Annotated in this window: 122 protein-coding genes, 2 pseudogenes and 1 CRISPR repeat array (2 of these 125 running past the window's edge); of the genes and pseudogenes, 45 read left to right on the top strand and 79 right to left on the bottom strand. The window is 52.5% G+C overall.

From position 1 onward, the window contains the following. Nucleotides 1-1,111 carry the 5' portion of a Glu-tRNA(Gln) amidotransferase subunit GatD gene (gene gatD / locus E3E25_RS03425; RefSeq protein ID WP_167891825.1) on the bottom strand. Its footprint begins 209 nt before the window's first position, so 1,111 of the gene's 1,320 nt are visible here — the first part of the coding sequence; it begins with the start codon at nt 1,109-1,111; its stop codon lies beyond the left edge, outside the window. Nucleotides 1,112-1,216: 105 nt separating this feature from the next. After that, complete coding sequence (locus E3E25_RS03430; protein ID WP_167891826.1) at nt 1,217-1,510, bottom strand: transcriptional regulator; 294 nt, start codon at nt 1,508-1,510, stop codon at nt 1,217-1,219. A 45-nt stretch (nt 1,511-1,555) separates the two neighbouring features. Here E3E25_RS03430 and E3E25_RS03435 point away from each other — a divergent pair, with 45 nt between their 5' ends. The 5 genes from E3E25_RS03435 (at nt 1,556) to rsmA (ending at nt 5,021) form a co-directional block, all read left to right on the top strand. Beyond that, the gene (locus E3E25_RS03435) at nt 1,556-2,716 is read left to right on the top strand and encodes a tRNA pseudouridine(54/55) synthase Pus10 (RefSeq protein ID WP_167891827.1); all 1,161 of its coding nucleotides are present in this window, start codon (nt 1,556-1,558) and stop codon (nt 2,714-2,716) included. A gap of 135 nt (nt 2,717-2,851) precedes the next feature. Then, nucleotides 2,852-3,148: a 50S ribosomal protein L21e gene (locus E3E25_RS03440; RefSeq protein WP_088180131.1), complete on the top strand. Its 297-nt coding sequence runs from the start codon at nt 2,852-2,854 to the stop codon at nt 3,146-3,148. A 2-nt stretch (nt 3,149-3,150) separates the two neighbouring features. Next, a complete protein-coding gene (locus E3E25_RS03445) occupies nt 3,151-3,513 on the top strand; it encodes an RNA polymerase Rpb4 family protein (protein ID WP_167892644.1) in 363 nt (120 codons plus the stop codon). 69 nt (nt 3,514-3,582) lie between these two features. Next, nucleotides 3,583-4,203 carry a DUF655 domain-containing protein gene (locus E3E25_RS03450; RefSeq protein WP_088180133.1) on the top strand — a complete coding sequence of 207 codons (621 nt, stop codon included), beginning with the start codon at nt 3,583-3,585 and terminating at the stop codon, nt 4,201-4,203. Beyond that, nucleotides 4,200-5,021 (top strand): 16S rRNA (adenine(1518)-N(6)/adenine(1519)-N(6))-dimethyltransferase RsmA, encoded by an 822-nt coding sequence (rsmA, locus tag E3E25_RS03455; protein ID WP_167891828.1) that lies wholly within the window; start codon nt 4,200-4,202, stop codon nt 5,019-5,021. The genes E3E25_RS03450 and rsmA overlap by 4 nt, the downstream gene beginning before the upstream one ends. On the opposite strand, the gene E3E25_RS03460 is transcribed toward rsmA, so the two are convergent. Further along, nucleotides 5,022-5,564, bottom strand: a complete 543-nt coding sequence (locus tag E3E25_RS03460; RefSeq protein ID WP_167891829.1) for a ferritin family protein — start codon at nt 5,562-5,564, stop codon at nt 5,022-5,024. An 87-nt stretch (nt 5,565-5,651) separates the two neighbouring features. On the opposite strand from E3E25_RS03460, the gene E3E25_RS03465 reads away from it, so the two are divergent. Continuing rightward, nucleotides 5,652-7,397 (top strand): radical SAM protein, encoded by a 1,746-nt coding sequence (locus E3E25_RS03465; RefSeq protein ID WP_167891830.1) that lies wholly within the window; start codon nt 5,652-5,654, stop codon nt 7,395-7,397. On the opposite strand, the gene E3E25_RS03470 is transcribed toward E3E25_RS03465, so the two are convergent. The 8 genes from E3E25_RS03470 to E3E25_RS03505 all read right to left on the bottom strand — a co-directional run bounded on the left by E3E25_RS03470 (nt 7,387) and on the right by E3E25_RS03505 (nt 15,936). Then, nucleotides 7,387-8,166, bottom strand: a complete 780-nt coding sequence (locus E3E25_RS03470) for a hypothetical protein (RefSeq protein ID WP_167891831.1) — start codon at nt 8,164-8,166, stop codon at nt 7,387-7,389. The two genes, E3E25_RS03465 and E3E25_RS03470, sit on opposite strands and share 11 nt — an antisense overlap. A gap of 45 nt (nt 8,167-8,211) precedes the next feature. After that, nucleotides 8,212-10,029 (bottom strand): S-layer protein, encoded by a 1,818-nt coding sequence (locus tag E3E25_RS03475; RefSeq protein ID WP_167891832.1) that lies wholly within the window; start codon nt 10,027-10,029, stop codon nt 8,212-8,214. A gap of 200 nt (nt 10,030-10,229) precedes the next feature. Continuing rightward, the gene (locus E3E25_RS03480) at nt 10,230-11,054 is read right to left on the bottom strand and encodes a hypothetical protein (RefSeq protein WP_167891833.1); all 825 of its coding nucleotides are present in this window, start codon (nt 11,052-11,054) and stop codon (nt 10,230-10,232) included. A 2-nt stretch (nt 11,055-11,056) separates the two neighbouring features. Further along, nucleotides 11,057-12,103, bottom strand: a complete 1,047-nt coding sequence (gene amrS / locus E3E25_RS03485; protein WP_167892645.1) for an AmmeMemoRadiSam system radical SAM enzyme — start codon at nt 12,101-12,103, stop codon at nt 11,057-11,059. A 24-nt stretch (nt 12,104-12,127) separates the two neighbouring features. Continuing rightward, nucleotides 12,128-12,850, bottom strand: coding sequence for a polysaccharide deacetylase family protein (locus tag E3E25_RS03490; RefSeq protein ID WP_167892646.1), 723 nt, complete (start codon nt 12,848-12,850; stop codon nt 12,128-12,130). Next, entirely contained in the window at nt 12,850-14,073 is a 1,224-nt protein-coding gene (locus E3E25_RS03495; RefSeq protein ID WP_167891834.1) for a glycosyltransferase family 4 protein, read from the bottom strand. Before E3E25_RS03495 ends, E3E25_RS03490 begins: the two co-directional genes overlap by 1 nt. Further along, the gene (locus E3E25_RS03500) at nt 14,049-14,930 is read right to left on the bottom strand and encodes a flippase-like domain-containing protein (RefSeq protein WP_167892647.1); all 882 of its coding nucleotides are present in this window, start codon (nt 14,928-14,930) and stop codon (nt 14,049-14,051) included. Before E3E25_RS03500 ends, E3E25_RS03495 begins: the two co-directional genes overlap by 25 nt. Before the next feature lie 40 nt (nt 14,931-14,970). Then, entirely contained in the window at nt 14,971-15,936 is a 966-nt protein-coding gene (locus E3E25_RS03505; protein WP_167891835.1) for a thiamine-phosphate kinase, read from the bottom strand. 88 nt (nt 15,937-16,024) lie between these two features. Between E3E25_RS03505 and galT the strand changes: the two genes are divergently transcribed. Continuing rightward, on the top strand, nt 16,025-17,008 hold the full coding sequence (galT, locus tag E3E25_RS03510; RefSeq protein WP_167892648.1) for a galactose-1-phosphate uridylyltransferase: 984 nt from the start codon (nt 16,025-16,027) through the stop codon (nt 17,006-17,008). Here the strand turns inward: galT and E3E25_RS03515 are convergent. Next, nucleotides 17,001-18,275: a TIGR00375 family protein gene (locus E3E25_RS03515; RefSeq protein ID WP_167891836.1), complete on the bottom strand. Its 1,275-nt coding sequence runs from the start codon at nt 18,273-18,275 to the stop codon at nt 17,001-17,003. The genes galT and E3E25_RS03515 overlap by 8 nt on opposite strands. A 9-nt stretch (nt 18,276-18,284) precedes the next feature. Beyond that, the gene (locus E3E25_RS03520) at nt 18,285-20,006 is read right to left on the bottom strand and encodes a chloride channel protein (RefSeq protein WP_167891837.1); all 1,722 of its coding nucleotides are present in this window, start codon (nt 20,004-20,006) and stop codon (nt 18,285-18,287) included. Between the two features lie 76 nt (nt 20,007-20,082). Here E3E25_RS03520 and E3E25_RS03525 point away from each other — a divergent pair, with 76 nt between their 5' ends. Next, nucleotides 20,083-20,550, top strand: a complete 468-nt coding sequence (locus tag E3E25_RS03525; RefSeq protein WP_167892649.1) for a hypothetical protein — start codon at nt 20,083-20,085, stop codon at nt 20,548-20,550. Between the two features lie 17 nt (nt 20,551-20,567). On the opposite strand, the gene E3E25_RS11565 is transcribed toward E3E25_RS03525, so the two are convergent. From E3E25_RS11565 to E3E25_RS03540, 3 genes are all read right to left on the bottom strand, one after another. Next, nucleotides 20,568-22,160: a nitrous oxide reductase family maturation protein NosD gene (locus tag E3E25_RS11565; protein ID WP_167892650.1), complete on the bottom strand. Its 1,593-nt coding sequence runs from the start codon at nt 22,158-22,160 to the stop codon at nt 20,568-20,570. A gap of 138 nt (nt 22,161-22,298) precedes the next feature. Next, nucleotides 22,299-23,618: a cation:proton antiporter gene (locus E3E25_RS03535; protein ID WP_167891838.1), complete on the bottom strand. Its 1,320-nt coding sequence runs from the start codon at nt 23,616-23,618 to the stop codon at nt 22,299-22,301. Beyond that, nucleotides 23,606-24,106, bottom strand: a complete 501-nt coding sequence (locus E3E25_RS03540; protein WP_206204654.1) for an HPP family protein — start codon at nt 24,104-24,106, stop codon at nt 23,606-23,608. Before E3E25_RS03540 ends, E3E25_RS03535 begins: the two co-directional genes overlap by 13 nt. A gap of 156 nt (nt 24,107-24,262) precedes the next feature. Between E3E25_RS03540 and E3E25_RS03545 the strand changes: the two genes are divergently transcribed. After that, nucleotides 24,263-25,609, top strand: a complete 1,347-nt coding sequence (locus E3E25_RS03545) for a sodium:proton antiporter (RefSeq protein WP_167891839.1) — start codon at nt 24,263-24,265, stop codon at nt 25,607-25,609. Nucleotides 25,610-25,745: 136 nt separating this feature from the next. Continuing rightward, entirely contained in the window at nt 25,746-26,444 is a 699-nt protein-coding gene (locus tag E3E25_RS03550; RefSeq protein ID WP_167891840.1) for a hypothetical protein, read from the top strand. A 15-nt stretch (nt 26,445-26,459) separates the two neighbouring features. Here the strand turns inward: E3E25_RS03550 and E3E25_RS03555 are convergent. The 7 genes and pseudogenes from E3E25_RS03555 to E3E25_RS03585 form a co-directional block, all read right to left on the bottom strand. Further along, nucleotides 26,460-27,761 (bottom strand): annotated as a pseudogene (locus tag E3E25_RS03555) (RNA-guided endonuclease InsQ/TnpB family protein); the annotation flags it as partial. Continuing rightward, nucleotides 27,749-28,183 carry an IS200/IS605 family transposase gene (gene tnpA / locus E3E25_RS03560; protein WP_167891842.1) on the bottom strand — a complete coding sequence of 145 codons (435 nt, stop codon included), beginning with the start codon at nt 28,181-28,183 and terminating at the stop codon, nt 27,749-27,751. The pseudogene E3E25_RS03555 and the gene tnpA, both read right to left, overlap by 13 nt. Before the next feature lie 74 nt (nt 28,184-28,257). Next, on the bottom strand, nt 28,258-29,121 hold the full coding sequence (speB, locus tag E3E25_RS03565; protein ID WP_167891843.1) for an agmatinase: 864 nt from the start codon (nt 29,119-29,121) through the stop codon (nt 28,258-28,260). A 65-nt stretch (nt 29,122-29,186) separates the two neighbouring features. Next, entirely contained in the window at nt 29,187-29,597 is a 411-nt protein-coding gene (locus tag E3E25_RS03570; RefSeq protein WP_088180153.1) for a translation initiation factor IF-5A, read from the bottom strand. Between the two features lie 74 nt (nt 29,598-29,671). Then, the gene (locus tag E3E25_RS03575) at nt 29,672-31,051 is read right to left on the bottom strand and encodes a sodium-dependent transporter (RefSeq protein WP_167891844.1); all 1,380 of its coding nucleotides are present in this window, start codon (nt 31,049-31,051) and stop codon (nt 29,672-29,674) included. Between the two features lie 104 nt (nt 31,052-31,155). Further along, complete coding sequence (locus E3E25_RS03580; RefSeq protein WP_167891845.1) at nt 31,156-31,815, bottom strand: 16S rRNA methyltransferase; 660 nt, start codon at nt 31,813-31,815, stop codon at nt 31,156-31,158. Continuing rightward, the gene (locus tag E3E25_RS03585; RefSeq protein ID WP_167891846.1) at nt 31,781-32,881 is read right to left on the bottom strand and encodes a saccharopine dehydrogenase family protein; all 1,101 of its coding nucleotides are present in this window, start codon (nt 32,879-32,881) and stop codon (nt 31,781-31,783) included. The genes E3E25_RS03580 and E3E25_RS03585 overlap by 35 nt, the downstream gene beginning before the upstream one ends. A gap of 59 nt (nt 32,882-32,940) precedes the next feature. Here E3E25_RS03585 and E3E25_RS03590 point away from each other — a divergent pair, with 59 nt between their 5' ends. Beyond that, entirely contained in the window at nt 32,941-33,519 is a 579-nt protein-coding gene (locus E3E25_RS03590) for a metallophosphoesterase (RefSeq protein ID WP_167891847.1), read from the top strand. After that, nucleotides 33,519-34,493: a hypothetical protein gene (locus tag E3E25_RS03595; RefSeq protein WP_167891848.1), complete on the top strand. Its 975-nt coding sequence runs from the start codon at nt 33,519-33,521 to the stop codon at nt 34,491-34,493. Before E3E25_RS03590 ends, E3E25_RS03595 begins: the two co-directional genes overlap by 1 nt. Nucleotides 34,494-34,505: 12 nt before the next feature. Here E3E25_RS03595 and E3E25_RS03600 read toward each other — a convergent pair whose 3' ends face one another. From E3E25_RS03600 to E3E25_RS03615, 4 genes are all read right to left on the bottom strand, one after another. Then, the gene (locus E3E25_RS03600) at nt 34,506-35,435 is read right to left on the bottom strand and encodes an RsmB/NOP family class I SAM-dependent RNA methyltransferase (protein ID WP_167891849.1); all 930 of its coding nucleotides are present in this window, start codon (nt 35,433-35,435) and stop codon (nt 34,506-34,508) included. A gap of 214 nt (nt 35,436-35,649) precedes the next feature. Continuing rightward, the gene (locus E3E25_RS03605; RefSeq protein WP_167891850.1) at nt 35,650-36,570 is read right to left on the bottom strand and encodes a hypothetical protein; all 921 of its coding nucleotides are present in this window, start codon (nt 36,568-36,570) and stop codon (nt 35,650-35,652) included. Then, the gene (locus E3E25_RS03610) at nt 36,515-36,793 is read right to left on the bottom strand and encodes a hypothetical protein (protein WP_167891851.1); all 279 of its coding nucleotides are present in this window, start codon (nt 36,791-36,793) and stop codon (nt 36,515-36,517) included. The genes E3E25_RS03605 and E3E25_RS03610 overlap by 56 nt, the downstream gene beginning before the upstream one ends. Nucleotides 36,794-36,848: 55 nt before the next feature. Then, on the bottom strand, nt 36,849-38,135 hold the full coding sequence (locus E3E25_RS03615; RefSeq protein WP_167891852.1) for an ATP-binding protein: 1,287 nt from the start codon (nt 38,133-38,135) through the stop codon (nt 36,849-36,851). Nucleotides 38,136-38,281: 146 nt separating this feature from the next. Between E3E25_RS03615 and E3E25_RS03620 the strand changes: the two genes are divergently transcribed. Then, entirely contained in the window at nt 38,282-39,604 is a 1,323-nt protein-coding gene (locus E3E25_RS03620) for an ATP-binding protein (RefSeq protein WP_167891853.1), read from the top strand. Here E3E25_RS03620 and E3E25_RS03625 read toward each other — a convergent pair. The 3 genes from E3E25_RS03625 to argF form a co-directional block, all read right to left on the bottom strand. Then, on the bottom strand, nt 39,601-40,722 hold the full coding sequence (locus E3E25_RS03625; RefSeq protein WP_167891854.1) for a hypothetical protein: 1,122 nt from the start codon (nt 40,720-40,722) through the stop codon (nt 39,601-39,603). The genes E3E25_RS03620 and E3E25_RS03625 overlap by 4 nt on opposite strands. Nucleotides 40,723-40,789: 67 nt before the next feature. Then, complete coding sequence (locus E3E25_RS03630; RefSeq protein WP_167891855.1) at nt 40,790-42,157, bottom strand: ATP-binding protein; 1,368 nt, start codon at nt 42,155-42,157, stop codon at nt 40,790-40,792. A 71-nt stretch (nt 42,158-42,228) separates the two neighbouring features. After that, nucleotides 42,229-43,176, bottom strand: coding sequence for an ornithine carbamoyltransferase (gene argF, locus E3E25_RS03635; protein ID WP_167892652.1), 948 nt, complete (start codon nt 43,174-43,176; stop codon nt 42,229-42,231). Nucleotides 43,177-43,410: 234 nt separating this feature from the next. On the opposite strand from argF, the gene E3E25_RS03640 reads away from it, so the two are divergent. From E3E25_RS03640 to E3E25_RS03650, 3 genes are all read left to right on the top strand, one after another. Then, on the top strand, nt 43,411-43,935 hold the full coding sequence (locus E3E25_RS03640; RefSeq protein ID WP_167892653.1) for a DUF996 domain-containing protein: 525 nt from the start codon (nt 43,411-43,413) through the stop codon (nt 43,933-43,935). 109 nt (nt 43,936-44,044) lie between these two features. Then, complete coding sequence (gene thyX / locus E3E25_RS03645) at nt 44,045-44,794, top strand: FAD-dependent thymidylate synthase (protein WP_167892654.1); 750 nt, start codon at nt 44,045-44,047, stop codon at nt 44,792-44,794. A gap of 47 nt (nt 44,795-44,841) precedes the next feature. Next, nucleotides 44,842-45,537: a hypothetical protein gene (locus E3E25_RS03650; protein ID WP_167891856.1), complete on the top strand. Its 696-nt coding sequence runs from the start codon at nt 44,842-44,844 to the stop codon at nt 45,535-45,537. Here E3E25_RS03650 and E3E25_RS03655 read toward each other — a convergent pair. Then, a complete protein-coding gene (locus E3E25_RS03655; protein WP_167891857.1) occupies nt 45,524-46,033 on the bottom strand; it encodes an HIT domain-containing protein in 510 nt (169 codons plus the stop codon). The genes E3E25_RS03650 and E3E25_RS03655 overlap by 14 nt on opposite strands. Before the next feature lie 128 nt (nt 46,034-46,161). Between E3E25_RS03655 and E3E25_RS03660 the strand changes: the two genes are divergently transcribed. Continuing rightward, the gene (locus E3E25_RS03660) at nt 46,162-47,397 is read left to right on the top strand and encodes a 2,3-bisphosphoglycerate-independent phosphoglycerate mutase (protein WP_167892655.1); all 1,236 of its coding nucleotides are present in this window, start codon (nt 46,162-46,164) and stop codon (nt 47,395-47,397) included. Here E3E25_RS03660 and E3E25_RS03665 read toward each other — a convergent pair. Beyond that, the gene (locus E3E25_RS03665) at nt 47,394-47,687 is read right to left on the bottom strand and encodes a hypothetical protein (protein ID WP_167891858.1); all 294 of its coding nucleotides are present in this window, start codon (nt 47,685-47,687) and stop codon (nt 47,394-47,396) included. The two genes, E3E25_RS03660 and E3E25_RS03665, sit on opposite strands and share 4 nt — an antisense overlap. 115 nt (nt 47,688-47,802) lie before the next feature. Between E3E25_RS03665 and E3E25_RS03670 the strand changes: the two genes are divergently transcribed. From E3E25_RS03670 to E3E25_RS03700, 7 genes and pseudogenes are all read left to right on the top strand, one after another. Further along, complete coding sequence (locus tag E3E25_RS03670; RefSeq protein WP_167891859.1) at nt 47,803-48,627, top strand: DUF2202 domain-containing protein; 825 nt, start codon at nt 47,803-47,805, stop codon at nt 48,625-48,627. 37 nt (nt 48,628-48,664) lie between these two features. Then, on the top strand, nt 48,665-48,970 hold the full coding sequence (locus E3E25_RS03675) for a hypothetical protein (protein WP_167891860.1): 306 nt from the start codon (nt 48,665-48,667) through the stop codon (nt 48,968-48,970). Between the two features lie 2 nt (nt 48,971-48,972). Beyond that, nucleotides 48,973-49,146 carry a hypothetical protein gene (locus tag E3E25_RS03680; RefSeq protein ID WP_167891861.1) on the top strand — a complete coding sequence of 58 codons (174 nt, stop codon included), beginning with the start codon at nt 48,973-48,975 and terminating at the stop codon, nt 49,144-49,146. A gap of 54 nt (nt 49,147-49,200) precedes the next feature. Continuing rightward, complete coding sequence (locus E3E25_RS03685; RefSeq protein ID WP_167891862.1) at nt 49,201-49,821, top strand: DUF4405 domain-containing protein; 621 nt, start codon at nt 49,201-49,203, stop codon at nt 49,819-49,821. Beyond that, entirely contained in the window at nt 49,818-50,522 is a 705-nt protein-coding gene (locus E3E25_RS03690; RefSeq protein ID WP_167891863.1) for a DUF2202 domain-containing protein, read from the top strand. Before E3E25_RS03685 ends, E3E25_RS03690 begins: the two co-directional genes overlap by 4 nt. 49 nt (nt 50,523-50,571) lie before the next feature. Then, nucleotides 50,572-50,878 (top strand): annotated as a pseudogene (locus E3E25_RS03695) (ArsR/SmtB family transcription factor). Between the two features lie 2 nt (nt 50,879-50,880). Beyond that, a complete protein-coding gene (locus E3E25_RS03700) occupies nt 50,881-51,090 on the top strand; it encodes a hypothetical protein (protein WP_240910740.1) in 210 nt (69 codons plus the stop codon). On the opposite strand, the gene E3E25_RS03705 is transcribed toward E3E25_RS03700, so the two are convergent. After that, on the bottom strand, nt 51,087-51,380 hold the full coding sequence (locus E3E25_RS03705) for a hypothetical protein (protein ID WP_167891864.1): 294 nt from the start codon (nt 51,378-51,380) through the stop codon (nt 51,087-51,089). The two genes, E3E25_RS03700 and E3E25_RS03705, sit on opposite strands and share 4 nt — an antisense overlap. A 127-nt stretch (nt 51,381-51,507) precedes the next feature. Between E3E25_RS03705 and E3E25_RS03710 the strand changes: the two genes are divergently transcribed. Next, nucleotides 51,508-52,326, top strand: coding sequence for an aldo/keto reductase (locus E3E25_RS03710; protein ID WP_167892657.1), 819 nt, complete (start codon nt 51,508-51,510; stop codon nt 52,324-52,326). Continuing rightward, nucleotides 52,326-54,182, top strand: a complete 1,857-nt coding sequence (locus E3E25_RS03715; protein ID WP_167891865.1) for an aldehyde ferredoxin oxidoreductase family protein — start codon at nt 52,326-52,328, stop codon at nt 54,180-54,182. The genes E3E25_RS03710 and E3E25_RS03715 overlap by 1 nt, the downstream gene beginning before the upstream one ends. Nucleotides 54,183-54,517: 335 nt before the next feature. Here the strand turns inward: E3E25_RS03715 and E3E25_RS03720 are convergent, their stop codons facing one another. The 6 genes from E3E25_RS03720 to E3E25_RS03750 all read right to left on the bottom strand — a co-directional run bounded on the left by E3E25_RS03720 (nt 54,518) and on the right by E3E25_RS03750 (nt 59,822). Then, on the bottom strand, nt 54,518-55,021 hold the full coding sequence (locus E3E25_RS03720; RefSeq protein WP_167891866.1) for a hypothetical protein: 504 nt from the start codon (nt 55,019-55,021) through the stop codon (nt 54,518-54,520). 21 nt (nt 55,022-55,042) lie between these two features. Next, complete coding sequence (locus tag E3E25_RS03725) at nt 55,043-56,419, bottom strand: hypothetical protein (protein ID WP_167891867.1); 1,377 nt, start codon at nt 56,417-56,419, stop codon at nt 55,043-55,045. Nucleotides 56,420-56,665: 246 nt separating this feature from the next. Further along, the gene (locus tag E3E25_RS03730) at nt 56,666-57,028 is read right to left on the bottom strand and encodes a hypothetical protein (RefSeq protein WP_167891868.1); all 363 of its coding nucleotides are present in this window, start codon (nt 57,026-57,028) and stop codon (nt 56,666-56,668) included. Nucleotides 57,029-57,149: 121 nt separating this feature from the next. Then, on the bottom strand, nt 57,150-57,635 hold the full coding sequence (locus E3E25_RS03735) for a hypothetical protein (RefSeq protein WP_167891869.1): 486 nt from the start codon (nt 57,633-57,635) through the stop codon (nt 57,150-57,152). A 42-nt stretch (nt 57,636-57,677) separates the two neighbouring features. Continuing rightward, nucleotides 57,678-58,403, bottom strand: coding sequence for a tRNA-binding protein (locus tag E3E25_RS03740; RefSeq protein WP_167892658.1), 726 nt, complete (start codon nt 58,401-58,403; stop codon nt 57,678-57,680). A gap of 1,092 nt (nt 58,404-59,495) precedes the next feature. Then, the gene (locus tag E3E25_RS03750) at nt 59,496-59,822 is read right to left on the bottom strand and encodes a hypothetical protein (protein ID WP_167891870.1); all 327 of its coding nucleotides are present in this window, start codon (nt 59,820-59,822) and stop codon (nt 59,496-59,498) included. 141 nt (nt 59,823-59,963) lie between these two features. Here E3E25_RS03750 and E3E25_RS03755 point away from each other — a divergent pair, with 141 nt between their 5' ends. Beyond that, nucleotides 59,964-60,899 (top strand): SDR family NAD(P)-dependent oxidoreductase, encoded by a 936-nt coding sequence (locus E3E25_RS03755; protein WP_167891871.1) that lies wholly within the window; start codon nt 59,964-59,966, stop codon nt 60,897-60,899. 8 nt (nt 60,900-60,907) lie between these two features. On the opposite strand, the gene E3E25_RS03760 is transcribed toward E3E25_RS03755, so the two are convergent. From E3E25_RS03760 to E3E25_RS03795, 8 genes are all read right to left on the bottom strand, one after another. Continuing rightward, nucleotides 60,908-61,894: a bifunctional oligoribonuclease/PAP phosphatase NrnA gene (locus tag E3E25_RS03760; RefSeq protein ID WP_167891872.1), complete on the bottom strand. Its 987-nt coding sequence runs from the start codon at nt 61,892-61,894 to the stop codon at nt 60,908-60,910. After that, nucleotides 61,872-62,204 (bottom strand): DUF3194 domain-containing protein, encoded by a 333-nt coding sequence (locus tag E3E25_RS03765; RefSeq protein ID WP_167891873.1) that lies wholly within the window; start codon nt 62,202-62,204, stop codon nt 61,872-61,874. The genes E3E25_RS03760 and E3E25_RS03765 overlap by 23 nt, the downstream gene beginning before the upstream one ends. Nucleotides 62,205-62,233: 29 nt before the next feature. Further along, a complete protein-coding gene (locus E3E25_RS03770) occupies nt 62,234-62,584 on the bottom strand; it encodes a prefoldin subunit beta (protein WP_167891874.1) in 351 nt (116 codons plus the stop codon). 58 nt (nt 62,585-62,642) lie between these two features. Then, nucleotides 62,643-63,428 (bottom strand): type II CAAX endopeptidase family protein, encoded by a 786-nt coding sequence (locus E3E25_RS03775; RefSeq protein ID WP_167891875.1) that lies wholly within the window; start codon nt 63,426-63,428, stop codon nt 62,643-62,645. A gap of 101 nt (nt 63,429-63,529) precedes the next feature. Then, nucleotides 63,530-63,805: a KEOPS complex subunit Pcc1 gene (pcc1, locus tag E3E25_RS03780; RefSeq protein ID WP_255496490.1), complete on the bottom strand. Its 276-nt coding sequence runs from the start codon at nt 63,803-63,805 to the stop codon at nt 63,530-63,532. Beyond that, entirely contained in the window at nt 63,751-64,389 is a 639-nt protein-coding gene (locus E3E25_RS03785) for a ribosomal biogenesis protein (protein WP_167892659.1), read from the bottom strand. The genes pcc1 and E3E25_RS03785 overlap by 55 nt, the downstream gene beginning before the upstream one ends. Nucleotides 64,390-64,441: 52 nt before the next feature. Then, a complete protein-coding gene (locus E3E25_RS03790) occupies nt 64,442-64,591 on the bottom strand; it encodes a DNA-directed RNA polymerase subunit P (protein ID WP_014788082.1) in 150 nt (49 codons plus the stop codon). Between the two features lie 28 nt (nt 64,592-64,619). Beyond that, the gene (locus E3E25_RS03795; RefSeq protein ID WP_014012168.1) at nt 64,620-64,880 is read right to left on the bottom strand and encodes a 50S ribosomal protein L37ae; all 261 of its coding nucleotides are present in this window, start codon (nt 64,878-64,880) and stop codon (nt 64,620-64,622) included. A 1,252-nt stretch (nt 64,881-66,132) separates the two neighbouring features. Between E3E25_RS03795 and E3E25_RS03800 the strand changes: the two genes are divergently transcribed. The 7 genes from E3E25_RS03800 to E3E25_RS03830 all read left to right on the top strand — a co-directional run bounded on the left by E3E25_RS03800 (nt 66,133) and on the right by E3E25_RS03830 (nt 70,488). After that, the gene (locus tag E3E25_RS03800; protein ID WP_055428613.1) at nt 66,133-66,450 is read left to right on the top strand and encodes a hypothetical protein; all 318 of its coding nucleotides are present in this window, start codon (nt 66,133-66,135) and stop codon (nt 66,448-66,450) included. Between the two features lie 31 nt (nt 66,451-66,481). After that, on the top strand, nt 66,482-66,982 hold the full coding sequence (locus tag E3E25_RS03805; protein WP_167891877.1) for a hypothetical protein: 501 nt from the start codon (nt 66,482-66,484) through the stop codon (nt 66,980-66,982). 66 nt (nt 66,983-67,048) lie between these two features. Continuing rightward, the gene (locus tag E3E25_RS03810; RefSeq protein WP_167891878.1) at nt 67,049-67,309 is read left to right on the top strand and encodes a hypothetical protein; all 261 of its coding nucleotides are present in this window, start codon (nt 67,049-67,051) and stop codon (nt 67,307-67,309) included. Nucleotides 67,310-67,318: 9 nt separating this feature from the next. Continuing rightward, complete coding sequence (locus E3E25_RS03815; protein WP_167891879.1) at nt 67,319-68,080, top strand: 7-carboxy-7-deazaguanine synthase QueE; 762 nt, start codon at nt 67,319-67,321, stop codon at nt 68,078-68,080. Nucleotides 68,081-68,232: 152 nt separating this feature from the next. Then, the gene (locus E3E25_RS03820; RefSeq protein WP_167891880.1) at nt 68,233-69,555 is read left to right on the top strand and encodes a RuvB-like helicase; all 1,323 of its coding nucleotides are present in this window, start codon (nt 68,233-68,235) and stop codon (nt 69,553-69,555) included. A gap of 41 nt (nt 69,556-69,596) precedes the next feature. After that, on the top strand, nt 69,597-70,190 hold the full coding sequence (locus E3E25_RS03825; RefSeq protein ID WP_167891881.1) for a hypothetical protein: 594 nt from the start codon (nt 69,597-69,599) through the stop codon (nt 70,188-70,190). 4 nt (nt 70,191-70,194) lie between these two features. Continuing rightward, nucleotides 70,195-70,488: a hypothetical protein gene (locus E3E25_RS03830; RefSeq protein ID WP_167891882.1), complete on the top strand. Its 294-nt coding sequence runs from the start codon at nt 70,195-70,197 to the stop codon at nt 70,486-70,488. Here the strand turns inward: E3E25_RS03830 and E3E25_RS03835 are convergent. The 5 genes from E3E25_RS03835 to E3E25_RS03855 are packed head-to-tail and all read right to left on the bottom strand — an operon-like array spanning nt 70,475 to nt 73,624. Beyond that, nucleotides 70,475-71,470, bottom strand: coding sequence for a PIN domain-containing protein (locus E3E25_RS03835; RefSeq protein ID WP_167892660.1), 996 nt, complete (start codon nt 71,468-71,470; stop codon nt 70,475-70,477). The genes E3E25_RS03830 and E3E25_RS03835 overlap by 14 nt on opposite strands. Further along, nucleotides 71,454-71,936: a hypothetical protein gene (locus E3E25_RS03840; protein ID WP_167891883.1), complete on the bottom strand. Its 483-nt coding sequence runs from the start codon at nt 71,934-71,936 to the stop codon at nt 71,454-71,456. Before E3E25_RS03840 ends, E3E25_RS03835 begins: the two co-directional genes overlap by 17 nt. Beyond that, nucleotides 71,933-72,382 (bottom strand): hypothetical protein, encoded by a 450-nt coding sequence (locus tag E3E25_RS03845; protein WP_167891884.1) that lies wholly within the window; start codon nt 72,380-72,382, stop codon nt 71,933-71,935. Before E3E25_RS03845 ends, E3E25_RS03840 begins: the two co-directional genes overlap by 4 nt. Nucleotides 72,383-72,394: 12 nt before the next feature. Further along, entirely contained in the window at nt 72,395-72,856 is a 462-nt protein-coding gene (locus E3E25_RS03850) for a DUF2284 domain-containing protein (RefSeq protein ID WP_167891885.1), read from the bottom strand. Nucleotides 72,857-72,892: 36 nt separating this feature from the next. After that, a complete protein-coding gene (locus E3E25_RS03855; RefSeq protein ID WP_370456641.1) occupies nt 72,893-73,624 on the bottom strand; it encodes an SDR family NAD(P)-dependent oxidoreductase in 732 nt (243 codons plus the stop codon). 167 nt (nt 73,625-73,791) lie between these two features. Between E3E25_RS03855 and E3E25_RS03860 the strand changes: the two genes are divergently transcribed. Next, a complete protein-coding gene (locus E3E25_RS03860) occupies nt 73,792-74,259 on the top strand; it encodes a YbhB/YbcL family Raf kinase inhibitor-like protein (protein ID WP_240910741.1) in 468 nt (155 codons plus the stop codon). A 2-nt stretch (nt 74,260-74,261) separates the two neighbouring features. Here the strand turns inward: E3E25_RS03860 and E3E25_RS03865 are convergent, their stop codons facing one another. Both E3E25_RS03865 and E3E25_RS03870 read right to left on the bottom strand, forming a co-directional pair. Next, nucleotides 74,262-74,519, bottom strand: coding sequence for a hypothetical protein (locus E3E25_RS03865; RefSeq protein ID WP_167892662.1), 258 nt, complete (start codon nt 74,517-74,519; stop codon nt 74,262-74,264). 100 nt (nt 74,520-74,619) lie between these two features. Then, a complete protein-coding gene (locus E3E25_RS03870; RefSeq protein ID WP_167891887.1) occupies nt 74,620-75,084 on the bottom strand; it encodes a hypothetical protein in 465 nt (154 codons plus the stop codon). 121 nt (nt 75,085-75,205) lie between these two features. On the opposite strand from E3E25_RS03870, the gene E3E25_RS03875 reads away from it, so the two are divergent. Both E3E25_RS03875 and E3E25_RS03880 read left to right on the top strand, forming a co-directional pair. Then, nucleotides 75,206-75,784 carry a glutaredoxin gene (locus E3E25_RS03875; protein WP_167891888.1) on the top strand — a complete coding sequence of 193 codons (579 nt, stop codon included), beginning with the start codon at nt 75,206-75,208 and terminating at the stop codon, nt 75,782-75,784. Between the two features lie 65 nt (nt 75,785-75,849). After that, a complete protein-coding gene (locus E3E25_RS03880; RefSeq protein ID WP_167891889.1) occupies nt 75,850-76,578 on the top strand; it encodes a cytochrome c biogenesis protein CcdA in 729 nt (242 codons plus the stop codon). A gap of 18 nt (nt 76,579-76,596) precedes the next feature. On the opposite strand, the gene E3E25_RS03885 is transcribed toward E3E25_RS03880, so the two are convergent. The 6 genes from E3E25_RS03885 to cas1 all read right to left on the bottom strand — a co-directional run bounded on the left by E3E25_RS03885 (nt 76,597) and on the right by cas1 (nt 80,130). Next, nucleotides 76,597-76,983 (bottom strand): transcriptional regulator, encoded by a 387-nt coding sequence (locus tag E3E25_RS03885; protein ID WP_167891890.1) that lies wholly within the window; start codon nt 76,981-76,983, stop codon nt 76,597-76,599. A 70-nt stretch (nt 76,984-77,053) separates the two neighbouring features. Then, nucleotides 77,054-77,317 carry a hypothetical protein gene (locus tag E3E25_RS03890; protein WP_167891891.1) on the bottom strand — a complete coding sequence of 88 codons (264 nt, stop codon included), beginning with the start codon at nt 77,315-77,317 and terminating at the stop codon, nt 77,054-77,056. A 46-nt stretch (nt 77,318-77,363) separates the two neighbouring features. After that, a complete protein-coding gene (locus E3E25_RS03895) occupies nt 77,364-77,591 on the bottom strand; it encodes a hypothetical protein (protein ID WP_240910742.1) in 228 nt (75 codons plus the stop codon). Nucleotides 77,592-77,680: 89 nt separating this feature from the next. Beyond that, nucleotides 77,681-78,343: a hypothetical protein gene (locus tag E3E25_RS03900; protein WP_167891892.1), complete on the bottom strand. Its 663-nt coding sequence runs from the start codon at nt 78,341-78,343 to the stop codon at nt 77,681-77,683. A gap of 6 nt (nt 78,344-78,349) precedes the next feature. Further along, entirely contained in the window at nt 78,350-79,066 is a 717-nt protein-coding gene (cas6, locus tag E3E25_RS03905; protein ID WP_167891893.1) for a CRISPR-associated endoribonuclease Cas6, read from the bottom strand. A gap of 116 nt (nt 79,067-79,182) precedes the next feature. Then, the gene (gene cas1 / locus E3E25_RS03910) at nt 79,183-80,130 is read right to left on the bottom strand and encodes a CRISPR-associated endonuclease Cas1 (RefSeq protein ID WP_167891894.1); all 948 of its coding nucleotides are present in this window, start codon (nt 80,128-80,130) and stop codon (nt 79,183-79,185) included. A gap of 44 nt (nt 80,131-80,174) precedes the next feature. Further along, a CRISPR array of direct repeats spans nt 80,175-80,660; the repeat unit is 31 nt; unit sequence GTTCTTACACCTGCAAGGCATGTTTGCAAAC. Between the two features lie 636 nt (nt 80,661-81,296). Here cas1 and cas2 point away from each other — a divergent pair. Then, complete coding sequence (cas2, locus tag E3E25_RS03915; RefSeq protein ID WP_167891895.1) at nt 81,297-81,566, top strand: CRISPR-associated endonuclease Cas2; 270 nt, start codon at nt 81,297-81,299, stop codon at nt 81,564-81,566. Nucleotides 81,567-81,616: 50 nt separating this feature from the next. On the opposite strand, the gene cmr6 is transcribed toward cas2, so the two are convergent. The 8 genes from cmr6 to cmr1 are packed head-to-tail and all read right to left on the bottom strand — an operon-like array spanning nt 81,617 to nt 89,977. Further along, nucleotides 81,617-82,708: a type III-B CRISPR module RAMP protein Cmr6 gene (gene cmr6 / locus E3E25_RS03920; protein WP_167891896.1), complete on the bottom strand. Its 1,092-nt coding sequence runs from the start codon at nt 82,706-82,708 to the stop codon at nt 81,617-81,619. Continuing rightward, a complete protein-coding gene (gene cmr5, locus E3E25_RS03925; protein WP_167891897.1) occupies nt 82,705-83,100 on the bottom strand; it encodes a type III-B CRISPR module-associated protein Cmr5 in 396 nt (131 codons plus the stop codon). The genes cmr6 and cmr5 overlap by 4 nt, the downstream gene beginning before the upstream one ends. Continuing rightward, on the bottom strand, nt 83,090-83,977 hold the full coding sequence (gene cmr4, locus E3E25_RS03930) for a type III-B CRISPR module RAMP protein Cmr4 (protein ID WP_167891898.1): 888 nt from the start codon (nt 83,975-83,977) through the stop codon (nt 83,090-83,092). The genes cmr5 and cmr4 overlap by 11 nt, the downstream gene beginning before the upstream one ends. Further along, entirely contained in the window at nt 83,974-84,276 is a 303-nt protein-coding gene (gene crn3, locus E3E25_RS03935; protein ID WP_167891899.1) for a CRISPR-associated ring nuclease Crn3/Csx3, read from the bottom strand. Before crn3 ends, cmr4 begins: the two co-directional genes overlap by 4 nt. Beyond that, entirely contained in the window at nt 84,270-85,301 is a 1,032-nt protein-coding gene (locus E3E25_RS03940) for a hypothetical protein (RefSeq protein WP_167891900.1), read from the bottom strand. Before E3E25_RS03940 ends, crn3 begins: the two co-directional genes overlap by 7 nt. Then, on the bottom strand, nt 85,258-86,325 hold the full coding sequence (gene cmr3 / locus E3E25_RS03945) for a type III-B CRISPR module-associated protein Cmr3 (RefSeq protein WP_167891901.1): 1,068 nt from the start codon (nt 86,323-86,325) through the stop codon (nt 85,258-85,260). The genes E3E25_RS03940 and cmr3 overlap by 44 nt, the downstream gene beginning before the upstream one ends. Beyond that, on the bottom strand, nt 86,326-88,938 hold the full coding sequence (cas10, locus tag E3E25_RS03950) for a type III-B CRISPR-associated protein Cas10/Cmr2 (RefSeq protein ID WP_167891902.1): 2,613 nt from the start codon (nt 88,936-88,938) through the stop codon (nt 86,326-86,328). After that, nucleotides 88,895-89,977: a type III-B CRISPR module RAMP protein Cmr1 gene (cmr1, locus tag E3E25_RS03955; protein ID WP_167891903.1), complete on the bottom strand. Its 1,083-nt coding sequence runs from the start codon at nt 89,975-89,977 to the stop codon at nt 88,895-88,897. Before cmr1 ends, cas10 begins: the two co-directional genes overlap by 44 nt. 204 nt (nt 89,978-90,181) lie before the next feature. On the opposite strand from cmr1, the gene E3E25_RS03960 reads away from it, so the two are divergent. Further along, complete coding sequence (locus E3E25_RS03960; protein ID WP_167891904.1) at nt 90,182-91,441, top strand: hypothetical protein; 1,260 nt, start codon at nt 90,182-90,184, stop codon at nt 91,439-91,441. A 9-nt stretch (nt 91,442-91,450) separates the two neighbouring features. After that, nucleotides 91,451-92,923, top strand: coding sequence for a hypothetical protein (locus E3E25_RS03965; RefSeq protein WP_167891905.1), 1,473 nt, complete (start codon nt 91,451-91,453; stop codon nt 92,921-92,923). Between the two features lie 943 nt (nt 92,924-93,866). Here the strand turns inward: E3E25_RS03965 and E3E25_RS03970 are convergent. Continuing rightward, nucleotides 93,867-95,153 (bottom strand): hypothetical protein, encoded by a 1,287-nt coding sequence (locus E3E25_RS03970; RefSeq protein ID WP_167891906.1) that lies wholly within the window; start codon nt 95,151-95,153, stop codon nt 93,867-93,869. Nucleotides 95,154-95,206: 53 nt separating this feature from the next. After that, on the bottom strand, nt 95,207-95,680 hold the full coding sequence (locus tag E3E25_RS03975) for a DUF1858 domain-containing protein (protein ID WP_167891907.1): 474 nt from the start codon (nt 95,678-95,680) through the stop codon (nt 95,207-95,209). Nucleotides 95,681-95,791: 111 nt separating this feature from the next. On the opposite strand from E3E25_RS03975, the gene E3E25_RS03980 reads away from it, so the two are divergent. From E3E25_RS03980 to E3E25_RS03990, 3 genes are read left to right on the top strand one after another with little or no spacing between them, the layout of a single operon-like run. Then, entirely contained in the window at nt 95,792-97,126 is a 1,335-nt protein-coding gene (locus E3E25_RS03980; RefSeq protein WP_167892664.1) for a DUF438 domain-containing protein, read from the top strand. Between the two features lies 1 nt (nt 97,127). After that, nucleotides 97,128-97,439: a cupin domain-containing protein gene (locus E3E25_RS03985; RefSeq protein ID WP_167891908.1), complete on the top strand. Its 312-nt coding sequence runs from the start codon at nt 97,128-97,130 to the stop codon at nt 97,437-97,439. 3 nt (nt 97,440-97,442) lie between these two features. Next, nucleotides 97,443-98,519: a Xaa-Pro peptidase family protein gene (locus E3E25_RS03990; RefSeq protein ID WP_167891909.1), complete on the top strand. Its 1,077-nt coding sequence runs from the start codon at nt 97,443-97,445 to the stop codon at nt 98,517-98,519. Here E3E25_RS03990 and E3E25_RS03995 read toward each other — a convergent pair. Further along, entirely contained in the window at nt 98,516-98,977 is a 462-nt protein-coding gene (locus E3E25_RS03995; protein ID WP_167891910.1) for an Lrp/AsnC family transcriptional regulator, read from the bottom strand. The genes E3E25_RS03990 and E3E25_RS03995 overlap by 4 nt on opposite strands. 117 nt (nt 98,978-99,094) lie before the next feature. Here E3E25_RS03995 and E3E25_RS04000 point away from each other — a divergent pair, with 117 nt between their 5' ends. Both E3E25_RS04000 and E3E25_RS04005 read left to right on the top strand, forming a co-directional pair. Continuing rightward, on the top strand, nt 99,095-100,438 hold the full coding sequence (locus tag E3E25_RS04000) for a leucine/methionine racemase (protein ID WP_167891911.1): 1,344 nt from the start codon (nt 99,095-99,097) through the stop codon (nt 100,436-100,438). 76 nt (nt 100,439-100,514) lie between these two features. Continuing rightward, on the top strand, nt 100,515-101,816 hold the full coding sequence (locus E3E25_RS04005; RefSeq protein ID WP_167891912.1) for a uracil-xanthine permease family protein: 1,302 nt from the start codon (nt 100,515-100,517) through the stop codon (nt 101,814-101,816). Nucleotides 101,817-101,851: 35 nt separating this feature from the next. Here the strand turns inward: E3E25_RS04005 and E3E25_RS04010 are convergent, their stop codons facing one another. The 8 genes from E3E25_RS04010 to E3E25_RS04045 form a co-directional block, all read right to left on the bottom strand. Beyond that, a complete protein-coding gene (locus E3E25_RS04010) occupies nt 101,852-102,496 on the bottom strand; it encodes a DUF996 domain-containing protein (protein ID WP_370456642.1) in 645 nt (214 codons plus the stop codon). A gap of 54 nt (nt 102,497-102,550) precedes the next feature. Continuing rightward, nucleotides 102,551-103,153 (bottom strand): DUF996 domain-containing protein, encoded by a 603-nt coding sequence (locus E3E25_RS04015; protein ID WP_167891913.1) that lies wholly within the window; start codon nt 103,151-103,153, stop codon nt 102,551-102,553. An 81-nt stretch (nt 103,154-103,234) separates the two neighbouring features. Continuing rightward, entirely contained in the window at nt 103,235-103,945 is a 711-nt protein-coding gene (gene nuoI / locus E3E25_RS04020) for an NADH-quinone oxidoreductase subunit NuoI (protein ID WP_167892666.1), read from the bottom strand. Nucleotides 103,946-103,950: 5 nt separating this feature from the next. Further along, the gene (locus E3E25_RS04025; RefSeq protein ID WP_167891914.1) at nt 103,951-105,135 is read right to left on the bottom strand and encodes an NADH-quinone oxidoreductase subunit D; all 1,185 of its coding nucleotides are present in this window, start codon (nt 105,133-105,135) and stop codon (nt 103,951-103,953) included. 10 nt (nt 105,136-105,145) lie between these two features. Then, nucleotides 105,146-105,739, bottom strand: a complete 594-nt coding sequence (locus E3E25_RS04030) for an NADH-quinone oxidoreductase subunit C (RefSeq protein WP_167891915.1) — start codon at nt 105,737-105,739, stop codon at nt 105,146-105,148. Continuing rightward, nucleotides 105,730-106,320, bottom strand: coding sequence for an NADH-quinone oxidoreductase subunit B family protein (locus E3E25_RS04035; protein ID WP_167891916.1), 591 nt, complete (start codon nt 106,318-106,320; stop codon nt 105,730-105,732). Before E3E25_RS04035 ends, E3E25_RS04030 begins: the two co-directional genes overlap by 10 nt. Before the next feature lie 10 nt (nt 106,321-106,330). After that, on the bottom strand, nt 106,331-107,224 hold the full coding sequence (locus E3E25_RS04040; protein WP_167891917.1) for a respiratory chain complex I subunit 1 family protein: 894 nt from the start codon (nt 107,222-107,224) through the stop codon (nt 106,331-106,333). Then, nucleotides 107,225-108,179, bottom strand: partial view of a proton-conducting transporter membrane subunit gene (locus E3E25_RS04045; protein ID WP_167891918.1) — the 3' portion only. Its footprint extends 890 nt past the window's final position; the window shows 955 of its 1,845 coding nt (coding positions 891-1,845); its start codon lies off the right edge, out of view; the stop codon is at nt 107,225-107,227.

Raw genomic sequence — 108,179 nt, forward strand, 5'->3', positions numbered from 1 at the left:
TTCCGTAGAGGCACTGGCTGGTCATGCAGACGCTGAGGCCTTCCTCAGTGGCACGTTTTATGGAATCTATGAGGTAAGTCGGAACGTGGCCCAGTCCGGTACCCTCGATGACGATTCCCTTGTATCCCTTATCAACAAAGAAGTCTATGACCTCAGGCTGGATTCCTGGGAACGCTTTGACGAGGGCTACGCGCTCCTCCATTTCGTCGTCCACCCAGACCTCGCTCTCGGTTCTCCTCCTGTAGTCGCTCCTGAGGAACTCGATTTTGCCTCCGGGCCATATCTTCGCTATAGGAATGTCGTTTATGCTCCTGAAAGCATCGCGTCTGCTCGTGTGCATCTTCCTTGCCTTGGTTCCGCGGTGGGCCAGGCAGTAGGTATCGCCGGTTTCGCCGTGCATGACAATGGCAACCTCTCCGAGGTCTGCAGTCGCCATTCTGACCGAGCATATCAAGTTCATAGCCGCGTCACTGCTCGGCCTGTCGGAGCTCCTCTGGGAGCCAACGAGGATAACCGGCTTGCCTAGGTCGCGGAGCATGAAGCTGAGCGCCGAGGCGGTGTAGGCCATCGTGTCCGTTCCGTGGGCGATGACAACTCCATCTTCCCCGTTGTTCAGCATTCTGGCAACTTCATGGGCTATCTTAATCCAGTACTCTGGGCGCATGTCTTCGCTCATTATGTTGAAGAGAAGCTTCGGTGTTATGTTCGCTATATCAAATATCTCGGGGACGGCCTTGGCGAGCTCCTCCGCGGTGAAGGCGGCGTGAACGGCGCCGGTCTTGTAGTCAATCCTGCTCGCTATTGTCCCTCCGGTTCCTATTATCGCAACGCTTGGAAGGCCCGGCTTCTTGGGAAAGATCTCCTCGAACTTCAGCTCCTCCCTGGGGGCGGCCTTCTCGATCACCTCGACCTCCAGGATTTGATCCACGAGGATTCCGACGTTGTATCCGTTGTCGAGCTTCAGCGTGAGCGTTTCGCCGCTGGATAGCTCGTAAGGATTCATGACGATACCCTCATAGACGCTCGTGTTTCCATTCTCCTTTTCGATTATTCGGACGTGATCTCCGACTTCAAGGCCTTTCTCCTTCATAAACCTCTCAACTTTGCGCATAGCTCTCCCTCCGGGGAATAGTGCGTTCAATCCAATATAAACCTTCGGGCTGGACAAGTGACAAAATCTGGCCGAATTCCCAGGTAAATCCTGTCGGAATGACAACTATCTGGCCTCAATCTTAAACCTTGGCTCCTCTATCCACTCAGACTTGCACCTCGGACAGCGGGAGGGGACGTTTATCTCCGGCCTGAAGACGAAGCCGCACTTCCTGCACTCGGCTGGCTTTATGAGGAGCACCTTTCCCTCGTGTTTCAGTGTTCTCTGAATGGCCTTCAGGTCCTCGATGATAACCCTCTTAGCCCCCCTTCCCCTCAGTTCGAGGGCCAATGCAAGCTCTCCCGGTGAGTAGTCCCTCTCCTCCAAAAGCTTTATTATGCGCTGCCTACGAGTCATCATCGCGAGAAGCTCTGACTGGCGAGATATAAATCTTAGGGTGGGAGCATGATAATTGAGAACGCCGAAAGGGTGCTTGAGTCTCATGGACTCTGCAACCACTGCCTGGGGAGACTCTTCGCGAAACTCGGCAGAGGCACGAACGAGGAGCGCGGAAGGGCGATAAGGTTCGTTCTCAATATGGAGCGCTCAGCTAAGGGGCTGCCACCGATTGAAGAGCCCGAAAGGTGTGAGCTCTGTCAAGACATCTTTGAAAGAATTCCCGAGCTCGTTGGAGATATGAAGAAGGCGGCTGAAGGTATCGAGTTCGAGACGTTCCTCGTCGGTTCCCGCTTTCCCGGGGAGATACGCGAGATGGAAGAGGCCATCTGGAGGGAATTCGGAATCGATACAGCCGAGCCGATAAACCGTGAGTTCAACCGCGAGCTTGGAAAGGCCTTTGGTTTGGCCACCGGAAAGGACACCGCCAAGAACCCGGACGTTGTTTTCATAGTTGAGGCCTACTCCGGAAAAATCGAACTCCAGATAAACCCTATCCACATCTACGGTCGCTACCGGAAGCTCGTGCGTGGAATACCTCAGACACCCTTGCCGGACTTTGAGGACAGCGTCGCCTCAATAATCTGCCGTGCGTTCTCCAGGGCGAGCAGGGGGAAGTGCGTCTTCAAAGGTGCCGGGAGGGAGGACGTTGACGTCCGTATGCTCGGAAACGGACGGCCGTTCATAGTTGAAATCAAGCGTCCCAAACGAAGGAGACTCGACCTTGACGCGATAGCGAAGGAAATAAACGCGAGCGGAAAGGTAGAGGTCCTGAACCTGCGCTTCGTTTCACCGAAAGAAGCCGAAGAAGTTCTCACCCGGAATCACCGCAAGGAATACCTTGCCCTCGTCCGTGTTGAGGAGGGGGTAACACCCGAGGAAGCTGAACGTATTGCCCGGGAGCTCGGAGGCCTTGAAGTTCATCAGCGGACTCCCTGGCGCGTGAGAAAGGCTAGAGCGGACAGGGTCAGGGTCAAGAGGGTTCACGAGGCCGAGGCAAGGTGGCTGGATGAGAACCACTTTGAGCTCAGGCTCGTCACTGACGGGGGTCTTTACATCAAAGAGCTGGTATCGGGGGACAGAGGCCGCACAAAGCCCTCTGTGAGTGACCTCCTCGGAAAGTCCGCCTGGTGTGAAAGGCTGGACGTGCTGAACATCCTCGATGACTGAAAACTTTATAAACGGTTCTCGCCGATTGGATAGCGAAGCCATAACAGGCTTAGTTGATATGCCGAAAAGGTTCGAAAAGCTGGATACGTCTTTGCGTCCGTTGCGCGATGGATAAAAATCCGTGAGGTGATGGGAATGGTCAAAAAGGCCCACAGCTTTAGGAGGAAGACCCGCGGGAAGCTCAGCAAGAGCCCCAGGAGAAGGGGGCTTCCGCCTCTCACCAGGTTCCTTCAGGAGTTTGAAACCGGGCAGAAGGTCCACATAGTTATCGAGCCGAGCTATCACAGGGGAATGCCCGACCCGAGGTTCCACGGAAGAACCGGGACTGTAGTTGGTAAGCGCGGCGACGCCTACGTCGTTCAGATTAAGGACGGCGGCAAGGTTAAGACCTTCTTCATCCACCCGGTTCACCTTAGGGCCCAGAAGGGATGAGCATGATCGGGAGAAAGAAGCTCGAGGAGCGGTACCTTACGGTAGCCGAAACCAAGGAGCTCCTCGAGAGGCGCAAGGCAGAGGGGGTGGAGGAGAACCCTGAGGAGCCGATGTTCTACGAGGCTAGGGTTAGCCTTGAGCACGCCGAGCGCTTTGCGAAGCTCAAGCCCGAGCAGGCGGTTGAGCTTAAGGGGAAGCTCATGGAGCTTTTCGAGTGGATGGATGAGAGGTTAGCAGCAAAGCTCGTTGACCTGATGCCCGAGGACTACTTCGACGTAAGGGTAATCTTCAGCAAGGAGGACTACATGCCCACCAAAGAGGAAGCCGAGGAGATAATAAGGCTCCTTGACGACTACAGGGAGTGACCTCTTCTTTTCCTTTTCCTAGACAAAGTATAAAAACTCCGGGAGGGTATAACTTCTGGGGGAGAGACAATGGATAGGTACCGGAGACATTCTTACAGGGAAAGCCTCGAAAAGAAGAGGCGGAACGTTGAGTATGAGGAGTACGCCTACGTGCTGGACTATCTGCCCGAGGGTTACACCGATTTGAGGACCGGAAGGCGAACCGGAAAGCCCGTGGCGCAGGTTATAGGTGAAAAGGCCTTCACGCTCCTTGAAGTTGCCCCTAAGGAGGATCTCATGCTCTATGAGAGGGTCTTCATAGGTAAAGGCCAGAGGGACAAGATTCTCATGATAAACAAAAAGATTCACTACGATGAGCTAACGGCCACGGCCAAGGCCGAGCTTCCCTATGTTGTTGAAGAAATCGTTAAGAACAACGAGGAGCGCTTCGTGCAGTTCTTCAACATGGCTCCTCCAATAACCAACAGGCTCCACAGCCTGGAACTGCTGCCCGGAATTGGAAAGAAGCACATGTGGGAAATACTGGACGAGCGCAAGAAGGAGCCTTTCAAAAGCTTCGACGACCTCCGTCACCGTGTTAAGGGACTCCCCGACCCGGCAAAGATGATAGCCAAGCGCGTCGTCGATGAGCTTGAGGGCAAGGACAGGTACAGGCTTTTCGTCGGTTCCAGGAGGATATTCCGCGTATGAGGGAGCGCCTCTTTTCTCTCATTTCCAAATACAATCTGAAGGCTAACTCTGCTCTCGGACAGAACTTTCTGGTAGTGCCGGATATAATCGAACGGAACGTCGAAAGGGCCGGACTGAAGGATGACGACATCGTTCTCGAAGTTGGCCCTGGTCTCGGGGTCCTCACCGATGCCCTGAGCAAGAGGGCCGGCAAGGTCTACGCCATTGAAAAAGACCACCGCCTCATTGAGATACTCCGGAAGGAGTATGACTGGCAGAACGTCGAGATAATAGAGGGCGACGCACTGAGGGTTGAGTTTCCGGAGTTCAACAAGATAGTCTCCAACCTTCCCTATCAGATTTCGTCCCCCATAACCTTCCGCTTTTTGAGGCATGAGTTCGAGAGGGCCGTTCTCATATACCAGCTGGAGTTCGCCCAGAGGATGGTGGCGGAGCCGGGGGATAAGAACTACTCCCGTCTCTCATTGATGGTTCGGGCGAAGGCCTATGCTGAGCTCGTGGAGCGCATCGGTAGGGGTGCCTTCTGGCCGAGGCCGAAGGTGGACTCCGCAGTAGTGGTGCTAGAACCCAAACCGAAAGACGAGCGGATAGAACTCAACGAAGACTTGGTGAGGGCGCTCTTTCACCACAGGAGGAGTACGGTTTTGGCCGCCCTGAAGAAATCCCACCATATGCTCGGCATTGGCAAGGATGAATTCAGGAGGGCCAGAGAGGTTCTCTTCACGATGCCCCATGCCAAAAAAAGGGTCTTTCAGCTCACTCCAATGGAAGTTAAAGATATCGAGGAGTTTCTCGTTGCGGAAAAGATTCTGGGCTGATTACTCCTCCGGCTCGGTTCCAAACAGGGTAACGTACAGGTTCCTTAGTTTCTGATAGTGGCCATTCTCTATGTTGGCGAGCCATATCAGCGTTGCCTTGGAGTTCTCGTCCTCGGTTCTCTCCGACAGATACCGGTAAACGTCGTGAGCCAGCTTCTCGGTTCCCATCAGGTACTCCAGAATGTCCCGGAGGCCGCCGTGGTAGACCATATCCCTAAGCCGCTCCTCGGAGAGCTCTACCTCAAGGGCAGGCAGAGTGACCTTTGGGGGGTTCTCAGTTGGAAACATTTCCTTGAACATCTTCAGCAGGGCCTCCGCGTGTCCCAGGCTCTCCTTGTAGAGCTGGAAGAATAGCTTGGACACCCTCTCATCCCAATTGACATCGCGGCTTAGCTGGTAAAGTTTGTGGTACATCTCCGCCTCCTTTACTTCCTGATCCATCCAGTATGCCAGCAACTCCTTGTGATTTAGTTTGGAGATTGCCGTGAGTATCTCTCTAAATTTTGCCTTTTCCCTTTCAGTCTTGTATAAGGATGTCTTCATGACTATCCCCGAATACGTTACGGGTTTCTCGTGTTTATACTTTTCGCCGGCGATTGATTTTTAAAAGGCTCCGGGAAACTCCACACCATGATAATCGCCATCATCGATGGTTACACTGATGAACCTGCGGGCCTTGGTGTTCCGCCTTACTTGGGAATATACCCGCGCTATGCCTACGGAGCGATTAAGAAAGCTAGACCTAACGCCGAAGTCTTTTACCTCACCATAGACGACCTAAGGGCGACGTTCGAAGGTGAAAATGGGATAGCCACCAAAAACAAGACCCCCAACTTCTCCCAGGTACAGAGAATTCTCCAAAAGGCCGAGCTCATCATTTACATCGGGGGCCTCCATACCCCCGGGAAGTACCTCTCAGCGATTCCCTCCCAGGTTGAGGAAGTTGCCAAGTTCCTGAGACCTTTCCCGGGAATTAAAATCCTCGGCGGACCGGCTTTCATGGGGTCGGCCCATGCCGGTGGTACGAGGATAAGCTCCCGCGAGTTAACCTTGGCTGAAACGGTTTTTGACCACATAGTCTACGGAGATCTTGAGGCGTTCCTTTATGATTTCCTGAGGAATCCCGGGGATGCAGACCCCTTTCGCTTCAGAACCTATGACGAACTCAGAGACTACGCGATTCTTGGAGCCGAGGTGGTCAGGCAGTTCCCCGATTACCCCGATTTTGTCATAGTGGAGATTGAGACCCAGCGCGGCTGTCCAAAGGCGGCGGGAATAGGGGGTTGCTCCTTTTGCACGGAGCCTGTGAGGTACCGGAAAGTTGAGAACCGGCCCATAGGAGATGTGGTTAAAGAAGTGGAGGCACTCTACAGGCTTGGCGTCAGGCACTTCCGGGTTGGAAGGCAGAGCTGTATATTCTCATATATGGCAAAACCAAACGGTCGTGTTCCAATCCCAAATCCTGACGCCATTGAAAAGCTATTCAGAGGAATCCGCTCCGTTGCACCGGACGTTAAAACCCTCCACGTTGATAACGCCAATCCAGCGGTTATAGCCAACTATCCTGAGGAGGCAATTATGATAGCAAAGGCCCTGATAAAATACGGAACCTCCGGCAACGTGGTGGCTTTCGGCCTTGAAAGTGCCGATCCTAAGGTTGCCAAGCTGAACAATCTGAACGCAACTGCCGAAGAGACCTATGAAGCCGTTAAGCTCCTCAATGAGATCGGGGGAAAGAGAGGCCCAAACGGTATGCCGTGGCTCCTCCCTGGAATCAACATCATCTTTGGCCTGCCAGGAGAGACCAAGAAGAGCTACGAGCTGACGTTTCAGTTTCTTAAGCGCCTTCTGGAGGAGGGGCTGATGGTCAGGAGGATCAACATACGCCAAGTGGTCATCTTCCCCGGCACTCCTCTCTGGCACATGAGGGGGAAGGTAAAAACCGAGAAGCACAGGAAGCTCATCCAGCACTACAAGTACAAGATACGGCACGAGATTGACCTTCCAATGCTGAAACGCCTCGTTCCAGTGGGGACCATTCTTCGCGATGTCCGTGCTGAGGTCGTTGAGAACGGCCTGACTTACGGCAGGCAGATCGGGAGCTATCCCCTCATCGTGGGCATCCCCAAGGAAATCGAGCTTAACAGGTTCTACAACGTTCTCGTCGTTGGACACGGTTTCAGGAGTATCACCGGCGTCCCGGTTCCTATAAACGTGAACACCGAGACTCCCAAGGTTCTTCAGTACCTGCCGGGCATCGGGAAGAAGAACGTTGTGAGGATCCTTTCAAAGCGGCCTTTCAGGGACGAGAACGAGTTCTTCCTCACGGTGGGAAGGGATAAAAGGGAGATACTGGAGGGACTGATCACCGTGTAGCTGTACTGTTCTCCGGCCAGGAGAACCCTATGATGTTTTCTACCAGCACAACCTCTGCCCTCAGCGTTTCGTCGGTGGTTCCCTCTATTACCAGCGTGCCCTTCCGGGGGGCGAATATTCTGTTCTCCGTCGCACCCTCTGCCGGTCCGATGAGGATTACCACCAGATGATTCTCGTTTCCTAGCTTGCCCCGGCCTATGTCCACCTTTGTCCAGAAGTTCAGGTAGGCTTTTCTGTATCTGAGCCACGTTTGATTGAATGCATACTGCTTGGCGGTGGCGTTATCGTATCCCAACTGGAGCCCTCTGATGTAATAGTTCGTTGTGAATATGTTGGATACCACACCCGATATCTCCGAAACGGTGAGAGTTCTGTATCTGCAGTCCCCCACGTACAGCTGGGGAGCATCTTTGCAGTTGGTGACGGAGGGATCGCCCATCACTATGGTGAAGTACTCGTAGAAGCTTCTGATTGTCAGGTTGAGGTCGACCTCTGGGCTGCCGGTGATGTAACTGTTCACGGTGATATTGAAGAGCTTTGAACCTGCTGGGGGTTTCGTGCCCTCCTCAATCAGCTTCTGGTACTGCTCCGCGGTCAGCGTATAGAACTGCCCCGAGGGTGTGTATATCATGACATATTGCGTGGATGCCCTAGGAGTTCCTGGATGTATCACTGCACCGAAGCTATGGTACGAGTAAAGCACGTAGCTGATGGGAGCAATGACCACCAAAAGAACCACAAGAACCACTGCGAATCTCTTTTGATCCAATGTCAAAACCCCCAGAAAAGGGAATTAAAAGAGAATGAAAGGCCTTCAGAGGCCAGCGAGGTACTCCATAAGGGCCTCGGCGGCGACCTTGGTCTCGTCCCTGGTGGCACCAGCGACGATGACGACGTCGTAGCCGCCAAGGGCGTCCTGGATGTACTCGATGTCACCTGGGCTGTTGTACCAGTCAACCTGGCTGATGTTCTGCTCGACGAGGTACTTGGTGAGGCTGTTGGCAACCGGACCACCGATGAGAATGAGGTTGCTTCCCGGGTCGTCCATGTTGACCTCGTAGTCCATGACGGTTATCGGGCTGGTGACCGGCTTGAGGGTCATCACGTCACCGTAGATGCCCTCGACCTTGTAGTCGGTGTCGAGGACGTCGTCGCCGACCTTGAGCTCCTTCTCAATGACCTTGCCCTCCTTCTCCTTGAGGCAGATGTAGGCGTAGGCAACGATGAAGTCCTTGTCCTCGGGGTCGCCACCGTTTCCGTTGATGTCCCAGTCGGTGTATCCAGCATCCTTGAGTTTGACCTCGTTGAGGGTCTTCATCTCGAACTTGTAGAACAGGTTGTAGGTGCCGAAGAAGTCCACCGGGTTGCCCTTGAGCTCGTCCTTGTTGGTGAGGGTTATGTTGGTTATAGTATCGTTGTTAACGGTGTTGATGGTCATTGCCCACTTGATGCCGTCGTAGGTTATAGTGTTGCCGCTCTCCCAGGTCTGGACATCGACCCTGGCGGCGATGCTTGCAATGAGGTGGCCGTCGATACCGACGAAGGTGTCGAGGAGCTTGAGGACGACCTTACCGTCGCCGAAGATGTCAACGTCCTGGCCCTCCTCCAGTATCTTCTGGTCGCTCTCCTGGCCGGTGACGGCGTTCTTGACGACGACGAGGGCCCTCTGGTCGATGATGCTTATGTCGAGGACGGTGACTATCCAGTCGGTGCCCTCGATGGCCTGCGGCTGGCCGACCTGGTACCAGGCCTCCCCCTTGTCGAGACCGGCGGTGAACTGGCCGTCGCCGACGCTGAGGACGTAGAAGGTCTGGCCGAACACGGTGAAGGTGTCGCCGGCCTTGACGCCCTCTTTGTAAACCTCACTGCCAACTAAGTTGTCCGGGACGTCGTTGGCGTCGCCTATGACCCACTTGGTAGTGTTCTGGTACTCGGGATCGACACCCCACTCGGGGTAGCCGTCCAGGACCTTGGACACCTCCCAGTAGGTGTAGTTGTAGAGTTTGTAGTCAACGAACACGGTAACGTTGCCAGGGGTGATGACTATGTCAGCGTCCTTCGGCGGGTAGGTCTTGTCCCAGTCGCTCGGGTTCTTGGACTTGAGCTCGATGTTCTTGACGCTTATGTCCCAGTCAATGAGCTGTTCATCCTTGATCTTGTCCTTGTCCTTAATCTCAACGGTGAAGTTGTACCAGGACTTCCAGTCATTGTAGGTCATGTCGTAGCCGGCACCGTTCCACCAGTAGTCGGCCGGAAGGTCCTCGTACTTGTAAACCCAGTCAGCAACAGCGTCGTGGGCCTCGATGGTTGTGTAGTTGTAAGCGTAGATGGTGTCCTTCCAGATGGTCTTGGGTGCGTACTCGGCCTTGACCTTGACGTAGCCGTTCTGAACCTCGGCCTGCTCGCTGGTGTAGAGCAGGCTGCCAAGGGCAACGGCTATATCAGCGGCGCTGGCAACATCCATAGCAGCAGCGGTACTTCCAACGACGATTTTAACGTTCGGGGTTCCGTCGGCGTTAACGAAGAAGTCCTTCGGTATGTTCGGGACGGTCGGCTGAGCGCTGGCAAAGCCCATGGTGGCTCCAACCATTGCGGCACCAATTGCAAGGGCCGCGATCTTCTTCACTTTCATTTTCCCAACACCTCCTTAAGCTTGGGCTTACGCCCTGGGATGGTCTAATATGTATTGTCAATGACTTTCTACCTGGTTAGGGTATATATACTTTTCGCTTTCAGACCCTTTCTCCGCTTAAAAGAAGCTCGCTCATTGCCGTAAAAATGAAAGGGAGCTTAATTAAATGCCTATAGGCTTTTCGCCTTTTGCCGATAATATCAGGGGTTCAATTTGAACTCAGTATTCTTTTTCTCCATGAGTTGCCTCTTCACAGGCCTCGTCACAAGCTCATTGACAAAACCACCGAGATCCGTCAGGGTATTTTGGAGCTCATTGGCGGTCACGTCTATGATCTCAGGCTCTATGATGGAGATCGCGACGGGGGCATACTTTGCGGTGAGCTGAACCAGGGTTTCGAAGTCAGAGAGAAGTTCCGCGGCGAGAAGACCTTTGAATTTACCCCCCTCCACCTGTCCCTGGACAACGAGCTTGTTTATCCTGCACCCCTCAATGCTGAGGGCCTTTCCCATGGTGGCCTTTATGCCTTCCTCGTCCTCTCCGAAAACCTCTATCACGAAGCGGTAAAGAATGTTCCTGTCTTCAACTATCAGCTCCTCAATCTCCTCTCTGGAATAGCCTATCCTGGGCTCTGGGAGATCGTCAAGCTTGGGATACACGGCCAGACCGCCGAACTGCTTCATGAGCTTTCCCATGAAGAGGGATATCTCACCAAGGATCTTCATGAGCTCATTTGACTCAATCTCCAGTTTCCCCGGCTTGAGGACCTCTACCACTGCGGGGGAATACCTGAGGGTCAGGCGAACGATATCGGCAAGGTTCCCAGCAACTTGGGCCTCTATGACTCCGGAATACCTTAACAACTCTTCCTCAGGTTCTTCTATAACCTCTTCCACTTTCACGTACTTTATCTTGCCGCCTTTCTCCTCTCGGAGGTTCTTCGCAGTCTCCTCCAGGGCCCTTTCTAAAACTTTCTTGTCGTTCCCAACACCTTCGATGTAAAAAATAACCTCAATCGTCCCCAATTTCACCACCACATCCAGTTATATCGCTTTTTTCGATACTCCCCAACTAGGGGAATGGGTTCACCGCAGTACTCGCACTTCCCACTCTTGATGTGGTACTCCGTGATTTTGAATCCCCAGCGCACTATTAAAGGTTTGCCGCAGCCGGGGCAGTAGGTGTTTTCCCCCTCGTGTCCGGGTATGTTGCCGACGTAGACGAATTTGAGTCCCTCTTCCTTGGCAACGCGGTAGGCCATTTCGACCGTCTCAATCGGTGTTGGGGGGAGGTGGCTCATCTTATAGTGCGGGAAGAAGCGCGAGAAGTGCACCGGCGTATCTTCGCCGAGGTTCTCGACCACCCATCTGGCAAAGGTCCTTATCTCATCCTCCCCGTCGTTGAGCGTGGGTATTATGAGATACGTCAGCTCGACGTGGATCCCGAATTCTTTCTTTGCTATAACCGCTGTTCTCCTGCTCGGCTCGCCGCCAGGAACGCCGGCTATTTTCATGTAGAACTCGTCGCTGAAGGCCTTGATGTCTATGTTCATCGCGTCTATGTAGGGCGCGAGTTCTCTAAACGGCTCTTCGTTTATGTAGCCGTTGGTTATGAGGAGATTGTAAATTCCCTCCTTCTTTGCCAGCCTCGCTGTATCGAGAACGAACTCGTACCAGATAACCGGCTCGTTGTAGGTGTAGGCTATGCTCTCGCAGGAGTAACGCTTGGCCATCGCAACTATCATCTCTGGACTCATGTCGTGGAGGTAGGGAAAGCTTTCATCAGCTTGGCTTATCTCCCAGTTCTGGCAGTGCTTGCAGTGCATGTTGCAGCCGACCGTGCTTATCGAGAGTGCACATGATCCGGGCCAGAAGTGGAAGAGGGGCTTCTTCTCAACTGGGTCCGTCCCTATCGCCGAGACCTTACCGTAGTTGAACGTGTAGAGCTTTCCGTTGATATTTTTCCTCACCCTGCAGGAGCCGCGCTGGCCCTCGTTTATGATGCAGTTGAGGGGGCACAGTCTGCACCTCACCTTTCCGCCTTCTAGCGGCTCCCAGTACATAGCCTCACGCATGCTTCTCACCGCATTGTAGTAGGTTCACTCACGTTTAAGTTTTTGGTATTCATTGTAGTAATCACGCATCGTCAGGAACTTTGCGTTCCGGCTCTTGTAATAATCAATAAGCCTTCCGAGCAGCTCAATGGCCTTGTCCCCGGTGTTGAACCTGCAGTCCCACCGGATTTTTTCCCTCTGCATGGGAACGAACTCCCAGGGGTGGGCGAAGTAAACCTTGGGCTCCTTCAAGCGGGGGTGGATGAGCTTCTGTACCCTCCATGGCAGTCTTATAACGGAGCTCGTGGTAGATGCCGGAACCTCAAGAACATCTCCAAAGAACCGCACACCCTCACGATAGCCCTTGTAGGTTGCCTTGGATGAGTCAACCAGGATTCCATTTTTTGCCAGTATATCATAATAATAACTAGGAAACTGCAGGTTTGGGGCGCGGAAGGAAACAACTTCGCCGAACTCCCTCAGAACCTCTAGAGACTTGGCGATGGCCCTCTCACCTTCTGCCCTACTGAGTCTGTCCAGCCGCTCGTGGTTGTAGTTGTGGCTTCCCAGCTCGTGTCCCTCGTCTATAACCCGCTTCACGAGTTCTGGAAAGCGCCTTGCCATCTCCGCGGTGAAGAAGAACGTTGCCCTGACTTTCTTCTCGGCCATCAAATCCAGCAGCTTCGGAAGCCCTTCCTCCATGCCCCTCGTGGCCGTCAGGTACGGCGGGCAGTCGTGTTCAACGTCAAATGTTATTGAAACGAGCATCATCCCAGCCTCCTCATCAGCTTGTACAGCAGGTACAGCCTGTCAAGACTCTCCCCTATTTCCATGGTGCAGCGGTACGCCCGCATAAGCCGCCGCAGTACAACCTCCCACGAGAATTCCTTCTCGACCCTCCTCCTTGCCTCGATCCCCATGGCCACGAGCCTTTCCCTGTTCTGAAATGCTTCGGCAAGGTTGTCCGCCATTCCACCCTCACTCACGGCCAGCAGGCCGGTGATGCCGTGAAGGACCATGTCCGATAGTCCACTCTCGTTCCGGCCAATGACGGGATTCCCTGTGGCCATGGCCTCAAGCCCCACAACGGGAAAGGCCTCTAGGATGCCGGGCATGAGAACTAGGTCGGCTGCCCAGTACAGCGGGAGAAGCCTTCCTCTCTCCATGAAATCGTACAGTTCGGTTATCTCCCCTATGCCAGTCTCTCGGAGGTTCTTCTCCAGCAGGGGGCGCATCGGGCCGTCTCCTATCATTATAAGCTTAACCTTGGTTTTCGGAACCTCGCTCCGTTTGAGTGCTTCCTTCATCATTATCGGTATCCGGTGCGCCTGCTTGCGCTCGGTCATCCTTCCGAGGTACAGCACCACTATCTCGTCCCTCACCCCGAGGTTTCTCCTGGCTTTTTCCCTCTCCTCCGGCTCTGGCGGGCGCCATTTTTTAACGTCTATTCCGTTTGGAACCACAAGGACTGGACGGCCGTTGAGCTTATTCCCCAACAGATTTCTAGTATCCTCGGCGACGGGTGTGCTGACGGCGACGAAGGTGTCTATTCGTTTGAGGTGGTGTCTGATGAATGGCCCCATCAGGAAACCCAGGGAGGGCCTGCCGTAGAAGGAGTGGTTGGTGGCTACGACAGGAACGTTCCGAATTCCTCTTGATATTTTTGACACCGCCACTGCCAGGGGTGAGTATATGCTGTGAATGTGGGTTATGTCGAATCCTGTCTTCTTATAGAACTCGTTTATTCTCCATAACTGTGAAAATCCCACGCTGGAGTGGTATTTTTTGAAGTAAAGCGTCGCTGGGAACCTAACGACAGGATAAGGGAAGCTGTCAACGTAGGGTTTCATGTACCTGTAGTCGTGGGTTAGGACGTAGGGCTCGTGCCCCATAAGAAGAAGATTGCGGGCCAGTTCATCGATGTGGGACTCTATTCCCCCTATCTTCGGGTAGAACCAGTCGCTTGCTATTGCGATCTTAAGGCTTTCCATATCTCGACCCCTCCGGACGTCAGGAGAACCGCTAGCCCCACTAGACTGCTGGCGACGTACGAGACAAAGCGCTCCAAGAGGGTTATCGAAACCGCGAGCGCCATTGGGATGCCGAAGTACGTGAGTGTTCCAACGAGGCCCCCCTCGATTATTCCCACACCTCCGGGGGTGAAGGCGATGAGGCCAAACAGCAGGTTGGCTATTGAGATAACCGCTATGAAGCTCCACGCCAGGTTGAGGCCAAAGGCGAGGGCTATGAGTTTCAATCTGACGACATCGAGGAGCCACACGGTGGAGCTGAGCAGCACCGCAGCCATGTTGAGGCTGTGCATGCTCCGGAGTGCAGTTATCTTTCGCATCTCTTCATCCGTCACGGGGGTTCGGAAAAGCCTGAGTGAGAGCCTCACGAAGGCATCCCACTTAATCCATACCAGGATCACGCCGGCTATACCGAGGATTATGAACGGGAGGGGTTCCCCGGATGAGAAGTACATCATACCAACTAAGAACAGGGCGAATATGGGGATGGTTTCCAGTATGCGCTCGTAGACTATGCTGACCGCGGAAACTCCCGTGGGTATGTTCGCCCTTTTAGAAACCCATGCCATTCTGAGCAGTTCTCCCCCGCTCCTGCTCATTGGAGTGACGTTGTTCATGAAAATCGAAGCTAGGATAGCCTTGATGAGCTCATGCAGGGGTGCGTCTCTACCGACGCCCCTCAGAACGAGCTTCCAGCGGATGCCGTAGAGAACGACGCTCACGTAGTACGTGAGAAAGGCTAAGATGAGGTACTTGAGGGACGCGCTAACGACCACTGAAAAATACTGCTGCGCCGACGTTGCGATACTCTCCAGCATAGTCATGACCTACCTTAAATCGGCCCAGGATTTTAAAACGTTATCGGAACATCTCTCTATACGTCCCTTTTGCTCCCTGGGCAAGGTGTTCCCAGCCTAGAACGGGCATCTTCTGTCTTTTTCCGTCGATGGTAATGTACACACCGTCCCCCCTCTCGACCCGTCCTATCACGGTGAACTCCATCTGGAGATCATCTACCCTTCCCTCGGGTACTGTGAAAACGAGTTCGAACTCCTCCCCGCTCGCGAGGGCAATTTCAATTGGATCCAGCCCAAGGGCCTCGGCCACTTCCCTGACCTCCCCCCCGATCGGCAGCTTTCGGGCATCGATCTCTATCCTCACACCGCTCATCCCGGCCAGTAGGTGCAGTTCTTTACTCAGGCCGTCGCTTATGTCTATTGCTCCGTTTGCAATCCTGCTCAGTTCGATTCCCTCGCGAACCCTTGCCCGGGGTTCAAGAAGCTTTTCATAGAGCGCTTTTTTTGTGGAAGGGGGAACGTTGAGCCCGTGCTTCCAGACGAGAAGGCCCGCCAGAGCCCTGCCGATGTCGCCGGTCACGCAGACCAGGTCACCCGGCTTTGCCCCGCTCCTCGTGAGGAGTCTCTTCGTCCTTCCAAGGGCGATTCCGTCTATTATCAAATCGTCCGCTTCGTTCGTGTCGGCGCTGAGAACTGGGACTTCATAAAACTCAAGGGCCTTTCCTATCCCCTCCGCAATGCCCTCGAGATAGTCCATCTCAATATCCCGCGGAACACCCAATGAGAAGAGAAATCCCAGGGGTTTCGCTCCCATGGCAGCAACGTCGCTCACGTTCATGGTGACTATCTTGAAGCCTACCTGCTCGGGCGTCATTATATCCGGCACGTCCGTTTTTCTCACCAGCATGTCGTTGGTTGCTACCAGCCATTCGTCGCCGAGCTTGATTGCCCCGGCGTCGTCACCCAGAGATAAATCGCCCTGAATTCCGAGGTGCCTCGTAAAGAGCTCGATTATCTCCCTCTCCACCTTTATCCCTCACTCCCAGTTGGGCCATTGGATTTAAAGCCTTCGCCAAGCTTTTATGCTCTTCCGCAAATCCAAGTTAGTGATGGAGATGAGGGAGCTGAGGTACAATCCCCTGACCGGTCAGTGGGTCATGGTCTCCGCGGTGAGGAGGAAACGCCCGTGGCGACCGAAGAACTTCTGCCCCTTCTGTCCCGGGAGCGAGGAGACCGGCTACGGCTGGGAGGTTCTCCTACTTCCGAACAGGTTCCCCATGCTGTCCTTCGATGCCCCCAGGACCGAGCGAGGTGGGTTTTACAGGAAGGCACGGGCTCTCGGCCAGTGCAGCGTGATAGTTGAAACGCCTGAGCACGACGTCAAAGACCTCGACGGGCTTTCCCTCGACGCTATGGCCCGGGTTGTTGAATTATGGAAAAATATAACCGCAGAACTGAAGAAAAATCCTGGAATTGCCTACGTCTCAATCTTTAGAAACAAGGGCGAGGAGATAGGTGTTAGCCTGACCCATCCCCACGGCCAGCTCTACGCGATGCCGTTTATACCCCTCAAGGTTCGCCTCAAAATCGGGAACTCGAGGGGATACTTCAAACGCACCGGCGAGTGCCTCTTCTGCAGGATTCTAAGAGAAGAGATGGAGGGTGAGAGGGCAATCTACGAGAACAGAAGCTTTGCAGTCTTTTTACCCTTCTTCGCGAACTGGCCCTTTGAGATCCATATCTATCCTAAAAGGCACGTTCAGTGGCTCACCCAGTTGGCGGAGGAAGAGCTCATGGATTTGGCCGACGCTCTCAGAACTGCGACAGGAACCCTCAACACTGTCCTGGAGAGGGACATGCCGTACACTATGATGGTCTACCAGGCACCGTTCAAGGGGAGTTACGATTTCTACCACCTCCACATCGAGTTCTACCCAATCCTGAGGGACAACGGGAAAATCAAGTACGCCGCAGGGATAGAGATGGGAACCTGGGATTTCACCTACGATGGAGTTCCAGAGGAGAATGCGGAGAAGCTTAGAAAAGCGTGCAGAAAGGTGATAAAAAGAACCGGCTCGAGGGGAAGGTGCTTTACTTAGCCTTCCAGCTTTCCCCGAGGAACTTCATGAGGCTCGTCTGCCTCGGCCGGTATTCCTCCTTTGGAACCTCAACCTCAAGGGCTTCGAGGTCTTCTATTCCGGCCTTTCTTATCTCCTCTGGCAATCTTATCTCGCCGTATTTTCCTCCGCCTCCCGGGATTACTATCAGCTTGCCCTCCCTGTAGGCCCATACCGCCTTTGCGACCTCCTCGTGAACCTCCGCCAGGCTCTCAAGGGGGACATCGACGAGAACCCTTATCTCGCTCCCGAACTCCTTCAAAAAGCGCTCCCAGATTACGCGCACTGCCTTCGTCTCAACCCCTTTCCCTATCACCATCGCGATTATCTCAGCGAGCGGAGCCAAGTGAAGGTAGGGCGGCCTGTCCTTTGGCCTCTCATCGGTGTCTGCCAGCTCAAGAATTCTGTCGTGAACGCCCTTCTTTATCCTGCCCCCGCATTTTGGGCACTTCCACCTAAAAGCTCTGGCCTCCTCCAGCGAATATTTCGTATAACAGCGGGAGCATGCGGTAAGGTGGTACTTACCAAGACGGGGGTCAAGGCCGGCGTTGAGGACGATTTTTCTCCCCCCGCGCTTCAAAATGGCCTTCCGTATCTCCTCGAAGGTGACCTCTTTAACCTCAAAGCGGTTGAACTCCCTCCCGAGGCGGTGGGGCATCGGTGAGTGAGCGTCGCTGTTGCTGAGGTAAGTCAGCGGGTGGTGGGCTTTTATCCTATCGGCCATCTCGCTGTCTGCAGAGAGGCCCAGCTCAAGAAAATGAATTTTAGCGTTTCCATAGGCCTCCTTCAGGCTGTCGTACTCCTTGTAGAGGCTCGTCCACGGGGTAAAAGCGTGTGCGGGCCCGAGTAGAATTCCCAACTCGTTCGCCATCTCGGCTATCTCCGCCGCGGAAAGGCCAACCCTCGGTCTCCCCTCGGTCTCTATGTCGCCAGAGTACTTTTTCAGCTCCTCCCTCATCTCCCGGACGGCCGAGATGCTTGGAAAGATAAGGACGTGGTGAACGCGCCGGTTATCCTCAACCTCGGCTGTGAGGATGAAGCGAATCCCTTTCCTCTCGTAGGTCCCCTCGTCCACCTTTTCGGTGTACTTCAGCAGCTCCCCTTCCCACTTAGGGTTGAGTATATCACCGGTTCCGACTACGCCGAGGCCCTTGAACCTGGCGTTCTCGGCGAGATTTGGGATGGTCATGGCTTTCGAGACAGCCTTGGAGTAGCGCGAGTGTATGTGAAGGTCGGCATCAACCTGCATGAAACCACCTCAGTCTATGTACATTCCCTCCAGGCCGCGGTAGTAGGCGCGGTATATGTCCCTTTTGGTCACTACCCCGATGAGTTTTGGCTCTTCCTCTGAACGGACCACGGGAAGCAAGTTCAGGTCGTACTCCATAAGCTTTTCAAAGGCATCTTCTGCTGTTTCCGTTGGGTACGTGACGGTAAATGGCCTTGATTCCAGGAACCTCTCGACCCGGATTCTCTTCAGCGAAGTTGGCTTTTTCAGGATGTCCTTTATTCCCACAACTCCGACTACGTTCATATCGTCATCGACAACGGGAAAGCAGTCGTGGGCAGTCTCGCTTATCAGATGCTCAACATCGAGAAGCGTCGCGTCTTTGTGGACGTAAACCGGCTCCCTCGTCATTATCTCTCCGACGGAGATAGTCTCGAGTATGACCGGTTTGCCCGTCGTTACATGGTAGCCCTTCCTGATGAGCTTGAGGGTGTAGATGGACTCCCCCTTGAGGAAGAACCTGGCCGTTAGGAAGCCTATGGTCGCGGAGGTCATCACCGCGGGTAGAACGGCGTAGCTCCTCGTCAGCTCCGTGACCATGAGTATCTGGGTTAGCGGTGCCTGCGTCATGCCGCTGAAAAAGGCCGCCATTCCGGCCAGGGCGTAGACTGCTGGGTTCGAGCCGAGATCGGGGAAGAGGAACCTCACAACCTGTCCAAAGGCAGCTCCGAACATGGTTCCAATGTATAGGCTCGGGGCGAAGACGCCGCCGCTCTGGCCTGAGCCAAGCGTCAGGGCGGTGGCCAGCATCTTGACCAGCCCTAGAGTCACGAGCAGTCCAATCGCCAGCTCGCCGTAAAACGCCATCCTCATGCCCTCGTAGCCTATTCCGAATATGCCATAAGCTGGAAACAGCATTCCAAGAACGCCGACTCCGAAGCCGCCCATCGCGGGTTTTATGACTTCGGGCACGTTGGCCTTCGAGAACCCGTCAACTACACGGTAGAGGAACCGCGCGTAGAATGCCGCCAGGAGGCCGAGGCTTAACCCAAGGAGAAAGAACAGGGGGAGCTCCGGTAGTGTGTGCCCGATACCACCGGGTATCTCTATCTCGACTGCCCTGTTCAGCACTGCCAGCGTCAGGGCATTGCCCGTAACCGCGGCTATGAATATGGGTACCAGGTTTATGGAAAACGCGCCCATGTAAACGACCTCAAGGGCGAACATCGCCCCCGCGAGTGGGGTGTTGAAGGTGCCGGCTATACCTGCCGCCAGACCGCAGGTGACCAGGAGCTTTTTCATCTCCCTCGATAAGTTGAACCAACGTGCCAGAATGGAGGTCAGGGAAGCCCCGATGAATCCTATCGGTCCCTCACGTCCCACGCTGCCGCCGGAGCCTATGGTTATCGCCGTGGCTATCGTTTTCAGAACCGCGAACTTTCCGGGGATGTTGCCGCCCTTGAATATGACGGCCTCTATGACCTCCGGGATGCCGTTCCCCTTAATCTCGGGACACTTGATGACAAAGAGTGTGACCACCAACGCGCCGAGCGTTGGCAGGAGTATGTAACCGAGATTAAAGCTTCCCACCTCGTAGGAAACCCGGGGGAGAAGCCACTCGAAGAAAAACCTGTGAACCACTCCTATGAATACCCTAAAGACTATCGCCCCCAAACCACCAACTAGGCCGGCCAGGATTGAAAAGGCGATGACAATTCCCCACTTTCTGAGGTACTGCCTTTTTGACACCATCAACCTTGAATGGGTGTGGCCAATAAAAAGCTTAAGCCTTTTATAGTCCTAGCTGAAACCAGTTTCGGTGGAAACTATGAAGGTTGAAGGATTCGTTGCTTCCCTTAGAAACGCCGAGACAATCGGCGGGCTGTTTAAGATACTCGCGGAGAAAGGGCCAATCGTCGAGCTCGACGGGAAGAGGTTTCTCATCGTCGTTGAGGGTGACTTCGAGGGCAGAAAGTTCTGGACCGAGATAAACGGCGAGAAGGCCAACCAAGCTTTGGGTGATGCGATGCTCAACTCCTCAAGCTTCCCATTCAAGTGCAGGAAGCCCTACACCGGCGGAAACGTCATCTTCGTGGAGTTCGATGACATTGAGGTCGAAGAGTTCCTCATTGCGTACCGCGACCCCGAATACGGCATCTTCTACCGTGTCAGGAACGGAGGGGCTGAGGAGATAACAAAGGAAGAATACGAGAAACTGCTTCCCGAGATGCCCGAGTTCAAAATAAAGTCCATGAGCGAGGAGGAAATGAGCGCCATGGGGGCGTTCTTCGGCTGAGACTTACCTTCCATTTTCTATCTCTTCCCTTTAAGTTTCCTCAGGATGAACGGGATTAGGGCTAACCCCAACAGCAGGGCGGGACCGCATATGGTCGCCTTCTCCCCACCGGTACCTGAGGCTGTGCCTTCTCTTCCTTCCGAAGTCGTCGTAGGGGTGGTTGTTGACGAAGTGGGCTTTGACGGTGTTGTGGTCGAGGAACTAACGGTGCTGGTGGAGGAGGTGGCGATAGATGAGGCCGTGGACGAAGGAGAAACCGTTGATGTCGTTGATGTGGTCGTGACGGGAGTGCAGGACGCGTTTTCGGAGACCGGCACGAGAGGCAGATAGTCTCCACCGTGCAGAATGTTCCCGCCGGCGGTATATGGCAACATGGTGTTCCCAAAGCCATCCCCGTCAGTATCCCTTCCGGAGTAGTCGCTCCAGTAGTTTCCCCCGAGACACGGGCCGCCGACTATGTTTGTGCCAGCTGTTTTTTCAATGTTCCACCTGTTTTCCCCATTGTCTTGGGCGTTCTTAGTGTTGTTCAGGTAGTTGTCGTAGATTAGGTTGTCGTTGGAATTGAAAAGGAACACTCCGTATCTGTTGGAGCCCACGTTATTGTGAGCAATGATGTTTCTGTTTGAGGAGTCGATAGATATTCCCGCATCCTTGTTAGCCCTTATTGTGTTGCTGGCCACCGTGTTGGAGCCACTGGATTTCCAGAGGGAGACTCCGCGGAAACGGTTTTCGAGTATTGTGTTGCCGGATATTACATTCTGGGACGCTGAGTGGAGGACAATTCCATCCTGCCTGTTCAGCGCTACATAGTTGTCGGTTACGATGTTTTGCCTGCTTGAGTAGAGGTTAATCCCGTGATATCCGTTTGAGATTACGTTGTTTTTTGTTATCGTGTTTCCCCCGGCCTCCTGCAGGAAGATACCTTCATGAATGTTTCTCCCTATATAGTTCATGGATACTGTGTTGTTGTTTGAATACGTTACAGTGATTCCCCTGTTGGTGTTTGAGCTTGCGTTGTTATCCAGTACCAGGTTTGAATTGCTGGAGGCGCTGAGGGAAATCCCCTCGGTATTAAAGCTCACGCTGTTATCTGAAATCGTGTTGTCGCTTGAATTGTGAAGGAATATCCCCGGACAGTAATTAGAATCCACGGCATTTCCAGTTATCGTGATGTTGCGGGATTGAGACAGAAAAATACCGAATCCGAAGTTTTTTGTGATCATGCTGTCTTCTATGAGCCCTCCAATGACATTCTCATAACGTATTCCATGGAACCACTCTTTAACTGTTAGATTCCGGACCGTAACGTTTGTGAGGGTTGTTGAGCCTTTGACATATATCCCGATAGTGTGGTAGTTCCCCAGACCTTCGATAGTGTGCCCCGCTCCATCAAGGACAACGTTGCTGACGGTTATCATAATGCACATCATACTTTCGCTGGCATTTATGTCTCTGGTGAGTATGTAATATCCCGACTGGTTTATGAGTGCACACGAGCTTATGTTAACGGGCTGAGAAGGGGCGTTTGAGATGTTAGCCCTAGACAGGTTTGGTAAAATAATCAAAATTATTGCGATGAATAGCAAAGTTATTCTTGCTATTTTTCCCATACATCATCACCGTTACTTTTTGATATGCAGGCTAGGCGTATAAATATTTCCAGGACTGTTGTGTTTCACCAGGTTGAAAATTGACCTGGGGCTATAACCACGTTAAAATAGACTCTGAAGGAAAATAAAACGAAGGTTTCAATGGGAGCCCTTTATTTCCCTTATCTTCTCTTTGGTTGCCTGGATTCTCTCCACCTTTGCACTGGCCTTCTGTGCCCTCGTTGTCTCTATCTCTTCCTTAAACGCCCACTTGAGGAGTGGCGGCGTTATCAGCACCGAGACCGTTATGAATATCAGGGTCGCCGCTATGAACTCCGGAGCGTGCTCGGGGCTTATCGCTCCCCCGTGTATCGCCACCATCAGGTCAACGAGCGCGACCTCTGTCCTCGGAACCGAACCAATGCCCATCTGGAGCGACATCCAGAAGTTCTTCTTGGTGAAGAGGAAAGCCCTTCCGCGTCCCCAAGCGGTTATCCACGCTCCCAGTCCCCTTCCGAAGACCTTTCCGAAGACAGCAACGGTAGTGAGGACCGCGGCAAGGATAAGGGCGTTGGCGTTCTCGAAGACCGTAAGGTTGAGCATCGCTCCCGTGTGGACAAAGAAGAACGGTATCAGCAGGCCGTAGCCGATGGCCTTCACGTCCTCCATGAGGCGCTTTCCTTCTGGCAGTTTTGAGAGGACGAGGCCCATCATGAACGCACCCTCTATTGCAGCCGCGAACCAGCCTTCAGCTAAAGCCGCGAAGAGGAACATCATCCCGAGAACCACTCCGAGGATTCCCTTCTCCACGTGAAGCCTCTCGGCGAATTTTATGTAATAATCGACGAGGAACCACCAGATGACCCCGGTGAGAATGAAGAACGCCACGATTTTAACCGAGAGCTCCAGAAGGCCGCCGCTTCCGACGGCAAAGATGACGAGGGCTATGCCCAGAAAATCGTCCATGACGCTCGCGCTCAGGGAGGCAGCACCAACCTCACTCTTGAGAACGCCCAGATCCATCATCACCCTGACGGTCAGGCCGATGCTCGTCGCGGTCAGCAGGACACCACCGGCAAAGGCTTCTCTGCTCGGGTAACCCATCTCCATGAGGGCGAACCAGCCGAGGACGAGGGGAACAAAGACACCGAGAACCGTCGAGACCGTTGCGGTAACTCCCGTCTTCTTGAGCTGTTCAAGGTCTGCATCGAGGGCACCGAGAAACAGGAGGAATATTATACCCAGCTTGGCGAGGAAGTTGGCCACCACGGTCATGTCCGTGGCAAACCCCTCGCCGCTGACTATCGGCAGGTACTGGGGCGCAACGATACCGAAGTAAACCAGGTTTCCGAGTATCATTCCCATCAGCAGCTCTCCGAGGACTCCCGGGAGCTCGTAGCGTTCGATGATGCTGTCCCCTATCTTCGCGAGGATGAGCGAAATTCCAAGGGCGAAGAGCAGCCATGTCACGCTTTCCATTGGGCACCACCTACCCGGAGCAGTCTCAGGAGTTCGTCTATCAGTATGCGCAGACTCACCTCTCCCACCAGCCTGCCGTCCTTTACGACCGCCAGCACCTGAATCCGGTATTTACGCATCTTTGTGAGAGCATCAAGGACTGTGGCGTCTTCCTCCACCGTCAGCACGTGCCTCTCCGCAACGTCCTCCGCCCTTGTGGCCCCGCCGAGCATCGATTTCATGGTTTTGCTCGTCATTCCCAGCTTGAACCTGTGAGCTTCAGGCGGCAGAAGGACGTCTATGACGTCTATGTAGCGGATAACCCCTACCAGTTTCATGCTCTCCCTGCTCTCTACCACCCAAACGTGGTGTCTGGTTCTGAGTATCTTGAGGACGCTGAGGATGTCAGAATCGGCCGTTACCACAGGCATCGTTTCGAATCTCGGCATTATGTCGGCCAGTTTAAGTGAGTGGAATCTCTCAAGGGCGGACTCGACTTCCACGGCCATCACCAATTCTGACTGATGAAAAAAGTTCTATTTAAGGCTTTGTGGGCTGAACGCGACACCGGGGCAACGTTTAGAACATTGTACCAATAAGGATAACAAAAGAAGCCCTCGGCATGCTTATTAACCTTGAGGGCAAACTCAATTGGAGGAATAGCAATGTCTGTAACGGGTGCATCGAATGTCCTGGTTCCAACCGTTGATCTGATGGTCTATGTATTCTTCGTCGTTCTAGCCGTGGGGCTGGTTTCCCTTCTCGTGAGCAAGAGGTTTAACGTGTCATACATTCCCCTCTTCATGTTCCTCGGCATACTAGTCGGTCCTGTTCTTGGTCTCTTGAACAGGGGGCTCGCCAACGAGCTGTTCAACTACGTTCGTGTCTTTGGCCTGGTGATGATACTCTTCACGGAGGGCCACACACTCAGCTGGAAGATGTTGAAGAGAAACTCAAAGACGATACTGACCCTGGATACCTTGGGACTCCTCATCACCGCGCTCATCATCGGCGGAATCTTCTCGTGGCTCTTCCATGTACCATTCATCGTCGGGTTCCTCTTCGGGGCGATCGTAGCCGCCACTGACCCTGCAACCCTCATCCCGCTGTTCAGACAGTACCGTGTCCGCGAAGACATCGAGACCATAATCGTGACTGAGTCAATCTTCAACGATCCCCTCGGCATAGTCCTCACATCCGTTGCAGTTGCGATGCTGGTTCCAGAGGCGTCCAGCGCAAGGTTTCTGGAGACCATAGCGGGCTATATCGGCCTCTACCCAGCGGCCGTCGTTTTCTTCCTGTACCAGATGGGTGCATCGATACTGATCGGAATCGTCCTCGGAGTCGTTGGATATGGCATTCTTAAACGGACCGAGGTGGAGGACTTTCCTGAGATAGTAATATTTTCCCTCGTGATGGCATTTGGGGGTTTTCTCCTGGGAGAGCTGGTTCAGGCCTCTGGCTATCTGGTGGTGACGGTTACGGGCATAGTTCTGGGCAACCACAAGGTTTTCTTCAGGGATGACATTCCCGTGGTCAAGAGGGTTATGAGGGCGGTTGAGAGGGAGGTTCACTTCAACGAGAGCCTTTCGGCAATATTCACGATATTCATCTTCACCCTCTTAGGAGCGAGCCTGAACCCGGAGATAATAAAGGGCCACATCGTGCAGGGCGTTATCATAGCGTTCGTCCTGATGCTGGTAGCCAGGCCAATGGCTTCACTCCCGATACTGAAATGGCGCCCCTTCAAGGAGTACCTCTTCATATCGCTTGAGGGCCCGAGAGGTGTAGTTCCTGCGGCCCTGGCCAGCCTCCCTCTGACGCTCGGAATTACGTACAACAACCCTGACCTGATTCAGTGGGGAGAAATAATCCTCAGCGTCACCATAATCACCGTTCTTGTTACGGTTCTCGTGGAGACCCTCTGGGTTCCGGTACTCAGAAGAGAACTGCTCGAGGTGAGGAGCATCGAGAGGGAGATGAAGCGGGCTGGTTACAAACCTCCTTCTTAGGTCTCCCTTCAACACTTACCACCAAAATGGTTCTTGTTTAGGCTCTTTTTAGTTCGGATATGGTCTATTTTTGGCCGGCAAGTATATAAAGCCCGACGGATTATGAAATTCCGTGGGGTGGACTTTGGTGGTTTGAATGCGGGCGTGGGAGAAAGGAGTGATAATGGGTGCCAGGGTCATCGTTTTTCTTGGCCTGATCAGCGCTCTAAGTTACGGAAAAACGGATCAAATCTATGCCGCCGCGACTGGCTTCGTCTCACTCTTTGTACCCAGCTTTGTCAGATGGGTTTATCCCAAGCCAAGCCGAAAGATATGGCCATGGGTAAGCCCCTTCTACAACGACGGCATCTATACCCTCTTTTCCATATTCATGGCCGCCCATATAACGTTTCTCAACGTCCCTTTTCTCCATCTTGACCTCTACAACCAGTTCTGGAAGGCCGCAGATATACCCAGTCACTACCTGGGAGGTCTTGTCACGTGGGTTATATTCAACGAGGTGGTCTTGGAATCGTCGAGGACGTACAACCTCCAGTGGAGCTCGCTGAAAATTGTGTCCATAAGCCTGTTTGCCCTTGTTTTAGTGGGCGTCTTGTGGGAGCTCATGGAGGTTGCCCTCCAGCCAGAGATGCCTTGGCTTCACGAGAGTCTAAGGAACAAGGCCCAAGATGTTGTCATGGAGATTCTCGGATTCGTGACAGGAATACTGTTGGTTGGCAGGAGGGAGTACCCGTACTCCATGAAGAAGCCCCTAGAGAATGCCCCCTTGGGGTTTGGTGAGGCTTCCGTTGATGCACTCTCCCAGCCAGAACAGCCGACCTCCTCCTCGCCCTGACACCGGGGAACCCCCTTAACCTAAAGGCGGGGAGGTTTGAGGGGTTCTCATCAGTGCAACCCTTAAAATGGGTTCTTCGAACCCCTCTGGCCCGGTCTTAGGCCAGTTACCCCTACCCACCGTCAAGCCCGGCAGGCTCGGGGTTATGGTTTTTATTGCCTTCTTCAAAATGTTGAAGGCACCAACCAAGTCTGCATTGAAAACAAGCCCCGTTGCGGGACACTTAAACAATCCACGAACAAAGCGAGCCCCATCGTGGGGCTTCCCGCAAACGGGACAAGTTTTCGAAGTAAAAGCCTCATTCACGACTTCAACAACAATACCATACTCCTCAGCAACCTCGGTTAAGCGCTTGATGACAGTATTGAACCGCCACACGTGAGAGAGGAGGAAATTCTGCTTTTTGCCCTTCTCAGAGTTTCTACTGATGCCCTTGAGATAACCGACGACAATCTTAGAAACACCCAAATTGTAAAGCCTTCTAACCGTTTGCCTGACTGCAGTGTTAATGTAATGCCTGGCCTGAAGCTTGGCCTTCTCGTGCATTCTTTTTAACTTCTTGCTCGTTTTGGCTCCAGACTTGTTGAGTTTCGACTGGTAATCGGCAATCTTCTTCCTCCAGTAAAAATCAATGCTCTTCAACGGCCTTCCGTTCACGAGGAAGCTTTCGCCGTTTTCAACGTAAACAGCCATCAAATTGTTCACTCCCAAGTCAATTCCCGCGGAGAGACTTCCTTTAGGAGTTTTCGGGAGTGGAACCCATTCTCCACCTTCGAGTTTTTCCTCTACCGTGAGGCTTAGATGAGCATACCACTTCCGCTTTACCGAGTCGTAAGTGATTTCTAAGCGTCCTTGCTTGCCCTTCAAGTGTATTCTACCCTTGAACTGGATTTCAAGGCGTTTGAATTTACCAAGGCCTTTGAGAATGAGCTTGTTTCCATCAATTGTGTATTGGTCGTTCCTGAGGACGATTAAGGGTTTTCTCTTTCCATATTCTTTGAGGTAGTTTGGTGGTTTCGGTTTTAGCCAAGAGGGGAGTTCATCGTTCCGCTTCTTCCGAAGGAAGGAGAAGAATGAACGCCACGCTTCTGCGTTCTTCCGGCAGATTTGTTGGACGGTAGCAGAACCAATTTCCCGCTTGAACTCTTCATAAACTGTCTTTTCAGTTTTATTAAAGTCCACGATTTTGTCCTCGAAGAATTGTTGTCTTCTCAAATAATTTACCCGGTTCCAGACTTTTGCTCCTAAGTCTGCTAACTCGGAGAGTGTTTTTGCCTGCTCCTTGCTCGGCTGGAGTTTAACCGTTACCGCCCTTTTCGTTTTAACTCACGCTCCCATTGGGTTTCAACGTAGTGCTTAACAATCTCGTCCGTCACGTAGCCAACTGTAGTGACAAAATAGGAGCGTGACCATAAGCGACCGTTGGTTGTCTTTGTTCTTAATTCTGGAAATTCTTGGAGGAGTTTTCTTGCTGTCTTGCCCTTCAGGTGGTTAATTATTTTGGCTGGTGAAAGGTTTGGCTTTGCCCTGAGGAAAACGTGAACGTGGTCGGGCATTACTTCTAGGGCAATAACCTCACAGTCGATTTCCTCGGCGTACTCTTTGAGCATTTGTTTGAGCCTTTCGGCGACTTCTCCAGTGAGAATGTCCCTCCGGTATTTCGGTATCCAGGCGAAGTGATAGGCTAAGTAGTGTTTTACGTGTCTTGTTCTTGAGAAAATTGGGATTTCTTGCTTCATTGTGAACCCCTTAATGTATGATCTACGTTATGGCTTAAATATTTTGTGCTTTCCGGTTTAAAGGAATAAAACCTTCAGTACACCCTTCCAGCGGCACCTATGAAGTAAAATAGAAGCTTCGCCGCGGTTAGGGCGGTTATATCCCCGAGTTCGCTTCCAGCCACTTCCATTATATCAAAACCGGCTATCCTCTTGTTCTCCACGAGCCACTCAACGGCCTCGATAACGTCCCAGAACCCTAAACCACCGGCCTCAGGAGTCCCCGTTGAGGGAACCAGTGAGAGGTCAAACGCGTCTATGTCAACCGAGAGGTAGATAGGCTCCGGGAGAGGCTTCACCAGCTCAACGAATGCATCAAAGTCGTAGTCCCTCGCGTGCACCCACGCTATACCCTCCCTCTCCGCGTACTCGACTTCCTCCCTCGTACCGCTCCGTATTCCAAACATGGCTTCCCTGACTCCCAGTTCGCTTATTCTCCTCCCCACACAGGCGTGGTTGTAGGGGTTGTCCTCGTAACTCTCGCGCAGGTCGAGGTGGGCATCGAAGACGACGTAGCTTTTTGGGTTGAGCGCCTCAACCGCACCCAGTGTCTGGGAGTGCTCGCCGCCCAGGAGTATCGGGATAACGTCGGGATTGACGCGCTTGAGCTCCTTGATGGTCTCCCTCACTCTGTCCGCGGTCTTCCTAGGGTCGCCGGCGACAACGGCAACGTCCCCTATGTCCGCTATAGGGAGTTCTGCTATGTCAACGCCGTAGTCAATGATGTAGCTCTCTAGGTTGAGCGTTGCGTGCCTGATGAGGGTCGGCCCGAACCTCGCGCCGGGCTTGAAGCTGGTCGTTCCATCGAAGGGAATTCCCATGATTGCAAACCGTGCTTCCTCCGGCTCAACGAGAGGGAACTCCAGCTTGAGTGTCTCGTAGGTGTACAGGAAGTCCATAGTCGCACCTCCGCTGAGAATTGGAGCGTCCTCTTAAAAGGTTGCGGGAAATAGAAGAGAAAAGCTCACTCGCCCTTGAGCTTCATTATCTTGATCCTGCCGAGGGTCTCCCAGTACTCGACGTTTATTCCTTCCTTGAGCTGGTCCTTGATCTCGTCGGCGACGCCGCCCTCGATCGGGACATCGTAGAGCTCGTAGGTCTCCATGTCCATAATCTGGACGGTGTCAGGGGTCATGGCGATGATCTGGGCAGTTCTCTTGTCAATGATCGGAACGTCAACCTCGGCGCTGGTGGGCTTGACGATGCTCCTGACCTTGCCGTCGAAGATTCCAACGGCCTCGATCCTGGCCTTGGCGGAGCCGTGCTTGCCAGGCGAGGAAACGGTTATGTTGCCTATCCTGCAGGGCTCGCCGTCGATAAGGATGTACCTTCCCGGCTTGAGCTTGCTAACCTGAACCTTGGTCTTGTCTCCCATTTTTCAGACCTCCCATAAGCGTTCTAAAACCGATTGGGAAGGGTCTTTAAAAAATTTTTGAAAATGGAAAAAGTTCAGCGGCGGGTCTTCATCAGCATGCTGTTCATGAGCACCGGCACGAAGAGGACGAGACCGAGCAGTGCCCCGATCTTGATCGGTGTTCCTGGGGCCCTGAAGGTGAAGTAGAGGCTCACAATGCCCGCCAGGAAGAGCAATACGATTATGCTCCCAACGATCCCTTTGTTGTGTGCAAGCTCTCCCGAGAGGAGCGGGTAGGCCTCCACCGCCGCTATGAGGGCACCGACGCTGAAGGGGACAACGACGAACATGGTTCTGATGTCGCTTACGACCATTGTTGCGGAGAGCACAAGGCCGAGGAATGCCACCAGCGTCAGGCTCTTGCTCCTCCCGAGCTGCATGACCTCGGAGAGTATCTGACTGCCCATCTCGATGAGGACTATGATGGTGGTCAATCCGGCGAAGTAGAGCGACAGCATGAGCAGGTATATCAACCTGTCGGCGTTGGCGATATTGCCCCTGAGCACGTAGGGAATCGAGTAGAACACTTCAATCGAGTCCATCGGGCTCTTCTCACTATTGGTAGCGTACTCCTTGAGGTTCTGGAAGCCGAGGTAGAGCTTCATGGACTCCTCCGCGGGGATATTGGGGTTGTGGAATGCCTTTCCGAATCCCTGATATGCCGCGCCGAGGGAATAGGCGACGGTGAAAGCTGCCGCGAAGCTGAGTATTATCTGGAGGACGAAAACAGCAGCGAGAACCTTTTTGAGGTCAAGTTCCTCCGGGGTGAAGCTCCCGACCACGTAGTAAACGCCCGCACCGAGTCCAAAGGAAACCAGGACCGATATGAGCATGTAGAGGATTCCCTTGATGGAAAGCGGCTGGTCGAAGGAAGTTATCGCCGAAACTGCGTTGTTCATGTAGTGGACGGCCTGCGGCGCGGTAACGGCACTGAGGGCCTGGTTTCTGACTATGATGGCTGAGAGGATTGCGAAGAGCACGAAGAGCACCGAGAGCACCGAGATAACCTCGAGGGTCTTGCCCTTGGCGAGTAGGAGAAGGATCACAGAGAGGAGTATTGTTCCAAAGGCGATGGCCGGGACGTACTTGGGCCCGATGCCAAAGATGTATATGAGACTGTACGAGGAGTAGTAGGTTGTTATTCCTAGGATCACGAGCAGGAACATGATAAGCACGAATATCAGCGCCGGGGTGCGCGATATCTTGAAGAACAGCTCGTATATCAGGTATCTGGTGCGTTTGGTGCTCTCCGCCTCACTGTATATCAGGAACAGCGCTACGAGCATCGGTATCAGCGATATCAGGAATCCCTTCAGTCCGAAGTTTATATAGTACTTGGGCAGAACCAGGAAGTTCCAGATTCCGAGGATATACCCGGTTATCAAAAACGCCATCAGGAAGCTTATTTTTCTCATCGATTCACACCCCCTGGATGTTCAGCAGGCGTTGTATCCGGACGAAATCCGGGGAAAATAAAGGAGAACCAATATAAAAACATTGTGTAATCTTTCTACTCAATTTAGAGGCTCCAATGCTCAAAATTGACGATTATCTCGTTCACAACTGTCCATGCCATCAACGGTTCTTTGTAAAGACTTATTTTCTTCCCAGGAATTTTGCTTCTGAAGTCGCCGTGAGGAAAGCCCCCGACAACTACGAGTGGGTTTTGGAGCCCTGAGAGGACTTTCCCGAAATTCCCCGGCTTTATGCTCTCCCCATCTTCATGCATCACGAATACCCCGTCGGGGTTTAACTCCTCCACGAGCTCACCGAGGGATTTCTCCTCAATGCGGAGCAGTTCCAGGTCCCTCGGAACCGCACGGTTCTTGAAGAGGCTCTCCATCAGGCCAATGAAGCGGTTGTAGTTCCTCGGAATCCGGGTTTCTGGCTTAATGTATATCACCTCGTCGTTCCTCGTGTGGACGTAAACCCTCAGCAGGTTTTCTTTGTTGGCTATGCTCTCAAGGGCGTTGAGGAGGCAGACGTGGACTATATCCGGCCTTCCCCGTCTCTCCCCGTCCGGGAGCTTTTTGATGGCCGAGTGGTGGTAGGTTGCATCGAGGAGGATTTCCTCGGGCTTTTTGCCCCTGCGCTTTGCGTGGTTAACTATCGCGGGATGATCCACTATGCTTTTGGGCGCCAGCTCAAGTTCGGCCTCGGCTATCACCAGGTGGAGCATTCTCCCACCTCTCGATCTTTATTCCCCTTTCGGCGAGCTCCTCGGTTATGCGCGTGAAGGTGTCTATCCTCATCCCAAGTATCTCAGGGGGAATAACCCCAAAGATGCAGCCCTTCTCGGCCACGAGGCGCGCTATTATCGCCGCGGTGAACCCAGTGACGCGGGCCATCGAGGTGAAGCCCTCTTTCTCCTCGTCGTACAGGAGGTAGCCTATCTCCTTCTCCTCTCCGTCCAGCGTTCCCCTTCCGACCACCTGCATTATCGAGAAGTCCGGACTCTCGTAGGTCATGAGGGGCGCTATAACGTCGAGCGTATTGTCAACGTGCTCGGGTTTAAAGAAGCCGAGCTCCCTCAGGACCTTCATCTTCTCCAGGTGGCCCGGCCAGCGGAGCGTCCACTCCTCAAGCTTCTCCGCCCTAACGCTCTCCAATAAAGAGCGCAGGCCATCGCTCACGAAGGCCTCGAACTCGAAGTCCCCCACGGTTATCTCCCGGATTTCCTCGAAGGGGTCAACGGAGGTAACCTCGCCGTCCCTTATCACGCGCGCCGGCCTCGTGTATTCCTCAATTAAATCTTTAGGTGACCATGTAATTCTGTAATAGAGTGGTGGCCTCGGCTCCTTCGGAAGGCCGCCAACGTAGATGTAGCCCTCCCTCAGCTCGTCAATCTCGTTCCATATCCTGCCCATCAGGATGTGGCTCAGTCCAGGAGCAAAGCCCGCATCAAAGATGACCGTCACCTGGACCTTCTCGGCTTCATCTCGAAGTTCCAGCGGGTTCTCCGGCATGAAGGAAACATCCACCATGTCAACGCCAGCCTTTATTGCGGCCCTAACCGACTGATAGCCGAACCTCCCTGGCAGGGCACCCACTACAAGCTCGAAGCCCTTCATAACCTCAACGAGGGAATCAAAGCTGGACGCGTCAACTTTCAGAGGCGTGGCGAATTCGGAGACAGCTTTCAGCCTCTCCTCACTGACGTCTCCCACGTGAACGTCGAACTCGTCCCTCAAATCCCAGGCTATAGCTTTCCCAACGTTTCCGGCACCGAGAACTAGAACCTTCATATCAACACCCCATGGGAGTTGTGGGAAGGTATATATAAGCCCTGCTCCTAGTCTCTCCAATGCCGTTTAAACTGCCTATCTTTCGGAAAAGGGTCCTTGAAGTGCTCGCTTCCTCCGATGAGACCAAGGTCATGCACGTAAGCGACACTCCCGAGAGTGTCTACCGCTTCATCGGCGAGCTCATAGAAAAAACCCGACCCGATTACGTCATCCATACCGGCGACCTGGCCGACAACGTAAAGCTGGAGAGACGGCCCGAGCTCAGACCCCGCTACCAGGGCGCAATAAGGAAGCTCGCCCATATCCTCAAGGGCTACGGGGTGAAACTCTACGTCGTTCCGGGAAACGAGGACGACCAGGAGCTGGTCAGGGAGTTCTTTGGGAAGGCCGTTGTCGATCCCGGGACGGTCGTGGAGATAGGGGGGAAGAGGTTCGCCCTCGGCCACACCTGGAGGGACGTCCTTGAGCTCGATGCGGATTTTAAGCTCTATGGCCATAACTTCAAGCTCATCGAGAGGGGCCTAAATGGCGTTCTCGGCGTTAACTTCGTCCTTCTGCCGAGCGGGAAGACCTACCGCGTTAAGTATCCCGGGGGGACTGATTTCGATAGGGGTTATAAGCTGTGGAGGGGTATGTGATGAAGGTTCTCCGGTTTGGTCCGTCCATAATCTTCCTCCGAACGCCCAGGGGGGAGGCCGTCAAAGCGGCAATCTCCCAGGTCTTTGGTGTTGAGGAGATGCCTACCGATGAGGCCATAAGGAACAGCAGCGAGTTCGAGACGATAGTCTTCGTCACCGATGAGTGGGAGAAGGAAACCATCCCGCCCGAAACGGCATTCCTTTTGAGCTGTCACGCACCGGTCGTTCTGAGCACCGTCGTGAACAGAAAGCTCCCGGTGGAAAAGGTCCACGTGGAGAGCACGCTGATCCTCATGAGGGTTCCGGACAGGGTTCAGGAGGGGCTTGAACTTCTCGCCCAGAAGTACGGTGGGGAGATCATGGACATACGAACCGCCTTCGACGAGGGTGAAGCGGGGGACACGATAATAGGCGTGACGAGGAGAAAACTCAACTCCCCTATCGGACCCGAAGAGATCGAAGGAGCAGTTCTTATACACAGGGATTTTCTCAACGTCTACCGTGAGCTGAGCATCGACGCCCCAATACTCCTCCTCCGGCTGATGCCCGAGTGGAAGGAAATTACCATCAAAATCTACGATACGGAAAAGCACTACGATGAGAACATAGAGAGGCTGATGATGGTCATAGAAGACCTCGACCTCGGCTTCGTCGTTGGCGAGGGCTGGGACTGGGACTACCCGAGGCCGTTCATGCGCGTTCCGGTTTACAAGCTCAAGCTCCTGACGTGGGAAGACCCGGTGCGCGTTAAGTTCCTGCTGAAGGGCATCGAGTACGTCGGCTACAAGAGGCTCTGCGACATCGACGTCTTCGTAGAGGGCAAGAAGATTCACTGGACCGCCCTCGGGAAGTACGATTCCAAGTTCGAGCTGGCCAAAAAAGCTCGGGAAGAGCTGGCGAAGAACCTCAGCGGGGACGTTTTGAAGAGGCTTAGGGAACTCGAAGAGAGGCTTGCGGCAGAATCGAAGGAATGATCTGGAGGCCAATCAAAGCTTTTTAATCTTTGCCACGAAGAAGCCGCTCGTGCCGTGCTTGTCGGGGTAGAAGCGCCTCGCCTTTCTTATCTCATCGCTCAGCTCGACTCCAAAGGGCATCGTTAGAGCCGGCTCGCCGTAGCGAAGGGGCAAAAGCTCAACGTCGAAGTTATCAAGAACCCACTGGATCACGAACTCGTTCTCCTCTGGCTCAAGGGAGCAGGTGGAGTAGACGAGGGTTCCACCCCTTTTGAGCACGCTTAGGCCCTTCTCAATGAGCCTCATCTGCAGTCCCTGGCAGAACTTTACATCCTCCATCGTTCTGTTGGACTTCCGCTCCGGGTTCTTGTGTATCGTCCCCGAACCAGTACAGGGGGCATCGAGGAGTATTCTGTCGAACTCGACGCCGAGTTCATCTATGTGGAGCGACGATTTGTGGAAGAGCACCGTATTTGTGACTCCAAGCCTTGAGAGGTTCAGGCGGGTTTCCCTCAGCCTATCTTCGCCAACGTCGAAGGCGTAGATGATGCCCTCGTTCTCCATCAGCTGGGCGAGGTAAGAAGCTTTACCTCCCGGTGCCGCCGCCATGTCGGCAACGACCTCGCCGGGCTTCGGTTCGAGTGCCACCGGTGGATACATCGAGCTGGCCTCCTGAATGTAGAGGAGACCGCTGAGGTACTCGGGCGTTGAGGTTATCGAGAAGGGTTCCCTCGTCAGGCAGAAGCCCTCCCTCGCCCAGTGAATCCTCTTAAACTGAAAGCCCTTCTTGTTGAGGAGTTTGGTGAGCCTTGGAACTTCGATGCGAAGGGTATTTATGCGGAAGCACCTCGGCAGGGGCTTTTCCATCGCCTCGGCTATGCTTAAAGCCCTCTCGCCCCAGAGTTCATAATAGCGCTCCGCGAAGGTCTTCGAGTAGCCGAGGGAAAACAACTTTTCCAGCATGGTGGGGAGTTGGGGGAGGGGTTTAAAAGGTTCTTTGTTTTGTGAAAGCATACTTTCACAAAACGCCCATTTTATGAAAGTGCACTTTCATAAATTGTACCGTTTATGAAAGCCTGCTTTCATAAAATGGGCGTTTTGTGGGGATGCGCTCTCATAAAACGGCACTTCCTGAGGGCTCAGATATAGTGAAGGGCTGTGGAGAAGGCGGGAAAACTCAGAGGTGCCTTAAGGCTTTCTCCGCTTTTTCGAACTTCCCTTCCTTTATGTAGGACAGCGCAAGGTAGTACATGCCGAGTCTGCAGAGGTCTTCCAACGTGGGGTTTTCGAGCTCTATGATGTCCGTAATCTTCCTCTTGAAGTCCATCATGGCGTTGTTTACCGCCTCTTCGCTGTAGTTAAGGAGCTTCAGGGCCTGGAGCATGGAAAGGACTTCAAGCTTCGCACTGGGGAGGTCTGTGGATGTTCCAATAGTTCTTTCCTTCGTCTGTATTCTCTCAACTGGCTGTGCCCTCTTCTGAGCAATGGTCGGTTCCGGTTGCTTCAGTTTAACACCAGCGAATTCTTGGAGTATTTTCAGGTACTCCTCGAACTCTTCCCACTTCTTTACTTCCTCGCTCGTTACAGTGGTTATTGGGTTGCCCCATTCATCGAAGCCGCCCCACCCGCTAACGAACTTGTCGTGTATCTTCATAGCAAGCGGATATACCCTATCAATCATTTTGTCGATCTCCTCCTCGTATGTTCTTACCCCTACATCTCTGAGTGCTACCCGCAGCCAACTCACAAACTCGTTCCTTTTCTTGGGGTCCTGGAGAACCTCTTCCAGCGGTGGGAGGAGGAAACCATCTTTTAGATCGTCTACTCTTTCCGGTTTTAAACTTGCGTTATGTAAATATGCCTTCGTGTCCGCGATCTTCACCCTGCTCAACGCTTCCTTTAGTGCCTTTATAAATTTTTCCCTGTAATCGAGATCACGTATCTTCCCAAACCCGTACTTTGCAATTATTGGCGTTACTAGCAGGTGGAGGAAGGTCGACCACTTCCCTGCTTCGTAGAACCCTCCCTTCATTCGCTCGTAGTCAGACGGCTCGTGCAGTTTTGGGTTCTTCACCACAGGGATGGGAGGATCTACCATCTCTGACCTGTGTGTGTGTTAGGGCAGCATCTATGGAAATCCGCCCATCGAGATCCAGATCTAAACTCTCCTTTATTGCCTTTGCTAGTATTTTCGAACCTATTATGTCTGAAAAAGCTGGTTTATACTCCACATACTTCAGTTTTTTCTTCTCCTTTCCGAACCACCCCTTCGGCACCTCGTACTCAAATTCTCCCCATCCCATCTCTGCTATAGGCGCCATTTTTCACCCCTCACAGACTGTAGGTTAAAAACATATAAAACGGTTGTCTGCCGGCTCAGGTGGAACCCATTAAAAACCTCCACAGGGGTATCATATCTATGATAATGCCCTTCCCTTTTACCCTGCCCGCCACGTCCCACGTAATCAGCAGGGCGTTTTTAAAGCCGAATTCTCTCGAAGCTTTTCTGAGAGCGTTCACCTCACGCTTAAACGTTTCTTCTCCGCTGATATCGTAGCTCACCTGGATCAGCGTCTCCTCTTCAGGCAGGACGAAATCAACCTCCCAGTTCTTCCCGAGGGCATAATTAACTTCCTTTCTCCTCCGGAGGAGCTCGATGAAAACGGCGTTTTCCATAAGCCTCCCCATGTTCTCGCTGAACTTCACGCTCAGAAACGTCAAAAAGGACGTATCAACGAAGTATATCTTTCTGGGGTGCTGCATCCTGAGCCTCACCTTGGGGGAATACACCTCAAGGGGAAATGCAAAGTAGCACTCCTCAAGGTACCTCATGTAGCTGGCGAGCGTTGATTTGGATATTGAGTAGCCCATGCTCCTCATTGTTTTGGCGGTTTTACTCAGGCTTACGTACTCGGAGTTAAGGAGAAGTCGGATGAAGGTTCTGAGCTCTTCCGGATTCCTGATTGAGTACCTCTCCACGACATCGAGGGCTATTACCGTGTTGAAGTAGTCCCGGACGATTAACCCCTTGACCCTCACGTCGCTGGTCAGAACGACCTCCGGAAAGCCTCCATAGAGGAGGTACTCCCTCAGCAGGTTGAGCAAGGCTGGCTTTTTTGGGCTGAAATCTAAATTCTCCGGCACCTCAAAACCATTGAACCTCAGGAACTCCCGGAAGCTCAGGGGAAAAACCTCGAACGTCAGAGCCCTGCCCCTGAGTGAGGTGGGGATTTCTCTGCTGGAGAGCTTTGAGGATGAGCCGCTTAAGAAAAGCCTCACGTCTCTCCTCGAATCATGGACTCTCCTCACCCACGAGTCCCAGCCCGGAATGTTCTGTATCTCGTCCAGAAAGAGGTACAGCCTGTCCTTTTTCCCGTAGAGCTCCTCTATCGTTGGTATGAGCTCCGTTAGAGTTTCGGTTCTCTTTTCGAGCCTTTCATCTTCAAAGTTGATGTAGAATATTTCCTCCCTTGGAGCTTTTTTTGACAGCTCGTTGATGAGCTGGAACATCAGGTACGTTTTGCCTGACCTCCGACAGCCGGCAAAGGTTACAACCTTTTTCGGTTTATCCGGTATCAGGGAGACATCAAAGTCCCTCTCGACGAGCTCGGGCGTCCAGGTTTCCTGCCACTCCACCAAAACCTTGGCCAAATCCTCCCTCATGGGTACCAGTACTCCCTCATCATTTATAAATCTTGTCCAATATACTGGACAGCCATTTATAAATTGCTGTTCTGCACGCTTGCCCTCATGGAAAATGCTGTAGAAAGATTATTATACTTTGCCAACATCATTTTAACGGTGGTCTCATGTTCGTGGACAGGGAACGGGAGCTGGAGTTCCTCGAAAGAAAGTGGAAGGAGAAGAGCGCCCAGCTCATAATCATCTACGGGCGAAGAAGGGTTGGAAAGACAATGCTCCTGAAGGAGTTCTTGAAGGATAAGGGGGGCGTTTACTTTTTGGCCACCGCTGACTCAATGGGTGAGAACGTTAAAGGACTGGCTGAAAAGTTCGCGGAGCTGACGGGGAGGGAATACTTCAAGGAGGTAGAGGATTTTGGAAAGCTCTTCCGTTACCTTGCGGATGAGCTGAAAAACGAAAGGGTAGCCGTAGTTCTGGACGAGTTCCAGTATCTCATGAGCCTTAAACCAGGGATTCTGAGCGTTCTCCAAAAGGTCTGGGACGAGCATCTCAGGGATACCGGGATTTTCCTTGTCCTCTGCGGCTCCTCCATCGGGATGATGGAGAGGGTTATGGAATACAGAAGCCCGCTTTATGGGCGAAGGACTGGGCAGTGGAAGGTAGAGCCCTTCGACATAAGGGCGATAGCGGAGATGCTTCCCGACAGGGGCATGGAGGAGCTTGTAAAAACCTATGCGGTCTTCGGCGGTGTTCCCTTCTACCTCGATATGGTGAAAGATTTGAGCGTGGAGGGGGCTATAAGGGAGAAGGTCTTGAAAAAGGGAGAAGTTCTCTACGAGGAGCCGGAGTTTCTCCTGAGAGAGGAGTTGAGGGAGCCGAGGGTTTACAAGCTCATCCTCAAGGGCATCTCCCTCGGGTACGAAACCCTCGGAGAGCTGGTTAATTTCACGGGACTTAACAGGGGAAACCTTTCAAGATACCTCGACACGCTTGAAAGGCTCGGCATAGTTGGCTACGAGCTTCCCTATGGAAAGAGAAAGAGGGGACGCTACTACATCAAGGACAACTTCTTCAACTTCTGGTTCCGCTTTGTCTATCCAAATCTGGCCGACTTGGAGCTGGGGCTGGTCGATGAGGTCTGGGTCAGGGTTGAGAAAGACCTTAACGCCTACTACGGAAGAATGTTTGAGAGACTGATAAGGGAAATGCTTAAGATGAAGATACTCGACTTCGGGCAGAGAAGGGTCGCAAGGTGGTGGCACAAAGGGGAGGAAATAGACGCAATCCTTGAGCTCGATGACGGCCTGTTATTCGTCGAGGTGAAGTGGGGCAGGCTGAGGAGACGGGAGGCAGAGAGGATTCTTGGAGATTTGGAAAAGAAGGCGGAGCGCTTTGGGGGCAAAAAGAGGTTCCTGCTCATCGCCAGGAAAATCGATGAAAAAGGGGAGGGCATGATGGACCTGGAAGACATTGAGGCGCTTGTGCGCTAAAGCCCCCTGAAGACGTCCTCAGCTTTTTCAAACTTCCCCTCCCTTATGTAGGACAGCGCGAGGTAGTACAGGCCGAGCCTGTAAACGTCCTCGGGCGTCGGATAATCGAGCTCCGTTATCTTCCTGATCTTCTTCTCAAGGTCTTTAACCGCGTTGTTCACGGCATCTTCGCCGTAGTTGAGGAGCTTTAGTGCCTGGAGCATCGTCAGGACGTCCACCGTCAGCGAGCCGCCGCTTTCCTTCCCGTCCTTCCCCTTCTTCCCCTGGACTGCCTTCGGGCGCTTCACTTTCCTTTTGGCTCCGGTGAAGTCTTCGAGGAACCTGATGAGCTCGTGGTATGCGGGGTGCTTCATGACGCCCTTTTCGCTGGGGCTTGCCTGCATGATCTCCTTGAAACTCTCCTTGTCTGCAAATTTCTTCACGATCTCGTAGGATTTTTTTAATGCGTAGGCGATGTCCTCCTTCGGTATGAGGATCTTGTATGCGTGGTAGAACTCGTTTTTTAATGCCTCCGCAAGTTTTTCCACGTTTTCCTCGTTCTCGAAGAGTTCGTCCGGCTCCGGTATGACGTATGCATTCGGCTCCGGACGTCTTTTGATATGTCTTGCCGCTTCTTCGTCATTCACGTCGCCGGGTATTGCGTGCACCTTCTTCTTCGCCACCTTCGTGAGCGCCCGCCCCGTGACGTGGTGCGGGTCTGGATCGTGCACGAACCTGCCGAATATGCCGGTTTCCCTGTGCTTATACGTGGCGGCGAACGTGGCAAGCCCGATCGTTGCCCTCAGCAGTTCCAGTTTCCTGTGGTAGTCCCATATCCTCCACGGCGGTATGTCTTCGCCCCCCTCGAGCACGAGATATACGCGCCTGTACTCATTCCTATTCGTTTTTTCCCTTATCGCGTGTTCCCACCAGTGTGTGTGTGTTATGGCAGTAATTGTGCCGCTCGGTAGGTCCAGGCCCCGGACGGCAGCCACCGCGATTCCATCACTCATTCTTTTGTATTTGCTTTCCGGATCCCTCACCACCACGTACTCCGCTTCCCACTCCTTTACCGGCCCGAACAGCCCCTTCTTCTCCCTGATCTTTACCTTCCTCGGCTCCTTCTTCATCAGTCTCATGTCATTACCACCGACCCCGCTGGGCCCGTAAATGTTTCGGCCCAGAAGTATAAAACCGTTTCTTTTTTCAGGTTCCCTGAAAGTCCCTCAGGTCCCAAACCATCCAGCCGTCATCCATCAGCTCTTCCTTTCCTTCAACCTCCTTCGCCACGAGACCGTAGCCCTTCTCCCAGTCATCGAGACCGACAAGCCCGGCCTTCCGCTCCAGATCCTTCAGGATTTCTCTCGCCTCCCTCCCGCTAAGGTCTTTCCACTTCACTTCCACGAAGAGAACTTTTTTCTCCCTCTCATTCAGCGCCACAATGTCAATCTCCTCCCCTTTATGCCACCACCTTCCAATCCTCGTGAACCTGAAGGGTATCTTTTCAGCCCTGTTGAGCTCAACTAAGAACTGCCTCGCTATTTCCTCGAAAACGAAGCCAAGGTATTCATTAAACTTGGGCTTGATGTCTCCAACAACATCAAAGCCCATCTCGATCTCGCTTTTCCTCGGATAGACGAAGCGGAACCAGAAGTTGAAGAGCCTGTCGGTTATTTTGTAGATGCCCCTTCCCCGTCCCACGAGGGGCTTTTCCTCGCTTATGTATCCCATCTCCTCAAGGACGTTGAGGTACTTGCCGAGCGAGTTAAGGTCAACCTTAGCTCTGTCGGCTATCTGGCCGAAGCGGTTGTAGCCGAGTGCTATCGCCCTCAGTATGGAGAAGTACCTCGAAACATCCCTCAGCTCCTGTTTAAGAAGGTATTTTGGCTCATCATAGTATTTTGCACCCTTCGACAGCAGAAGAACTCTTAGATTGTCCCAGAAGTCAAGCTCTGGATTGTAATCAGCCCAGTACTGTGGGACTCCTCCAAAGACGGAATAGACGTGGACGGCCTCCTCGGTGCTTAGGGGGTGGAACTTCCTTACGTTGAAAAAGTCCATTTCCTCAACTTTCCACGCTCCGGTTCTTCTTCCGTATATCGGTGACTTTGCTGAAAGAACGCCCTCCATGAACGAAACCAGCGAACCGCAGAGTATCAGCATTATCTTTGTATTAGAGAGATGCATATCCCAGTACTTTTGAAGGACGCTGAGAAAGTCCCTTTGGGCTTTCGCTATATATTGAACCTCATCTATCACCACGACGAGCCTTTCAGAGCTTTTTCCCGCGAGATAAGTGAAGAAAGCCCTCCAGTTCTGAAGTGGATTCTCCCTGAGGAACGGGTCTTTGAAATACTCGGCGAGCCTTTCGGAGAAGTCGTCGAGGATGGTCTCGCTCTCCTCGGCGAGCAGATAGACCCCATCAACTTCGGAAAGGAACTTCTGAAGGATGTATGTTTTTCCTATCCTCCTCCGTCCGTAGAGGATTATCAGCTCGGGCCTTTCAGAGTGGTATCTTTCACGCAGGAACTCAAGCTCTGACTCCCGGTCAATAAACTTACTCACGAGTATCATACTTTAGAGTAAGTTTCTTTGTTTATAAGGGTTTCTTTGCTGAACTTCAAAACAGGAAAAATAGAATGGAATCAGACCTTTATCCCGCCCATGACAAGGGCCATAACAGCTTTCTGGGCGTGGAGCCTGTTCTCCGCTTCATCGAAGACGACGCTGTTCGGGGAGTCAACGACGTCGTCCGTAACTTCTTCACCGCGGTGGGCCGGGAGGCAGTGCATGAAGATGTAGTCCGGCTTGGCGTGCTTGACTAGTTCCTTGTTCACCTGGAACGGCTGGAATATCTTCCTCCTCTCCTCGGCCTCGGCCTCCTGACCCATTGACGCCCAGACGTCGGTGTAGATGACGTCCGCATCTTTAACCGCCTGAACCGGGTCGTGGAGGAGCTCGAAGCTGCCACCGCTCTCGGCCGCGTTCTGCTCTGCCCACTTGATGACCTTCTTGTCCGGCTCGTAGCCCTCTGGAGTTGCAACGACAACGTTCGCTCCAAGCTTGGTTCCGGCTATCATGAGTGAGTGTGCCACGTTGTTTCCATCTCCGACGTAGACGACCTTGAGGCCGGCTATGCGGCCCTTCTTCTCGAGAATGGTCTGGTAGTCCGCTAAAGCCTGGCACGGGTGAGAAAAGTCAGACAGACCGTTGATGACCGGGACGCTCGCGTACTTTGCTAGGTCCTCAACGTCCCTGTGGGCGTAAACCCTCGCCATTATCCCATCAACGTATCTGCTAAGAACCCTCGCCGTGTCTGCTATCGTCTCGCCCCTCCTCAGCTGTAGGTCGTTCGCGTTGAGGTAGAGGCCGTAGCCGCCGAGCTGGTATATGCCGACCTCGAAGGAAATCCTCGTCCTGGTGGAGGGCTTCTGGAAGATCATGGCCAGCGTCTTCCCCTCAAGGACGCGGTGCGGCTTTCCTATCTTGTTCCATATCTTCATCATCTCGGCGGTTTTGAGAATAGTTTCAATCTCCTCCCTCGTAAAGTCCTGAAGGCAGAGAACGTCCCTTCCAGCAAGGCTAACCACCATGTGCATCACCGATTAATGCTGGCGCTCCCTTTTAATAACCCTTTCGTCGGAAAAAATCGTAGCTAACTGAAATCTTTTGAGCATCAATGCACGCGGACTTTCCAAATGTAATGTGCATCGGTACCCTTTTAGTTCCATCGATGCATTTCGGATGAAAAAGGGACGGCAGTTTTACAGTTTTGAGTAGAAACTCTTTTATAAAGAATCCATCCAATAAATGTCGAGGTGATTGGCGTGACGGATTTGAAGAATGCAAAGCTTATGGGTGGCATCGGCGCCATCTTGACCTTTGTTGGAGTTGGCTTCGTGGGCTTCATTCTAAAGCTTCTGGCAGTTAAGAACATAGCCGAGGCCACCGGGAGGGAGGAGATATTCAGCAAGTACCTCTGGGCCGCGATACTCGGAATACTGGCCAGCCTTGTTTTCGTGGCGAGCTGGTGGGGGGCAATAACAGGGATGGGGGTTCATGGATCGCCTAGGATTGGCCTCGGCATGATGGGAGTAGGTGGCCTGCTTGCGGCAATACTCATGATTGTTGGGGCCTGGTTCATGAAGCAGAGCTACGACATGATTTCAGAGGAGACTGGGGTTGGAACCTTCCACACGGCGGCACTGCTGTACATCATAGGTGCGATACTGATGATAGTAGTCATCGGTGCCTTCCTGATACTGATAGCAGCAATCCTGGAGATAATAGCCTTCTTCTCCCTGCCTGATAAGCTTGAGAAGCCCGGAGAAGAACCCCTTCCTGTCGCGTGAACTTTCTTTGCCTGTATTTTGAAATTTTTCTCTTCTCGCCCCGGGTAAGAAGGACGCCCCTCCGGGTAAACCTAATAAACCCGAGCCTCTTCTATCTTCGGTGGCGCGAATGGGGGATGGGATTAGGGTTACCCTTGTCAATTATACAAAAAAGCCTCTGGAAACCGTCACATGGTCTGCCCTCATAAGCTACTGGGACGAATGGGAGACGGAAGCGTTCGGGCGGATGAACAAAGAAGACGTCGAGATGCATCTGCCGAAGGTTTTGGGCTACGGTCACGAGTCAATCCTAGAACACGCGGTTCTGACGTTTGCGATTGAGGGCTGTTCTCGTGTGTGTTCTCATCAGCTCGTCCGTCACAGGCTCGCAAGCTATACGCAACAGAGCCAGCGCTACATCGTGCTAAATCCCGAAGACGTCGAGGAGACCTTCGTGATTCCGGAGGGCGTGAAGCAGAGGCCAGAGCTCTACGAGAAATGGAAGTGTCTCATGAAAGAAGCGATAAAGCTCTACGAGGAAAGCTACAAGGCAGGCGTCCACCAGGAGGATGCGCGCTTCATTCTTCCACAGGCGGTGAGGACAAAGATAGTCGTCACGATGAACCTCCGCGAGCTGAAGCACTTCTTCGGCCTCCGTGCCTGTGAAAGGGCCCAGTGGGAGATTCGTGAGGTTGCCTGGAAGATGCTGGAGGAGATTGCCAAGAACGAGGAGCTGAGGCCGGTGATAAAGTGGGCGAAGCTTGGGCCGCGGTGCGTGCAGTTGGGCTACTGCCCTGAGGGTGAACTCATGCCTCCCGGCTGCTGGAAGAGGACAAGGGAGAGGTGGAATGCCCTGACGGGTTCCAAACCAACGGTTTAAGAAACTTTTTTACATAGCTTTTCTTCACAAATCCTCGGTGAGTAATTATGAAAATCCGGAGCTATGAGGTAGAATTGCCCCATTCATGGGAGAGCCTTCAGGTAATTCTCAGCGAACCGGAAAAGACCCTTCCGTTCTTCCCGTACTTCGAAAGCTTACACGGTGATACGGTCAGATTCAAAGTCCCCCGGTTCATCTTCGACTTCGGTTACGAGTTCAAGCTTGCCCTGGGCTTCAGAAAGAACAGTGCGGTCTATACCTTCACAGGGGACAAGGGTGTGCTCACGGTAATCTTTGAGATGCAGGGAAAAAGGCTTAAAGTTACCGCCAGCTGGTCCGGGTTCGGCGAGCTTCTCATGGGCAAGCCTCTTGAGACCTTTGCCAAAGGAATAGCCGAGGCCATTAGGGACTTCTGCAGTGCCCAGGTAAGCTGTCCCGTTGCCAGGATAAAGGGGAAGGAGGGGGTCGTGGAGAACGTAACACCAGAAACCGCGCCGGCCCTGATAAAGCGCTTTTCCTGGGAGCTGGAAGGGAGGGACTTCCTTCTGGAGGGCAGGGCCGAGGACGGCACCCGTCTGTCCGCGGAGGTCAGGGGAGGAAAGCTCGTCAGGCTGGTGGTGGAGGGTCCCTCCGGCAGAAGGAGCGTCATAGAGTCGGACGTTCCCGTTCTGGAGCTCGATGGAGAGGTGTTCAGAGGACTTCCCCTCGAAAAGAGGTTTGAGATAAAGGTCAGGGAGCTTTAGCCGCTCCCTCGCCGGTTATTTCATCTATCGCCGCCTTGAGTTCCTCGTAGGCTTCTTCCAGAGACTCGGGGATTACCTTGGTGTCCGCTATCACCGGCATGAAGTTTGTGTCCCCGTTCCACCTCGGCACTATGTGGAGGTGCACGTGGTCGTCTATGCCCGCTCCGGCAACGCGGCCGAGGTTCACGCCCATGTTGAAGCCGTGGGGGTTCATGGTCCTCTTCAGGGCCTTTATCATGAGCTGGGAGAGCTGCATCATCTCAAGAAGCTCATCATCGGTGAGGTCTTCCCACCTCCCGACGTGCCGGTAAGGTGCTATCATGACGTGGCCAGGGTTGTAGGGGTAGTTGTTCATGATGACAAAAGCGTGCTTCCCGCGATAGAGGATGAGCCTCTCCCTGTCGCGGTTCTCCTTAGGGAAGTCGCAGAATATGCAGCCGTCGTGCTTCGGTGAGCGTATGTACTCGATGCGCCACGGTGCCCACATTATCTTCATTCCCTCACCTCCAGTGGGAGAAAGGGGGAGGGGTTAAAAGCTTTTTTGAAACTCAAGGTGATGAAGCGGTTCAAATCCGGCCAACAAAGCTTTTAACTCCATCTCTCTACTCACTCCAGGTGATAGGTATGAAGCAGAGGAAGGGACTTCTCATAATCCTCGATGGCCTCGGGGACAGGCCGATAAAAGAACTAGGCGGAAAAACCCCTCTTGAGTACGCAAACACGCCCAACATGGATGGACTCGCCAAGTTTGGGATACTTGGCCAGCAGGACCCCATAAAGCCTGGCCAGCCGGCTGGCAGCGATACGGCTCACCTCAGCATCTTCGGCTACGACCCCTACAAGGTTTACCGTGGAAGGGGCTTCCTTGAGGCTCTTGGCGTTGGTCTCGACCTCGACGAGGACGACCTGGCCTTCAGAGTTAACTTCGCCACCATCGAGAACGGTATTATAACTGACAGGCGCGCCGGAAGGATAAGCACCGAAGAGGCCCACGAGCTGGCGAAGGCCATCCAGGAGAACGTTAAGCTTCCGGTTGAGTTCATCTTTGTAGGAGCTACAGGCCACAGGGCGGTTCTAGTCCTCAGGGGCATGGCGGCTGGCTATAAAGTCGGCGAGAACGACCCGCACGAGGCCGGAAAGCCGCCCCACGAGTTCACCTGGGAGGACGATGAGAGCAGAAAGGTTGCCGAGATTCTCAACGAGTTCGTCAAGCAGGCCCACGAGGTCCTTGAGAAGCACCCGGTGAACGAGAAACGCAGAAAAGAGGGCAAACCCGTGGCCAACTACCTCCTCGTTCGCGGAGCCGGCACCTACCCGGACATACCTATGAAGTTCACCGAGCAGTGGAAGGTAAAGGCAGCGGCAGTTGTTGCGGTTTCCCTCGTCAAGGGCGTCGCAAGGGCCATAGGCTTTGACATATACACACCAGAGGGGGCCACCGGAGAATACAACACCGACGAGATGGCAAAGGCAAGGAAGGTCGTCGAGCTGCTCAATGACTACGACTTCGTGTTCCTTCACTTCAAGCCGACCGATGCAGCGGGCCACGATAACAACCCGAGGCTCAAGGTCGAGATGATAGAGAAGGCCGACAGGATGATCGGCTACATTATCGACAGCATCGATCTCGAAGACGTCGTCATCGCCATCACCGGTGACCACAGTACGCCCTGTGAGGTTATGAACCACAGCGGCGATCCGGTTCCGGTTCTCATCGCGGGTGGTGGCGTCAGGGCCGACCACACCGAGAGCTTCGGCGAAAGGGAGTGCATGCGCGGCGGCCTCGGCAGAATAAAGGGCCACGATATCGTGCCGGTGATGATGGACCTCATGAACCGCTCCGAGAAGTTTGGGGCTTAGGTTGGTCTGCCCGTCGTTTCTTTTTTCACCATTAGGTAGATGGACATCGGGAGAAGGGTCAGCGCGAAGGCCCATATCACCGCGGCGTAGAGGCCCGCGTCGATTCTGCCCCGTCTCAGAAGAAAGGTTAGTGCCCCAAGGGTTACGAGGTAAGCGCCCAGCTCCAGCGTGAAGATCCAAGAAACCCTTGAGGTTTTTCCAGTATAGGATAGCTTCTGCCGGACTTCAGCCACAAGGTAAACAATGCCCATAACTACGGCCAGCAGGGCTGATATCTCTCCCCAGTTCATCAGGTCTCCCCCTTACTGCCTGACCTTTTTTACTTAAAACGTTTCCCGACCAAAAACTTTATAAACCAGGCGTGCATATGTAATATTGAACTTACACATGGAGAGGTGAAGAGACATGAGGAAAAAGATTTGGGGTATCGCCCTGTTGGTGTTGGCTGCCCTGGGGTTCACACTGGGGAGCGTGGCAGCGTGGCACGGGACTCCAGGAGAGAACCCGTACGCCGGTCGAACAACCGCACCCATGCTTAACAGCACTATGGAGACGTACTATTCCGACCTCAGCCAGGAGGAGATAGACGGCCTGCTGTACATGGCCGAGGAGGAGAAGCTCGCACGTGACGTTTACCTGACGCTTTACGAGCAGTGGGACCTTCCGGTGTTCAGCAACATAGCGAGGAGCGAACAGACCCACATGGACGCGGTTCTTTCACTGATAGAGAAATACAACCTAACCGCTCCGGAAACTCTCGACCAGGTTGGAGTCTTCCAGAACGAGGAGCTCCAGGCCCTCTACGACCAGCTGGTTGAGATGGGAAGCGCAAGCCAGGAGGACGCACTTAAGGTCGGTGCGCTGATAGAGGAGACCGACATAAAGGACCTAGAGGACTGGATAGCCCAGACCGACAACGAGGACATCAAGCAGGTTTACGAGAACCTCATGAGGGGCTCAGAGAACCACCTGAGGGCCTTCGCCGGCCAGCTTGAGGGCATGGGGATAACCTACACCGCCCAGGTGCTGCCAGAGGAGCAGGTGGATGAGATACTTATATCAGTTCCTAACCACGGCGCTGGAATGAAAGGCGCTGCCATGGGCACCATGAGAGCCCGCCACGGCGACGCGAGAACCCAGGGCGGTATCATCGATGGAATCGCCAACACCTTCAGACACGCCTGGGGCTGGATGAGGGGCTTTGCCAACAGGGTTGGAATGCCCCTCTGATGTTTTTCCTTTTCTAACTTTCCGGGAGGCGAACCTTATGGAAGTCAAGTCCCGAGTTTGGCACTTAGTTGAGTATGGTGAGTTTCCGCTCGAAGAGATAGACGTTGAAGAGGTAAGGGAAGACGCCCTGACCCTGCTCAGGCGCGTTAAGGTGGAGCGCTACGAGACTTCGAGGGGGACGGTGCTCAAGCTACTCGATGAGTACGGCAACTACGTCGGCAAGGTGGTCGGCTGTGAGCTCTCCAGTGTCACCATAGGAAGCGCCTACCAGACGCCCTTCGGAGTCAAGGTCACTCTGGACTGTGGGGATAAAATCGTTGGCTGGCTCTACCTGGGGGTGTGAAGGTGCCGAGGGGATTCGGTCCTGCACTAGGTCCTATACATGGAAGGCGCGGCTGGGGATTCGGCTGGTGGGGCCTCGGGATATTTGCCATCTTTATCATGTTTGCAAGACTCGCATTCCTGCTGCTCCCGTTCCTGCTCCTGGGAGCGCTGCTATACGCAATAATGAGGAGATGAGGTGATTGAGATGAAAAAGAGCTGCAGCTTTAAGTGCCCACCGGAGGTGGGAGAATGAGGGCTTCGGCCCTTGTCAGAGGAATAATCGATCTCCTGCTGGCGGTCGTGTTCGTCGTAGTGCTGGTGACTGGAATCGGGCTGTACCTTGCACCCAGCGGCAGAATCGCAGAGGCCATCGGCTGGACCTTCCTGGGCCTGGACAAGGAGGCACTCACCAACGTCCACACCTACTTCGGCTTCGTCATGGCAGGGCTCGTCACAATACACCTGGCGATAGGGCTGAAGAGCATGTGGGTGATGCTGAAGTCAGCTTTCAGGGGATCCAGGTTCAAGGCAGTTGTTGCCTTCGTGATTCCACTGCTCCTGCTCGCGGCCGGTTACCAGGCCTTTGCAACGTACGTCGTGGAGGAAGAAGGGGGCATCGACTACACCTACGAGGGCAACACCACCGTTTACATAACGGGCACGATGATGAAGTACTACACCTTTGAGCAGCTCGCCCAGGAGTTCAACGTCTCGGTTATCGATCTGCTGGAAAGATTGAAGATGCAGGGAATCGAAGCCAGTCCTGACGACACGCTCGCTCGGGTGGAGTACGAGTACGGCCTTGACCGGGAGGAGTTCAAGGCCATCCTGGAGGAGGCAATAGCCGAACTGAGGGGTGAAGAGGGATGAAAAAGCTGGGTATCCTGGTAGTTGGCCTGCTCCTGCTTGCGGTCGCGGCATCAGGCTGCATAACCAGTGACTCAGCGACGGGAACTGCAACGGAAGCCCCTTCCAGAGCCGGTGACCCCCCGAAGGACAGGGGCTACGGGGCCGCTCCGCCCGTGGGCTCTGCTGATATTCCAGACGTCTCGACCATGCCATACCAGGAACTGAGTCGGGACGAAATTGACGCCATACTCTACATGCGCGAGGAGGAGAAGCTCGCCAGGGACGTCTACCTCGTGCTGTACAATAAGACTGGACTTCCGGTGTTCCAGAACATAGCGAGGAGCGAGCAGACCCACATGGATGCCGTATTGGGCCTCATAGAGAAGTACAACCTCACCGACCCGGTGGATGGAATGGGCATCGGGGAGTTCAACAGTACAGAGATGCAGAACCTCTACGAAGAGCTGGTCTCCAAGGGAAGTGTGAACGAGGTTGAGGCCCTCAAGATCGGCGCGCTGATAGAGGAGATAGACATCAAGGACCTTGAGGAGTGGCTGAAGAGAACCGATAACGAAGACGTAAAGGCGGTCTTCGAGAGCCTCATGAATGGCTCAGAGAACCACCTCAGGGCCTTCACAAGGCTGCTGGAGAACCGGTACGATGTAACCTATTCTCCCCAGGTTCTGAGCCAGGAGGAGTATCTCAGGGTAGTGGGTCGCTGAAACCTTTTTATCCTTTCCTGGTTTTTATTTGGTGCTTCAATTACACAGCATCAAGAGTGATAGCCAGTTACAGACGATCGAGGAGCTCGTGAGGGTGGGCGAAGCCCTCGGCAATCCCAGTAGGTAGGATACCCAAGCTGCTCTGCGAAAAGGAGTGGTACGTCTACGAACTCGCCAAAGAACCTGGAATATTGCGACAGCTCCTCTTTCTCCATCTCAAGAAGCTCGAAAAGGCCGGGCTGGTGGAGAGCGAGCTCCGCCTCGAACTCAATGATCCGAGGGCGAAGAAGTACTACCGCGCGAAGCAGTTCAGGATAGTCATCGACAACGAGCTGTTGAAGAACCTAGAGGAATGAAAATGCCGTGGGGAGATGGGTACATGTCAACGCCAAGTGGATGGATAAGCATAATACTCGGTTTGATAATCCTCGTCGTGCTCATATTCGCGTTCTATCAGGTGAACAAGATCCTGAACGAATTCAAGGTCGAGATTGAGAGGCTCAAGAACGCGCTTGAAGAAACGAGGAAAAACACAGAAGAGGTAAAGAGAAAGCTGGAGGAGGTTTAACCGGAAAGCAGCTCCAGCTCCTTTCTGTATATCCTCCAGTTGGTCGCAATGTGGAGGATTATCAGGAACATCATGAGGAGCCCGTACCTTGCCCTAAGCCTCAGGAAATCGAGCTGATTCATCCCCAGGAAAGTGCCCTGCCTTGCCGAGATGAACGTTCCCACGGTTATGAATATCACGCCCAAAAAGGCAATCATCAGCACAGTGGTGAGGGCCGCCTTTATCCTGAGCTTTTTTCTAAGTTTCGGGTTGTTCTTTGCCTCTTCAATGGCCTTTGAGATTGGATCCATTGTATCACCACCGGATGAAAAGCACTTGAAGTTAAAAAGCCTTCACTTCCCAGGTTTGTCCACTCATCTAAGCGTTAAGACGCAAACCTTAATAAGTTCGGAAACCTAAGGCTTTTAGGTGTCCACAATGAAAGACCTAAAGGTTATCGGTGACGATAGGGTAACTGCCATAGGAATGGGCACGTGGGGTATAGGCGGCTACGAGAGCCCCGACTACTCCCGGGATGAGGAGAGCGTTGAGGTTCTCAAGCATGGCCTTGGACTCGGTATAAACCTCATCGACACAGCTGAATTCTACGGGGCCGGTCACAGCGAAGAACTCGTTGGAAAAGCTGTAAACGGCTTTGAGAGGGAAGAACTTTTCATAATCAGCAAGGTGTGGCCGAGTCACTTCGGCTACAGCGAGGCGAAGAAGGCCGCAAGAGGGAGTATAAAAAGACTCGGCACCTACATAGACCTCTACCTTCTCCACTGGCCCGGCGATAGCTGGAGGAAAATAGAGGAGACGCTCCACGCTTTGGAGGAGCTCGTTGATGAAGGACTAATCAGATACATAGGCGTCAGCAACTTCGACCTTGAGCTACTCAAACGCTCCCAAGAGACGATGAAGAAGTACGAGATAGTCGCCAACGAGGTGAAGTATTCTCTTGGAGATAGATGGCCCGAAACGAGCGGACTGCTCGACTACATGAAGCGCGAAAAAATAGCGCTCATAGCATACACGCCCCTCGAAAAAGGCTCGCTCGCGAGGAACCCCTGCCTGGAGGAAATCGGAAAGAAATACGGGAAGACCTCTGCCCAGGTCGCTCTCAACTACCTAATCTGGGAGGAGAACGTTATTGCAATCCCCAAGGCCGGCAGGAAGGAGCACGTCGAGGAGAACGCCGGTGCGATGGGGTGGCGGTTGAGTAAGGAGGATAGGGAAAAGGCAAGGGGGTGCGTCTGATGTTTGCCTACCACAACCGAATTGCCCGGATAAACCTGACGACAGGAAAGGTAACCTACGAGGAACTGCCCGATGAGGTAATCAGAAAGTTCATCGGCGGGAAGGGTCTTGGCTACTACCTGATTTATCGCGAGGTTCCTCCGGGAACTGAGCCATTGAGCGAGGCCAACAAGTTCGTTTTCGCCCCTGGCGGATTAACCGGCCTCGTACCTGGCTCAAGCAAGGTCATAGCGGTGAGCAAGAGCCCGGAGACGGGGCTTATCAGTGATTCAAGCGGTGGAGACGCCTTTGGCCCAAAGCTCAAGGGCCATTTCGATGCCCTCATCATCGAGGGAAAGAGTGAGGAGCTGGTTTACCTCTACGTCCACGATGGGAAAGTCGAGATTAGAGACGCAAGCCATCTCTGGGGCAGGGGCAACTACGAGGTAGCCAGGGAGCTGTGGAAGGAACACCCGAAAGCGAGCATGGCCCTGATAGGCCCCGCAGGTGAGAGGCTCAGCAGGATAGCCAACGTCATCTACGACACCGAGAGAGCCAGCGGAAGGGGCGGTCTCGGAGCGGTTCTCGGAAGCAAAAAGGTCAAGGCCGTTGTCGTTGAACCAGGAGAGAAGCCCAAGGTGGCCAATCCAGAGGAGTTCCAGAGGCTCTGGCAGAGCTTTTACGACCACTTCGCCACCGACCCCAAGTACGAGCACACGAGGAACTACGGAACGAGCGACGCCTTAAGGAGCGCCGCCTCCCTGGGCATGAGTCCGGCCTACAACTTCTCAAGGCCCTACATCCCGGACGAGCTGGCGAGCAAGCTGGCAGGAGACGAGGTCAAGAAGTATGAGGTAACTCCTGAGTGGTTCGTTCACGGCAAGAGCTGTCCTATAAAGTGCGCCCGCTACGTTGAGGTGGAATACAAGGGCAGGAAGATACGCGTCAAGCCCGAATACGAGAGCATAGCGATGCTCGGCGCTGCAACCGGCGTCTTCAACTTCCCTGTGGTGGCTTACTTTAACTGGCTCGTGAACGACCTCGGACTGGACAGCATAGCGACAGGAGCCACCATCGGTTGGTTCTTCGAGATGGTCGAGCGCGGGCTTGTGAGCGAAGAAGAAATCGGCTTCCCAGTCAAGGGCTTCGGCGACGAGGAGGCTGAGGAAAAGCTTATCAGGCTGATGGCGGAGAGGAAGGGCATCGGAGCGATCCTTGCCGACGGTGTTAAGCGCGCCTGCGAGCGCTTGGGTAGGGGCTGTGAGTTCGCCGTCCACGTGAAGGGAATGGAGAGCCCCGCCTGGGACCCGCGCGGAAGGAGAACCTACGCTTTGAGCTACGCCACTGCCGACGTTGGTGCGAGCCACCTCCGCGGCTGGCCGAGGCCCCACCAGCTCCCGAATCAGGGACCGGCAAAGGAACTGGTGCCCTCGATGATAGAGGGCAGGGACGAGAGCTACATCACCGACATGCTCGGAACATGTAAGTTTGTCCCCTACAGGATGGAGGAGTTAGCCAGGCTCTACTCGCTCGCAACCGGTGAGGAGTGGACTGTTGAGAAGCTCAGGAAGGTCTCGCAGGTGGTGGAGAGCATTGCCAGGATACACGACGCCCTCGACTGGGTAACACCGCCGATGGACGACACCATACCACCACGCTGGTGGGAGCCAGAGCCAGAAGGCCCTGCAAAGGGCAATAAGGCCTTCATAGACTACAACGACTTTCTTGAGGCTAGAAGGGAGTTCTACAGGCTGAGGGGCTGGCACGAGGAGCTTGGGATCCCACTGCCTGCGACCATGGAGGAACTTGGCTACCCTGAGTTCAGGGGCGATGCGGAGAGGGCGTTGGAGGTAGTGAAGAAGAGGATGGGGATTTGAGGCCCCTCACTTTTCCTTTGCCTTTCACACCCTCCCACATTCTGGTATTACCCTCCGAAAGCCTCGCCCTTTGGGGGATGAAGTATTCTTGAGTCAGCTGTTCAAAATCATTGAAAGCCTTTTAAGTTTCATGGGGAAGGGGGAGAGCTTTCATTGTGTCCCTGCTAAAGCCCTCTTGGGCAGTTGGAGTTTGGGGGACTTTGAGGCGATAACCCCAAGCCTTTGTAGTAGGGTAATGGGGGCAAGACCGAGCCAGAGGGTTGAAGGCCCTCTTTGTTATAGGTCTAAATGGGAACCCCTCAAGCCTCCCCGCCTATAGCGAGGAGTTAAACCGTTCAGCTTCTGGCGATACGACTTAACTCGCATTCTGTTCCAGTGCAGTTGAGGGTTAAAACAACCCTGGCACTGTGTGGAACAACTATACCTGTCCACCACACGTCGTATGTCCTAATTGTGACCTCAAGTTTTGCCATGCCCGTAAAATCTGGGGGCACGTTTAGTATTAGATCCTCCCTAACGGCCTTGATGCGAAATGGTTCCGATGAACTCGAGGAGAACTTGACCATAATTCCCCGGCTTACAGAGGGCTTTTCTGAGATAGCAAAGCGACACATAAGATATGGCCCGTTTACCGACTCTCTGGTTGAATTCCAGCAATTTAGAGATCCCTCATAGGCTATCCCTTTTACGGGCAATTTGAGTGCCCCATGCAATTCGGCATCCTTACCACCTGATATCAGGGACGACTGTGGAACAACCAGATTTAAAAGAATAACATAAAGAAGATAAACTGCAAGGAGTTCTTTGAAATTAGTGCGTGCCCAATCTTTGATATTCATTATGTGCCACCCCATAACATGTTACGGCCTCTGAAGTGCTATCCATATAGGTATCGTATAGTCCCTTGTGTATAAAGTATCAGTGGGTAAAGTGGGGTGAGGTAATGCAATTCCAGGCCTTACTGTGAGGCAGAACTTTATCATGTCCTCATCTAGAGTATAAGGAAGGTGTACAGTGTATGTGTAGTACTGGCCTATTTCGTCTACCCCAAGAGGGTATAATCTAACGTACCTCGAAGTTATAATCGATTTACCAGAGTACCTTCTCTCGAGGAGATTGATACTTCTCCCATTGCCATCTCTGGCCAGCAGTCCATTGAGTATAATACTTATAAACTCTCCTCTTTCAATGTAGTTAGAAACAAGATCTATGAGAGTTCTGTGAACATCAATAAACTGTGTGCTGGTACGATGCCCACCTAAGGCCTCATAATTGAGTTCTATTGGGACATTTGGATATCCAGAACCGAAATAACCCCCACAAAACTCAAATTTAGTGTATAGTGAATGAAACCTCCCATATTTGGGAGCTACTGCATAGCCAACTGAAGTAAATCCTTCCATTCCGTCCTCGAGGTATGCGTAGTTGCTTCCTCTTTTTCTGCTTCCGTAGATTGCCACAACAGCTCTACCAACGACGTTGCCATCGTGGTCGTAGATGTCGAAATACCTTTTTATTGGATACCTAGCCGGTGATGGGGTGTAGTAATAATATCCCATAGGGATTATCTTGTTAGCAGGGGCTCTTTGAATAGATATCTCAAACTCCCCGATATTGAGTGTTTCGTGTTGGGATATGCTAAATGGCCCAAATATTAGAGAAATGCCTTGCCGAGTTATGATTGAGGATTTAAATTTTGAATATACTTCACCATATGACAAGGTAAATCTAATGTTATTGCTTTGGCCTATGATCGTTTGGGAAATTGTTCCGGTGGGATGAGCTTGCTTAGTGTTCACAGTGTCAAAATCTCTGAAGACAGGAGAATAAACATTCCACAATATTGTTAGATTTGTCGTTTCTTTGGAACTAACGACAAGAATAGTTTTTAGTTTACCTCTTTCAACAAATATTATTTCTGAAACTAGTATTTTCCCCAGGTGATATTTTCTGATAATTTTTGTGGCTCCATGATCTCTCTTGATACTAATGTTTGCAGGCTCATGAGCCAAGTTGAATATTGTTCCATCGTCTGATAGCAATTTGAATTCTTGATTGAGTCCTATATATTTGAAAAATGAGATTTCCCCTAGACTGCTTGGCATAGAATTATTCTTTAGAGATACTAAGAACTTCCCCTCCTCCCTTATTGGAGGCGATATTGCGCTTGCCGTTCCTGCAGTCATTCCAAGCATCATCAATCCCAAAAGGACTGCTAACATAGGCTTCCATCTCAAGCTGTTCACCTCCTGAAGGGTTCATAGCACTTATACACGTTTTAGTATATAAGCTTTTCCTTTTATTATTAGTAAATTATCTTTCTTTTTTTCGAGTATAAATTTATTCAGAGTTGAGTTTTACGATGAGAACAGACCAAAAGAAAGGAGAGTAATCAGGTGAGCTATTGAATACATCGGGACAAAAAGCGAAAAGTTCACCTCGTTAAAACACCTAAGCGTTATGAGACATGGGTTTAGTCCCTTTTATTTCTTTTCCTTTGCCTTCCACACCCTCCCGCATTCCGATATTACTTCCTGGACGATGCTCCTATTTGCCGGCTCAAACCCGAGCACGCTCCAGTCGGTCGTGTTTATGACGACGCGGTAGTAGGTTCCGTTGACGGAATAACACGTTGAGCCGATGCATTTAATCGTGTAGTTGGCGTAGACGACGACCGTTGCTGTACCGTTGGGCCAGGCGCAAAGAGTAACCCCTCTACACCGCCAATCTGGGTTCTGCTGGTAGCAGTAATCAAGGGCCGTGGAGGCTATTTTATCCTGGAAAACTACGTAAGCGGGAAGAGAGATGTCCTGGTCGTTGTGGGTGTTGAAATCTTCCCAGAGCAAGCCTAATCTTAACGCCAGCAGCAAAAGAACAAAAAATGCAAGCAAGTGACTGCGTTTTGGGTTGTTCATACTCCTTCACTAGTGTTGTTCTTTTGGGTTTCTATGTCCCTTTAAGTCCCCCTCAGATTTTGACAACTGCCGGGACTATACAGGTGCCATTCTCGTTTTTTATCTCGATATCTTTACCGAAGGTGGATTTGACCGTGGAGTTGCAGGGGAACACTTTGCCATTGTGTTCCTCAAAAAACTGGAGATACTTCTTTATCTGCGTTTCGTTTGCCGGGACCAGCTTCACACTCATATTTTCGAGATCAAAGAAGGCCAGATAAGTCCGGTTTTTCACCTCTACTATACCCTCCATACGGAGTATCCTGCACTTCGGGCTGAGCTTCGTGCAGGTACTCCCATCAACCCAGTAAGTGAGCTGTGGCTTAAGGGAGAAGTTTCTCAGGTTTGCGTCGTAGAGCATGTTCAATGCGGTATCCGGGGCGAGGGTGGGGGAATTGGACTTTGGACCCCGTGTCTCGTGGCCTATGATATGGAATGCAAGAAGGAGCGAGGCCACAACAGCGATTAATACTAAGTATCTTTTTCTCATGGAGACCACAGTTACAACTTGGAAAAGGGTATTAAAAATGTGTCTGAAAAATCACCCCTTTAAAAACGCCTCCACAAGGTTTCTCGTCTCGTTGAATGCCTCCAGCGGGATTCCCTTCGGAAGGCCGCCGATTTCCCCCTTGACATCTTTCAGGACGCCTTCTCCGGCACCGAGGAACATGCCCTCGCTGACGATTCCGCGGAAGTTCGCAGGCGGAAGCAGGGCAACGGCGACGCGGTTTCCTTCCTTAACGCTCAAGTCGTTGGTGACAACCGTTATCGCTCTGTCGCCGATGTTCACGTTGGTAACCAGAAGCCTGTCGGCGTTCGGGTGCTTGCCGACGCTCATCACTTCCCCGACCTTGATGTCCACCGCGATGACCGGGTCATTTATCTTGCCGAGGGCCAGCCTCTTGTCGAGGCCGAGGATAGTGTTCAGGAAAAACCTGACCTTAGCCACCTGCTCCTCGACCTTTTCGCGCTCGCTCTTATCCGCCAGGCTGATGAACTTGTGGTGCCAGTCCTCGCCACCAAGGGCCTCGATTATACCGCCGGCCTTCTCCTTCAAAGCTTTCATCTGCGGTGTCTCAATCAGTTCCTTCGGCTCCACGTAGCTGTACCTCATCGCCTGTATCTCCGGGATCATCTCCTTCGCCAGCTGAATCGCTCCCTTCTTGTTCCACTTCCCCTTGAACTTCGCGTGCTCCACCGTCTTCAGGAACAGCTCCACGCTCTTCTCCGCCACCAGTAAGCGGTAATCCTTGCTCGTGTCCCACATAACTCTCACCCTCCAGTGCCTCCAAAACGCGGTTCTTAACGCTTTCGTCCCTTATTCCCTCGGCTATCGAACGGGCCTTAGCTTTGTCACCCCAGCGGGCATAGGCTAGAGCCACCTCGCCGAGGAGCTCCGAGGCTGTCCTGTCGTCCCGAATAACTCCTGCGAGGATAAGCGGCTCCTCCAGGAAGCCTATGCGGAGGAAACGCCTCGCTATTCCATCAAGCTCCCTGTCAGTTGGCCTGAACTTACCCACAAAGACTATCTCAAGGGCATCGTCGAAGACCTTCCTGCCGAGCTTCGGCTGCTCGTGGAGGTAGAGCCAGTATGCCAGCTCGAGCATGGCTATTGCCCTTCCCTCAAGCGGGAGGAAGCGCATCATTGAGATAGCGAGCTCTACCTCCCCCTTCTCAAGGAGCTCCTCTACTGCTGTTTTCCCCCTCTTCAGGACGTCCTTCATCAGCTCCATCTTGTCCTCGATGTACTTTGCCTGGAGCTTGAAGAATATCGAGGCGTAAACATCCCTGGCCAATTCGTAGAAGTCAATGGCCATCTCATTGGGTATCTCGTCGGCGCTCTTCTCAATTAACCGGGCGACCTTTATCAGCGACGACGTTGCCGCCGAGGACAGTCCCCGTGAGGCCTGAAGAAGCTCCACAGCCTCCCTGAACAGCTCCAGGCCGTCCTTATAGCGGTCCGAGAGGACGAGGTTCCTCGCTATCCCTGCCAGGACCCCCCCTCTAACCCGCGGGGAGTCTATGCTCCCGGCGATACCTATGGCATTTTCAAAGTAGGCCTCCGCGTCCCTGTCCCTGTCGAGCGTGTAGAGGGCCCTGCCGAGGATAGAATAAGCTAAAGCCTTCTCCGGCGTTCCGCTTATGGATTCGAGCGTCTCCAGCATGTGGCTCAGGACTTCTTCCCTTGGAAAGGCCGTCAGTACCTCTGTTAACGCAAGAAGCCGCCGTATTTCATCTCCTATTTCCAGCGCGTTTCTCAGCGCGCTTCTGTAGTCGCCTTTTGAAAGGTAAAGCTCCACGGCCTCCACGAGAACCACCAACCGCTGGAAATAGGGAACGAAAGTAAAAAAGGCTATCGCTATCCCCTGACCTTTTTATCCCACTGTTCGAGCATTGTGTCGAGCGCTAAAAGGCTGTTGAGCCTAAGGCGAACCCTTTTGTTTTCCCAGTCTATTGATCCATTGAACTCGTTGAGGAGCTCGAAAACCTTTTCGGCCTCTTTTTCTGGAAGGTTCCTTCCGTAGAACTCCTCACCGCAGTGAGGACACTTGAAGACGAAGCCCTCGAAGGTTTGAACGAACTTTTCACGGTCTTTGAAAACCTCCCCCGCGTTCTCAAGGGTTAGCATCTGCTCGATCAGTTCACCCCAGTCGAGGGGTTTACCGCAGAGCGGGCACTTTGCCATGTTCTCACCTCCAAGGTCTTGAGTAAAGCCTCATTAAAACGTTTATGGATCGAGTCATTTCAAAGATATATGAAACAATATTGGATAAAACCATCCAAATGTTTATATATTCTGCATTTTAATAAACATTGGGGTGATTTTATGGCCATTTTAGTTACTGGGGGCACGGGATTTATAGGTAGGGAAGTCGTTAAGGAGCTAGCAAAGAGGGGAGAGGAAGTCATCATTATTGGACGTCGTGAGCCCCAGGGGGAGCTGAAGGAAATCGCCAGATTTGTGAAGGGGGATATCTCAATTCGGGGGCATGTTGAAAATGCCTTTAAGGAGTATCATCCCGACGGGGTCATCCATCTCGCTGCAATGCTCAGCCTAATGTGTGAAAGCGACCCCTGGACCTGTCATGAGGTTAACTTCACTGGCACTTATAATATACTTGAAGCTGCAAGACTATTCAATGTAGAGAAAATCGCTTATGCGAGTTCCTTAGCATCTATGATACACCCAGATTCGAGTCCTATAATCGCGGATACAAGCGTCCAAAGACCACGGCTTCTCTATGGGATATCCAAAGTCTATGGCGAGCTTATGGGTCTTTATTACAACCACAAATTTGGAATAGACTTCCGCGCCGTTAGATATCCTGAGGTCATCGGGCCAGGTGTCAAGCATCCTGGAATCGCCCAGTGCATACCGTGGGCAATAGAGCACGCACTCAAAGGAGAACCGTACTCCCTCTGGCTCCCGGGAGAGGCTAAGGTACCCATTATGTATTACAAAGACGCGGCAAGAGCGATTGTAGAGCTGTATTACGCTCCAGAAGAGCGCATCAAGACAAGGACATACAACGTCGTTGGTCTTGAAGTTGTTGTGAAAGACTTCGCGGAGGAACTTAAGGAACTTATACCCGGTGCCGAGATTGACATCAAACCCGACCCTGAGATATTAAGGGCACTGGGTAACGTAAAGATAGAGAGGGTGGACGACTCTGGCGCAAGGAAGGAATGGGGATGGAAACCCAAATACTCAACCGTTAGCAGTATCGTGGCGGCGTTTAAAAAAGAGCTTGGCACGGGTTAAGGTGTTGTCTACTTCTCAATTTCTTTTAAAAACCTCTCAATCTCCCGCAGGATGAGCTTTATTCCCCCGTCGAGGTTAGTCTTGCCGTTCGCCCCGGCGGCGCCGGCATGGCCTCCGCCCGAGCCGTCTATAATCGGTCCGACCTTCTCCATGATTTTGCCGAGGTGAAGGCCTTTCTTGACGAGGTTCTCCTTGGCCCTCGCGGAAATCCGAACCCCTTTCTTCTCACTTCCCACAACCGCTATGTCCGCGCCGAGGTTTAGAAACGTCTTGCATGCCAGGGACTCGTAGGCGGAAACCTTTGAGACCGCTATGATATACTTCCTGAACTTTTTGAGTTCAAGCCTCTGGCAGGCCTTGAGGATGGCCATGCGCTTCGCCTGATCGATGTTTTCGTCGCTGACCGGAGCGATGAGCTGGAAAATCTCGCCCATCTGAATCGGGAAACGCTCCAGCATCTCGCTTACTGCCTTGAAGGTCTTCGCGTTCCCAAAGCGGAAGTTGGCGGTGTCGGTGACTATTCCGGCCAGGAGTGCCTTAACGGCGGTCTCATCGTAGAAGCCAAAATATTTGAACAGCTCCCAGACTATCTCGGCCGTGGATGTGCGTGAGGAGTCAACGACGGATATATCTGCCTTGATCGGCTTCTCCTTTTCTAAGTGGTGGTCTACGACGATTACGGTCTTACCGCGCGGAATCTCGATAGGTTCGAGCTGTTCCAGTGAGGAGGTGTCGAAGATCATGACAACATCTTCCCTAACAAGGGGGTCCTTCTCTAGCGGAACGGGTGAGAGCGTTAACAGTCTCTTCGCGTAGGAGGAGACGCTCTGGGCGACGCCTATTCTCACGCTTTTAACGCCCAGGGATTTGAGGTAGAGGGCAAAGGCTATCGCCGAGCCAAGGGAATCGGGGTCGGCGTTGTGGTGGCAGAGGAGGAGGAAGGATTTGTCCAGTGAGCGTTGCAGGAAGCGCTTAAGCTTGAGCTTTCCTCTCATCTGCAATCTCCCTCAGCTTCCTCTCGACGGCCGCGTAGGCCTTCTCAACGGCTTCATCTATTAGCCCCTCAACGTCCACCTTAACAAAGACCGGAACCTCAAGGTAGACCTCAACCTCAAGGTCGAGGGTTTCCTCTCGTTTTATCCTCATCGTGACCTCTATATCCTTGACATCACTTCTGTTGAGGACGTCGAAGACGTGCTTGATTATCGTCTCCTGAGCGAGCTCGCCGATTTCTATGAGCTGCTCCTCGCTCAGCTCCGGCAGACCGATGTTGATGACCCTCCTTCCGCTGGCTCCCTCGTCCATCACTATCCCCCCAAATGAAAGAGAAGAGGTCAGCCCGCAGTGGGGCGGAGTGAACTCTGTATCTTTGCAGTCAGCTCCTTGAGCTTCTCGTTGAGCTTCTTTTCCTGCCTCTCAAGGGCACTGAGGCGAACCTCAAGGGTCTCGACCTTTTCTCTCAGCTCTTCTAGGGCCTTGGCCTTCTCCGTCTTGACAATGAGAGTCCCGACGGTCTTGTAGATAACCGTTCCATCCTCGACCTTCTCGATCTCCTCCAAGGCCTTCTTTGCCTCGGTGAGCTCAAGCTGAACCTTCTGCTTCTGCTGAATGACGAGCTGGAGCTGCTGCTGGTAGCTCTCGAGCTGACCGAGCATGGCCTGAACCTGGGGCGGAATGTTCTGCATGACACACACCTCCGTAATCGTAATGCCGGGTTAGAATAAGGGAGGGAGTTTAAGAAGGTTATGGGGTTGCACTGGGAGTGGGTTCTCGCTTCATGCGTTTTGTTCCCCACACCGCGAGGACCACAAGAACCACGGCAAAGTTTATTATCAAGGAGTATAGGCTTCCCCACTGGGTTGCAGTTATTGGAAAGGCAAAGTGGCCCCAGTTTCCACTGGTGTGAAACAGTATTGCGGTCAAAACGCTTCCGTTGGTGTTGTTGAATATCCATGTGAAGAGTATGGAGAAGAGGATTGTCCCCGCGACGAAGCCTGGGAAAGGAACGTTCTTGTACAGTTCATTGGTGGAGTAGAATAATGGAAGGTGCCATAATCCCCATATTATCCCCAGAATCAGGCTCGCCACTAGAGCATTGTACTTGGCCTGCAGTCTCTCAAGGGCAAAACCCCTCCATCCGAACTCCTCCGCTAGGGGACCTCCTAGGACTAAGATATAGAAAAACGCTGCAATAAGCGTTAGGGGATTTCCAGTGAGCGGCGTTTCGGGGAGGGGCTCCCCGCTCAGGACTACAAGTAGTAGTGACAGTCCGATTATGGTCGGCATCAAGAAAAGAGCCGGAATCAGCCAGACTTTGGAGAATCTGGGGCTAACCCCCTTTCCCAGTAGATTCCTTATGCCTCCTTTTCCGGATGTGAGGTAGGTGAAGAGGAAAGCCATGAGTGTGGGCCCAAAGGGTGCCAGAAGGTGGGCTATTCTGGTGTATCCTCCCAAACCCCAGAAGCCCCATGACCATGCAAACGTCAACAGAAAAAACGCTGAGAGTTCGAAGTTTTTGCTAAACTTCATGTTTACACCTTCGTCATCTGTAACAATTCAATCTGTATTCTTGAGTTATATAAATCTATCCCTGGATGTAGGAAAATTCAACAATCAATGACCATCTAGAATCAAGGTTCTATGGCATCTATGGCAACCTTAATCCATCTCAGATAGGAGTTCAGCGTACCTCTCAAAGCCGAGTTGTCCCGGGCGAGAAAGCGGATTATTATTCTGTCCCCCTCGCGGAGAAACTCTATCTTACTCCTTCGATAGGGCACGCTCTCGTGCTCGTAGAGGACGCTTTCATAAACTATTCTCGCAGTCTCCTCGTCGGGAAAGGAGAGCTCGATCATTCCTTCGATTGACCAGGTTTTTTCTTTAGAAGAGCCTCTTTGTAGTCCCATCTCCGCCCGTCCTCCATTATCCATATCTTGACACTTATGAGCGGGCCAACGGCCTTCTCCTTATTAACGTCAAGACGATAGAAGTTCACCGCCATTCCGCGCGGGTGCCTCTCGATGACGCTCAGAACATCTGTGTTGTATCTGTCCGCTATTCCGAGGAGCGAGCGCTCCTTTCTTGGCACGAACTTCCCACCGGTAAGCTCGGCAAAGACCTGGGCGAAGGCAACGTGGTCGAGGCCGACGCGCTTTGCTGTGGTCACAACAAGCGGCATCTCCTCGCGTATGGGCCTTATCTCCCTGAAACCAATCTCACGCTGGAGCTTTATGCCGTGGAGGTACAGGTAGCCGAGGTAGCCCCAGTCCTCGGGGTCGACCTTGATAAAGGTCATCTTGAGCGGGTTCCCCTTCCAGACGTTGACTATCAGGAGCCTCTCATAGTTCCTGTCGTAGGCCTCCATGAGTAAATCCTGTATCGTTTTCTTTCCCCTGGTCAGGTAGAGAGAGTTGGGGAAGACCTTCTCCAGGTCGTGGCCGAAGCTCCTCGTCCTTCTCGTGGGTCTGTGGGAAGTCGTTATCAGCATCATGGCCCTCACTCAAAATTCGTTTAATCGATAAAAGGCTTTCGAAACGAAAGAATCAGATCGCCTTTACGCGCCTGGCCACCCTGGGCCTGGGCTTGTAGAGTATCTTGCTGCCGCAGTAGGGGCAGCGAACCTCTCGGGTGTTCTCGAGGTCGAGCTCGACCTCCCTTCCACACTTTGCACAGCGGTAAACGGCCATCACCATGGTTATCACCCTAAACTAAATGAAAGAGTCAGGCCTTGGAGGCCGTGACACGCTTGGCGACCTTTCCGGCAGGAGTGGTCGGCAGGTAGGCACCGCCGGCGAAAGTGGCGCCGCACTTCTGGCACTGCCATATGCCCGTGCTTATCCTTCTGACGGCCTTCCTTCCGCAGACCGGGCAGACGTGCTTCTGCTTCATCTTGGCCTCAACGGCCGCTACCCTTCTCCTGATCTTGAGACCGTACCTTGGACCGTATCTTCCGGCTGAACCAACTTTAGTAGTCCTTCCCATGAGCATCACCCCTAATTATCAACCGATTTTCACGACTGGAGAGTGTTTCCGGGGACGTTTTATAAACCTTTGCCTGGAAACTTTGGAGAGCAAAGTCCCATCAAAGTTCGCGGTTCCCTCAAACCCGCCGGTTGATGGAGGATTCCCTTATAAAATTTATCCGAGCGCTGAAACTTTGCCTGGCAAAGTTTCATCAAAGTGTGTGATTGAAGCTTTTGGGAAAAGCTCCACCAAAGAAACTTTTCTTGCTAAAAGTTTCATCAAAGTTTGTGATTCCTCTTCCAAAAGGTGCAGTTGAAAAGGGTTTGCACTATCAAACTGCCATTTTAAGCTGGAATTCACATTTCACAAGCCTCAAAACAGGGGTTTAAACCATCAAAGCGCTCCAACGGAGCGCGGAAGAAGCAAACCCACTTAAACAACGCAATTTCAAAAAGGAATTCTTCACCAAAAATCACACCCAACAAGGCAAACCATCTCAAAAACGAATCACCAACCTTGATCAAACTCTGCGGGACTGTCGTCCCTTGTGTCGAGCAAAGCTCGACATCGCGCAGGCGAACAAGCTTTAGGAAAGCTTGACCAAAGAACGTCCTTTCCCAGTCAAAGGAGCAAAAATAGGTTGTGCGCTGATGGATTGGGCAATTCTAAGGCGAGTTTGACATTAAGTAGGAGCTTTTGAATAGTTTCAGTCCATTTTTGGCGTCCTTTGGACGCCGTTTGAAGAGTGAAACACTCATAGGGGAGCAAATTGGAACGAAACTCCTTTCAGAAATTGCCAATTTTAGAACGAGCACTTCATTTTCCGCCAGCGCTGAAGCTTTTTGGAAAAGCTTCACCAAAAGTTTGTGGCTCCACTAAACTTGAACGTGCTTAAGTGTGATTATTCTAAGTGAAGAGCTTTCAACGCGGAATCCATTCGCTTTACAAGCTAAAAGGGAGTTCTCCCCCATTGACGCCCTCCGGGCGTTGGTTTAAAAACGAACTCCTCTAAAAAGAGCGTGCCTTAACGAATTCCAACATTCTAAGGCTTAAACTCACACGATAATCACACTTTAGAAACAAGCCCTGAGGAGGAGCCACAAACCTTGATCAAACTTCGCGCAGGCGAAGTTTGTAAGGGGGGCATTTGAGCTGTCGCCCCCCTGGGGGTCCCGACGTCATCGCAACCCGATACTCGTCGGGCAGATTTATATTGTGCCAAAAAGATAAAAGCCTTCTGGGATGAGCATCATTTAAGGGGGCAAACGGTATGGAAAGGGTATGGGGTTCGGTGTTTCCGCTCGTTTACATAATCGTCTTCGCTCTAACAATGAAGCAGTACAGCCTACAGTTCACTCCCCTTATTTCATGGGCTTTTGTCGGCGGGGTGGTTCTCTCTTCTTCGGCTGGCATTTACCTCGACGGCAGAATACCTCTAAGAAGTGTCTTCATCTTCGGACTTTTCACGCTGATATGGCTTCTTATTGGAATCAGGCACAGCTCACCGGGCAACTGGTATGTTCTGGGTGGCCTAGCCGGCTACTTTCTGCTCGCGATTCTCATGCAGAAGACGAGCAAACCCTTATAACTTCACTCCCAACTCCAATTAGGTGTAGAACATGGCTGGAACGATAAGCAAGATAATACACTTCAGAGACGAGGAAGAGTTCCTCGACGATATGACGGAGATAATGGAGCGCTTCTCATATCTGGCGAGCAAATACGGCCACAATCCGGTGGAGGGCGTTCTCCTGTGGGACTACATCGGCGTCCAGGACGAGGAGGGCGTCAAGATTTTCCGGGTCGGAGAGTTCCCATACTTTGAGGGGACGCTGAAGGTTGACCTTGAAACTCTCCGCGTAATGGAGCGCTACTTCGACGAGATGGAGAGCAAGTGGGACGAGCTCCGCGTGGAGGACATCGCCTACTTCGTGGAGATGCTGAATGAGGCCCTGGGCAGGGAAATCGTCTTCTACGAGGCCTACGACCTTGGCCTTGACAGGAACACCGCCTACATAATCATTAACATCGCGAACCTTCACTATCTGGAGAGCGTTCTCGAGGGGCGGGACAGGGAGATATTTGAGGAAGCCGTTGAGATGCTGATGAGATACCTTTGAGCGCCCAATTGCTTAACTGCATAATTAAATAAATGCGGAATTATGTAATTTTCCGGGGGTGATTGCTTGCTCTTCAAGAAGAGGGGAACCTTTACCGAGGAAGATGCCAGAAAGGTCATCGAAATCGTGAGCAAAAGGCCCAACGAGAGGGAGATAATCATCATGGCGGAGAGGATCACCGATGGGGCAAAGAGGCGCCTCTGGGACTACGCGAGGGGAGTTCAGCTGATGGCAGACATGACCGGCGAGGACAGGAGCGTAAGGGTCGAGATTCTTGAAGGCTACGTGAGCGAACACGTTAAGGGCGTTGATGTAGATGATCTGTGAGGTGTTGGTATGAAGCTCGTGATGGCCGAGGTCTTCAACAGCTGGCAAGGTGAAGGAGGGAGCGTTCCCGGAAGTGCCTTCGGCAGGAGGCAGATCTTCGTCCGCTTCGCCGGCTGTGACCTTCATTGTGAGTGGTGCGATTCCCGCGAGTATATCAACGCTTCCCGCGTTTCCCGCTGGAGATACGAGGTAGAGCCATTTACGGGGAAGTTTGAGTACAGACCTAATCCAGCGGGGCTCGACGATGTCGTTGAGGCCATTCTACGCCTCGATACCGGCGACATACATTCGATAAGCTACACGGGCGGCGAGCCCACGCTCCAGATAAGGGCGCTCAAGGCGCTTATGGAGAAAGTGAAAAGCCTCGGCTTCGACAACTTCCTTGAGACCCACGGCGGCCTTCCGGAGCTGGTTAGAGAGGTTGCCCACCTTACCGATTACGCGAGCGTTGACATAAAGGACGAAACGGCCAAGGCAACAGAGGACTGGAGGGCTTTGGTTCTCCGTGAGGTCGAGAGCATAAGGGTTCTGAAAGAAGCTGGCGCGAAGGCTTACGCCAAGCTCGTGGTCACCTCAGAAACGAAGCTGGAGAACGTTCGCTGGTACGCCGAACTGCTAAAGGGTTTAGCCCCCCTCGTAATCCAGCCGAGGGAGCCAATCGAGATAAGTCAGGAGAAGCTCATGGAGCTGTACCGCGAAGCCTCGCTCGTTATGGGCCGGAAGAACGTCGGCCTGAGCTTTCAGGTTCATAAGTACCTCAACGTGCTTTGAGGGGGTTTTTAAAGCTCCTCCCCAACTTCTCCCGGCGATGATGAGATTGGCCTTTGGGGTGAGTGATGCCCGGGATCGACGGCCTGAGCCTCCGTCAAATTTTTAAATCTCCCCCTTTTAGTAACCCACGGAAAGATTAAGGGGGTGGTGCCATGCCAGTGATAGAGGAAGTGGCGCCAAGGAGCTTCGAGAGGATTGGAAGCCACTCCCACATAAGGGGCCTTGGCCTCGACGAGAACGGAAAGGCCAGGTTCATGGGAGATGGAATGGTCGGACAGGTCAAGGCAAGGGAAGCGGCTGGAATCGCGGTCGAGCTTATCAAGCGCGGCAAGCTCGCCGGAAAGGGAATCCTCCTCGTCGGCCCGACGGGGAGCGGTAAGACGGCGATAGCCATGGGCATAGCGAGGGAGCTCGGTGAAGATGTTCCCTTCGTTCAGATAGCGGGGAGCGAGATTTACTCCGCTGAGGTCAAGAAGACCGAGTTCCTGAAAGAAGCTTTGAGGAGGGCCATAGGCGTAAGGATAAGCGAGGAGAGGAAGGTCTACGAGGGTGAGATAAGGGAGATTAAAATCAACAGGACGAGGCACCCGTTCAACCCCTACGTCGAGATTCCTGAGAGCGTCATCATAACCCTCCGCACGAAGGATGACGAGAAGACGATTAGAGCCGGGAGGGAGATAGCCTACCAGCTGCTTGAGATGGGCGTCGAGGAGGGCGATGTCATACAGATTGACGCGGAAACAGGAAGGATTTCCAAGATAGGCACCACCAAAGAAGAAGAGGGGCTGTTCTTCAAGCGCAAGGTGAACCTGCCGAGCGGACCAGTTCTCAAGATAAAGGAGTTCACCTACACAGTAACCCTTCACGACCTCGACGTTGCCAACGCCCGCGGAAATATCTTCGGCCTGCTCTTCAGCACAGGGGCGGAGATAAGCGACGAGATAAGGCAGAGGGTTGATGAGACGGTCAAGAAGTGGATCGAAGAGGGGAAGGCCAGCCTCGTGCCTGGGGTTCTCTTCATAGACGAGGTGCACATGCTCGACATCGAGGCGTTCTCCTTCCTCGCGAGGGCGATGGAGAGCGAGCTGGCGCCGATCCTAATCCTCGCGACGAACCGCGGAAGGACGAAGATAAGGGGCACCGACCTCGAAGCCCCGCACGGCATTCCGATAGATATGCTCGACAGGCTGCTCATAATCAACACCGAGCCCTACAGGAAGGAGGAAATTCGCGAGATAATCAAGATAAGGGCTAAGGAGGAGAAGATCGAGGTAAGCGAGGATGCCATCGAGTACCTCGCGGAGCTCGGCGAGAAGACCAGCTTAAGGTATGCAGTCCAGCTCCTCGCCCCGGCGAGCGTCCTGGCAAAGGGCGGAAGGGTGGAGAGGGAGCACATCGAAAAAGCTAAGGGGTACTTCGCCGACCTCAGGAGGAGCATGGAGTTCGTGGAAAAGCTGGAGGGCATGCTTCAGTAAAACTTTTAAGCTTTAATCTTTTAACTTTTCCCGGTGATAAAGTGTTGCCGGGGTTTTGGGGGAAGAGGCTCTTCGTTTTTCCGGTGGTTCTGGCACTTTTGGGGTTCCTTCCTTATGGTGGGCCCTCACTGACCTACATCCAGCTCAACGGAACTTTCTCCGGCGGTATCGTTGTTCCAGCAGCGATAGCAGGCGAGGTCGTTGATTACTTCGAAGGACTCAACGCCACCCTCTACTCGTTCGAGGCGGGAGTTACCGGGGACGAGATGAACGCCAGCATAACCCTCTCTGCCCTGAGGCTTTCCCCACCGCACGAGCCGGCGGACTTCGAGGTTATCGTAAACGCCCGCCCGATAAAAGGCACCACCTACGTTCCCTACGCCGAGAGAATCCCGGTGTGCATCGAGTACGGTGGGCGCAGGTACAGGGCGTTTTTGACGGTAAATCCCGTGCATGAGGTTAAGGCTTCGGGAAACTGGAGCCAGGATTACCTCAACGGCGCCTCAAACTCTACCCTAATGGCATTGGGTGACCTGAGGCTGATTCTCAGGGTTGAAGAATCGGGGCACTATGTCTTTTCGATCATGACCCCGGAGAACTTTGAAGTGGCCGCTGGTGGACTGGTGCTGGGGTGAAAACATGAGGCGCCTCCTCATTGCCCTTCCATTTCTCGTTTTGGGTCTTTTCTACCTGTTCATGGAACTCAGAATGGGCTACCTCATGGTGGTTCTCCTCGGCTGGCTCACCTTTGCCCTTGAATATCGCTATGGCGGCGAGAGCAAGGAAGGAGAAGAGCTTGTTGCCTTCAGCGTCTCGGCCTCAATAGTTATTGCACCTCTCCACGTGGCATTCGCGGAAGTCTTTGCTGTCTTTATCTTCCTGATGGAGGTTGCCAGTCTGTTCGCAAAGTTCAAGCTGTTTAGCCGTTCATGATTTCCATCAGCTTCCTGCTGAGCTTCAGGTGGAACTCAAACTCGTGATATGCCCTGTTCTCCGTCGGGAAGACAAGCTTCAGCTCGTTCAGCCCCTGCTTTCCACCGAACTCACCGAACACCGTTATCCCGTTCACCTCGATGACGCCGAAGACCGCCGCGAGGTTGAAGATCAGCGTTCTGAGCTGGTAAGCGGTAACGTCGTGTCTCCCAAGCTCTTTGCGCGGATACTTGAAGAGGAAGTACTCAAGCCCCTCCATCTCGGCAACATCTGTTATCGCTATATCTGCTGTAAGAAAGACGAGCAGAGTGGGCGTCATGTTGTCGTAGTGCTTGAGGGACTTCACTATTATCTCGTCGTTGTTGTGGGCCGGCTCCTTGACGCTCTCCGCTATGATTATCCTGTCCTTCAGCCTCTCGAACTCCTTTAGGGCTATGTAGGCAGCTTTTCTGCTCTTTTTCGTCCTCCTGTTGCTGAACTCCCTCAACAAACTTCCGTTCCTCACCTCGCGTCTCATCTCCTCCAGCTCCCTGTGGCGGTACTTGTAGTTCATCGCGTTCTCTATCTCCTTCTTTACTCCCTCGGCCACGACTATCTGATACCTGTCGAGGGGCCGGAAGCCCGAGATGAAGCGGTGGTAAAAGAGGTTCGTGTCCGGGGCAAAGGCGACGCCCTTTTTGAGCCTCTCGTAGAGCTCAAGGTTCTGGAGGAACTCGTCCACGTTGTCGTAGAGGATTATGCCCGAGGAGATAAAGCACTCGTAGAAGTCGGTGTAGGTGGGCAGTTCGTGGGAGAGGTACTCCGGAACCCGGTCGTTGAATTCCCTCCGGTTAACGGTGACTTCAACGCGGTAGCCCGTCTCTATCGGCTTAGCCCTCAGCAGGCGGAGACCGTACAGCGGGTAGCTCACTTCAACCTCCCCGAGAACGTTCATAAGAACCTGAAGCTCCGGCTTTTCGATGAGTTCAGTAGGGCGGCGCATTTCCATCACCCAGGAAGTTCTTGAGGCGCTGCATGTGGGTGGGTATCATCATGTAGGGCCTGTCCGGGAAGTCCATGTCGAGGAGGGCCATGTAGATTATCCTGTCCACCGGGAACTCCCTGAGCTGAACCACGGCAGCGGTGGCGAGGGCCTTTCGCCCGGAAGTTATGTCAAGCCCGATGGTGTACCCTTCCTTTTCGAGCCTCTGGAAGAGCTCCTTGAACTTTCTGTCGGCTTCAAGGAAGCTGTTGTCAGGGATTACGATGGCCTCGATCTCGGGAGTGAAGTTGTAGGCCCGCGATATTACTTTTAGTGCCTCCACAACTCTGGGGAGCTTTTTGCGGTACGTCTCTTCCGTGAATATGAAGACCCGGTCCGGTTTTCTCCCCCTTGAGACTACCGCATAGTAGGTATTCACCAGTGCCCATTCCGAGCGGCCGAGCAGGGTTATGTAGGCAATCTTCATAAACCACGCCCCCACACGTACGCTAAAGCACTGTAGGCTATCGCTAATATGAATGGAGCCGCTGAGATTCGCCCCTTGGCGGTCCTGTATGCGAGCAGGAACGGAATCAGTGCCATCACGAAGTATTCAGCGCCCCATGTTTCGTAAATTCCAAAGCCTGTAACGGCAAAGAGGAAAAGCAGGGATGCAACCACCCCCGCGGGAACGGTTAAAACCGTGAGCATGAGGACATCAACCGCTTTGCCCGATTTTCCCTCCGGGATTAAGACCATCCAGAAGAGGAAGGCCAAAAAGGTGAAGTGGAGAAGCAGTTGCGGGAACTCCACGTCAAGGTTCGGCTCTCCCCTCGCGGGCAGGTAGTAGAAAAGAGCCGCCCCAAAGGCATAGACGAGCGTCATGATGAGCGAGATTCCCCACTTCATCAGGGAAGAGCTGTCCATTTTCATCCGTTTACACCTTCATTCAATTAGCACCATCCCGTACAAAACGCTTTCGGAGAAGTCGATTTTCACGAGCCTTCCAATCTCGATGCCGATAGCGTCTATGCTCGGCCTGGCCTTGGTTGGAAGCTTGCACGGCTCGCCCCTCTCGAAGGGGCAGTCGTCGCAGAGGTTGCAGTTTCCGGGAAACAGGGCTGTTGCATACATTTTTCCCTCCCGGAAGAACTCCTCCTCCCTCTTCAGCAGGTACAGGAGGGCTTTCCGCTTGTCCTCCTCAAAGCGCTCCATGTCTATCTCAAATTTTATTATCAAAGCCTTTTTGAAGTGTCGCACCCAATCCCTTGCCTCCCGCCAGTCCGGGACGTGCGGCGGACAGTTTAATCTTTTGCCGTACATTGGACAGGAGCGGCACTTCCAGACCGGTCTAGGCGAGACTACTATCTCATCAGCCGGGATTTCCCTCTCCCACAGCACCTTCATGGGGCATCAAGGGAAAATGGAGAAGGAGCTTAAAAATCAATCCATCAGCCTGCCGCCGTTGACGTCTATTACTTCGCCGGTTATGTGGTCGTTTTCGAGGAGGAATATCACGGCGTGGGCTATCTCCTCCGGTTTAGCTATTTCTCCCGTCAGCGAGAGCGAACGGAGCCTTTCCTTTATCTCCGGGCTTATCAGCTCTGTATCAACCGGTCCCGGGGCCACTGCGTTGACGAGGATGTTGGGAGCGAGATGCCTTGCGAGGTTGAACGTGAGGGCTATCAGTCCGCCCTTCGATGCTGCGTAGTGAGGCCCGACCGTTCCGCCGTCCTTCCCGGCTATTGAGGCTATGTTGACTATCTTTCCCTTCTTCATGTACCTGAGAACCTCCTGGGTAACTATGAAGGCCCCCTTAAGGTTGACGCCGAGAACAGCGTCCCAGTCATCGTCGGTGACTTCTATGGGCTTCAGGGCCTTTCCAAGGATTCCGGCGTTGTTTACGAGGATGTCTATCCTTCCGAAGTGGTTGATGACCTCTTTGACCATCCTTCTGACCTCTTCGCGGTTGCTTACGTCGGCCTTTACGGCAATCGCATCGACTCCGTAGGAGCGGCAGAGCTCGGCGGTCTCTTCTGCCTTTTCCCTGCTGTGGGCGTAGTTTACGGCGACGTTCACTCCCTTCTCCGCGAGGGCTAGTGCTATTGCCCTCCCTATTCCCCTTCCGCCACCGGTGACGAGGGCAACCTTGCCGGCCAGCTCCACGGCAATCACCGGGTACTATTTTGTCGGCTGAACTTAATAAAGCCTAATGCCGAAATATTTTTACGTTTGAAAAGAGAGTTATTAATATGAAGAAGGCCCTGGTGGTATTGGTTTTGATCTTAGGGGTGTGCATCGCGGGATGCACGTCCCATGAAAAACCTAAAGGAGGTGTGGATATGGACCTCGAGATAGGTTCGGTGTTCCACAACGGGGAGTACATACCCGTTGAGTTCACGTGCGACGGGGAGAACGTTAACCCCCCGATATTCATAGGGCACATAGACCCCGATGTCAAGAGCCTGGTTATCATCATGGACGACCCCGACGCCCCCGGGGGAACCTTCACCCACTGGATAGCGTGGAACATCCCACCCCTTGGAGAGATACCTAAGGGGGTTCCGAGGCAGGCCGAAGTGGATGCTCCTGTTCATGTGATCCAGGGACGCAACGATTTCGGAATGGTAGGCTATGGTGGGCCGTGCCCACCGAGAGGCCATGGAGTGCATCACTACCACTTCAAGGTTTATGGTCTCGACACGACCCTCAACCTAAAACCCGGCTCAAGCAGGAAAGAACTGGAAAGGGCCATGGAAGGCCACGTTATCCAGTGGGGGGAGCTCGTCGGCCTCTACGAGAGGAAGTGACCCTATCTTTTCTTTTCCATCAGTTTTACGGTGAGGTTTATAGCGCTCTGGAACGCCGCGAGGAAGTTCAGGGCGAAGAATATCCAGTCCCCTATCAGGTACGAGTACACCGTGAGCAGCGTCGAGGCCGTTACGTAGATCAGTATGAACTGCAGGTTGAGGGGGCATTTCCTGGTCTTTATGGTCTCCCACGTCTGGGGAACCCACGAGCTCACCAGGAGAAGCATTCCTATCAATCCGATTATCGCACCACCGTCCATTTTTCTCACCCGGACGGGAAACGGGAAAACCTAAAAAAGCCTTGTGGATTGTTGCGTGTTAAATTTTTAAAAATGTCGCGGGAAAATAGGCAGATTCGAGCTAAAGCTGGCTGGCTAGTCTGGACATCGCCCACGTCTTAACATCGTCGTCCATGATGCCGTTAATTATCTCCATGGCCTCGGCAACCTTTCTCTCCTTGGCGAGGGCCAGCGCCACCTCCGCCTCGACCTTTGACTTGTTCGGGAGGTCGGTTATGTACTTGGATATTCTCATGGCCTCCTCAGGCTTTCCGAGGTTTAGGAATTCGAAGGCCAGGCTCATGAGAGCCTTTGTGCTCTCCTCGTGGTTTTCTATATCGAGGGCAGCCTTCACCGCTCTCTCCAAGGCCTTCCCGTAGTCCTGGCCCTTCCGCGCAACCTCAATGACTATATGCGAGAATGCCTTGGAGCGAATAACCCTGTCAGGTATCCCCTCCGCCATCTGAAGCGCTTCCTCGGTCTTTCCAGAGTTGACGAGTTTAAGAACCGCTTCATACAGTGCCCTGGAGCGGTACCACTCCTGCATGATTATCCCCTAACATCCTTGACGCCAGAGGATTTAAGCGTTCTGTTCGGATAGCTTCAACCGAGATTGAATGGGAGCAAGGTTTTATAACCTCCGGGGATAAGTTTAGACGGGTGATTTGATGAAAAAATTTGGGGTAGTGCTCCTCCTCATTCTCCTCGTCGGCTTTGGGGCCGGCTGTATCTCAGACTCAGGCAGCTCGAATACGGGATCTTCAACTCAAACAACCTCTCCAGGCCAGGAATACGTGGTCGTGAACGGGACGAAGATATACCTCGACGATATTCATTTCTACATGTACGGCATGAAGACCTGCCCCCACTGTCACAGAATGAGGGAGGAGATTCCCAAGGCTTACGGGAACGACAGCTTGACCTACTATGAGTTGGTTGGAAACGAAGAGAACACGAAGCTCTTCCAGCAGGTTTACCAGCTGACGGGAATTCAGGGGGTTCCGGCGATAGCGATAACGTACAACGGGACGATATACGCGATAATAGAGGGCGAGTTCAACGTGACCGCTACTCCCAAGATAATAGCAACGGCGATGAAGAACAACGGGACTTTCCTGGTGGTTGGGGGCAAGGTCTATCTCCTTCCGTGGAACAAAGATGAGGCCAAGGAAACCCTTAATAGGCTCCATGAAATCTTCGTCGAGCACAGAATGCCGTCATGGAATGCAAACTCCACTTCCGGCTGAGCTACCTTTCGTTCTCAACTTTTTGTTTTAGAAAGCCACAAAAAGACCCGGGATAACTTTCTACCATGAGAAGTGAGGTAAAGGGTCTGGCGATAATCCTTCTGGTCTCGTTTGGGGTTAGCTCCCTGGCGCTGTGGGCACTGGGCATGATGGACTTTATCCCCAAGTTCTTCGCTTTAGCTATGAGCGACTCGATAAACCCGTGCACCTTCGTCATATACACCATGCTTCTTATAGCCCTCTCGTTCAGGGAGATTTCCAAGAGACGGCTCTACCTCATAGGCGCTGCCTTCATCGCGGCGGTTTACATCTCCTATTACCTCCTTGGAGTCGGCCTCCTATACTTCGCCGGCTATCTTCCTCTCTGGGTTGCCGGAGTTGCCGCGATAGTCTTCGGGGCCTACACGATAATAACCGGCCTGATGGAGAAGTCGCGCGTCGGGGACAAGAGCAAGATCCGGAGAAAAATATTCAGCAGCGATGCAACGGCAGTTGGAGCTTTTACGCTCGGAGTTATAGTCTCGACCACGCTCCTTCCATGCTCGGCGGGGAGCTACCTCGTCTACGCGATAATAATCTCGAAAGGCGGTCAGGCCCTCGCTTTCCTCCTTCTGGCACTCTACAACCTCGTCTTCGTGCTCCCGCTGGTCGTCATACTGCTGGCGATGGGGAGCGTGACCGAGAGCAAGCGCTTCTCCCAGGCGATGGTGAGGAAAAGCCGGGAGCTTTCGATGATAGCGGGGATACTGCTGATAGTCATTGGAATCTGGGTTCTTACGGGGGCTTCGCCGTAGAGGATTTTTCTCCCCAATTCAGCCGAAAAGTTCAAGGCAGACCTTGCACTTGGCCGGATCGACCTCGGGGTCAATCTGTGAATGGAGCGAGCAGACGTAGCCTCTGCCGAGCATCTCGAGAGATATTTTAACGAGCTCTGAATGAATCTCGTACTCGGTTGGCCTCTCCCTAACTATTCTCTCGGCCAGCGCCATTACCATGGCGTCTATGTCTGGAAACCTTGAGACGTCTATCAGCGCCCCCCTGTCCATCCTCAGATAGCGCGAGACGGCCGACTGCGTGATGTGTAGAAGTTCTCCTATCTCCGTCTGCTTCAGGCTGCTTTCGTAGAGTATCTCAACGAGCCTCCGCCTTAGTGAAGGGTAAACATAGCGCGAGGCCACGTCAAAGGCGTTTGTCTTCATGGTATCTTTTATGACAGGTGGAATATTTAAGGTTTTTCCAAAATTGAATTCCGGGGAAGAAAAGAAAAAATCACCGGACGAGCTTCTGTCTCTCGACCTCAAGCTTCACTCTATCGTTGAAGAGCCTGAGAAACTGAACCAGGGCAATCGCGTTCTCGCGGGTGTAGCTGATTTTGATTTCCGGCATGAACCCGATGGTGAGTAAAGCGTGGTCATCGTAGAGGGTGAGCCTGACTTCGGCCCAGCGTGGAGGCGCTGAGTACCAGTCCCAGCCAGCTGAGAAGGTGCCGTGTCTCTCAACCCGGGCCTCAAAATGTTTATACCTCCTCAACATAGTCTCACCTCCCGTGCACGCCCCAAAGGGGGCAAAAAAGAAAAACTCACAGGAGCGAGCGGATTTCCTCCTCGCTGAGAACCCGCCCGATGAACTTCGAGAGGACGTAGGTGAGGGCGAAGGCGTTCTCGGGGGCCAGCTTTATCCTCTCGGCCCCGTAGGGGCTGGTGATTTCGAGCCAGCCGGCGTCAAAGTGCAGGTGAAGCTCGACTTTTCCGTCGGCCGTTTCCAACTCCAACACGTAGTAATCCATATCTCGCACGTGCAGGGACATCACCCCTGAGAAGAGTACCGCGCGTAGTTTACTTGAGTGCGTTTGGGGTTTATAAACCTTTCGGTAACTGGGGGTGCAAAAAGAGAGATTTAGAGCAGTTCCTCCACCGCTCTGATGACTTTCTCCGATGGCTTGCCGATGACTGGTCTCACGTGGAGGGATGATATAGCAAACGCTCCACACTCCTTATAGTCGCCCTCACAGATGGAAAGAAACTGTTCACCAGTTAGCTGTCTCAGCGTCTCTCTAACCTCGTCCTCACTGAGGTACCCCAATCCGAGGGCTTCTCCTAACGCCTTTACGTAAGATCTCAGCTCTATAAAGTATTCCAGCATCTCGTGCTGGTCGCCCTTAACGATGAAGGGACGCATGAGCAGAGTTGTCCCCAGGGGGATTTTGGCGCTGGTTATCGCGGGCTTGTATATGAATATGAATTTCTGCGGGTCATATATGACCCAGTTTTCTATCAGCAGGTCGCCCCAGTCTATCTCCTCAAGGGGGTTTTTGACTATTTCAACTTCGTTTTTTATCCACGACTGATCACCGGTAACCTCGCTCAGCAGTTTTCTGGGATAAACTATGCCCTCGATTAACCCATCGAACAGCATCACAAGGCGATGGAACGGCGTCTCCAAGCCCCCTCCACCGGCTAGACGATAGATTTCAACATCTATTCTCCTCGAGCCCCAATGGCTGTACACTATGAACCATTTTCCATTGAGTTTTCTCATAATTAATGCTCGGTAGCCCATTCCCGGTCACCTCACCGGGTTCACGAAGCCGAAGCCGAGGGAGTTGAGCATTCCCAGGCCGGAATCAAGGAGGAAAGAGTAGAATGTTCTTGTTGAGGGTTCAATATTAAACTCCAATCGCTTCCATAGTGACCCCGCTATGGTTTTAGCATGGCCTGAAAAGTGTACCCTGACATAAACGTCCAGCCATCCTTTTTTTCTTTTGTATGGCACCATTTTTGTGAAGAGGGGTCCGTTGAGTTCGATGGTTTCACCTGTGAATGCCCCGTACTTTTTTAGGGCGTTCTTAGTTAACCTTTCGATGAAGTAGTTAATATCCCCGTCGCGATAAAATGTAAAGAACCTTTCAAACCTCCCGGGAACGACGATAGGGGTATCGGTTATGAACGCCTTTCCGGGCTTTAGTCTAAACATCTTAAGAGACTGGACTCTAAAAGGTATTTTGCCCAGGTAAAGTCTCTCCACGGGCTCAAGTTTCTCGGCAAGGGTTTCTATGAAATCCTCATCAGGGGAGCTGATTATCAGATTTTTTGGGACGTCCTCTCTAATTTCTAGGCCGGGAAAGAGGTTGGAGAAGGTAAAGAATTTAAAGGAACTGGTGTTGTGGACACCGTCGTATTGAGTCCCCATCAGGTGGGAGTATATCATTGCTTGAACGTGATGCCTGTCCACGGTGTTTGGGGGTGCAGACTGCTCCGGTAGAAGTTTAAGGATGAGTCTCATCCCACAACCCTTATCACTTGAACAATTTCTCCATATAAATTTTTCTCGGATAACAAGATAATAAGTGGGAACAAGTAACTTTTCTTTCCCTTTCAAAGGTTGGAGTGGCTATGGATTCAAGACCCCTTGAGTTTGAAGGGACTATAGTTCTTTCCTCCAAGGAGGTGGTTTCTAATCTTTCCCGCTTCCCGTTCCATTAGTCCCATGTACGAGTACCGCTTCCTGCTTATATAGACCGTCCTCCGGAGGGTGTTTGTTAGTGCCTGGAGGAGCTTCACCTTACCGCTTCTGGCTAGATAAACAGCGTTCCTTTTGCGCGAGAAATCGGACTTCAAAAAAAGCCCATCGTCAAGGGCGGATTTTATTGCCGTAAAGACGTAGAGGGGCTTGAAGATGTCAGCCAAGTCAAGGGATAGTGAATATCGGGAATCATTTACTGCGTGAAGATAGCCTATGGAGGGATCGAGGCCTGCCTTGATGAGTGAAGACAGGGAGAGGCCGTAAACTATGGCGTTGGCATAGCTTATAAGCGCGTTGATTTCGTCCTGAGGAGGTCGTCTCGTCCTTTTGAAGTCTTCAACTCCTATGGCCTCTCCAAAGTAGCGGTAAAAGTGGCTCCAGAGTTCAGCTTCCCGCCCCATTATCTCCTCAACGGTTTCTCCATCCACTTTAACAGAGTTGAGTTTAACGGGATTAACACCCATCCTCGCGAGAACGAGGGCCATGCTGTTTTGAATGCCCTCCACAATGGTTTTCGCGAGGTAGAGCCTCTTTTCAGACTCAAGGTAGTGCCTCGCCTGTTCCAGGTGAAGCTTTCCCCTCGGTGAAACATCGTTGATGAACGAACCTTTGTACTCTCCTCTAGTTGTGTAGAAGTGAACTGGGATTCTTCTTTCACTTAAAAGCTCTATGGCACCACTAGTCATGGAGACCCTTGCAAGGCAATGAATTTCGCTCACCTGCCCGAGAGGGATTCTCCTCTTGACTATGTCTCCAACAAAAACAAGAGAACCACCTTCCCGCTCAAGCTTCCCATGACGGGTTATAAAGAAGGGATACTTCATCCCATCACCGCCGCCTTTTCATTATCATCATATGGGGCTGTACTTCAGTTACACCTGCAAGGCATGTTTGCAAACCAAATACATCACCGAGGGAATTGACGGCGGAATGAAGGGCGTTAGTAGGTTCTTACACCTGCAAGGCATGTTTGCAAACACACGCAAACTATCTCAAGGATGTCCACATCTCTTGGACAGAGTTCTTACACCTGCAAGGCATGTTTGCAAACAAAATTTGAAACTTGAAACAAACGATTTCAAGCGCTTTGAGCCAATAGACATGTTCTTACACCTGCAAGGCATGTTTGCAAACTTGTTCACGTATATCACGTAGTAGTCGTTCGCGTGATAGCGGTTCTTACACCTGCAAGGCATGTTTGCAAACCCAAGAGCATCGACTATTTTATACAGAAGTGGATAGCAGTCGCTACGGTTCTTACACCTGCAAGGCATGTTTGCAAACGAAATTTTAGTTGGAAATGTTAACTCTTCAGCACCTGGAGTTCTTACACCTGCAAGGCATGTTTGCAAACTATTGGGGATTTGCCCCCTATTGCCCATTGAGGGTGGGATTTTTCTCTATAAAAACCTTTCGTTCTGTTCCGGGCTCTTTGAAAAACCCGCAGTAGCTCCCGGGCAGAACTCTGGTGAATGGTAATAAAACATCCGGGGGAACGTCATTACGGCAAGCGGAAAATGGGCTGAGGTTTTTCACCCTGTCGCCCGTTGGAAACTTTCACAATCCCTTTTTACAGGCATGAACCTGGAGGTTTGTTTTCTGGCTGGGGAAATCCCCTATCGGACGTTTGGGGTTCATTCGTGGACTGTAGAACCTTCGTTGGTCGGAGTTTATAAAAGCGTCTAATTTGTTTTCTTTTTAAAATTTAGGAGTTTAGCATTCCTAATTTTCGAATTTAAGTTCTCTTAACTCTCTTCCAGTTCCGAGTGATGGTTGATGACCAATGGCGTTGGATATCTTTTTCCGTATTTTTACAGGCTTTTTCACGGTTTAAATGGAGCACTGCATTTAAACTCCCAAACGGGACATGTTTGTCCGGGAAAATTTAATTAAACGTTTTTAAATTGCTTTTTTATGCCTGAGAATGAAACCGTCCGAAACGGCTTCTTTTTTGCGAAAGATTTAAATCAGTGGGATTCCAGCCGATTTCATGGCGCGCTACTACATTGTTGTTTATGACGTCAACGAGAAGCGTGTTGCAAAGGTTCACAGGGTTTTGAGGGCTTATCTTCACTGGCGTCAGAGGAGTGTTTTCGAAGGCTGGCTAACCGAAGGTGAGCTGAAGGAGCTTATGATGAGACTCTCTGAAGTGATTGATGAGGGGGAGGACTCAATACTATTCTATTCACTGGTGAGTGACAGGGCCTTTAGAACCTTCCATCTGGGAAAACCACCCGAGAGCATAGACAACATCATATGATTCGGCCGTCTATCAGTGAGAAAAGGTAAAAGGTCGGAGTTACTGGGAACCTAAAACCTGCCGTAACCGAGGCTCGTCTTCGCCCCGACGCCGTGGTGTTTGAGAGCTTCCCTCAGCAGGGGTTCCGCTTTTTTTACAAGGACTTTGCAACCGCCGTGACAGGTGGTTGATTTTCTGAGGCCAAAGAGGAACTTCGTTTTCTCCTTTACAGTCAGGAACTTTATGGGCTTCGGACTGTACCAATCCCCAGGAGGCTTTTCATCCTGATAGTACGGTCCGTAGTGGGGGTTCATTATGTCCCACTCAAAAATGTCCCAGTCCTCGAACCTCGGGGGCAGAGGAAGGGCGTCAAGGAAGACGACTTTGCCTTCTTTCCCAACGGTTCCGAATATTTTCCTCAATTCCTTCACTGTGATTTTTATCTCTCCCTTCTCTTTCTCTCCCTTCACCCTAATCTCCCAGCTCAGAAAGTCCCCCAGTTTCTCCTTGAGAATTTTCTTCAGATCCTCATCATTTATGCTGAGGGCCTCGCTTAGGACTTCCATTGCCCCGTAGAAATCTCTGTTGAACTCCGTTTTCTCTTTGGGATATTCTTTGAGGTATCTTTTTTCAATGTTCTCGGTTATTCTTCTTAGGGTCGAGAACACCTTCTGGGAACCAACTGCTTCTACCAGCTTTTCTATTGCATAGCTCCTCGCTATCCCCTTCAGGGCCGAGCCCGGAATGTATGGAACACCATAGTTCCTGAGGAGCCTTATGCTTGTTTCATAGACGCTCTCGTCCCCGAGACCCACCACCAGCCTTGTCTTCGTGTGCATCTTAAACGTTCTCTCTGGTAGTTTCCTGTATTCCGTGAGATAGCCCGCGTATTCCTGGACGACTTTTTTTCCAATCTTAATCCTGGGATTATCTTTTTCTTTTCTAAACTGAGATCCGTTTCTATCTTCCCTCAGCTTCAAAAGGGTTTCAAGGGCAAGGACCTTAGCACGGGTGGGGCTTTCAGTCTCGATTCTTCCATCTCTGCTTACCGGAACGTACTTGTCAAGGTAGAGGCTCAGGTTCAGACTTTTATCACTGATGCCATCTGCGATTCCATTCCTCAGAATTTCTTCGTTCCTCCTCTTGTGGAAAACAATCCTCACGATTTCTCCCCCTTCTTGCCTATCATTGCATCGGCGAAGCGCTTGAGCCAGTTGAGGAGTGAAAGCGTTTCAAGGGTCGCCATATAAATCTCTATATCATTGGCGCATTTAATGAGCCATTCAAGGACGTTGTTCACCCTGTTTTCGTTGCAATCTTCCTTAAAGTACCCCATACTCTTCAACCACTCGTTTATTTGGTTGAAGAGCTCCTCGTATGCATCTGCCCCCTTGGATTTAGATTTATAGTAAGCCAGCGTCTGTATCAGCCCGTTGGTTAGAATCATCGCTGGAGCACGCTTAACGTAGCTTTTGTAGTCATCCTCAAAGCCCTTCCCTTTTATTCCGCTTACTTTATCGTAGGCAAATTTTGCCCTTTCCTGCTCAGTGCTCATCCCCTGTCACCCACGAAATTTTTACGAAGCCCTTGCCAACGGTCTCGTCTCCGCCGAGCTGGATAAAACCACTGAGCTTACTCTTCAAATTCTCAGCAAGCTTGCTGGCGTTTAAGGCATTTTTCCCGTTATCGATTTTTTTCCTTGGGTCGTTTACCAGTATTATTGAGTAAAGGAGGGTATCCGCAGGCAGGAACTCCTCGTACCACAGAGCTCCCTCGTCCACCGTGCCCGTGTTGGGGTTTATTCTTATTCTTGTGACTATCTCAGTCCCGGTCTTGACGAACATTGTGAACAGGTCGTCTGAAACTATGACGAGCCTCTTCGTCAGGTCGCTCCGTGGTATAAGCTTCTTGATATTATCAAGAACTGCCTTGGGAATTTGCTTTTCCTCCACATTGAGTGAAACGTCTTCGAGAATGACTTTCTCACTCCCGTGGATTACGTTGAAGTGGTCTTTCTCTAGGACGATTGCCTTTCCATCTTCCACACGTAGGTCGATCTGGGACTTTTCTATTAACCCAGCTCGCTCTAGATCCTCGGCAAACCTCTTAAGAACAAAGGGGCTCGTGACGTAGGCGAAGAGCCCCTTGACGCTCCTGACCGGGAAGAGAAGAACTTTGGCGTCTCCAACGCTTATCGCTCCGCTGTGCTCGTGGGCTCTGTCCGTTGGCGGCCCGAATATCGAGATCTTAACCGGGTCATTGTCCTCCCCGGGGAAGGCACTCCTCAGAGCACCTTTAAGGCTCTGGCCCCACACAACAGGAAAGCCGGTGTGCCTCTCCCTCTGTATCGGCAGGTCTATAACGCTTATCTCGGAACCGCTTCCCGGATGGATGGGAGTTACGGAATAGAGGCCAAGAACCAGAAACTTCATACCAACACCTCCTCGAGGTTTATCTCAAAGACATCGCCGGGAGCCACTCCCGGCACATGGGATTGAACTACCACGGCGCCGAGCCTCGGGTCGTAGGTTGCCACCCAGGCCGTTGGGTGGTAATAATGGGCGAGAAAACCATACAGCCACACTGGCCCTCTGCCACTCAAAACGACACCCTTTTTGGGATTTACCTCCGGTGGTTTCAGGGACTTCAGGATTGAGGGCTCTATGGGGCTGGTTATCTCAAAATGGACCAAGACAAAGTCGTCCAGCTCTCTGGTCTTGAAACTTAGCATTCGAAGTTCCCCTCCTCAATGATGTCTCTGAATTCTTTCTTCCACTTGGAGATGGAATCTAGCTTCTCTCTGTAGTCCTCAAGCTTTCCAAAGAGCTCCATATATTTCTCAATGAACGGGCCTTTCTTGAAGCCCTCTTCCCCTTCGGGGATTATGTAACCTGCCTCTATGAGCTTGGGGAGAAACTTCTCGGTGTAACCCCTCTTCTCGAGAATGTCCTCGACTTCTTTCTTGTTTATGACGCTTTTCCCTTGGAACTCTATGGTGAGCTCCCTCAGGATTGTGCCGATTCCCAGGTTCAGGGGCGGAAACTGGTACCATTTCTCAAGAATAATATAGGAGTGGGCATTTATTTTGTTGGCATCTTTTGGGAGGGAGCTAAGCCACTCGGGTTCGAGGCGGTTGGAGTTCTGGAAAACGTAGTAGTACCTGCTCGGAACGGCGGTGTAGGCACCGGATATCATGAGGGCGAGGTTTATCTGATTACTGCCTCCTATGAGGTTTGTCCATACCTCCTTTCTCCTGATGGCATAGTACAGTGCCCCGGCCTTCACGAAGACGTCGTCAAAGTTCTGATAATCCACCTTAACAAGATAGAAGTATTTTGGTGGTTTTAACCCCTCAGCGTTATTTTTCTCAAGTGTATCGTTGAGCTTACCGATAAGCTTGCAGAGATAACTAACGATTGGTTCGTGAACGGGCTCGGAGTTTTTTGGTTTAAGATTAAACCACCCCGAAGAATAGTTTAGTCTTAACTTCCCTTCTATTGCCTCCTTGGAATCAAAGACTATCAGAGCCTCCGGTTGTCCTTTTGCCTTCTCATAGCTTCCCTTCTTCTCGGATTCACCTGAAAACTTGAAAAAGTCACTGGCTCCCCTATGTCCAAGCCTCGCCGCGGCTTGGAGTATGTATACGCACGTCAAGGGCATTGTAACAGCCCCCGGGCTTGTTCCAAGACCCGACACGTGATAGACTCCCACTTTAATCACCTTCAACTTTTCCTGTGAAGACCAGCCCAAAACCAAGCTTTTGAAGTTCTCCGAGTTTCATTACGGGGTTTAAGTTCTCAGTCCCCTCCCGGATTTTCAGGTAGTAAACGCTTCCGGGGGGAACCGCAAAGCGGGGTTTTTTCGGCCTCCTTCTCACAAAATCCCACCCCTCAACCCGGATAGGCTTCCCCAGAAAGGTCTTCACAATCTCGGCCTTTACGTCCAGCTCTTTCAGTGCAACACTCACGTCCCACGTGTAAACTGTCCCGGTTTCATTGTTTTCACTCAGTATGAGGGGGGTTGCCACGTAAAGCTTCACAATGCCGTTATCCTTATCCCCAAGTTCCTTTTTGAGCTCCTCGTTTAGTTTAGACCATGGCTTATGGTTCTCCACTTTTACGAATGAAAAGTGACCCTCACCTCCCAGGCGGGTTGCGACGGCCTTTGCAAGATCGTTCTCTATGTCCCTCAAACCGTTACTCTTGCCGTCATCAATCCAGACCGATATCTTCACATCTTTTACGGGCCGTAGGTTTCTTGTCCTGTACAGCAATCCCATCTTTGCCGTTCTTGAGGTGTCGAGACCCACTCCTATCCTGTCTTCCAGCAGGAACACATCTGGAGGGTTTACCACGTAGTCTTCATCAAACCTGCCACGGAGGTATTCTTTCATCCCCTCGAGTCCCAAGAATCCCGAGGCCCTTGAAAAGTGGAGGCTTTCTTCAAGGGTTACGGGCCGATAATTTTTTATTGTTGCTTCCAGTTTAAGAATTCCTAGGCCGTTTTCACCTCTCGCCACATCCAGGGGGAGGTGGAACAGCTCTTCTCCCCTATAGAAAAAGCTACCTTTAACGGTGAATCCCGGCTCCTCCTCCCCCACTTTTATCAGATTCCTGTACTTCAGGCTATCCAGGTTATATAGAAGAGACCGAATTGCCCCGGTTACTGTCGTTTGAGGGATATATGTTACACTTCTCCCGAGATGGCTGTCGCCAGCTTCAAAGGGTCTGCCGTCCCTGAAAAAGAGGACATCATAAGGGTCGAATAGAATCCTCATCATTCACACCCCCATCTTTCTCAGGATTCTCAGGAGCATTGCCGCGTTCTTGAGCTGTTCCCGCATAATCTTACCATTGAAATTTTGTTGCCAGAACGACACAGAACCTCTCAAACCGTAGTATACATCCCCATACATGGGGTCAATGGCGAGCTTTTCTAGGACCTTTTCATTATTGCCTACTCTGATGTGACTGGCTGTCCAGAGGAAAGCTCTAACCAGTTCCTCGACGTTGGTTTTTACATGCCTCTTGAACTCATAGGTTATGAGGCTTTCAATGGCATCAGGGTCGTCTGGCCAGTGCTCTATATCCTCGAATATTTCGTAGATAAGCCGGGTGCTCATCTCGTCCCCGAGTGTCCCGAGCAGTTTCCAGAGTTCGCTATCATCAGAAAAGATGTCCCAATTTACCACGACGCTGTAAAAGTTTCCACTGTGTGTTAGGTAGCCAATAGCAATTGCGTTTCTTCCCGATTCCTTGGCAAGGTGTTCGAGTTCGCCCACCAACTCGTAGGCATGGTAAAGGGGTTCCTTGTAGTGTACAACCAGTATGCCCGCACTCATGCTCCTCGTACTGCCCTGAAGGTGGTGAAAGCCGTCCCAGTTCGTCCTGAACTTTTCCTGAAGTTCATGAGCACATTTGATAACTGTGTTCGTCGGCAGGAACGCCAGAACGTCATCACCACCGGCTAGTATTGTTTCACCCTTGTGTCTTTCCACCCCATTTGGAACTGTCTCGACGGCGAACCTGGAGAGCGAACGCGTTATTGCCACATGAATAGCAGGGGTTACGGGCTTGGTTACGTCCGGAACATTGGGGATATCTTCTGTATTCGGGTATTCACTAAGTTTCTTCATGCCCTTTGTCCCGCTTATCAGCTTGCCCATGTTGTCTCCGTCCATCTTTAGTATCGCGTAGTACTTCGGGGGCTCCCCGTATTCCTTTTTTATAGCCTCGACCTCATTGCGAAGTTTATCAAGGGCGATACCTTTCGTCTGAAAGATATTTTCAAGTTCATCCACGCTGATCCCGTAAACCTTTGCCAGACTTTCAACGGAGGAAACGTTTTCAATGTAAAAGACCTCCGAGTTCCTGCCAAGCGCTTTAAAAAGTCTCTTAAGGTTCTCAAAGAGATTAGGATTTGACTCGTTGCTCGTCAAACGTTTCCATAGTTGCCATAGTCTCTCGTTCTTGCGTATGGCAACTTCGCTTACCGACTCAACACGCTTTCTTGTTGTGTTTCCCGCGTTGAGGTATTTTCTGGGATAAACTCTCTTGACGAGACACAGCGGGCAAAGCATCTCCCCGTCTTTTATATCATAAATTTTTCTGTTCCTGAGCTTTCTTGTGTGGTTGTTCCAGGCTTTTCTCAGCTCCCTGTAACCGGGATTTCTGGCGTACTGTCCAATGGCAGGAATCTCGCCACAGACGGTGCACTTGAATCCGTCCGGTACCTCTCTCCTCTCCCACTTGTTGGACTTAAACTCCGTCTTCTGGTCAAGGAGTGCGAAGAGATAGGGGTAGAGAACGTTCTCATCTTCCCTGCCAAGTTTGGAGAAGACTTCTCGAAGGTGCCTATCGACCACTTCAAGGTTTCCTTCGTAAGGCCAAAGGGAGACTGTTATGTAGAAGTAATCTTTCAAAATTTCCTTTGAAATTTCTTTTTCCTTTTTTACATCGCTATTGCTCAGCTGAAGGCCATTCTTTAGGAAATTATCGATATCATAGATTTGCCAGGCTTCTTCGAGGAGCCACTCCAAATAACCGGCGAGCTTCTCCTTTATCCTTTTCTCCAGTGTTTTCTCAAAGTCCTCGGAGGAAGAATTTGCATCAACTCCGATTACGGCCAAAACTTTGTTCGGCATGTTTGGGATGTCGTATTTTTTGGGGTCAATACTTTTGAGGTCATTTTCAAAGAAGGGTTGCCCGCGAAGATGGGGAAATATTATTCCTCCTGGCCACGTTTCTCTGAGTATAACCTCTATGGCAAAATACGTCAGCCTTGAAAGCAGATGACTGCCTGCCCAGAAGTCCAGCTCCTTTCTCGCGTTGCCTATGAAACCCTGGACAGGGGATATCTTGAAGCGGAGCAGGTAGGGCTTCTTTCCACTCCCTTTAATGGCCTTTACCGTGGCGTAGAACTCGGTCCTCGTCAGCCAGTCGTGGTCCGGAAATGAGGGATCCGCGGGGAAGTGAACGAGCTCCTCAGCAATCTTCTTGGCAATGTCGGGGTTAAGATTAAGTTCCTCAAGTGCCTTCTCGTATCCTTCTTTCAGCTTTTGGGGAAGCTCGTTCCAGAGCCTTGCAAACTCCCCGGGGCTTTCCGCCCCTTCAAGCTTGGAGAAGACCTCTTCCTCGGCCTTTCGTATGGCCTCGATGAACTCCTTCCTCTTCCCATCATCTGCCCCGCTCCAGAACTCGCTGAGCTTTTCGAGGGGTTTTTCCTCGGCGCTTATCGGGTGCTTGAGGACAGTCTGAGCGGGGATTCCATGCTTATTGTTTACCTTGTGAATCGAGAGCTCCCACCAGTCGTCGGGGACCTCATTGGAGAGTATCCTCGAAGGCGTGACCTCAGAAAGAACATTGGCGAGGGTTTTGAAAAACTCGTTGCTCATGGTCAGACCTCCTCAGGGGGTAGATTCTTTTGGCCCTTATCTTACGAAGGAACCCATCTATGTGATCCCAATTTACTCTAACCTTTGGGCTAAAGGGATCTGTTTTGAAAACAGAGAACCTGAGATGGTACTTGCCATCAAGTTTCACAACTCCAACTTTCATTGGAGACGCTCTCCTTGGTCTCGGAGTTCCAAAAACCCAATCCTTGTACCCCCTCTTTGAAGTATGGCATTCTTCATCCTTAAAGCAGGCCTCAAAGGCATCGAGGAGTCTTTTGGAATTAGATCCTTCTCCATTTCCATTGTTACATACAGGATTTGATGAATAGTAAACTCCTCCAAGTTCCGAGCATTCCCCCCATAGCCACACGCTGAAACATTCTTTTGACATCGTGGAATACTGAAGACACTTTCCAGATTTCTCAGGATATTCTATTTCCCGTTTCTTAGAATATCCCATTTCCCTCAAAATGGCATTAACTTTAGAAACAAGAATATCTGGAAATTCCCTGTATTCAGATTCTTTTGAGGGGAGGGATATATCCATGATTGAATGTTGTCTTATTTTCACATTTGTTATCCAGACAGACCCCGCACCCCTGTTGCTCCGGAACCCTAAACCCCCAAAATAGCTCATCGCTACAAGTGAATACGATGCAAGTTCCAATGCATTTTCGTCATGAGATTTTAGCTTTATTGTAAGCTTCGTTCCTTCGGGTATGGCTGGAGATGAAATTCTTTTCCGACTCCGTTTGTTCCATACCATTGGTAAGGGTCTGTTCTTGGATTCATAGTCACCAATATCCACCTCAACAACAACCCTGCTCCTCCTTGTTTCCTTCCCGGCGCAACCGAAGACCCTGCACTCGGCCCTTCTTAGCCCATCAATATCGCTCCCGAAGTAGCTTCCTGCTAAAGCCCTGAACCACCAGCGCATGACGCCTTTAACGCTCGCCGAGCGGAACTCGGCTTTCCTCTGATCGGCACTGCGCATGAAGAGAGGTGTTAAGGTTTCAAGCTCGAAGGTAGCCTCGTACATAACATCACCCCAGAAGACAGACAGGTGCACGAGCGTGACTTTGTGAACATGGTAGTCATGGCAACTCCGAAATATAAAAAACTTTTGGCGAATAGGAGAAGGGTTTATATAACTGCACGGAGGCCACAGAATATTGGTTCAGTTAAACGTCTTAATACCTAACAACCACTAAAGCTGTGTACTCGATGGTTGGGGGAGATTTTTATGACAAAGTGGGTTGGGAAAGCCCTTGGCTTCATCGTTTTGACTGTCACGAGTCTCACGTTCCTTGAGCTGTTTGACCTCGACAACGGTAACTTCGCCGTGTTCATAGCCTACGTTTTACTCATCTTCGCCTGGATGGACTACTTCAAACTCATTATATACGTCTTCCTTGCCTTTGGGGCCATAGCCGGCTTTTTCCTCGGGAATCTTGATGGTCTCATCTACGGCTTTCCAACCGGGCTGGCGTACCTGCTCTTCGCCTACCTCCTCTCGACCAACAGGGAGAGACTGGCAACCCTGGTCTTCGTCCTCTCAATCCCCCTGGCGATAATAACCGCCAAGTTCTTCCCGATTTCGAGCACCGTCATCTGGGGGCTCATCGGCCTGATGGCGGGAGCAATAGAGAACGCCGTCATCGAGGAGATGGCGGAGGGAGACGTCTTCATAATAGCCCTCTACTTCATGGCATTGGGGCCTTTTGCCTTCATACCCCTCGCCCTCCAGGCCGTGACGGGCATAACACTCTTCGAGAAGCAGTACTATGACGGGTCTGTTTATCCGGTCGGTCCGGCTATGTTCGTTGTTTCAGTGCCCCTCTTCGCCCTTCTGAACCACCTGGCCTCGACCAACTCCCTACCCGAGTGGCTCTTCTACGGCTACTACCACGGTGTAACGAACCCGAAGCTGGCCGTTATAGGGGCCTTCCTCGGGACGTTTGGTATTCCATTCCTGCTCTCCTTGGAGCAGGGCACTGGAACGACGATGGACTTTGAGGTAACTGTCGCAGGGGCAACGATAGGCGCAGTTGCGGGTCTTGTAGCCGGCCTCGCAACACTCGGTGCACTCGGAGTGCTCGGCTTTTACGTCGATAAGCTGGGCTACCACAATCTCGCCGGGGTTCTGGCTCTTGTGGCTCTCTTAGGTTCTTTCGTGGTGGGGGGAGTTGTGTGGGTGGGGTTCTCACAGCTCCACTACGAGGGGAGGAGCTCGATAAACCCATACCTGTGGCTGTGGGGAATAGAAATAGCATCGATTCTCCTGTCTCTCTACCTCCTCAGGTACGCCTGGGGACTCTTCGAGGAGGCAAGGGTCCTAGCATTAGTGACCGGCCTCATTTTTACCGTCCTGTTTTATCTCTCTATTGAAAAATCTGAAGGGGACCACACCCTCTTGGACAGGCTCTGGCAGGCCACCCTCTACTTTTCGGCCTTCCTCGCCGGTCTCTGGGCCGGCTTTGGAATGCTCTGGATACTCCAGTGAGGTGGTTATATGGGCCGGGAAAAGAAGGCGTACGTCACGACCGTGGGAACCTCCCCAGAGGCCGTCTTCAACCCCATCTGGTACCTGGCAGAGGCCTACTCATGGATTCCGGATGAGGTTTACCTCCTCTGGAACGAGGAGGTAATTGAAGAGCTCTCAAGGGTGGTGGAGCTCGTTGAAAGGCTTTCCAGGGCTTACGGGAAGGAGATAAGAGTTCACAGTGAAGTTTCCCTGAAGTTCGATGAATCGGATCCTGTATCCTTCAGGGAGCTGGCCTTGAAGCTCGTGAAGGGGTTAAAGGAAAAGGGCTACGAGGTGATAGTGGACATAACGCCCGGGAGGAAGTTCATGAGCGCACTCCTGCTCGGGGCCTCTCTCGCGGGAGGGGCTGACGAGGTAACTTACCTCCACCTTGAGGACTTCAGGAGGTACCTGGGGAAACTCCTCTTTGAGGTGCCCATGGTAAAGCAGAGGCTCTTCAGGAAGAAGGAACTGACCGGGAAGGAGGGAAAGCTTGAAGCGAGGAGGAGGGAGGGACAATCCCCCAGCAGGTTTCAGGTTACCAGGGAAGACCTCATGGCCCTCCTGGATTCCCTTTACCTTGATGATGTCCGGAGGTTTCAGCTCAAGGTTGGGAACCAGCCGATAGGGAGCGTCCACCTAGGGGGGCGTGCCAGGCTCAGGATAAACGACTACATCGAGCTTGACAAGGAGCTTCACGGCGGGCACACTATGATGAAGGAGGCGATAATAGCAGGAATGAACACCTTCCGAAACTGGGGGGAGCTGAAAAATACAATTGAAACGCTCCTCCGTTCAGGAAGGCCGTTGTACATCGGATTCGACACGAACGCGCTGATGTTCCGGGTTCCCTCCAAGATGCTCAACGAGGAAGCGTTCTACGAGAGGGGCAACCTGAGGTTCGACTTCGTTTACTCCGACGAGGTGGCCCTTGAGATAGGCAGGCAGGTGAACAGGAAACTGCCCTACTCACAAGGCCCCCGTGAGTACTCCAACCAGCCGACGCCGAAGGCGAGGCTCGCCAGCCTTGCCCTTGTGGAGCTTGAAAGGCTCCGCTCGCTCGGTGTCGAGAAGGCCAACAGCAAAAGAAACGCACAGGGAGACACGAAGATAGCCCTCGATTACAAATCCTTCGCAGAGGAGAAACACGCCAACGTCCTCGTTGTTACGTTCGATGAGAGGGCTTACGCGGAGATGGAGGCTGTAAGCCACTCCGGCCTCCTGCCCTTCAGGCTTGAATGGGACTTCTCCTTTGGAATGACCTTCGAGTGCACCTGGGAGGAGCTGAGGGATACAATCTACACCCTGGCGGTAACACTAGGCGAGCTGAACTTGCACTACCTGGAGTTGCACTACGAACTCCATGGAATATGGCGCGGGAAGAATATGGAAGACTGGAAAAACGAAAGGCTCAAGCTGAGCGGTTTCGAGTACGGTAGGGTTCTCGAAGTCCTGAGATGATTTCCCTAGCTTTTTCAATTGTTGTCTCACTCTTACTGTGACAATCCCGTTAACGGCACTCGTGCATTTTGATGCGCGTTGCGGCTGGTGAACATGATTCTTCCGGTGCTTCTCGTTGCCCCGACCTGCTTGCTTCGCATTGTTTTACGATGCGTACTATTCTCAGCCATTCCCTATGCAACAAGAAGAGTTAGCAACGCGAAATCAACCTTCGATGCAAGAAAACGCACTATTATGTTCAACTATACGCCATGAATGAACTGAAAAGAGCATCATCTGCCTGCACTTAAGGCCGGTCCTAGGCACTGATTACACCTGCAAGGCATGTTTGCAAACTGTCCAGATTTTTGCTTCTTTTGCCATTTAAGCGTTTGATAGTTGATGTTTATAAAATTTTCGTTCTTTTGCGTCCTTTCCCGTGGCTGGAGAAAGAGACAGGCAAAGGCCCAGTTCAAACTAACAATGGTGGTATTATTAATGATTCAATGCAAATCACCTTCCTTTTGGGATTTGGAGGATTTCTCCGTTAAGAGTCAGACGCTGGAGCATTCAGATGTGACAAAACTCCTGAAGGGACGGCTTGATGCAGATCTGGCTTTGAGACCGTAATTTTATGGGTCCATCAACTCAGAAAGTGGCTGAAAAGCTCTCATTTGACGGGGCTCTGAAAAGCGTCCGATTTTATCTCTCTTGTCTTTTTCAGCTTTTTTAAGGGACTTGTACCGTATAAAAGGGACGTCCTGCTTTTTTGCATACTCGTGCTTGAACGGGCACAACCTAAAAATTCTTATTGAAAAACCGGGTTAAAAGCCAGAATTTTTTCAAAAACCTGATCCGGTATATTCATTATCTTGTAAAAGACGTGTAAACGCACAATCAGAAAATTTCAAACCGTCAAAACCCTTCAAAAAATTTGAAAATAAAAACGTCTGATTTGACCGGTTTAGTCCAAAGGAACCCTGTTATCCAGGTTTTTCTCGTACCGCCTCTCGAAGTACTCCCTGAGCTCCCTCGCGAGGTCCTCAAGGTCGAAGATGTCCATATCGACCGCCATGAGGAGGTCCTCAGGCTCGGCGTCGTAGATGTTCTGCTTTATGTACTCCGCGTGAGTGTCTCCCTTTATCGCGTGGAGCATCATCGCTATGCTCACCGGAGCGGTACCCCCAGTCAGGTGGAAGGTAACGTTATCACTTTCCCTCTCGATGAGCTCCCTTATCTCGGATTTCGCTATGGCCTGGAAAATACTCTTAACGTCGTTGGGGTCGCCAACATTGACGAACTTTACCGTCACGGTTCGCTCCCAGTTTCCAATCGTTTCGGCCTCCTCACAGGGCCACTCAACCCTGAAGGAAACCCCGAGGCATTCGCTCGCCTTTTTGAAGAACTGCTGGAGGATGTCCTTGACGTCACTCTCTACTCTGAAAGCGTTGCATTCTTTCCCTTTACATTTCGTGTGAACCGGGGTAACCACTAGGTAGAGCCTCTCAAGAGAGTCACAGGAGCTATGGTATGCCATGGAAACGTAGAGGGGGAACAGGGAGACCGGTACCTTCCTTCCGTTTACCTCAATCTCCCTGTTACGTTTCATGTCATAGCAGTCGGCCTTGCTGAGGGCCTTCCTCCAGACCGGGCTGGGACGACTGAGGGCGTAAACAAGGTACCTTGCCTTCCTTGGCAGGTTATCCTCGCCCTCTCCTTTCTCCGGGGGTTTTTGTGCAGGATAAGCGAAGGCTGTCGCAAAGATTATCGAGAGGAAGTATAAGATGGTTCCCCCAATGAACCAGGGATTTCCCGCTTCCAGTGCATCGGGCAACCATGCGGTTAGAATTATTGCAAAGAGAACAAATATGAACAGGCCGTAGAGCGAGAGGGCAAGTTCGCCTATGAAAAACCTGGAAAGGAACAGCCTGACGAAGTTTCCGAGGGAGTTCCTTCCGCTCTCTTTCAGACTCCAGCCCGAAAGAAGCGCGAGGACAAAGGAGGTTATCATCACACCAAACGTAACCACGGCGAAGACCGAATAGGCGGTCGGCGAGAAGAGGGCCGGTTCTATGTGACTCACAACCCACTCCTCCATCCTGAGGAAGAACTCTGAAACTCCCCCGGGGAGCCAGTTGAACGCTCTCTGTGCCTCCATCAGGGAGGCGTTTTCAAGGAACATCACAACGGACGGAACCAGGAGAAGAACCGAGGCGAAGAGCTTCCTTCCTGCATTCCCCCTATTCCCCATGGGACCACCGAAAAAAATATGCCTAAAAACTTAAAACCCTTCCGCTTACCCATTTATCTCGCGAGAGACCTTATCTCCTCCATCATTTCCTCAAAGCGCTCGTCGCTCATTCCAATGAGCTTCTTTGCTTGCCTCAAGTTTATCGTCCTCGCGAGGGTCTTCCTCATCATGGGGTTCTCAAGGGGCGAAAATCCATACTTCACGAGTATTTTAAGTGATTCTGGATATGCCTTCAGGAGTTTGGCCACGTTGGTTTCCTCCGTTATCTCCTCAAGCTTATCGTCGCACTCCTTAGTTTCTATGCTAAGTCCCCTTGATTCTTCGGTTTTAGTAACCCTCAGCACGAAGAAGCCAGAGGCCTCGCCGACCTCTATCCTATAGCCGGCATCCTCAAGTTTTCCCAGCATGTCAACGAAAGGTCTGTCACCGATTACCTCAAGAGTTTCCCCTACTTCGAGCTTGGAGAGGGCTTCCATTATCATAACAGCCGGTTGAGGGGGCTGCAATCCACGAACATCGAGTATCATTGTCCTTCACCGTTCAATTTTATGACGTGCGGCATATAAACTTTGTTGGGCAGATATGCCCAGCAATGCTTATAAACGTTTTATATGACACTTGTCATGAAGGTGGTAAAGATGACTGAGTTGCTGAAGAATCGCGAGTACAAGAAGGAGCAGCTGAAGAAGCTTCTCCTCAGGATTCATGAAGGGGAGGACGTTAACGAACTCAAGGAGGAGTTTAGGGTAGTGTTGAGCGGTATTTCCCCCCTTGAAATTCCAATCATAGAGCAGGAGCTTGTAAAGGAGGGGGTCTCTGCTAAAGACATTGCGAAGATGTGTGATTTACACGTCGAGCTGTTCAGAGAAGCGGTTGCCGGAACGGAGGAGCTTGAGGAAAAAGATTTACCTGAGGGGCACCCGCTCAAGACGCTCTACCTTGAGAACAAGGAGATTATGAAAGATTCTGAGATGCTCAACCTCTACGTGAGGACTTTGGCGACTACCAAAGATGAGCGCATGAAAGCTGAAATCCTCGGTGTCTTGGAGGAGATAGTGGGCAACCTCAGAAAGGTCGGCTTCACCCACTACAACAGGGAGGAGATGCTCACCTTCCCCTACATTGAGCGGAGAGGTCTTACGGCAATAGCCACCGTTCTGTGGACGAAGCACGACGAAATCCGGTTCATGATAAAGAGGCTCGCCGAACTCCTGAGGAAAAGGAATGAGATGCCCTGGGAAGAGTTCGTTGAGCGCTTTAAGGAGAAAGCCGGAGAGGCTTCGTTCGCGCTGAGCGACATGGTTTTCAGGGAGAACAACATCTACTATCCCACTCTTAAAGCCCTCCTCTCAGACGGAGAATGGAAGGCAATAAGGATGCAGGAAAATGAGTTCGGTTACTACAAGGTTAATCCGCCGGAGTGGGATCCCGGAGTTGAGCCCCTCCACCCTTGGGAGATTGATCCAGAGCTGAGCGTTGAAGAACTGCTGAACCTTCCAAAGGAAGTTCAGCAGGCCCTGAAAGGCCGTCCTCTGGAGTTTGACAAAAGCCAGCTGAAGCGCGAGGGCGACATCGACCTCGGAACCGGCTACGTGAACCTTGAGGAACTCAAGGCGATATTCGAGGCCCTTCCAGTAGATATAACCTTTATAGACAGGGACGACAGGGTTCGCTTCTTCTCTCCGGGAGAGAGGATATTCGCTAGAACTCCCTCGGTCCTCGGAAGACCGGTTCAGCTCTGCCACCCGCCGAAGAGCGTCCACATCGTCAACAAGATACTCAGGGCATTCAAGGAGGGCAGGAAGAGCGAAGCCACCTTCTGGCTCAGGCTCGGGCCGAAGTATGTTTACATCAAGTATGTGCCGCTCTTTGACAGCGAGGGCAACTATCTGGGAACCCTCGAAATGACAATGGACATCGAGCCCTACAGGAAGATTGAGGGCGAGAAGAGACTGCTGGACTGGAGGGACTGAGATGAAGGTCGTTGGGGTCGAAGAGGCCGATAGGGTTGAAAATCCTCACGGGGTGGACGTGAGAAAGCTGATGGACGAGGAAAGTGCTCAGATATTCTACATAACCCTGAAGCCCGGGGAGAGTCTGAAGAGACATACAACGCCGGTTGATGCGTTCATCTACGTCCTCAAGGGCAGGGGCATCGTGGAGGTCGGTGATGAAAGGACAGAGGTTAAGAAGGGAACCGCCGTACACCTCCCGAAGGGAGTACCGCATGCGGTCTCCAACGGGGGGAGCCTCGACATGGCATTCCTCGTTATCAAGGTGGTGTGAAAGATGAGGGGTGACCCCGAGGTATTTCGAAAACGTGTGGAGCGCTTTCAGGGACTCCTGAGGGAGAATGACATCGACGGGGCGGTCATAAGAACCCTCTCCAGCTTCATATACTTCACCGGCACCAAGTGGCTCCGGCCGAGCCTCCTCATCCCTGCCGAGGGAGAGCCGGTCGTTTACGTTGTCAAAGGCGAAGCGGAGCTTTTCCGGGAGAAGAGCTGGATTGAAAACATTGTGGAGTTCCAGAAGGTGGAAGACCTGATGGCCGGCGTCGTGGGCTGGATACACCGCAACGGGATGAACCGTGTTGGACTCGAATTTGGCATAGAGCGCGACGCTTATCTGATATTCCTCAAGATATTCGAGCGTCTCAATCCCACCGTGGAGATAGTGGACATCCTCGACCTCACGATGGGCCTGAGAATGATAAAGGACGAGTGGGAGCTGGACAACATCAGAAATGCAGGGAGGATAGCCAGTAAAGGAATGAAGGTCGCCGAAGATGTCATAAAGCCTGGGATGAGTGAGCTTGAGATAGCGGCAGAGGTGGTCAGGGAGCTCATGCTGAACGGCAGCGAAGACCCGAAGGTTTACGTTTCCGTGACGCCCAGAGCCCATGCCGAACCGTTCCGCGACCTGAGGGTTCCGGAGAACGGCGTCGTTACCATCGTCATCGGGGCGGACTGGAACCACTACTACGCCAACATGGCGAGAACCTTCATCGTCGGAGAGCCAGGGCGAAGGGTCAGAAGGGCCATCGAGGCCAAGGAAGAGGCCTACAGGATTGCACTTGAGGAGACAAAGGTAGGAGTGCCAATCAACGCCGTCGAGAAGAAGCTCGCGGAGTTCTTCAGGGGGAAGGGCTTTGGAGAAGCTTACATAGCCGGCTACACCCACGGCGTTGGTCTTCTCATAGAGGAGCCGCCAATAACCACAATAGTCGTCCCCCAGAGGGCGGCGAAGGTCCAGGAGAACATGGTTCTGACGATAATACACCCGCCCCTCATGATTCCTGAGGGGGCGATAAAGCACGAGGACACCTACATAGTGAAGAAGAACGGGCTGGAGAGGGTCACCTAAAAGACCCTCGCGTAGCCCCATTTGCGTACGCTCGTCAGGATAGAGGTTTCAGTACTCCTTATTCCCTCTATTCTTCCGAGCTTCTCAATGAGGAAGCTCTCCAGCTCCTGAAGGTCCTTAACGGTCACCTGCATGAGTATGTCGTGCGCCCCGGTTGCTATGCCTAGGACGTCCACCTCCGGCAGTTTGCTAAGCTCTTCCGCCGCTTTCTTCACCCTGCTTGGCTCGACATCAACCGCTATAAAAGCAACGATTGAGTAACCCGCTTTAAAGGGGTTTATCAGCGCCGCGAACTTCCTGATGACGCCCCGCTCCATCAGCTTCTTCACACGGAGCCTGACCGTCGATTCCGGAACCTTTAGACGTCTGGCTATCTCCGAGTAGCTGGCCCTTCCGTCCTCCTGAAGGATGTGGAGTATCATCCTGTCCAGCTCGTCAAGATGCTCATCAGTACGCATTTTTTCACCTCAATTTTTGTCGATATTTTGCTATCCTTTTAACTTTTTCTGCGAAATTAGCAAAATTTAGGCGAAATTGCTATTAATTTCAAACGCATATAGCAGTACGGTGAGAGCATGAACTATCCCCGAAGGAAGGAGGAGGTCGTGGAGCGCTATTCGAGAGTTTTTCCAAGGTCTGCAAGGGTCACCTATGCCCCCATTGTGGGCGTTAAAGCCCGAAACGCCCTCGTCTGGGACATCGAGGGCCGGGAGTACATAGACTTCCTGAGCGATGCGGCGGTGCAGAACGTCGGTCACAACAACCCCCGTGTTGTCCAAGCAATAAAAGACCAGGCGGAAAGGCTGATACACTTCACCTTCATCTACGGCTTCCCGGTTGAGCCGCTCCTCTTGGCTGAGAAGCTGGCCGAAATTGCCCCCATCGAGAGTCCGAAGGTCAGCTTCGGGATGAGCGGGAGCGATGCCAACGATGGGGCGATAAAGCTCGCGAGAGCCTATACTCGGAGGAGAACGATACTCAGCTACCTCAGGAGCTATTATGGAGCAACCTACGGCGCGATGAGCATAACGGGCCTTGACTTCGAGGTTCGCTCCAAGGTCGGCGAGCTCAGCGGGGTCCACTACATACCGTATCCCAACTGCTACCGCTGTCCCTTTGGGAAGGAGCCAAAGACCTGTAAGATGGAGTGCGTCTCCTACCTCAAGGAAAAGTTCGAGGGAGAGGTCTACGCCGACGGCGTTGCGGCCCTCTTCGCCGAGCCGATACAGGGAGATGCGGGAATGGTAGTTCCTCCGGAGGACTACTTCAGGAGGGTGAAGAAAATCCTCGATGAGCACGGGATTCTCCTCATAGTGGACGAGGTTCAGAGCGGCATGGGGAGAACCGGCAAATGGTTCGCGATAGAGCACTTCGGGGTAAAGCCAGATGTCATAACGCTCGCTAAACCCCTCGGCGGGGGTTTGCCCATAAGCGCGATAATAGGGCGCTCCGAGGTTATGGACTCTCTGCCGTCTCTGGGCCACACGTTCACACTGAGCGGCAACCCCGTGACGAGCAGGGCAGCTTTGGCGGTTATCGAGGAGATCGAGGAGAAGGATCTTCTCAGAAGGGCGGAGAAGCTCGGAGAATACACCAGAAAGCGGCTCGAAGATATGAAGGAGGAGCACGAGCTCATCGGCGATGTTCGGGGTTTGGGTCTGATGCTCGGCGTTGACCTCGTGAAGGACAGGGAGACCAAGGAGAGGGCCTACGAGGAGGCCAGAAAGATCGTCTGGCGCGCCTACGAGCTGGGTTTAGTTCTTGCGTTCCTCCAGGGCAACGTGCTGAGGATTCAGCCGCCCCTCACGATAGAGGAGGAACTCCTGGAGGAAGGCCTCAACAGATTGGAACAGGCCATAGCCGATGTTGAGGAGGGCAGGGTTCCGGACGATGTCCTGACGAAGGTTCAGGGCTGGTGATTGATATTTTTTTGTCTATTTTTTCCACTTCCGAAAGCTTTTTAAACAAACCCTTACACAGATTGAGCGGGCTTCAATGGAAACCCTTGAAACCATGAAAGGACCGGTACTGAAGGTTGGAATCGAGGATAAGGTTGGACCTTCAAAGGCTTTGGTTTTTGGCCTTCAGCACGTTCTCGCGATGTTCGGTGCCACCGTCACCGTGCCCCTGGTTGTGGGAGGTGCACTTGGCCTGAATGGCGACCAGATAGCCCTCATGATACAGGCCGTTCTGCTGGCGATGGGGATAGCGACTCTCCTCCAGACGACGATGGGTTCGCGCTACCCGATAGTGCAGGGCTCAAGCTTCGCCTTCATTCCGGGGCTGATAGCCATAGGCTCTTCCCTCGGAATGGCCGCTGTGCAGGGTGCGCTGATCGTTGGGGGCCTGATAGAGGCTGCCATTGGATGGTTCGGGATAATCGGGAAGGTCAGGAAGCTCTTCACCCCGCTGGTCACAGGGATTACAATAACGCTGATAGGCTTCAGCCTGGCCGACGTGGCCGTAAAGAACTTCTTCAACTTCTACGCCGACCCCTCAGGGGAAACTATCATCAAGGCCACCCTGGTGGCAATGATAACCTTCCTGACGACGGTCTTCGTGGCCCTTAGGGCGAGTGGGAGCCTGAAGGCGATGCCCGTCGTTGTCGGTGCAGCTGTCGGCTACATCGTGAGTGTTCCCCTCGGTCTCGCGGACTTTGGACTGGTGAAGAGCCTGCCGGTTGTGAGCATCCCAAGGCCCTTCCCGTGGGGCAGTCCGGTCTTTGACACAACCGCAATAATCCTGCTCCTCTTCGCATTCATGGTGAGCATCATAGAGAGCGTCGGGGACTACCACGCGATAGCGGCCGTTACGGGCTCCGAGATAAACGAAAAGCGGATAGCGAGGGGAATAGGCAGCGAAGGCCTGGCCTGCTCGATAGCGGGCCTCCTCGGGGCGTGCGGGACGACGAGCTACTCCGAGAACATAGGAGTCGTGGCGCTCACCAAAGTGGGCAGCAGGTACGTGGTGCAGATGGGGGCGGTTATCCTCATACTGCTCTCGCTGGTTCCCAAATTCGCTGGAATACTGGCCTCAATGCCGGCGCCGGTTCTTGGGGGTCTGACCTTGGCCCTGTACGGAATGATCAGCGTCACCGGCTTGAGGCTGATAAAGGAGAGGGTCGAGTTTAACGACAGAAACACCCTTATCCTTGCCGCTTCACTCATAGCCGGTCTCGGCGCGCCCCAGTTGCCCCCGGAGTTCCTGGCGGCGTTTCCAAAGGTCATAGCCAGCATACTGGAGTCAGGAATGGCCGTTGGAGCTTTGACGGCGATAGTCCTTGAGAGAATCCTCTGACTCCCTTTAAATTTTTAAAGAAAAGCAGGGAGAGCTTAGACTATCGGGGAGTCCATGGGCATGTCCGATGGCTTCTCTTCCAGCTCCTTCGGCATGTTGGAGAAGCCCAGTATGACGAATATCCTGCCTATGAACATAAGCAGAAATCCCACGAGAATAATGGCCGTTATCGCTCCCCACTTATACCAGGTGGAGGCATCGCGGAACTCTTTGGTGCCAGTTATCTCGTACATTGCTCCCCAGGTCTTCATCTCGAAGTACGCAACGACTATCATTACCACCAGGAAGAACAGAAAGACGCCGGCTATCACGAAGGTAGGTGAGCTATGCTGGACTTCATGGGGAGGCATCACAACCGTTTCTCCCTCAGGTGTTGTCACTAAGGAATGCGTCTCTTCGATAACACCGAAGCCACTGAACGCAAAGAGGCTCGTGAAGACCACGATGGCAAATATAACAACCACTCCTATCGCGGAGATGAAGGCAAGGAGGTAGTACTTGAATGGCCTGTCATCTTTGACCTTGTCCCCAATTCCTTTGAGCGCGACCAGCACCAAAATAAATCCAACCAGAGCAAGCACGCTTCCCAGGTACGGGACGAAGGCACCGACGAGGCCTATGATCGACCCCCACACTCCAAGATTTTTCTCACTGCTGACGTCTATTCCCACGGACACCACCGGAAATAAAAACGGCGTTCATTCTTAAAAGGCTTACCTGAAAAAGTGGGAAATTCAGAGGGCGTTTATAGTTTCGGTCTGGGGCTTTCCTTCCAGCTCCTCCGGTAGCTTCGCGAAGGCTATTATCTGGTAGACGGCCGCAACGAAGAGGAGCAGAATTCCAACGAGGAGTATCGCGGTTATTGCCCCCCACTTTATGAAAGTTGCAGTTTTGTCGAACTCTTCAACGCCCGTTAGCTCATGGGTGACCCTCCAGGTCTTTACGGCGTAGTAGATGCCGACCACGAGTGCGGCTAATATGAGGGCCATCCCGAGGAATATCATCCCTATGCCCAGGGCCCCCAGAACCTGCTCCGGGGTTTCGTTGAAGGTCATGCCGGTGCTTGCCATCGCAACGATGCCTACCGCCATGAAGATTATCGCAATGACCGCTATGCCTATCGTAGCTATCACCGAGTAGAGGTAGTATTTGAAGGGTCTATCGTCTTTGAGTTTGTCTCCGAGGCCTTTCAGCGCTATCAGTACGAGTATTTCCCCGACGAGTGATAGGCCTCCAGCCACCATCCCCCAGTAGGGGATGACGCCGGTAAAGCTCCCGACAAGAATCAGGACCGAGCCTATAAGCCCAAGATTCCTCTCGCTCCTCAGCTCCACCATGTGACCACCAGAGGTTAGTCGGAATTAAAACTTTAAAAGGTTACGCTGGATACTGTCCGGGAGAAAAGGAAGAAAAGGAATTCACTCCTTCTTCTCCACCTCGGCCTTCTCGTCTGATGGTTCATTCTTCTCGGCCTGCTTGGGGGCCTCTTTCTTTTCCGGGGCCTTGGCAGGCTTCGTCGCTGGCTTTGCTGGCGTAGGTTTCTTGGGCGGCCTCAGGCCGTAGCCGAGTATCTTGAACTCTATCTTGGAGCCGTCGCGGAGGTGGTAGATGTGTGTGCCGTCCTCGCGCTTCTCGATTCTCTCAACCGGGAAGCGGTAGTCCCCGAACTTCTCGTTCAGCTCCTTCATCTTGTCCGGGTGTATGGGCACCCAGTCGTAGAGCTCCAGGTCCTCCTCAAAGCCGCCGGTGGTCAGGTAGTAGTTCTCAGTGAAGCCCAGCGCTCCCGTCGGGCAGACGTCAACGCAGAACTGGCAGAAGGTGCACCTTCCGTAGTCCACCTTCGGGTGCGGCCTCTTCTCCATCTTGCCGTCCACTTCTATCCAGGTCATCTCTATGGCCCTCGCCGGGCATATCTGGCCGCAGAAGTTACAGCCGACGCAGGTCTTCCAGTTCAGCGTGTGGAATCCCCTGTACTTTGGTGCCGGCTCTATCTTCTCGAAGGGTATCTTTATCGTGACCGGCCTCTTGAAGAGGTACTTGATGCCCATCCACGGCTTGACGAATGACTTCTTGAGCTTGACCTTCTCCTCGCCGACGATCCTAACCTTTGGCTTCTCAACGCTCTCCATCTTCATCACCTGTCTATGTCCGGCGGGCAGTTGTCAAGGGTCTTGAGGATGACCGGAACGTCCGCCAGGCGCGCTCCCTTCAACAGCTCCTCAAGCACGGTAACACCGTGGCTCTGGCTCGGTCCGCGAACGTGGACGCGGTACGGCTTGTGGGTTCCGTCACTGACGACGTAGGCACCGAAGTCACCCTTCGTGCTCTCAACGTGGGCGTAGGCATCTCCCTTCGGCGGCTTGAACCTCGGCAGGGCCTTTAAGCGGGCGTCCTTCACCATGTACGGCCCACTCGGCGGCCCCATGTCAAGGAGCTGCTCGAGGATGTAGAGGTCCTGCTCCATCTCGTACCTCCTCACGAGGACCCTCGCGAGGCTGTCGCCCTCCTTTAGGACTGGCACCTCGAACTCGAGCTCTGGATAGAACAGATACGGGTCGTCCTTCCTGACGTCGTAGGGGACTCCGGTAGCTCTAAGGTTCGGCCCGGTGACGGCATGCTTGAGGGCAAAGCGCTTGTCCATTACACCGACTCCCTCAGTCCTCTCAAAGGTGATGTAGTTGTCAAAGAGTATCTCGTCGAAGTCCTTCATCTTGCCCTTGAGGTACTCGACGGTGTCCCTGAGCTGTCTTAACCACTTGTCTCCCGGTATGTCCCTTCTAACACCTCCCGGCACGGTGTAGATGTGATAAACCCTGCCGCCGGTGAGCTCCTCGAAGAGGCGCATAAAGCGCTCACGATAAGCTGCTGCCCACTGGCCCGCTGTGTAGAGACCTATCTCGTTTCCAAAGCCCATAATCCAGAACATCCAGGCGCTCATCCTGGCCATCTCAAGGACTACCGTCCTTATCCACTGGGCCCTCTCCGGAACCTCCCAGCCGACTATCTCATCAACGGCCATGGAGTAGATGTTCTCCGGAACATCGCTCTCGGGAACACATATACGGAGGAGCAGGGCGATGTTGGTAAAGTAAGGCCTCTGCTCTGAGAGCTTCTCGAAACCGCGGTGGAGGAATCCGGGGTTGACTATGGCCTTCTCAATTCTGCTTCCGTCCATCTTCAGGATTATGCTGAAGTTCTCGGTGGCCATGTGCTGTGGTCCGAAGAACAGCTCGTAGGTGTCCTTGTCTATGGGGTGAAGGTACATGTCGTGGGCCTTTGCCTCTTCCTTAAGTTCCTTCGGGACTTCTAAATTCGCCATGATCATCACCTCATATCACGTAATTGGTCTTGCTCTCGTCGTATCTGTCAAAATCCTCGCCGTAGATCGTCTTGACGTAGCCTATCATATTGAAGTCCTTTCTGAGCGGGTGCTTCTCGTACTCCCTCGGCTCGAGGATGAACGGACCGAGCCTCGGGTTGCCCTCGAATATTATGCCGAAGAACTCGTGTGCCTCCCTTTCGTAGGTCTCGGCAACAGGCCAGATATCCATGACGGTGGGCATCTTTGCGTTTTCCCTGGGTATCCTCGTCCTCACGAAGGCGTGGACGCTTTCACTGACGCTCCAGAGCTGGTAGACGAGCTCGAACTCACCCTCCTTGAGCCAGTCGACGACGCTTATCTGAATGAGCATCTCAAACTTCTCGCTGGCGAGCTCGAGGAACTCCTTTATCCTCTCAGCGGGGACCTTGAACTCAACGCGCTTTCTCCTCCTTACGCTACCCTCGGCGTAGGGTGCCTTTTCAAGCACCTCCGCGACAAGCTTTCCTTCCCGGGTATCGGGGAGCTTTGGAGTCACTTCCGGAACCTCGTTTTTCTGCTCCTCGACCTTCTCCTCCACTTTGGGTTTCTCGTTCATATCCATGCCAGCCACCTCCTGGCGTCCTTCTCGCGCCATCCTTCACCGAAAAGCTCGTCTTGGTTCTTCCTGTAGTACTCGTAGTTCTCCCTATAGCGCTTCCAGCCATCTGCAGTTCCGTCTTCTATCTTGCGCATTATCTCCATTATTCCGTCCATAACCGCCTCGGGTCTGGGCATGCAGCCCGCTATTGCCACGTCAACCGGCAGGTACTTGTCGAACTGCTTGACCACGTTGTAGGAATCCCAGTAAACCCCACCGTTTATCGGGCAGGAGCCGTGTATGAGGATGTACTTTGGATCCTGCATCATCTCGTAGGTTATGATTATCCTCTTGAGGGTCTTTGGCGTTACGTAGCCCGTGATGAGGAATAGGTCACCCATCCTCGGTGCCGGGTTGGGCATTATTCCGAAGCGCTCGAAGTCGTAGCGAGCAGTGGCCAGCGGCGGCATCTCGATACCGCCGCACCCGGTACAGAAGGCCACTATCCAGAGGCTCTTCTTCCTGGCCCACTTGAACAGGGGCTCGAAGAGCTTGAACTCCTGGAGCTCGTAGTTTATGAACTCGTCATTCTTTCTCTCGCTCATCCACATCACCTCACATCGTCAGGAGCACGGCTATTATTCCCAGTATGGTCGGCCACTTCCAGAAGAACTTGGCCGCCTGGTCGATGGTAAAGCGCGGGTAGATGCTGGCCACGAATATCGCTATGAAGAGCACTGCTATCTGCTTGATGAGCAGTTCGAGCAGGTTGCTGGCTCCGCCGAGGAAGAGCACGACAAAGAACGCTGTCTCCGCGAAGAGCTGAACCGCATGCTGGGTGAAGAGCAGTGCCGCGTGCTTGCCGCCGTACTCGACCATGGGACCCATCGAGATTTCCGCCGGAGCGGTGATTATGTCGAAGGGCTCGAGGCCGAGCATCGCCTGGAAGACTATGTCAAAGACTATCATTGCAACGAACAGCGCAGGAACGAGGATGCTCCACCCATGGGCCTGCTGGAGTGACACCAGCTCGTTCAGCTTGAAGGTTCCCCAGTGCTGGATGATGGCTATCAAGGCGAGACCGTAGGGCAGCTGCATGGCCACCATGGTGAGCAGACCACGCTGGACACCGACGGCTGAGTAGGGGTTGCCCGAGCTCATGGCACCGAGCATTATGCCGAGCATCGGTACCTCAAGGAGGTAGGCAACCACGATGAGGTCGGCATTGGCGCTGAAGAGGCGGAAGCCCGCGAGGGGAATGAAGAGCAGCGCTGCGATGCTGGCTCCCAGGGCGAATACCGGCCCGAAGTCGTAGATGAATCCATGAGTGACGCTCTCCTTCTTGCCCAGTAGCTTGAGGGTGTCTATTATCGGCTGATATATTGGCGGTCCAACGCGGCGCTGGATCCTTGCCATGGCCTTTCTCTCAATGCCCATGAAGATGAAGCCCATGAAGGTGGCGTATATCAGCATTCCTATGACTTCCAGGATGAGCTTCCAGTCAAGCATTCACAACACCCCCCACAGTGCGAGTATGAGTAGCACTATCGCCAGGTACCACGAGTAGCTCTGGACGTTGCCGTTGTAGAACGACTGTCTGAGCGAGTCGGCGAAGTCCTCCGCTATGCCCGCCAGGCGCTCGTAGAACCTGTCCCAGCTGTACTTGAGCCAGAACTCCAAGGCCTCGGCCAGTGGTCTGTAGAAGTTCTTTCTGATGCTGAGGTTGAACTCCTCCGTGACAGGGTTACCCGACTGGTATGTGTTCGTCACCTTTATCTTCCTCACCTTGGCGCCGTAGAGGTACACCAGTCCGGCTATGGCCAGGCCGATTGTGAGGGCTATCGTCACAAGCAGGGCGTTGTAGGTTCCGGTGGGGGTAACGAGCTTGTAGTAGTCACCGCCGACGATGTCCCCTCCGAGCATTCTGTTGAGGTACTTAGTGACTATTCCAGGGGCAACACCGAAGAGGAGGTTGGGAATCGCTAGTATGGCCATGGCTATCAGGAGTGGCAGGGGAGCCTCCTTGACGTCCTCAAGGTCGCTCGGCCTCTGACCGAACCAGACCGCGTAGAGGAACCTGACCACGTAGGCGAACGCTATACCGCTCCCAAGGAATATGGCACCTGCAACTAGCGGCATGTGGGCACTTATGGCCGCCTCATAAATGAGCCACTTGCTCGCGAAGCCCGCCAGCGGCGGGATTCCGGCGAGGCTCAACACCGCTATCAGGCCCATCGCAAAGGTGAAAGGCATTTTCTCAGCAAGACCCCCCATGTCCTTGAACTGGGTCTTTCCGGTTTGGAGGATTATCGCAGCTGTTACCAGCCAGAAGAGGCCCTTGAAGACCGCGTGGCTGAGCACGTGGAAGAGGCCTCCGGCAAAGCCGAGGCTGCTACCGAGTCCGAAGGCGAGCAGTATGTAGCCGACCTGGCTGACGGAAGAGTAGGCGAAGAGCTTTCTGATG

It is taken from the genome of Thermococcus sp. MAR1, assembly GCF_012027305.1.
In the GTDB taxonomy this organism is placed as follows: Archaea; Methanobacteriota_B; Thermococci; order Thermococcales; family Thermococcaceae; genus Thermococcus.

Excerpts from the sequence above, each read along its gene's own strand:
- pcc1 (WP_255496490.1), bottom strand. The coding sequence starts at position 63,805 with ATGGGACTACAAAGAGGCTCTTCTAAAGAAAAAACCTGGTCAATCGAA.
- E3E25_RS04005 (WP_167891912.1), top strand. The coding sequence starts at position 100,515 with ATGGAAACCCTTGAAACCATGAAAGGACCGGTACTGAAGGTTGGAATC.
- E3E25_RS03850 (WP_167891885.1), bottom strand. The coding sequence starts at position 72,856 with ATGAAGGTGCTGTGGGAGAGGGAAATCCCGGCTGATGAGATAGTAGTC.
- E3E25_RS03750 (WP_167891870.1), bottom strand. The coding sequence starts at position 59,822 with ATGGCAAAGTGCCCGCTCTGCGGTAAACCCCTCGACTGGGGTGAACTG.
- E3E25_RS03525 (WP_167892649.1), top strand. The coding sequence starts at position 20,083 with ATGAAGGTTGAAGGATTCGTTGCTTCCCTTAGAAACGCCGAGACAATC.
- E3E25_RS03620 (WP_167891853.1), top strand. The coding sequence starts at position 38,282 with ATGTTCGTGGACAGGGAACGGGAGCTGGAGTTCCTCGAAAGAAAGTGG.
- E3E25_RS03975 (WP_167891907.1), bottom strand. The coding sequence starts at position 95,680 with ATGATACTCGATGTTCGTGGATTGCAGCCCCCTCAACCGGCTGTTATG.
- cmr5 (WP_167891897.1), bottom strand. The coding sequence starts at position 83,100 with ATGAGCACTGAGCAGGAAAGGGCAAAATTTGCCTACGATAAAGTAAGC.
- E3E25_RS03495 (WP_167891834.1), bottom strand. The coding sequence starts at position 14,073 with ATGGAAAGCCTTAAGATCGCAATAGCAAGCGACTGGTTCTACCCGAAG.
- E3E25_RS03720 (WP_167891866.1), bottom strand. The coding sequence starts at position 55,021 with ATGAATATCAAAGATTGGGCACGCACTAATTTCAAAGAACTCCTTGCA.
- cas2 (WP_167891895.1), top strand. The coding sequence starts at position 81,297 with ATGGCGCGCTACTACATTGTTGTTTATGACGTCAACGAGAAGCGTGTT.
- E3E25_RS03670 (WP_167891859.1), top strand. The coding sequence starts at position 47,803 with ATGAGGAAAAAGATTTGGGGTATCGCCCTGTTGGTGTTGGCTGCCCTG.
- E3E25_RS03800 (WP_055428613.1), top strand. The coding sequence starts at position 66,133 with ATGGAAAGGGTATGGGGTTCGGTGTTTCCGCTCGTTTACATAATCGTC.
- argF (WP_167892652.1), bottom strand. The coding sequence starts at position 43,176 with ATGGTGGTTAGCCTTGCTGGAAGGGACGTTCTCTGCCTTCAGGACTTT.
- E3E25_RS03715 (WP_167891865.1), top strand. The coding sequence starts at position 52,326 with ATGTTTGCCTACCACAACCGAATTGCCCGGATAAACCTGACGACAGGA.
- E3E25_RS03755 (WP_167891871.1), top strand. The coding sequence starts at position 59,964 with ATGGCCATTTTAGTTACTGGGGGCACGGGATTTATAGGTAGGGAAGTC.
- cas10 (WP_167891902.1), bottom strand. The coding sequence starts at position 88,938 with ATGAGCAACGAGTTTTTCAAAACCCTCGCCAATGTTCTTTCTGAGGTC.
- E3E25_RS03875 (WP_167891888.1), top strand. The coding sequence starts at position 75,206 with ATGAAAAAATTTGGGGTAGTGCTCCTCCTCATTCTCCTCGTCGGCTTT.
- E3E25_RS03870 (WP_167891887.1), bottom strand. The coding sequence starts at position 75,084 with ATGCAGGAGTGGTACCGCTCCAGGGCACTGTATGAAGCGGTTCTTAAA.
- E3E25_RS03775 (WP_167891875.1), bottom strand. The coding sequence starts at position 63,428 with ATGAAGTTTAGCAAAAACTTCGAACTCTCAGCGTTTTTTCTGTTGACG.
- E3E25_RS03665 (WP_167891858.1), bottom strand. The coding sequence starts at position 47,687 with ATGAACTGGGGAGAGATATCAGCCCTGCTGGCCGTAGTTATGGGCATT.
- E3E25_RS03540 (WP_206204654.1), bottom strand. The coding sequence starts at position 24,106 with ATGGCCGTGGAAGTCGAGTCCGCCCTTGAGAGATTCCACTCACTTAAA.
- E3E25_RS03820 (WP_167891880.1), top strand. The coding sequence starts at position 68,233 with ATGCCAGTGATAGAGGAAGTGGCGCCAAGGAGCTTCGAGAGGATTGGA.
- E3E25_RS03675 (WP_167891860.1), top strand. The coding sequence starts at position 48,665 with ATGGAAGTCAAGTCCCGAGTTTGGCACTTAGTTGAGTATGGTGAGTTT.
- E3E25_RS04015 (WP_167891913.1), bottom strand. The coding sequence starts at position 103,153 with ATGGTGGAGCTGAGGAGCGAGAGGAATCTTGGGCTTATAGGCTCGGTC.
- E3E25_RS03595 (WP_167891848.1), top strand. The coding sequence starts at position 33,519 with ATGAAGGTTCTCCGGTTTGGTCCGTCCATAATCTTCCTCCGAACGCCC.
- E3E25_RS03545 (WP_167891839.1), top strand. The coding sequence starts at position 24,263 with ATGTCTGTAACGGGTGCATCGAATGTCCTGGTTCCAACCGTTGATCTG.
- E3E25_RS03805 (WP_167891877.1), top strand. The coding sequence starts at position 66,482 with ATGGCTGGAACGATAAGCAAGATAATACACTTCAGAGACGAGGAAGAG.
- E3E25_RS03535 (WP_167891838.1), bottom strand. The coding sequence starts at position 23,618 with ATGGAAAGCGTGACATGGCTGCTCTTCGCCCTTGGAATTTCGCTCATC.
- E3E25_RS04000 (WP_167891911.1), top strand. The coding sequence starts at position 99,095 with ATGAACTATCCCCGAAGGAAGGAGGAGGTCGTGGAGCGCTATTCGAGA.
- E3E25_RS03815 (WP_167891879.1), top strand. The coding sequence starts at position 67,319 with ATGAAGCTCGTGATGGCCGAGGTCTTCAACAGCTGGCAAGGTGAAGGA.
- E3E25_RS03845 (WP_167891884.1), bottom strand. The coding sequence starts at position 72,382 with ATGAAAATGGACAGCTCTTCCCTGATGAAGTGGGGAATCTCGCTCATC.
- E3E25_RS03615 (WP_167891852.1), bottom strand. The coding sequence starts at position 38,135 with ATGAGGGAGGATTTGGCCAAGGTTTTGGTGGAGTGGCAGGAAACCTGG.
- E3E25_RS03795 (WP_014012168.1), bottom strand. The coding sequence starts at position 64,880 with ATGGGAAGGACTACTAAAGTTGGTTCAGCCGGAAGATACGGTCCAAGG.
- E3E25_RS03705 (WP_167891864.1), bottom strand. The coding sequence starts at position 51,380 with ATGGATCCAATCTCAAAGGCCATTGAAGAGGCAAAGAACAACCCGAAA.
- E3E25_RS03865 (WP_167892662.1), bottom strand. The coding sequence starts at position 74,519 with ATGGACGGTGGTGCGATAATCGGATTGATAGGAATGCTTCTCCTGGTG.
- cas1 (WP_167891894.1), bottom strand. The coding sequence starts at position 80,130 with ATGAAGTATCCCTTCTTTATAACCCGTCATGGGAAGCTTGAGCGGGAA.
- E3E25_RS03990 (WP_167891909.1), top strand. The coding sequence starts at position 97,443 with ATGAGGGGTGACCCCGAGGTATTTCGAAAACGTGTGGAGCGCTTTCAG.
- E3E25_RS03880 (WP_167891889.1), top strand. The coding sequence starts at position 75,850 with ATGAGAAGTGAGGTAAAGGGTCTGGCGATAATCCTTCTGGTCTCGTTT.
- E3E25_RS03700 (WP_240910740.1), top strand. The coding sequence starts at position 50,881 with ATGCCGTGGGGAGATGGGTACATGTCAACGCCAAGTGGATGGATAAGC.
- E3E25_RS03465 (WP_167891830.1), top strand. The coding sequence starts at position 5,652 with ATGATAATCGCCATCATCGATGGTTACACTGATGAACCTGCGGGCCTT.
- E3E25_RS03860 (WP_240910741.1), top strand. The coding sequence starts at position 73,792 with ATGGACCTCGAGATAGGTTCGGTGTTCCACAACGGGGAGTACATACCC.
- E3E25_RS03770 (WP_167891874.1), bottom strand. The coding sequence starts at position 62,584 with ATGCAGAACATTCCGCCCCAGGTTCAGGCCATGCTCGGTCAGCTCGAG.
- E3E25_RS03445 (WP_167892644.1), top strand. The coding sequence starts at position 3,151 with ATGATCGGGAGAAAGAAGCTCGAGGAGCGGTACCTTACGGTAGCCGAA.
- E3E25_RS03710 (WP_167892657.1), top strand. The coding sequence starts at position 51,508 with ATGAAAGACCTAAAGGTTATCGGTGACGATAGGGTAACTGCCATAGGA.
- E3E25_RS03790 (WP_014788082.1), bottom strand. The coding sequence starts at position 64,591 with ATGGTGATGGCCGTTTACCGCTGTGCAAAGTGTGGAAGGGAGGTCGAG.
- E3E25_RS03890 (WP_167891891.1), bottom strand. The coding sequence starts at position 77,317 with ATGTTGAGGAGGTATAAACATTTTGAGGCCCGGGTTGAGAGACACGGC.
- E3E25_RS03435 (WP_167891827.1), top strand. The coding sequence starts at position 1,556 with ATGATAATTGAGAACGCCGAAAGGGTGCTTGAGTCTCATGGACTCTGC.
- E3E25_RS03515 (WP_167891836.1), bottom strand. The coding sequence starts at position 18,275 with ATGCAGGTTGATGCCGACCTTCACATACACTCGCGCTACTCCAAGGCT.
- E3E25_RS03655 (WP_167891857.1), bottom strand. The coding sequence starts at position 46,033 with ATGAAGATAATGTGGGCACCGTGGCGCATCGAGTACATACGCTCACCG.
- E3E25_RS03625 (WP_167891854.1), bottom strand. The coding sequence starts at position 40,722 with ATGAGACTGATGAAGAAGGAGCCGAGGAAGGTAAAGATCAGGGAGAAG.
- E3E25_RS03430 (WP_167891826.1), bottom strand. The coding sequence starts at position 1,510 with ATGATGACTCGTAGGCAGCGCATAATAAAGCTTTTGGAGGAGAGGGAC.
- E3E25_RS03885 (WP_167891890.1), bottom strand. The coding sequence starts at position 76,983 with ATGAAGACAAACGCCTTTGACGTGGCCTCGCGCTATGTTTACCCTTCA.
- speB (WP_167891843.1), bottom strand. The coding sequence starts at position 29,121 with ATGGACTTCCTGTACACCTACGAGACACTCAAGCTGGAGTTCCCTCTC.
- thyX (WP_167892654.1), top strand. The coding sequence starts at position 44,045 with ATGGGGGATGGGATTAGGGTTACCCTTGTCAATTATACAAAAAAGCCT.
- E3E25_RS03965 (WP_167891905.1), top strand. The coding sequence starts at position 91,451 with ATGGGCCGGGAAAAGAAGGCGTACGTCACGACCGTGGGAACCTCCCCA.
- E3E25_RS03500 (WP_167892647.1), bottom strand. The coding sequence starts at position 14,930 with ATGCTGGAGAGTATCGCAACGTCGGCGCAGCAGTATTTTTCAGTGGTC.
- crn3 (WP_167891899.1), bottom strand. The coding sequence starts at position 84,276 with ATGCTAAGTTTCAAGACCAGAGAGCTGGACGACTTTGTCTTGGTCCAT.
- E3E25_RS03600 (WP_167891849.1), bottom strand. The coding sequence starts at position 35,435 with ATGCTGGAAAAGTTGTTTTCCCTCGGCTACTCGAAGACCTTCGCGGAG.
- E3E25_RS03740 (WP_167892658.1), bottom strand. The coding sequence starts at position 58,403 with ATGTGGGACACGAGCAAGGATTACCGCTTACTGGTGGCGGAGAAGAGC.
- E3E25_RS03830 (WP_167891882.1), top strand. The coding sequence starts at position 70,195 with ATGAGGCGCCTCCTCATTGCCCTTCCATTTCTCGTTTTGGGTCTTTTC.
- E3E25_RS03570 (WP_088180153.1), bottom strand. The coding sequence starts at position 29,597 with ATGGGAGACAAGACCAAGGTTCAGGTTAGCAAGCTCAAGCCGGGAAGG.
- E3E25_RS03690 (WP_167891863.1), top strand. The coding sequence starts at position 49,818 with ATGAAAAAGCTGGGTATCCTGGTAGTTGGCCTGCTCCTGCTTGCGGTC.
- E3E25_RS03660 (WP_167892655.1), top strand. The coding sequence starts at position 46,162 with ATGAAGCAGAGGAAGGGACTTCTCATAATCCTCGATGGCCTCGGGGAC.
- rsmA (WP_167891828.1), top strand. The coding sequence starts at position 4,200 with ATGAGGGAGCGCCTCTTTTCTCTCATTTCCAAATACAATCTGAAGGCT.
- E3E25_RS03960 (WP_167891904.1), top strand. The coding sequence starts at position 90,182 with ATGACAAAGTGGGTTGGGAAAGCCCTTGGCTTCATCGTTTTGACTGTC.
- E3E25_RS03970 (WP_167891906.1), bottom strand. The coding sequence starts at position 95,153 with ATGGGGAATAGGGGGAATGCAGGAAGGAAGCTCTTCGCCTCGGTTCTT.
- E3E25_RS04025 (WP_167891914.1), bottom strand. The coding sequence starts at position 105,135 with ATGGCGAATTTAGAAGTCCCGAAGGAACTTAAGGAAGAGGCAAAGGCC.
- E3E25_RS04030 (WP_167891915.1), bottom strand. The coding sequence starts at position 105,739 with ATGGATATGAACGAGAAACCCAAAGTGGAGGAGAAGGTCGAGGAGCAG.
- E3E25_RS03550 (WP_167891840.1), top strand. The coding sequence starts at position 25,746 with ATGCGGGCGTGGGAGAAAGGAGTGATAATGGGTGCCAGGGTCATCGTT.
- E3E25_RS03450 (WP_088180133.1), top strand. The coding sequence starts at position 3,583 with ATGGATAGGTACCGGAGACATTCTTACAGGGAAAGCCTCGAAAAGAAG.
- E3E25_RS03835 (WP_167892660.1), bottom strand. The coding sequence starts at position 71,470 with ATGCGCCGCCCTACTGAACTCATCGAAAAGCCGGAGCTTCAGGTTCTT.
- E3E25_RS03840 (WP_167891883.1), bottom strand. The coding sequence starts at position 71,936 with ATGAAGATTGCCTACATAACCCTGCTCGGCCGCTCGGAATGGGCACTG.
- E3E25_RS03610 (WP_167891851.1), bottom strand. The coding sequence starts at position 36,793 with ATGGCGCCTATAGCAGAGATGGGATGGGGAGAATTTGAGTACGAGGTG.
- E3E25_RS03585 (WP_167891846.1), bottom strand. The coding sequence starts at position 32,881 with ATGAAGGTTCTAGTTCTCGGTGCCGGAAACGTTGGGAAAGCTATAGCC.
- tnpA (WP_167891842.1), bottom strand. The coding sequence starts at position 28,183 with ATGAAGCAAGAAATCCCAATTTTCTCAAGAACAAGACACGTAAAACAC.
- cas6 (WP_167891893.1), bottom strand. The coding sequence starts at position 79,066 with ATGAGACTCATCCTTAAACTTCTACCGGAGCAGTCTGCACCCCCAAAC.
- E3E25_RS03475 (WP_167891832.1), bottom strand. The coding sequence starts at position 10,029 with ATGAAAGTGAAGAAGATCGCGGCCCTTGCAATTGGTGCCGCAATGGTT.
- E3E25_RS03995 (WP_167891910.1), bottom strand. The coding sequence starts at position 98,977 with ATGCGTACTGATGAGCATCTTGACGAGCTGGACAGGATGATACTCCAC.
- E3E25_RS03440 (WP_088180131.1), top strand. The coding sequence starts at position 2,852 with ATGGTCAAAAAGGCCCACAGCTTTAGGAGGAAGACCCGCGGGAAGCTC.
- E3E25_RS03605 (WP_167891850.1), bottom strand. The coding sequence starts at position 36,570 with ATGGTAGATCCTCCCATCCCTGTGGTGAAGAACCCAAAACTGCACGAG.
- cmr1 (WP_167891903.1), bottom strand. The coding sequence starts at position 89,977 with ATGTACGAGGCTACCTTCGAGCTTGAAACCTTAACACCTCTCTTCATG.
- E3E25_RS03900 (WP_167891892.1), bottom strand. The coding sequence starts at position 78,343 with ATGGGCTACCGAGCATTAATTATGAGAAAACTCAATGGAAAATGGTTC.
- E3E25_RS03520 (WP_167891837.1), bottom strand. The coding sequence starts at position 20,006 with ATGGTGTCAAAAAGGCAGTACCTCAGAAAGTGGGGAATTGTCATCGCC.
- E3E25_RS03895 (WP_240910742.1), bottom strand. The coding sequence starts at position 77,591 with ATGTCCCTGCACGTGCGAGATATGGATTACTACGTGTTGGAGTTGGAA.
- E3E25_RS03630 (WP_167891855.1), bottom strand. The coding sequence starts at position 42,157 with ATGATACTCGTGAGTAAGTTTATTGACCGGGAGTCAGAGCTTGAGTTC.
- E3E25_RS11565 (WP_167892650.1), bottom strand. The coding sequence starts at position 22,160 with ATGGGAAAAATAGCAAGAATAACTTTGCTATTCATCGCAATAATTTTG.
- E3E25_RS03580 (WP_167891845.1), bottom strand. The coding sequence starts at position 31,815 with ATGCTCCACCTGGTGATAGCCGAGGCCGAACTTGAGCTGGCGCCCAAA.
- nuoI (WP_167892666.1), bottom strand. The coding sequence starts at position 103,945 with ATGGAGAGCGTTGAGAAGCCAAAGGTTAGGATCGTCGGCGAGGAGAAG.
- E3E25_RS03490 (WP_167892646.1), bottom strand. The coding sequence starts at position 12,850 with ATGCTCGTTTCAATAACATTTGACGTTGAACACGACTGCCCGCCGTAC.
- galT (WP_167892648.1), top strand. The coding sequence starts at position 16,025 with ATGAGGGAGCTGAGGTACAATCCCCTGACCGGTCAGTGGGTCATGGTC.
- E3E25_RS04040 (WP_167891917.1), bottom strand. The coding sequence starts at position 107,224 with ATGCTTGACTGGAAGCTCATCCTGGAAGTCATAGGAATGCTGATATAC.
- E3E25_RS03785 (WP_167892659.1), bottom strand. The coding sequence starts at position 64,389 with ATGATGCTGATAACGACTTCCCACAGACCCACGAGAAGGACGAGGAGC.
- amrS (WP_167892645.1), bottom strand. The coding sequence starts at position 12,103 with ATGCGTGAGGCTATGTACTGGGAGCCGCTAGAAGGCGGAAAGGTGAGG.
- E3E25_RS03575 (WP_167891844.1), bottom strand. The coding sequence starts at position 31,051 with ATGAGAAAAATAAGCTTCCTGATGGCGTTTTTGATAACCGGGTATATC.
- E3E25_RS03985 (WP_167891908.1), top strand. The coding sequence starts at position 97,128 with ATGAAGGTCGTTGGGGTCGAAGAGGCCGATAGGGTTGAAAATCCTCAC.
- cmr3 (WP_167891901.1), bottom strand. The coding sequence starts at position 86,325 with ATGATGAGGATTCTATTCGACCCTTATGATGTCCTCTTTTTCAGGGAC.
- E3E25_RS03980 (WP_167892664.1), top strand. The coding sequence starts at position 95,792 with ATGACTGAGTTGCTGAAGAATCGCGAGTACAAGAAGGAGCAGCTGAAG.
- E3E25_RS04035 (WP_167891916.1), bottom strand. The coding sequence starts at position 106,320 with ATGAGCGAGAGAAAGAATGACGAGTTCATAAACTACGAGCTCCAGGAG.
- E3E25_RS03590 (WP_167891847.1), top strand. The coding sequence starts at position 32,941 with ATGCCGTTTAAACTGCCTATCTTTCGGAAAAGGGTCCTTGAAGTGCTC.
- E3E25_RS03765 (WP_167891873.1), bottom strand. The coding sequence starts at position 62,204 with ATGGACGAGGGAGCCAGCGGAAGGAGGGTCATCAACATCGGTCTGCCG.
- E3E25_RS03650 (WP_167891856.1), top strand. The coding sequence starts at position 44,842 with ATGAAAATCCGGAGCTATGAGGTAGAATTGCCCCATTCATGGGAGAGC.
- E3E25_RS03460 (WP_167891829.1), bottom strand. The coding sequence starts at position 5,564 with ATGAAGACATCCTTATACAAGACTGAAAGGGAAAAGGCAAAATTTAGA.
- E3E25_RS03760 (WP_167891872.1), bottom strand. The coding sequence starts at position 61,894 with ATGAGAGGAAAGCTCAAGCTTAAGCGCTTCCTGCAACGCTCACTGGAC.
- cmr4 (WP_167891898.1), bottom strand. The coding sequence starts at position 83,977 with ATGAAGTTTCTGGTTCTTGGCCTCTATTCCGTAACTCCCATCCATCCG.
- E3E25_RS03685 (WP_167891862.1), top strand. The coding sequence starts at position 49,201 with ATGAGGGCTTCGGCCCTTGTCAGAGGAATAATCGATCTCCTGCTGGCG.